General features: G+C 37.3%; 98 protein-coding genes and 3 pseudogenes. 62 read left to right on the top strand and 39 right to left on the bottom strand.

All coding sequences use genetic code 11. The features are described from left to right. Nucleotides 1-52 precede the first annotated feature (52 nt). Nucleotides 53-1258 carry a M20 family metallopeptidase gene (locus LC095_RS18445; RefSeq protein WP_226529549.1) on the bottom strand — a complete coding sequence of 402 codons (1206 nt, stop codon included), beginning with the start codon at nucleotides 1256-1258 and terminating at the stop codon, nucleotides 53-55. A gap of 159 nt (nucleotides 1259-1417) precedes the next feature. Between LC095_RS18445 and LC095_RS18440 the strand changes: the two genes are divergently transcribed. The 6 genes from LC095_RS18440 to LC095_RS18415 all read left to right on the top strand — a co-directional run bounded on the left by LC095_RS18440 (nucleotide 1418) and on the right by LC095_RS18415 (nucleotide 6455). Beyond that, nucleotides 1418-2062, top strand: a complete 645-nt coding sequence (locus LC095_RS18440; RefSeq protein WP_226529548.1) for a phosphatase PAP2 family protein — start codon at nucleotides 1418-1420, stop codon at nucleotides 2060-2062. A 493-nt stretch (nucleotides 2063-2555) separates the two neighbouring features. Beyond that, a complete protein-coding gene (locus LC095_RS18435) occupies nucleotides 2556-2942 on the top strand; it encodes a GntR family transcriptional regulator (protein ID WP_226529547.1) in 387 nt (128 codons plus the stop codon). Then, entirely contained in the window at nucleotides 2939-3841 is a 903-nt protein-coding gene (locus LC095_RS18430) for an ATP-binding cassette domain-containing protein (RefSeq protein ID WP_226529546.1), read from the top strand. The genes LC095_RS18435 and LC095_RS18430 overlap by 4 nt, the downstream gene beginning before the upstream one ends. Then, a complete protein-coding gene (locus tag LC095_RS18425; protein WP_226529545.1) occupies nucleotides 3822-4568 on the top strand; it encodes a hypothetical protein in 747 nt (248 codons plus the stop codon). Before LC095_RS18430 ends, LC095_RS18425 begins: the two co-directional genes overlap by 20 nt. Next, entirely contained in the window at nucleotides 4565-5290 is a 726-nt protein-coding gene (locus LC095_RS18420; RefSeq protein ID WP_226529544.1) for a hypothetical protein, read from the top strand. The genes LC095_RS18425 and LC095_RS18420 overlap by 4 nt, the downstream gene beginning before the upstream one ends. A 181-nt stretch (nucleotides 5291-5471) precedes the next feature. Then, on the top strand, nucleotides 5472-6455 hold the full coding sequence (locus LC095_RS18415; RefSeq protein ID WP_226529543.1) for an aldo/keto reductase: 984 nt from the start codon (nucleotides 5472-5474) through the stop codon (nucleotides 6453-6455). Between the two features lie 62 nt (nucleotides 6456-6517). Here the strand turns inward: LC095_RS18415 and LC095_RS18410 are convergent, their stop codons facing one another. From LC095_RS18410 to LC095_RS18400, 3 genes are all read right to left on the bottom strand, one after another. Then, on the bottom strand, nucleotides 6518-7552 hold the full coding sequence (locus tag LC095_RS18410; protein WP_226529583.1) for a Gfo/Idh/MocA family protein: 1035 nt from the start codon (nucleotides 7550-7552) through the stop codon (nucleotides 6518-6520). Nucleotides 7553-7675: 123 nt separating this feature from the next. Next, a complete protein-coding gene (locus tag LC095_RS18405; protein WP_226529542.1) occupies nucleotides 7676-9064 on the bottom strand; it encodes a hypothetical protein in 1389 nt (462 codons plus the stop codon). A 269-nt stretch (nucleotides 9065-9333) separates the two neighbouring features. Further along, complete coding sequence (locus tag LC095_RS18400) at nucleotides 9334-9840, bottom strand: antibiotic biosynthesis monooxygenase family protein (RefSeq protein WP_078435617.1); 507 nt, start codon at nucleotides 9838-9840, stop codon at nucleotides 9334-9336. A 149-nt stretch (nucleotides 9841-9989) separates the two neighbouring features. Here LC095_RS18400 and LC095_RS18395 point away from each other — a divergent pair, with 149 nt between their 5' ends. The 9 genes from LC095_RS18395 (at nucleotide 9990) to LC095_RS18355 (ending at nucleotide 23469) form a co-directional block, all read left to right on the top strand. After that, nucleotides 9990-12134, top strand: coding sequence for a transglycosylase domain-containing protein (locus LC095_RS18395; RefSeq protein WP_226529541.1), 2145 nt, complete (start codon nucleotides 9990-9992; stop codon nucleotides 12132-12134). 339 nt (nucleotides 12135-12473) lie between these two features. Continuing rightward, a complete protein-coding gene (gene hemE / locus LC095_RS18390; protein ID WP_226529540.1) occupies nucleotides 12474-13526 on the top strand; it encodes a uroporphyrinogen decarboxylase in 1053 nt (350 codons plus the stop codon). A gap of 34 nt (nucleotides 13527-13560) precedes the next feature. Continuing rightward, nucleotides 13561-14490: a ferrochelatase gene (gene hemH / locus LC095_RS18385; protein ID WP_226529539.1), complete on the top strand. Its 930-nt coding sequence runs from the start codon at nucleotides 13561-13563 to the stop codon at nucleotides 14488-14490. Between the two features lie 101 nt (nucleotides 14491-14591). Next, nucleotides 14592-16061, top strand: coding sequence for an amidase family protein (locus tag LC095_RS18380; RefSeq protein WP_226529582.1), 1470 nt, complete (start codon nucleotides 14592-14594; stop codon nucleotides 16059-16061). Between the two features lie 148 nt (nucleotides 16062-16209). Beyond that, nucleotides 16210-16815, top strand: coding sequence for a hypothetical protein (locus tag LC095_RS18375; protein ID WP_226529538.1), 606 nt, complete (start codon nucleotides 16210-16212; stop codon nucleotides 16813-16815). A gap of 97 nt (nucleotides 16816-16912) precedes the next feature. Further along, nucleotides 16913-17488, top strand: a complete 576-nt coding sequence (locus LC095_RS18370) for a TetR/AcrR family transcriptional regulator (RefSeq protein ID WP_226529537.1) — start codon at nucleotides 16913-16915, stop codon at nucleotides 17486-17488. Nucleotides 17489-17600: 112 nt separating this feature from the next. Continuing rightward, a complete protein-coding gene (locus LC095_RS18365; RefSeq protein ID WP_226529536.1) occupies nucleotides 17601-19799 on the top strand; it encodes a YhgE/Pip domain-containing protein in 2199 nt (732 codons plus the stop codon). A gap of 179 nt (nucleotides 19800-19978) precedes the next feature. After that, nucleotides 19979-22270 (top strand): ammonium transporter, encoded by a 2292-nt coding sequence (gene amt, locus LC095_RS18360; protein ID WP_226529535.1) that lies wholly within the window; start codon nucleotides 19979-19981, stop codon nucleotides 22268-22270. Between the two features lie 179 nt (nucleotides 22271-22449). Continuing rightward, nucleotides 22450-23469 carry a LacI family DNA-binding transcriptional regulator gene (locus LC095_RS18355; protein ID WP_226529534.1) on the top strand — a complete coding sequence of 340 codons (1020 nt, stop codon included), beginning with the start codon at nucleotides 22450-22452 and terminating at the stop codon, nucleotides 23467-23469. Nucleotides 23470-23591: 122 nt separating this feature from the next. Here LC095_RS18355 and yhfH read toward each other — a convergent pair whose 3' ends face one another. After that, on the bottom strand, nucleotides 23592-23726 hold the full coding sequence (yhfH, locus tag LC095_RS18350; protein WP_078435627.1) for a protein YhfH: 135 nt from the start codon (nucleotides 23724-23726) through the stop codon (nucleotides 23592-23594). A 221-nt stretch (nucleotides 23727-23947) separates the two neighbouring features. On the opposite strand from yhfH, the gene LC095_RS18345 reads away from it, so the two are divergent. The 5 genes from LC095_RS18345 (at nucleotide 23948) to LC095_RS18325 (ending at nucleotide 29520) form a co-directional block, all read left to right on the top strand. Next, nucleotides 23948-24682, top strand: a complete 735-nt coding sequence (locus tag LC095_RS18345; RefSeq protein ID WP_226529533.1) for an MBL fold metallo-hydrolase — start codon at nucleotides 23948-23950, stop codon at nucleotides 24680-24682. Between the two features lie 260 nt (nucleotides 24683-24942). After that, the gene (locus LC095_RS18340; protein ID WP_226529532.1) at nucleotides 24943-26499 is read left to right on the top strand and encodes a fatty acid--CoA ligase family protein; all 1557 of its coding nucleotides are present in this window, start codon (nucleotides 24943-24945) and stop codon (nucleotides 26497-26499) included. Nucleotides 26500-26729: 230 nt separating this feature from the next. Further along, nucleotides 26730-27743 (top strand): ABC transporter substrate-binding protein, encoded by a 1014-nt coding sequence (locus tag LC095_RS18335; RefSeq protein WP_226529531.1) that lies wholly within the window; start codon nucleotides 26730-26732, stop codon nucleotides 27741-27743. Nucleotides 27744-27755: 12 nt separating this feature from the next. After that, nucleotides 27756-28751 (top strand): ABC transporter permease, encoded by a 996-nt coding sequence (locus LC095_RS18330; protein ID WP_226529530.1) that lies wholly within the window; start codon nucleotides 27756-27758, stop codon nucleotides 28749-28751. Continuing rightward, entirely contained in the window at nucleotides 28726-29520 is a 795-nt protein-coding gene (locus LC095_RS18325) for an ABC transporter ATP-binding protein (RefSeq protein WP_216772162.1), read from the top strand. The genes LC095_RS18330 and LC095_RS18325 overlap by 26 nt, the downstream gene beginning before the upstream one ends. Nucleotides 29521-29557: 37 nt before the next feature. On the opposite strand, the gene nagB is transcribed toward LC095_RS18325, so the two are convergent. After that, entirely contained in the window at nucleotides 29558-30304 is a 747-nt protein-coding gene (gene nagB, locus LC095_RS18320) for a glucosamine-6-phosphate deaminase (protein ID WP_226529529.1), read from the bottom strand. Then, nucleotides 30291-31499, bottom strand: a complete 1209-nt coding sequence (gene nagA, locus LC095_RS18315) for an N-acetylglucosamine-6-phosphate deacetylase (protein WP_264196100.1) — start codon at nucleotides 31497-31499, stop codon at nucleotides 30291-30293. Before nagA ends, nagB begins: the two co-directional genes overlap by 14 nt. A 278-nt stretch (nucleotides 31500-31777) precedes the next feature. Between nagA and nagE the strand changes: the two genes are divergently transcribed. Both nagE and LC095_RS18305 read left to right on the top strand, forming a co-directional pair. Then, nucleotides 31778-33229 (top strand): N-acetylglucosamine-specific PTS transporter subunit IIBC, encoded by a 1452-nt coding sequence (gene nagE, locus LC095_RS18310; protein WP_226529528.1) that lies wholly within the window; start codon nucleotides 31778-31780, stop codon nucleotides 33227-33229. Between the two features lie 97 nt (nucleotides 33230-33326). Continuing rightward, a complete protein-coding gene (locus LC095_RS18305) occupies nucleotides 33327-34052 on the top strand; it encodes a GntR family transcriptional regulator (RefSeq protein ID WP_226529527.1) in 726 nt (241 codons plus the stop codon). A 70-nt stretch (nucleotides 34053-34122) separates the two neighbouring features. On the opposite strand, the gene LC095_RS18300 is transcribed toward LC095_RS18305, so the two are convergent. Next, nucleotides 34123-34863: an SIS domain-containing protein gene (locus LC095_RS18300; RefSeq protein ID WP_226529526.1), complete on the bottom strand. Its 741-nt coding sequence runs from the start codon at nucleotides 34861-34863 to the stop codon at nucleotides 34123-34125. An 89-nt stretch (nucleotides 34864-34952) separates the two neighbouring features. On the opposite strand from LC095_RS18300, the gene LC095_RS18295 reads away from it, so the two are divergent. From LC095_RS18295 to aceA, 6 genes are all read left to right on the top strand, one after another. Next, nucleotides 34953-35546 (top strand): helix-turn-helix domain-containing protein, encoded by a 594-nt coding sequence (locus LC095_RS18295; protein ID WP_226529525.1) that lies wholly within the window; start codon nucleotides 34953-34955, stop codon nucleotides 35544-35546. Between the two features lie 24 nt (nucleotides 35547-35570). Next, complete coding sequence (locus tag LC095_RS18290) at nucleotides 35571-36299, top strand: AzlC family ABC transporter permease (protein WP_226529524.1); 729 nt, start codon at nucleotides 35571-35573, stop codon at nucleotides 36297-36299. Continuing rightward, nucleotides 36292-36600 (top strand): AzlD domain-containing protein, encoded by a 309-nt coding sequence (locus LC095_RS18285; protein WP_226529523.1) that lies wholly within the window; start codon nucleotides 36292-36294, stop codon nucleotides 36598-36600. Before LC095_RS18290 ends, LC095_RS18285 begins: the two co-directional genes overlap by 8 nt. Before the next feature lie 107 nt (nucleotides 36601-36707). After that, nucleotides 36708-37976, top strand: a complete 1269-nt coding sequence (locus LC095_RS18280) for a M48 family metallopeptidase (RefSeq protein WP_226529522.1) — start codon at nucleotides 36708-36710, stop codon at nucleotides 37974-37976. Between the two features lie 201 nt (nucleotides 37977-38177). Then, nucleotides 38178-39767, top strand: a complete 1590-nt coding sequence (gene aceB / locus LC095_RS18275) for a malate synthase A (RefSeq protein WP_226529521.1) — start codon at nucleotides 38178-38180, stop codon at nucleotides 39765-39767. Between the two features lie 41 nt (nucleotides 39768-39808). Next, nucleotides 39809-41101 (top strand): isocitrate lyase, encoded by a 1293-nt coding sequence (aceA, locus tag LC095_RS18270; protein WP_226529520.1) that lies wholly within the window; start codon nucleotides 39809-39811, stop codon nucleotides 41099-41101. 532 nt (nucleotides 41102-41633) lie between these two features. On the opposite strand, the pseudogene LC095_RS18265 reads toward aceA, so the two are convergent. From LC095_RS18265 to LC095_RS18255, 3 genes and pseudogenes are all read right to left on the bottom strand, one after another. Further along, nucleotides 41634-42105: pseudogene (locus LC095_RS18265) on the bottom strand (IS110 family transposase); the annotation flags it as partial. Between the two features lie 514 nt (nucleotides 42106-42619). Continuing rightward, complete coding sequence (locus LC095_RS18260) at nucleotides 42620-44254, bottom strand: peptidoglycan-binding protein (RefSeq protein WP_226529519.1); 1635 nt, start codon at nucleotides 44252-44254, stop codon at nucleotides 42620-42622. Nucleotides 44255-44865: 611 nt separating this feature from the next. Then, nucleotides 44866-45279 carry an IS110 family transposase gene (locus tag LC095_RS18255; RefSeq protein ID WP_226529518.1) on the bottom strand — a complete coding sequence of 138 codons (414 nt, stop codon included), beginning with the start codon at nucleotides 45277-45279 and terminating at the stop codon, nucleotides 44866-44868. A gap of 50 nt (nucleotides 45280-45329) precedes the next feature. On the opposite strand from LC095_RS18255, the pseudogene LC095_RS18250 reads away from it, so the two are divergent. The 3 genes and pseudogenes from LC095_RS18250 to LC095_RS18240 form a co-directional block, all read left to right on the top strand. Next, nucleotides 45330-45867 (top strand): annotated as a pseudogene (locus tag LC095_RS18250) (tyrosine-type recombinase/integrase); the annotation flags it as partial. Between the two features lie 191 nt (nucleotides 45868-46058). After that, nucleotides 46059-47354 carry an IS110 family transposase gene (locus LC095_RS18245; protein ID WP_226529517.1) on the top strand — a complete coding sequence of 432 codons (1296 nt, stop codon included), beginning with the start codon at nucleotides 46059-46061 and terminating at the stop codon, nucleotides 47352-47354. 467 nt (nucleotides 47355-47821) lie between these two features. Further along, nucleotides 47822-48130, top strand: coding sequence for a TIGR04104 family putative zinc finger protein (locus LC095_RS18240; RefSeq protein ID WP_226529516.1), 309 nt, complete (start codon nucleotides 47822-47824; stop codon nucleotides 48128-48130). 488 nt (nucleotides 48131-48618) lie between these two features. Here LC095_RS18240 and LC095_RS18235 read toward each other — a convergent pair. Continuing rightward, nucleotides 48619-49857, bottom strand: a pseudogene (locus LC095_RS18235) (IS110 family transposase). Nucleotides 49858-50249: 392 nt separating this feature from the next. Between LC095_RS18235 and LC095_RS18230 the strand changes: the two are divergent. Continuing rightward, nucleotides 50250-50627 (top strand): SMI1/KNR4 family protein, encoded by a 378-nt coding sequence (locus tag LC095_RS18230; RefSeq protein WP_226529515.1) that lies wholly within the window; start codon nucleotides 50250-50252, stop codon nucleotides 50625-50627. A 409-nt stretch (nucleotides 50628-51036) separates the two neighbouring features. On the opposite strand, the gene LC095_RS18225 is transcribed toward LC095_RS18230, so the two are convergent. Beyond that, entirely contained in the window at nucleotides 51037-51237 is a 201-nt protein-coding gene (locus LC095_RS18225; protein WP_413467514.1) for an IDEAL domain-containing protein, read from the bottom strand. A gap of 187 nt (nucleotides 51238-51424) precedes the next feature. Between LC095_RS18225 and LC095_RS26895 the strand changes: the two genes are divergently transcribed. Together LC095_RS26895 and LC095_RS18220 are read left to right on the top strand one after the other, a co-directional pair. Further along, nucleotides 51425-51553: a hypothetical protein gene (locus LC095_RS26895; protein ID WP_264196098.1), complete on the top strand. Its 129-nt coding sequence runs from the start codon at nucleotides 51425-51427 to the stop codon at nucleotides 51551-51553. A gap of 132 nt (nucleotides 51554-51685) precedes the next feature. Beyond that, entirely contained in the window at nucleotides 51686-52258 is a 573-nt protein-coding gene (locus LC095_RS18220) for a competence protein ComK (RefSeq protein WP_226529512.1), read from the top strand. Between the two features lie 158 nt (nucleotides 52259-52416). On the opposite strand, the gene LC095_RS18215 is transcribed toward LC095_RS18220, so the two are convergent. Beyond that, on the bottom strand, nucleotides 52417-52776 hold the full coding sequence (locus tag LC095_RS18215; RefSeq protein ID WP_078435655.1) for a hypothetical protein: 360 nt from the start codon (nucleotides 52774-52776) through the stop codon (nucleotides 52417-52419). Nucleotides 52777-52933: 157 nt separating this feature from the next. Here LC095_RS18215 and LC095_RS18210 point away from each other — a divergent pair, with 157 nt between their 5' ends. From LC095_RS18210 to LC095_RS18200, 3 genes are all read left to right on the top strand, one after another. Then, entirely contained in the window at nucleotides 52934-53551 is a 618-nt protein-coding gene (locus LC095_RS18210; protein WP_226529510.1) for a TVP38/TMEM64 family protein, read from the top strand. A 15-nt stretch (nucleotides 53552-53566) separates the two neighbouring features. After that, nucleotides 53567-54076: a signal peptidase I gene (gene lepB / locus LC095_RS18205; RefSeq protein ID WP_226529508.1), complete on the top strand. Its 510-nt coding sequence runs from the start codon at nucleotides 53567-53569 to the stop codon at nucleotides 54074-54076. Nucleotides 54077-54254: 178 nt separating this feature from the next. Beyond that, nucleotides 54255-55424, top strand: coding sequence for a thiolase family protein (locus tag LC095_RS18200; RefSeq protein ID WP_226529506.1), 1170 nt, complete (start codon nucleotides 54255-54257; stop codon nucleotides 55422-55424). Nucleotides 55425-55445: 21 nt separating this feature from the next. Here LC095_RS18200 and LC095_RS18195 read toward each other — a convergent pair whose 3' ends face one another. Next, the gene (locus tag LC095_RS18195; RefSeq protein WP_226529505.1) at nucleotides 55446-56573 is read right to left on the bottom strand and encodes an MFS transporter; all 1128 of its coding nucleotides are present in this window, start codon (nucleotides 56571-56573) and stop codon (nucleotides 55446-55448) included. 400 nt (nucleotides 56574-56973) lie between these two features. Between LC095_RS18195 and addB the strand changes: the two genes are divergently transcribed. From addB to LC095_RS18170, 5 genes are all read left to right on the top strand, one after another. After that, entirely contained in the window at nucleotides 56974-60465 is a 3492-nt protein-coding gene (gene addB, locus LC095_RS18190) for a helicase-exonuclease AddAB subunit AddB (protein WP_226529504.1), read from the top strand. Further along, nucleotides 60458-64183, top strand: a complete 3726-nt coding sequence (addA, locus tag LC095_RS18185; RefSeq protein ID WP_226529503.1) for a helicase-exonuclease AddAB subunit AddA — start codon at nucleotides 60458-60460, stop codon at nucleotides 64181-64183. The genes addB and addA overlap by 8 nt, the downstream gene beginning before the upstream one ends. Before the next feature lie 93 nt (nucleotides 64184-64276). Then, the gene (locus LC095_RS18180; protein WP_226529501.1) at nucleotides 64277-65458 is read left to right on the top strand and encodes an exonuclease SbcCD subunit D; all 1182 of its coding nucleotides are present in this window, start codon (nucleotides 64277-64279) and stop codon (nucleotides 65456-65458) included. After that, nucleotides 65455-68853, top strand: coding sequence for an AAA family ATPase (locus tag LC095_RS18175; protein WP_226529499.1), 3399 nt, complete (start codon nucleotides 65455-65457; stop codon nucleotides 68851-68853). The genes LC095_RS18180 and LC095_RS18175 overlap by 4 nt, the downstream gene beginning before the upstream one ends. A 22-nt stretch (nucleotides 68854-68875) precedes the next feature. Continuing rightward, the gene (locus LC095_RS18170; protein ID WP_226529498.1) at nucleotides 68876-69184 is read left to right on the top strand and encodes an HNH endonuclease; all 309 of its coding nucleotides are present in this window, start codon (nucleotides 68876-68878) and stop codon (nucleotides 69182-69184) included. Nucleotides 69185-69279: 95 nt separating this feature from the next. Here LC095_RS18170 and LC095_RS18165 read toward each other — a convergent pair whose 3' ends face one another. The 7 genes from LC095_RS18165 to LC095_RS18135 form a co-directional block, all read right to left on the bottom strand. Further along, nucleotides 69280-69498, bottom strand: a complete 219-nt coding sequence (locus LC095_RS18165; RefSeq protein WP_226529497.1) for a spore germination protein — start codon at nucleotides 69496-69498, stop codon at nucleotides 69280-69282. Between the two features lie 92 nt (nucleotides 69499-69590). Beyond that, nucleotides 69591-69965, bottom strand: a complete 375-nt coding sequence (locus tag LC095_RS18160) for a spore germination protein GerPE (RefSeq protein WP_226529496.1) — start codon at nucleotides 69963-69965, stop codon at nucleotides 69591-69593. Beyond that, nucleotides 69962-70138 carry a spore gernimation protein GerPD gene (locus LC095_RS18155; RefSeq protein ID WP_226529495.1) on the bottom strand — a complete coding sequence of 59 codons (177 nt, stop codon included), beginning with the start codon at nucleotides 70136-70138 and terminating at the stop codon, nucleotides 69962-69964. Before LC095_RS18155 ends, LC095_RS18160 begins: the two co-directional genes overlap by 4 nt. Nucleotides 70139-70153: 15 nt before the next feature. Continuing rightward, nucleotides 70154-70765 carry a spore germination protein GerPC gene (gene gerPC / locus LC095_RS18150; RefSeq protein WP_226529493.1) on the bottom strand — a complete coding sequence of 204 codons (612 nt, stop codon included), beginning with the start codon at nucleotides 70763-70765 and terminating at the stop codon, nucleotides 70154-70156. Between the two features lie 81 nt (nucleotides 70766-70846). Next, complete coding sequence (locus LC095_RS18145) at nucleotides 70847-71086, bottom strand: spore germination protein GerPB (protein WP_226529492.1); 240 nt, start codon at nucleotides 71084-71086, stop codon at nucleotides 70847-70849. Between the two features lie 36 nt (nucleotides 71087-71122). Then, nucleotides 71123-71344, bottom strand: a complete 222-nt coding sequence (locus LC095_RS18140; RefSeq protein ID WP_226529491.1) for a spore germination protein — start codon at nucleotides 71342-71344, stop codon at nucleotides 71123-71125. Between the two features lie 172 nt (nucleotides 71345-71516). Then, the gene (locus LC095_RS18135) at nucleotides 71517-71690 is read right to left on the bottom strand and encodes an aspartyl-phosphate phosphatase Spo0E family protein (RefSeq protein WP_226529490.1); all 174 of its coding nucleotides are present in this window, start codon (nucleotides 71688-71690) and stop codon (nucleotides 71517-71519) included. Between the two features lie 239 nt (nucleotides 71691-71929). On the opposite strand from LC095_RS18135, the gene LC095_RS18130 reads away from it, so the two are divergent. Beyond that, nucleotides 71930-72832, top strand: a complete 903-nt coding sequence (locus LC095_RS18130) for a fumarylacetoacetate hydrolase family protein (protein WP_226529489.1) — start codon at nucleotides 71930-71932, stop codon at nucleotides 72830-72832. Nucleotides 72833-73045: 213 nt separating this feature from the next. Next, entirely contained in the window at nucleotides 73046-73405 is a 360-nt protein-coding gene (locus LC095_RS18125; RefSeq protein WP_026561276.1) for a YisL family protein, read from the top strand. Between the two features lie 40 nt (nucleotides 73406-73445). Here LC095_RS18125 and LC095_RS18120 read toward each other — a convergent pair whose 3' ends face one another. Next, a complete protein-coding gene (locus LC095_RS18120; protein WP_226529488.1) occupies nucleotides 73446-74006 on the bottom strand; it encodes a DUF2777 family protein in 561 nt (186 codons plus the stop codon). Nucleotides 74007-74222: 216 nt separating this feature from the next. On the opposite strand from LC095_RS18120, the gene asnB reads away from it, so the two are divergent. Beyond that, entirely contained in the window at nucleotides 74223-76073 is a 1851-nt protein-coding gene (gene asnB, locus LC095_RS18115) for an asparagine synthase (glutamine-hydrolyzing) (RefSeq protein WP_226529487.1), read from the top strand. A gap of 90 nt (nucleotides 76074-76163) precedes the next feature. Here asnB and LC095_RS18110 read toward each other — a convergent pair whose 3' ends face one another. After that, nucleotides 76164-77522, bottom strand: a complete 1359-nt coding sequence (locus LC095_RS18110) for an MATE family efflux transporter (RefSeq protein WP_226529485.1) — start codon at nucleotides 77520-77522, stop codon at nucleotides 76164-76166. Nucleotides 77523-77643: 121 nt separating this feature from the next. Between LC095_RS18110 and LC095_RS18105 the strand changes: the two genes are divergently transcribed. Continuing rightward, nucleotides 77644-78504: a helix-turn-helix transcriptional regulator gene (locus tag LC095_RS18105; RefSeq protein ID WP_226529483.1), complete on the top strand. Its 861-nt coding sequence runs from the start codon at nucleotides 77644-77646 to the stop codon at nucleotides 78502-78504. Between the two features lie 8 nt (nucleotides 78505-78512). Here LC095_RS18105 and LC095_RS18100 read toward each other — a convergent pair whose 3' ends face one another. The 4 genes from LC095_RS18100 to LC095_RS18085 form a co-directional block, all read right to left on the bottom strand. Further along, nucleotides 78513-80267, bottom strand: coding sequence for an alpha-glycosidase (locus tag LC095_RS18100; RefSeq protein ID WP_226529481.1), 1755 nt, complete (start codon nucleotides 80265-80267; stop codon nucleotides 78513-78515). Between the two features lie 171 nt (nucleotides 80268-80438). Further along, a complete protein-coding gene (locus tag LC095_RS18095) occupies nucleotides 80439-81500 on the bottom strand; it encodes a Ger(x)C family spore germination protein (RefSeq protein WP_226529480.1) in 1062 nt (353 codons plus the stop codon). A gap of 4 nt (nucleotides 81501-81504) precedes the next feature. Continuing rightward, nucleotides 81505-82581, bottom strand: a complete 1077-nt coding sequence (locus tag LC095_RS18090) for a GerAB/ArcD/ProY family transporter (protein ID WP_226529479.1) — start codon at nucleotides 82579-82581, stop codon at nucleotides 81505-81507. Continuing rightward, nucleotides 82574-83908, bottom strand: a complete 1335-nt coding sequence (locus LC095_RS18085) for a spore germination protein (protein WP_226529478.1) — start codon at nucleotides 83906-83908, stop codon at nucleotides 82574-82576. Before LC095_RS18085 ends, LC095_RS18090 begins: the two co-directional genes overlap by 8 nt. A gap of 347 nt (nucleotides 83909-84255) precedes the next feature. On the opposite strand from LC095_RS18085, the gene LC095_RS18080 reads away from it, so the two are divergent. Further along, entirely contained in the window at nucleotides 84256-85602 is a 1347-nt protein-coding gene (locus LC095_RS18080) for an alpha-amylase family glycosyl hydrolase (protein ID WP_226529477.1), read from the top strand. Nucleotides 85603-85800: 198 nt separating this feature from the next. Here the strand turns inward: LC095_RS18080 and LC095_RS18075 are convergent, their stop codons facing one another. From LC095_RS18075 to LC095_RS18050, 6 genes are all read right to left on the bottom strand, one after another. Beyond that, the gene (locus tag LC095_RS18075) at nucleotides 85801-86673 is read right to left on the bottom strand and encodes an SDR family oxidoreductase (protein ID WP_226529476.1); all 873 of its coding nucleotides are present in this window, start codon (nucleotides 86671-86673) and stop codon (nucleotides 85801-85803) included. A 141-nt stretch (nucleotides 86674-86814) separates the two neighbouring features. Then, on the bottom strand, nucleotides 86815-87246 hold the full coding sequence (locus LC095_RS18070) for a MarR family winged helix-turn-helix transcriptional regulator (protein ID WP_226529475.1): 432 nt from the start codon (nucleotides 87244-87246) through the stop codon (nucleotides 86815-86817). A 152-nt stretch (nucleotides 87247-87398) separates the two neighbouring features. After that, entirely contained in the window at nucleotides 87399-88025 is a 627-nt protein-coding gene (locus LC095_RS18065) for an FMN-dependent NADH-azoreductase (protein ID WP_078435232.1), read from the bottom strand. 453 nt (nucleotides 88026-88478) lie between these two features. Then, nucleotides 88479-91901: a methionine synthase gene (gene metH / locus LC095_RS18060; RefSeq protein ID WP_226529474.1), complete on the bottom strand. Its 3423-nt coding sequence runs from the start codon at nucleotides 91899-91901 to the stop codon at nucleotides 88479-88481. Further along, nucleotides 91894-93747, bottom strand: a complete 1854-nt coding sequence (locus LC095_RS18055) for a bifunctional homocysteine S-methyltransferase/methylenetetrahydrofolate reductase (protein WP_226529473.1) — start codon at nucleotides 93745-93747, stop codon at nucleotides 91894-91896. Before LC095_RS18055 ends, metH begins: the two co-directional genes overlap by 8 nt. Before the next feature lie 803 nt (nucleotides 93748-94550). Next, nucleotides 94551-95042: a YajQ family cyclic di-GMP-binding protein gene (locus LC095_RS18050; RefSeq protein WP_226529472.1), complete on the bottom strand. Its 492-nt coding sequence runs from the start codon at nucleotides 95040-95042 to the stop codon at nucleotides 94551-94553. A gap of 120 nt (nucleotides 95043-95162) precedes the next feature. Between LC095_RS18050 and LC095_RS18045 the strand changes: the two genes are divergently transcribed. From LC095_RS18045 to LC095_RS18035, 3 genes are all read left to right on the top strand, one after another. Further along, complete coding sequence (locus LC095_RS18045) at nucleotides 95163-96026, top strand: S1 RNA-binding domain-containing protein (protein ID WP_226529471.1); 864 nt, start codon at nucleotides 95163-95165, stop codon at nucleotides 96024-96026. A 137-nt stretch (nucleotides 96027-96163) separates the two neighbouring features. Further along, nucleotides 96164-97126: a BMP family lipoprotein gene (locus LC095_RS18040; protein ID WP_226529580.1), complete on the top strand. Its 963-nt coding sequence runs from the start codon at nucleotides 96164-96166 to the stop codon at nucleotides 97124-97126. Nucleotides 97127-97135: 9 nt separating this feature from the next. Further along, on the top strand, nucleotides 97136-98788 hold the full coding sequence (locus LC095_RS18035; RefSeq protein ID WP_226529469.1) for a methyl-accepting chemotaxis protein: 1653 nt from the start codon (nucleotides 97136-97138) through the stop codon (nucleotides 98786-98788). 207 nt (nucleotides 98789-98995) lie between these two features. On the opposite strand, the gene LC095_RS18030 is transcribed toward LC095_RS18035, so the two are convergent. Together LC095_RS18030 and LC095_RS18025 are read right to left on the bottom strand one after the other, a co-directional pair. After that, entirely contained in the window at nucleotides 98996-99127 is a 132-nt protein-coding gene (locus LC095_RS18030) for a DUF3941 domain-containing protein (protein WP_078435225.1), read from the bottom strand. A gap of 61 nt (nucleotides 99128-99188) precedes the next feature. Next, on the bottom strand, nucleotides 99189-100046 hold the full coding sequence (locus tag LC095_RS18025; protein WP_226529468.1) for a DegV family protein: 858 nt from the start codon (nucleotides 100044-100046) through the stop codon (nucleotides 99189-99191). Between the two features lie 686 nt (nucleotides 100047-100732). Here LC095_RS18025 and LC095_RS18020 point away from each other — a divergent pair. Together LC095_RS18020 and LC095_RS18015 are read left to right on the top strand one after the other, a co-directional pair. After that, nucleotides 100733-101575: a YitT family protein gene (locus LC095_RS18020; protein ID WP_026561297.1), complete on the top strand. Its 843-nt coding sequence runs from the start codon at nucleotides 100733-100735 to the stop codon at nucleotides 101573-101575. Nucleotides 101576-101583: 8 nt separating this feature from the next. Continuing rightward, entirely contained in the window at nucleotides 101584-102060 is a 477-nt protein-coding gene (locus LC095_RS18015) for a BsuPI-related putative proteinase inhibitor (protein WP_226529466.1), read from the top strand. 21 nt (nucleotides 102061-102081) lie between these two features. On the opposite strand, the gene LC095_RS18010 is transcribed toward LC095_RS18015, so the two are convergent. The 3 genes from LC095_RS18010 to LC095_RS18000 all read right to left on the bottom strand — a co-directional run bounded on the left by LC095_RS18010 (nucleotide 102082) and on the right by LC095_RS18000 (nucleotide 103359). Next, nucleotides 102082-102276 (bottom strand): DUF3813 domain-containing protein, encoded by a 195-nt coding sequence (locus LC095_RS18010; RefSeq protein ID WP_078435222.1) that lies wholly within the window; start codon nucleotides 102274-102276, stop codon nucleotides 102082-102084. After that, the gene (locus LC095_RS18005; protein WP_169908462.1) at nucleotides 102277-102429 is read right to left on the bottom strand and encodes a hypothetical protein; all 153 of its coding nucleotides are present in this window, start codon (nucleotides 102427-102429) and stop codon (nucleotides 102277-102279) included. A gap of 117 nt (nucleotides 102430-102546) precedes the next feature. Next, the gene (locus LC095_RS18000; protein WP_226529465.1) at nucleotides 102547-103359 is read right to left on the bottom strand and encodes a Cof-type HAD-IIB family hydrolase; all 813 of its coding nucleotides are present in this window, start codon (nucleotides 103357-103359) and stop codon (nucleotides 102547-102549) included. Between the two features lie 293 nt (nucleotides 103360-103652). Here LC095_RS18000 and LC095_RS17995 point away from each other — a divergent pair, with 293 nt between their 5' ends. The 10 genes from LC095_RS17995 to LC095_RS17950 all read left to right on the top strand — a co-directional run bounded on the left by LC095_RS17995 (nucleotide 103653) and on the right by LC095_RS17950 (nucleotide 115186). Then, entirely contained in the window at nucleotides 103653-104420 is a 768-nt protein-coding gene (locus tag LC095_RS17995; protein ID WP_226529464.1) for a prolyl oligopeptidase family serine peptidase, read from the top strand. Between the two features lie 84 nt (nucleotides 104421-104504). Beyond that, nucleotides 104505-104813 (top strand): metal-sulfur cluster assembly factor, encoded by a 309-nt coding sequence (locus LC095_RS17990; protein WP_226529463.1) that lies wholly within the window; start codon nucleotides 104505-104507, stop codon nucleotides 104811-104813. Between the two features lie 512 nt (nucleotides 104814-105325). Then, nucleotides 105326-106363, top strand: a complete 1038-nt coding sequence (argC, locus tag LC095_RS17985; protein WP_226529462.1) for an N-acetyl-gamma-glutamyl-phosphate reductase — start codon at nucleotides 105326-105328, stop codon at nucleotides 106361-106363. A 110-nt stretch (nucleotides 106364-106473) separates the two neighbouring features. Continuing rightward, nucleotides 106474-107706 (top strand): bifunctional ornithine acetyltransferase/N-acetylglutamate synthase, encoded by a 1233-nt coding sequence (gene argJ, locus LC095_RS17980; protein ID WP_319005819.1) that lies wholly within the window; start codon nucleotides 106474-106476, stop codon nucleotides 107704-107706. 11 nt (nucleotides 107707-107717) lie between these two features. Next, on the top strand, nucleotides 107718-108500 hold the full coding sequence (gene argB, locus LC095_RS17975; protein WP_226529460.1) for an acetylglutamate kinase: 783 nt from the start codon (nucleotides 107718-107720) through the stop codon (nucleotides 108498-108500). Continuing rightward, entirely contained in the window at nucleotides 108497-109657 is a 1161-nt protein-coding gene (locus LC095_RS17970; RefSeq protein WP_264196096.1) for an acetylornithine transaminase, read from the top strand. The genes argB and LC095_RS17970 overlap by 4 nt, the downstream gene beginning before the upstream one ends. Nucleotides 109658-109759: 102 nt before the next feature. After that, complete coding sequence (locus tag LC095_RS17965) at nucleotides 109760-110830, top strand: carbamoyl phosphate synthase small subunit (RefSeq protein ID WP_226529459.1); 1071 nt, start codon at nucleotides 109760-109762, stop codon at nucleotides 110828-110830. After that, nucleotides 110823-113912, top strand: a complete 3090-nt coding sequence (locus LC095_RS17960; RefSeq protein ID WP_226529458.1) for a carbamoyl phosphate synthase large subunit — start codon at nucleotides 110823-110825, stop codon at nucleotides 113910-113912. Before LC095_RS17965 ends, LC095_RS17960 begins: the two co-directional genes overlap by 8 nt. Nucleotides 113913-113946: 34 nt before the next feature. Further along, a complete protein-coding gene (gene argF / locus LC095_RS17955) occupies nucleotides 113947-114888 on the top strand; it encodes an ornithine carbamoyltransferase (RefSeq protein ID WP_226529457.1) in 942 nt (313 codons plus the stop codon). A 118-nt stretch (nucleotides 114889-115006) separates the two neighbouring features. Then, nucleotides 115007-115186 carry a YjzC family protein gene (locus tag LC095_RS17950; protein ID WP_026561040.1) on the top strand — a complete coding sequence of 60 codons (180 nt, stop codon included), beginning with the start codon at nucleotides 115007-115009 and terminating at the stop codon, nucleotides 115184-115186. Nucleotides 115187-115343: the final 157 nt, after the last annotated feature.

Below are 115343 nucleotides of genomic sequence, written 5' to 3'. Positions count from 1 at the left end.
CTTTCTGATAGTATAGAAAATAGGGGCAGTCACACCGACTGTCCCTATTTTTCTAGTTTGTTTTTGCTAGCGATTCCTGCTTGAAATTTGATTGATACTGAATGACAGCTGTACAAAGTGTTTTAGCTGCAACAAGTAATGCTTTTTCATCAATATCAAATTTAGGATGATGATGTGGATACGCATGTTCGGTATGAAGTGGCCGGGCACCGGTAAAGAAAAAAGTTCCCTTTACATGTTGTAAATAATAAGAAAAATCTTCTCCACCCATTTGCAAAGGACTCTCTTCCACTTCATGAACACCTGGGACCTTGCCTGCCACTTCTTTTAAGAAATCTGTCTCTTCTTCATGATTCACAACAGCAGGATAACCCCTGAAAAAATCATAACGATAATCAGCACTATTCATTAAACAAGTTCCTTTTACAACTTTTTCAATTTCATATTCGATTTGCTGCCGGACTTCTTCATCAAAGGACCTTGCTGTTCCGATAAGAGTTGCTGAATTGGCAATGATATTAAATGCGTTTTCTGCCATGAACGAACCGACTGTTACAACTGCAGAATGGACTGGGTCAATTTTACGGCTAACAATTTGTTGAAGACTTGTGACAACCTGAGCTCCTATTAAGATGGCATCCTTTGTTTTATGAGGCTGTGCTCCGTGTCCGCCTTTACCTAGGATATTAATTTCAAACCGGTCGGCAGCAGCCATAATTGGACCAACCCTATACTGAATTTTCCCTACAGGTTCAGTTGCCCAAAGATGTGTTCCGAATATAACGTCCACTCCATCTAAACACCCATCTTGAATCATCGGAAGAGCTCCACCAGGGGCATATTCCTCTGCATGTTGATGAATGAGCACGATATTTCCTTTAAGCTGCTCCCGATTTTGAAAAAGAATCTTAGCCAACACTAGTAATGTGGCTGTATGTCCGTCATGGCCACAAGCATGCATCACACCGGGTACAGTTGATTTGTATTCAACTTCTTTTTCATCTTGAATGGGAAGTGCATCAAAATCAGCGCGCAATGCAACAGTCGGACCGGGGGACGCACCCTTTATTGTGGCCACAACACCATTCCCACCTACATTTTCCCTCACATCAATTCCAAGTTTTTTATAATAATCAGCGATATACTTAGCGGTCATCACTTCTTGGAAAGAAAGTTCAGGGTGCATATGTAAATACCGCCGGATGTTAACCATTTCAGAAAAATGAAGATCAAGTTCGTTGTAAAGATGATCAAGCATGTGAAATACCTCCTTTGAAAAAATGTTGAAAAAGCAAGATAGAATCATATGTTCTAAACATAAAATGTATTAAAATGGGATTGGAAAATGAATAATTAGCTAGATTGTATTGAAAAAAATAACAAAAGACAAGAAAATTGTTTGAGAAGAGGGAATATTTTGAAAATAAAAGTCATACTAAGTTTACTCGTTTTAGCTATTCTATTGGTCATTCTCCTTATAAAATGGGATCTAGTGAATGATATTGATTCAACAATTGGTGAACATATCTATCATCTACACGATCATCCTGTTTCAACGATTATATCAGGTATTGGGGTGATTGGCTCGACTATTGGAATTATTTCTACCTTATTTCTATTTATGTTTATTTTAACCTGGCTAGAAAAAAGCTTTATTTCAGCGGCTGTGTTATTTTTCACTGTTCTTTTCGGGAACATTGCTAATAAAGTATTGAAAGAAATTGTAGCAAGAGAACGGCCATCATTTCCTCAGCATATAGAAGACGGCTACAGTTTTCCAAGTGGCCACGTCATGGTTGGGGGACTTCTTCTTAGTATGATCGCCTACAATCTGGTAAAAAGAACAAGCCACAAGAACATCAAACAATCAATATTAACAATAACTTGCCTTTTAATCCTACTTATCGGATTTAGCAGACTTCTTGAAGGAGAGCATTTTGTTACAGATGTGATTGGTGGAATCCTTGCAGGAAGTATTATATTGATAGGAATGATCAAGCTTGATCGGTTGGTGCATCAAATGGTTAAGAATAGGAAGCTTAGGAAGGATATCGCCGTGTGAAAGTTTAGGCAGTGAAAACTAAATACTTTTGATTAACAGCCTTTTATAGATTAGGGGCTGTTTTTTTGTACTGCTGGGAGGTGGAATTGTCTTTCATAAGCGGGTTGAAAGACAAAGTGACTGAGCTAAAGAAGAGAAATGTCTTTCATAAGCGGGTTGAAAGACAAAGTGAATGAGCTAAAGAAGAGAAATGTCTTTCATAAGCGGGTTGAAAGACAAAGTGACTGAGCTAAAGAAGAGAAATGTCTTTCATAAGCGGGTTGAAAGACAAAGTGACTGAGCTAAAGAAGAGGAATGTCTTTCATAAGCGGGTTGAAAGACAAAGTGACTGAGCTAAAGAAGAGGAATTGTCTTTCATAAGCGGGTTGAAAGACAAAGTGAATGAGCTAAACATGAAGAAATGTCTTACATGAAGTCAATGGATCATTGCAAATAACTGGTAATTATGATATAGTACATTACATCAGTAATGCACTAAGGAAGGGGGCTTTGTTTGATAATGGATTGGGATCATACTAAGCCGATATATATCCAAATCGCGGAATGGCTTGAGACGGAGATATTAAAAGGGCACCATAAGCACGATGAAAAAATCTATTCTCAATACCAGCTTGCAGACATGTTCAATATTAATCCTGCAACAGCCGCCAAGGGGTTAAACATATTAGCTGATGAAGCCATTTTATATAAAAAGAGAGGGTTAGGGATGTTTGTTTCCGAAAATGCGAATGAGATCATTTTAACGAAAAGAAAAAATCAAACATTAAAACGGCTAGTTCATGATCTGGTTATAGAGGCAGAACGACTTCATGTAGGAGAGGCAGAATTAATTGCTATGGTGATAGAAGAAAATAAACATCGTAAAGGGGGTACATCATGAGTGTAATTGAATGTAATGGACTTTCAAAATACTATGGAAAGAAGAAGGCCTTAGATGACATTTCATTTGTGATAAAAGAAAATACGATTACAGGTCTTATTGGAAGGAACGGGGCCGGAAAAACAACACTTCTAAAACTGATCGCCGGCTTTATCCATCAAACAGAAGGTGATATTAAGGTGTTCTCAAAGAATCCGTTTAATTCACTAGCTGTGTCTGCAAATAGGATATATATAGATGACCAAATGAATTTTCCCAATACGTTAACTCTCCAGGATATTCTTCAATCAGCAGCTTCGTTTTACGTAAATTGGGATCAACTATTAGCAGAGAAACTATTTGATTATTTTTCTTTTCATCCTTCTTTGCGTTATCAGCAGCTCTCTAAAGGAATGAAAAGTACGTTTAACATGATTATAGGCTTATCCGCCCGATGTCCATTAACTATATTTGATGAGCCGACAACAGGTATGGATGCATCGGTGAGAAAGGATTTTTATCGTGCATTATTAAAAGATTATCTGGCATACCCAAGAACGATTATTCTCTCAAGTCATCTGTTAAATGAAATAGAAGATTTACTTGAGGATGTCCTGTTACTAAAAGATGGAGAAAAATGTCTCCATTTATCAATTGAAGAACTTAAAGAATATGGGGTTTATTTGCAAGGGTCTGAAAAAGGTGTAAGAGAACTCGCCGGAAACAAAGAGATCCTGTATGAAAAAAGTCTTGGCCAAGACCATTTGCAACTCGGTATTAAAAATGACCTTACAAACCGGGAGACACAGCAAGCTTCTTTAATGGGTGTTCATATTTCACCAATCTCAGCCGATGATGTGTGTACGTATTTAACAAATAAAACGATTGGGGGAATTGATGATGTCTTTAACAGAAGCTAAGCTTTCAGAGATTGTGAGAAAACAATTTATGTATAAAGTGAAAGCGTATATGAGTGTTTTCAGTTCTTTACTCGTTGTTCAGGTCATTAGTCTATTGTTATCAACAAACGGAAGTAGAATGATGGGATCTAGCTATAACGGCTTTTCAATAGATATTAACTATTATACAGGTGATATCAGCATTGTTTTTACGTTAATCTGGAGTTTTATTACAGCGATTATTATTACAACTAAAGCCTATCGTAATGATGATTTTACATTCGTGTCAAACAGGTTAAGTAGTCATTTATCAAATGTAGTCTTTTTACTTTTTGCGTCTGTTATTGGAGGAATAACTGCTGTTTTATCTGGTCAATTGTTTAAGGTAATCATGAATTTATTTTTGAGAGATGGATATGTAATGGGAAGTGCAATACCCTTTCAAGAATTGCTTTTAAGTGTAATCGTAAGCATTATGTACGTGTTTTTACTCGCATCATTAGGTTATTTTGTTGGGATGCTTGTCCAGATAAATCGTTGGTTTGGTGTTATACTTCCGACATTCATAATTGGCTATATGATCATTGGAACCAACATAGGCCAAGAACCGAAAATGGTTGTTGAGGTATTTACCTTTTTCGTAAAGGAAACGGCTCTATTTCTCTTTTTGATCAAAATACTAGTCACAACTGGTTTACTATTTTTCCTTTCTAGTATTCTTACAAACAAGCTGGAGGTGAGACAATGATTGTGGCTACAATTTTACCGTTTGTCCTGCTTTTAATCATCATAGCCCTTATATATTTATTTTCAAAAAATATAGGACGAATTGCTTTTCTGCAAAAGCTAAAATTGAAATGGATATTAGTTGTTTACGGAGCTGTCTTGTTGCTGGCACTGATCTCCAGTTATTTCATGCCTGTGGGTGAATCATTAGTATATAAAAATGTTTCGGAAACAGAAAGAGATGAGGCAGAAAGGGCAGGAGCAGCTTTAGTAAAGGCTGCATATAATCGGGAAAACATTAGGGAGAAAACAATTGAAGGTGTTGGGATCAATCATCAGTCAACCATTCAATATGAAGGGAATCAACTTGAACTATCTGTAGAAGAAACATATGGACCCCTCACTATCCTTGTTGAACGGAAAGAAGAAAGTGACAATGAAATAGAATTCATTGAATATCACACAAAAACAATTATCGAAAATCTTGACCTAACCGATGAATTTGATCCACTCTCTGTTTCGATTGAAGAAAACTTATTAAGAGTAATGAACGGAGAGGGAAAAGATATAAAGATCGGAATGTTTGATAAAGAATTTACAATCTCCCAGTTTACAAGTGATCAAGGGTTGGAGTTATTTAGTGATTCACATCATGTATGGGGGGAGCATGTGCTGTTTCTTCGTATTCCTAAGGATGTGAAAATCATTGATGAATTTGATTATGTTCAATATGTTAAAGAATAAGCCAGCTCATTTGAGTTGGTTTTTTTCACAGGTAAGACAGTGAAATTTTATGTATTAGTGTAGGTGTCTAGCTCCAGCGCTTTCCTTCATATCTTCATTACCCTAATTATTTAAAGGAATAAATCGCTAAACCACGAATATAAAAAATAGAGCAAATGAAAAGGTTAGGAGTGGGAGAAGAATGCAATACAAAACATTAGGAAAAAGTGGTTTGCTAGTTTCTGAGCTATGCTTAGGGGCAATGACATTTGGAAAAGAAGTGAATGAAGAAGACTCTATTAACATGGTTCATCGTTTTCTTGATCAAGGCGGGAATTTTATTGATACGGCTGACGTGTATGTAGGCGGAGAGTCTGAAAAAATTGTTGGGAAAGCTATTAAAGAGCGTCGTTCAGAAGTTGTCTTAGCGACAAAGGTAAGAATGAGAGTGGGACCGCATCCGAATGATTTTGGATATTCGCGTCGTCGCATCATGGAAGGGATTGACCAGAGCTTAAAGCGTCTAAATACAGATTATATTGATCTTTATCAACTGCATGTATGGGACCATTTAACACCGATTGAGGAAACAATCCGAACTTTAGACGATCTTGTGAGTTCCGGAAAAGTAAGATACATAGGATGTTCAAATTTTTTAGCTTGGCAAATGATGAAAGCATTATCTTATAGTGATTTTCAAAATATGGTGAGATTTATTTCGATTCAGCCACAGTACAGTTTAATTAATCGTGAAATGGATCGTGAAATTCTTCCGTTATGTAAAGAAGAAAATGTAGGCATCATTCCATGGGCACCAATTGGCGGTGGTTTCCTTACAGGTAAATATCGAAAAGGAGAATCGCCGAATAGCGGCAGGCTTTCGAACGGAGTTGGAGAATCAAGTTGGGAAAACCGCGCAAACGACAAGAACTTTGCCATTTTAGAAGCGGTACAGGAAATTGCTCATTCATTAGATAAAACCCCTGCACAGGTTGCGTTAAGATGGCTACTTCAAAAAGAAGAAATTACTTCTCCAATTTTTGGTGCGAGCAGCTTAGAGCAATTTGAAGAGAATATGGGAAGTATCGGTTGGGAGTTAACAGAAGAGCAATGGAATCAATTAGATGAAATAAGTAAGCTTCCAAGCGAATATCCAACTCGATTCCTTGAGAAATTTAAAAGATAAAGATGTATAAAAGAAAGAAGGAAGAAAAGGTGAATGCCTTTTCTTCCTATTTGATGTTAACGCTAACAAATATCCTCAATGAAAACCTTCTTACCAGTCCGCGCGCTTTCGATTGCAGCAAATACCATTGCCATACTTTTAATATTGTCTTCACAATCAGTTTCAGCTTTCCGGTTCTGTTCTAACGCTGAAAACATTTCGTCTAAGCAGCCCCAATGTCCTTCATGACCGGAATAAGTATCTTCCGCTTCTTTTCGAATAACTGGACGGAAAAAGTCAGTTGGCTTCGTTTCGTCAATAACTTCATAAAAAGGAAGGTGAAATCCATCCCATTTCGCTGTTCCTTTGCTGCCGATAACACGCCAATCCGATTCCCAGGATGTATTTAATCCTTCAGCACTCCAGGATCCCTGGTATGTAAATACCACTCCATTGCTCATTTCAAAGATACAGGATGCCGACGCATTACCTTCGTACCAGGAGCTTGATGGATTGTATTCATGACAATAAACAGACACAGGATCTGCATTTGTTACATATCTTGCTTGATCAAATGTATGAATCGCCATATCAAGAATGAGTGGACTATCCATTGCTTCACGAAATCCTCCAAAATGAGGCCCCAAGAAAAAGTCAGCGTGAATAGAGTTAATATGACCAATTTCATTATTAGCAAGGATTGAGCGTAACGCACGGATTTGTTTGTTATATCTTCTGTTTTGCATAACTGTGTAAGTAAATCCTGTATCCTGGGATATGTCCAATAATTCACGTGCATCCTTCATTGATTCTGCCATTGGCTTTTCTCCGAAAACATGGCAGTTTGCTTGTAAGGCAGTTGACACAATTTGCTTATGAGCCTCTGGAATGGTGACGTCAAAGACAAGGTTCACATGTTGATGAGCGGCTAGAGCATCTCCTAAATCTGAATAAACAGGTACCTGTAATTGTTTACTTGCTGCCATTGATGCTGCTGTTTCAAGATGAACATCAACAAATGCTACAATTTCTGCAGAATCCCTTTGTAAGACATAGTCAATCCATGTATTAGCCATGCTGCCACAACCTACAACAATAATCTGATGTTTCAAAAAAATTCCTCCCCTCACTAGTATTTTAGTTGAAATGAGAGACAAATCACAGGAAAGATTGTTGACATCAGAAGAAAATTTTTAAAAGGGATGACACGGAATTCCCGGGCCCTCCCTTTTAAAAAATTACTATAAAAGAAACATAGCAACAATGGTTGTGATAATCAGTCCAATGGCTACTGGAAGCAAGTTCCTCCTGGCCAGCTCAAACGGATCGACCCCACAAATTGCGGCGGCAGGTATGAGTGCCCAAGGGATAATCGTACCTCCGCCAACCCATATAGCCGTTACCTGACCTAATGCTGTTAAAGTTGCAGTACTAACCCCAATCGCTGCTGAGAATAACTGTGCGATGGATCCCGCTAAAGAAATACCCGAAAAGCCTGAACCATCCAACCCGGTTAAAATACCAACACCTGTTAATGTGATAGCCCCAACTTCAGGAGTTAGAGGGACTATGGTTGCCAATGCAACACCCAGGTCATTAACAATTCCTTCCGAACTTTTTGGGAGATATTCTCCAATGATCGTGTAAAAACCTGCATCACCTAGATAGAAGAAGGCGGCAATAGGGATAACAGGACCGAACACTCTAAATCCGAATTGAAAACCTTGAACTAAATAATTAGTAGATTCTTCAAGACCTTTTTTCTTATGTGTTAAGCAAGTGGTCAAAATTAAGATAAGAAGCGCTGTTCCACCTATTAAGGCTGTAGCATCACCGCCTTGTAAGTTCAATGTAATCATTAACAAAACATCTACTAAAAAGATCAATGGGATGAGAATAGCCAATAACCTTTTTGTTGAAGAGGATAAAAGACTGTGATCTGCTTTTTCGTTTGCTGTTTCTGTAGAAACGGTCGGGAAAGACTTACCTAATTTCATATCTCTTCTTAATAAGAAGAAAGCTGTAACTGTAGTAACAAGCCCCATCGTAATGACGAGTGGAACACTTGCCCCAACTACGTCTCCTACAGGAATTCCTGCCGCATCTGCTGTTAGTTTCGGAGCTGCTTGAATAATAAAATCCCCGGACAAGGCGATTCCATGGCCAAATAAATTAATCGCAACTGCAACTCCAAGGGCTGGCAGACCGGCTCTAATTGCGACTGGTAATAAAACTGCCCCTATTAATGCAACAGCTGGTGATGGCCAAAAGAAAAAGGAAATAATCATCATAAGGATTCCGATCGTCCAATAGGCAGTAGTGGGATTTTTTATAATCTTGGAAAAAGGAGCAATCATCACTTCATTAATTCCTGATTTCATCAGAATTTTACTCATTGCAACGATAATCGAAATAACGAGAATTGTAGGCAATAATTCAGTAATGGCAAAAATAAAACTATTAAATAAACTTGAAATTGAATCACTAACAGATAAGGTTGAGAAAGCTGCTACAGAGAGAATGCCAACTATACAAACAATCGTTGTATCACGACGAAATAACATAAAGCCAATGATACCGATAATAAATAATAAATAAACCCAATGAATGAGTGTTATTTCTACCCCCATTTTTCATCACTCCTTAAGCAAATGCCTAAAAGGTATTTATTACACTTTATGAACAAAGTTAGGCAGGTGTGAGAAAGGGGAGAAGGATATTTTTTTCATATAAACTCGTTGTTTGTCAAAATTGTAGAGAATTTGTGTAACATAGGAAAACTCAGGGTAAAGTTATGTAGAAAGAAGTTGTCATTTCCAAGGAAATATTGTCAAAAGTACTGCAAGTTAAACAAAAAAGAGACAGTCCTGCATGATTGTCCTTGGTTATTCGTCTAGAGTTAATTTTCGATAGCAACCTTTGTATATGTTGTAACATATGAAGGCCGTGGAAAGATAGATTTTCGGTCAATTCCTTCTTCGCTGCCTCTTTTTTTATGAGCGTGTTCATAGGCTTTTGAATCCTGCCAAGCCTTGAAGTGTTGTTCACTTTCCCATAGTGTTAGAATAATATACGTGTCACCACGAGTTGGACGCAAAACACGAATGGCGGAAAACCCTGGTTCTTTTTCGATTAATCGAGCTCTTTCGCTAAATCTCTTTTCAAACAGTGGTCTGCCTTCATCTGAAACAGGGATATTATTTAAAACGGCAAAAGTACCGTTCGTGATAATACCGGTTGAGTCTAATACATCGTATTTTTTTGGTTCATTAAAGATGGTTGCGCCTTCAGTTTCATGAAAAAGAACGGCTGTATCTTGGTTGGCCATCAGTAATAATGTCTCATTGCTATGCTTTTTTACCAATTTTTCTAAATAATCGACTGTTCCATATGTAACGTAAAGCATCTTATGAATCACCTCAATTTTTTTGTCTTGACACTTAAGAGTTATTCAATGACATTATAACAATGACCTTTATTATTTTTCCAATTGTAATGTTTTAACACATATACATACCTAATTTTAACAATACTAAGCTTAAAAGGGGTGATGATATGAAAAGAAAGTTCATCTTATCAACGATTGCAGTAGTCTCCATTGTCATCTTCGCTCTACTCGGCTATCTTTTTATCATTTTCATGGGTAATTATGTCTTAGATGAAGAAAAACTCGTTATGAATACAGCATCTAAACTTGTTGATGAAGAAGGAAATGAAATAACAAAACTTTATATAGAAAACCGTGAACTTGTTGATATATCAGATATTCCTGAATATGTTCAACAGGCATTTATCTCTGTAGAGGATCAACGCTTTTATGACCATCATGGCATTGATATTAAAGCGATTAGCCGTGCTCTTTACAAGGATATTCTTGCCGGCGGGAAGGTAGAAGGCGGCAGTACGATTACTCAACAGTTAGCCAAAAACATCTTCCTGACAAATGATAAAACATGGTTGAGAAAAACTAAAGAAGCAATTATTGCCGTGAACCTTGAAAAACGGTACAGCAAATCAAAGCTGCTTGAAATGTATTTGAATCAGGTTTATTTTGGGCATGGTGCATATGGAATCAAAGCTGCCGCGAATCTTTACTTTAATAAAGATGTTTCAGAGTTAACGTTAGAGGAGGGCGCATTACTTGCAGGTATACCAAAGGCTCCTTCCACTTATTCTCCAATAGTTAATAGTGAAAAAAGTAAGGAAAGAAGAGATACGATTTTAAGTTTAATGGGAGATCAGCGCTATATTTCTTATGAAGAGGCTGTAAGAACCCAAGGAAAAACAGTGAAGCTTCATGTGAATAAGAAACAGGAGAATCCATGGCTCACAACATATGTTGACATGGTTTTTGATGAAGCAAAGGAAAAATATGCCATCTCGAATGAAGAGCTACTAAGAGGCGGCTACACAATTAAAGTGCCGCTTAAGGTAAATCTCCAGCAATCTGCATATGAGTTATTCCAAAAAGCTGAATATTTTCCAGGAACAGATGAAACCGCTCAAGGTGCCTTTGTGTTAATGGATAATAAATCAGGTGGTATCATAGCCGCTATTGGTGGTCGTGATTATGTGCCGAAGGGATTAAATCGTTTGAATATAACAAGACAACCCGGGTCTACTTTTAAACCCGTTGCTGTGTATGCACCGACGCTGGAATCAAAACTTTTTCAGCCATATTCTCTATTAAAAGATGAAAAATTATCGTATGGAGATTATTCTCCGCAAAATGTTGATCAGCAATATGCAGGGGAAGTTTCGATGTTCGATGCCATTGTTTCTTCAAAAAATGCTGCGGCTGTATGGGCTTTATCTGAACTAGGCATTAAAGAGAGCAAGGAATACTTGCATAAAGTAGGAATTGATATTAAAGATAATGGATTGGCCATTGCGTTAGGCGGATTATCTGAAGGTGTTACACCACTCCAAATGGCAAATGCCTATCGAACGTTCACTGCGAATGGAAACTATAGTGATACGTTCCTTATTAATGAAATAAAAGATCGGGATGGTAAGGTCATTGCGAAGCATCAATCTCAACCAGCTCCAGTATATTCCCCACAAACTGCTTGGGATATGACACGAATGCTACAGCATGTTGTAAGTGAAGGTACTGCGCAAAATGGTACGTTTAATGGAGAACTTGCCGGTAAAACAGGTACAACCTCATTTCCAGGTATAAAAGGGGCTGCAAAAGATGCTTGGTTTGTCGGTTACACTGAGAATGTTGTTGGAGCTTTGTGGATGGGCTATGATAAAACAGACAAAGACCATTACTTGAAACACGGCAGTTCTTTTCCAACCAAATTATTTAAGGATATCTTAACCGAGGCAGATTGGGACCAAAACGTAGCTTTTTCCATTCCGAAGGGTGTAGAAGACTTGGAAAGTCCGATAAGAATGAAAGAGATTGAAAAAGTGAATGCAAAATATACGTTTAAGCCATTAGGGTTAATTACATTAACACTGGAATGGGAACCTTTATCAGATGAACGTGTTGAATATCGTATTTACGAATCCGTACAAAACGATGAAAAGAAACTTGTTGGAACTGTAACAGGGAAAGGATATTATGAAATTCCATTTGCGAATGTTTTTTCGGATGCAACATATTCTGTAGCTCCATATAATGTTCAAACAAATGAAGAAGGAAAACAAACATCAACCGAAAAGCCAACATTATTTAGTTCCACAAACTAAGTGTTTTCGTCTTTTTTTTGACATTTGCCGATCTATGCTATACAACCGGAAATGAAACCGTTATAGTTGAAAGTGCAGAGAGAATAATATAGAATAAGTATTACTTTATAATTAATATAATTTAATAATTGGGGATTGGCCTTTTGTGGTGCTAAGAAAATTATAAAATTTTTTAATGTGGATAAGCGCTTTGACATCCAGCTCCAGCGCCTAGCCCCTCGAGGTTATAAGCCAATTAAGAATTGAAGGCAAAGAACGCCTTCTATTCTTAATCGTCTTATTTGCCCGAGGCTGATCAAGGCGCTTGCGCTTTTGTACATAGAAAGGTGGACTTTCGGAATGGCTGAAAAGAAAATCAATGATACGTTTCTTAAGGCGTGTCGTGGAGAAAAGACAGATTATGTACCAGTTTGGTATATGAGACAAGCAGGCAGGTCACAGCCTGAATATCGTGCGATTAAAGAAAAATACAGCTTATTTGAGATTACACATCAACCAGAGCTTTGTGCGTATGTGACAAGGCTGCCTGTTGAACAGTATGATGTGGATGCTGCCATTCTTTATAAAGATATTATGACACCACTTCCGGCAATTGGTGTAAATGTGGAGATTAAATCAGGAATTGGTCCAGTTATTGATGATCCGATTCGTTCTATTCAAGATGTTGAGAGACTGGGAGAGATTGATCCGGAACGTGATGTTCCTTATGTATTAGATACAATAAAATTACTAACCAAAGAGCAGCTGGAAGTTCCTCTTATCGGCTTTACCGGAGCTCCTTTTACTCTTGCCAGTTATATGATTGAAGGCGGTCCTTCAAAAAACTACAACAAGACAAAAGCGTTTATGTATTCAGAGCCGCATGCATGGTTTGCTTTAATGGATAAACTTGCGGAAGTGAGTATTACATATGTAAAAGCTCAAATTCGTGCTGGTGCAAAGGCTATCCAGGTTTTTGATTCATGGGTAGGTGCATTAAATGTGGCCGATTACCGTGTGTATATTAAGCCAACGATGGAGAGAATCTTTAGTGAACTAAAAGGGGAAAATGTACCACTAATTATGTTCGGTGTAGGTGCAAGTCATCTAGCAAACGAATGGCATGACCTCCCGCTTGATGTTGTTGGATTGGATTGGAGACTTCCAATACAAGAGGCTCGTTCAATGGGACTTACAAAATCATTGCAAGGAAATCTTGACCCGGCAATCTTACTATCTCCTTGGGAAGTAATTGAAGAAAGAGCAAAGGAAATATTAGACCAAGGGATGAAGCAGGATGGATATATATTTAATCTTGGACATGGTGTTTTCCCACAAGTAAACCCGGAATCATTAAAACAATTAACATCATTTGTTCATGATTACACGAAGAAAGCAAAAGTAGGTCAATAACCTTTTAAATAATAGAATCATGAGGTGAATTCAAGTGAGTAAGAAAAAAATGGGATTACTAGTAATGGCATACGGTACGCCTTATAAAGAGGAGGATATCGAGCGCTATTACACTCATATTAGGCATGGACGTAAACCGGCACCCGAAATGCTTCAGGACTTAAAAGATCGCTATGAAGCTATTGGTGGTATTTCGCCACTAGCTAAGATTACGTTAGAACAAGCAGAGAAGCTTGAACAGCATTTAAATGATATTCAAGATGAAATTGAATTTAAGATGTATCTTGGTTTAAAGCATATTGAGCCATTTGTCGAGGATGCTGTCAAACAAATGCATGAAGATGGCATTAAAGAAGCGGTAAGTATTGTATTAGCTCCTCATTTCTCTACGTTCAGTGTTAAGTCTTATAATGGACGGGCAAAGGAAGAAGCAGAAAAGCTTGGAGGCTTAACGATTACATCTGTTGAAAGCTGGTACACAGAGCCAAAATTTATTTCTTATTGGGCAGATCAACTGGAAAAAACATACAGCAGTATGACACAAGAAGAAAAAGACTCATCAGTATTAGTTGTTTCTGCACATAGCTTACCAGAAAAGATAACTGCAAACGGAGATCCATATCCACAGCAATTACAGGAAACAGCTGATTTAATTGCGGAAGCAGCGGGAGTTAAAAAGTATGTGACTGGATGGCAAAGTGCCGGTAACACACCTGAGCCATGGTTAGGACCGGATGTTCAAGATTTAACAAGAGATTTATATAATGAAGGCTATAAAACATTTGTTTATGTGCCGGTCGGTTTTGTAGCAGATCATTTGGAAGTTCTGTACGATAATGATTATGAATGTAAGGTAATCACGGATGAATTAGGAGCAAGCTACTATCGTCCTGAAATGCCAAATGCAAAACCTGAGTTCATTGACTGCCTGGCAACAGTTGTATTAAAACATGTAAATAAATAAGAAACAGAAGCAGTGAAACAAAGTGTTTTGCTGCTTTTTTTGTAAGTTGGGGATGTAACAAGTAAAATGGGAGTATGAGTGACAAGGAAGGGGTAACAAGCATGATAAATGAGCAGCTTAACAAGTTGAAAAATGAATGGCTGGTAGAAGTAACAGTTGATGAAATCCAAGAAAAACTTGATCGTTATGAGATCACATCCAGAGACTTAGTCCTCATGTATTTATCAAGAATAGCTGACATCGACCAATCCGGACCAAAATTAAATTCCATTATCGAAGTTAATCCGGATGCATTACATATTGCTGCTGCACTTGATTATGAACGAAAAACAAAGGGATCTCGCGGGCTGTTACATGGTATACCAATACTAATTAAAGATAATATTGATACTGCAGATAAAATGCATACAAGTGCAGGATCTCTAGTGCTAGCCAATTCATATGCAAAGGAAGATGCCACTCTAGTAAAGCAGCTGAGAGAGGCTGGAGCTATTATTTTAGGTAAGACGAATCTAACAGAATGGGCGAACTTCATAGCAGAAGACATGCCGTCAGGCTACAGTTCAAGAGGTGGTCAAGTCTTGAATCCGTATGGTGCTTCATTTATAGTTGGAGGCTCTAGCTCGGGTTCCGGAGCAGCCATTGCAGCAAATTTAGCTGTTGCAGCAGTTGGAACTGAAACTTCCGGCTCTATATTAAGTCCTGCCAGTCAAAACTCGCTTGTTGGGATTAAGCCAACAGTGGGACTTATTAGTCGAAAAGGAATTATCCCAATTTCTCATACACAAGATACGGCAGGTCCGATGGCGAGAACAGTAAAAGATGCCACCATCTTACTTAATAGTTTAATGGGGATAGATCCTTTAGATGCTGCAACACAAAGCAATGAGTTAGTTCATCATGATTTCACACATCATCTAAAAAATGATGGACTGTCTGGAAAAAGAATTGGAATTGCACGCAATCCCTATTTTGATGAACTAAGTGAGTCACAACTTGCCGTGATGAATCAAAGTATTAAGAAATTAGAAGAGCTAGGTGCTATTGTTATTGATTCAATTGATATCCCTTCAACAAATGAAAACTGGGATATAAATGTGATGCTTTATGAATTTAAAGCCGACCTTCAAGCCTATTTAAAAACAATCGACTCAAGTGTTGGAATCCGTACGTTAACTGATCTGATACAAGCGAATGAACAATTAGGCGAAAAAGCGTTAAAGTATGGACAAAAGATTTTTCTTGATGCCGATTTGACAAGTGGTAATCTAACCTCCCCCGAATACCTGGAGAGTTTAGAAAAAGATGATTATTTATCTAAAACAAAAGGGATAGGTGCTGCTATGAACGAGCATAAATTAGACGCGCTTGTCTTTCCAAATGCTAATGGTGAGATGATTCCGGCAAAAGCGGGCTACCCATCGATTACTGTGCCTGCGGGGTACACGAATGAAGGAGAACCTGTGGGAATTACTTTTACAGCGAAGGCTTATATGGAGCCGACCTTAATAGAAATTGCTTATTCGTTTGAACAAGGAACAAAATATCGGGCAGCTCCATTTAAACGATAAAAACTGATCGCAAAAGCTGATCAGTTTTTTATATTTAAGGGGTTGTAAAATATTACATATTCTATGAAACCTATTACAAACTTGTTCCGTATAATATATAAAGAAGAATTCACCTATAGAATTTAATATAGAGGAGGAAGAGGATCAAATGATTGATATACTTTATATCATTATCTTTCTTATAGGTATTGGATATTTAATTCAATATCGATTAAATATTAAAAAAGCTGCAGAAATGTCTCATGATGCTCTTTTTCCAAAAAGACAAACAGATTTTCAACATATTCTGATCCCGAACGAATGGAAAGAGATGGAGCCGTTATCGAAGAATACAAAAACGTATCAATATGTAAAGTGGGGAACATTCTTTGCATTACTACTACTATTCATTCTTCTTATTATGGTTCTTACAACTGACTGGTTAAAGTCATCCTTCATTAGCTCTGCCTATCTATTTTTTATTCTTATCAGCGCGGTAAAACATAAAAGTTGTTTCTATGTTTTAGCAGATGGAATCATTTTAGATGGCAGGTACTATTCTACTCAACAAGTTCAATCCTATAAAACAGAAAAAATCATTCGTTGGCACGAGCTATATGGATATAGCACAAGAGTTGATAACGGTTACAAGCTTTCGGTAAAAGTAAAAGGTACACTATTTTTCACAACAAAATATGTTGTGATAGAGAATAAGGAACAAGTAAACAAAATCCAAAGTCTTTTTGATGAACAAGGTATTGCAAACGTTGCCTGATTTTTCGCCTTGTAAAAAAGAGAAAGGCATGTTATATTACATAAATAACAACTGACTGATTTGTTCATTTGGTCAATAATCTTCAGGGGTGAAACCTATGAGCGTCGATCGTAAGAAGCAAATATTAGAAGCTGCTACAAAATCTTTTGCGCAATTTGGTTATAAAGGTACAACAATGGATCTTGTGTCAAAACTAGCGAATGTTGGAAAAGGTACCATCTATACTTTCTATAAAAATAAAGAGGATTTATTTTCAGAAATCATTGATCATCTATTGCTTGATATGAAAATAGTCGCAGATGAAGCCTTTGATACACAACGTCCGTTTGTAGACAGTGTGCATCAAGCATTATATAGTATTCTGGAATTTCGGAAAACTCACCATCTAACAATTAAGATATTTCAGGAAAGCCAAGAAATGGGAACACCGACAGTGAATGAAGGTGTGCAAAAAGTCGAAGAAATGGTATTACAATATATAAAGCAAAAAATTATTGATGCAATTGATCGTAACGAACTGAAACAATGTGACCCGGAATTGACTGCTTTTATCATTCTGAAATTATATATTTCGCTCATTTTTGATTGGGAAAAGCACCATGAACCATTAGAAAAAGAGAAAATTGCCGAGATTTTTGAAGGTTACTTATTAAAGGGATTGTCTATAAGATAATCCTCTTATTTAGGTAGGGGATGACCAAATGGGTAAAACGGTCATTAAGTATTATAAGGTGATATCGACATGTCAATCTTTTGAGAGTTTGTCACATAGGAGGGAATAGAGCATGTCATTATTGAAAGAAGAATGGAAGTCATTATTTAAAAATAAAAAAGTGCTTATTGCTGTTATTGGGGTTTTGTTTATTCCGTTAATGTACAGTGGTGGTTATCTAAGTGCTTTTTGGGATCCGTACGGAAACCTCGACCAGCTTCCGGTTGCTGTTGTCAATCAGGACACTGGTACAACATTTGAAGAAGAAAAGCTTGATGTTGGCGGTGAACTTATAGACAACTTAAAAGAAAACAATAAGTTTGATTGGCAGTTTGTTAGTAGTGAGGAAGCGGAAAAAGGGCTTCAGAGCCACGATTACTATATGGTCATCGAGATACCTGAAGATTTTTCGGAAAATGCAACGACTTTACTAGATGATAAACCAAAGCAACTTGGACTAACGTTTACAACAAATAAAGGCTATAACTTTATCTCAGGTCAAATTGGAGATAGTGCAATAGAAAAAATAAAAGAAGAAGTGGCCAATTCTTTAACGAAAACATATGCAGAAAACTTATTTGACAGTATGGAATTAATGGCCGAGGGAATAAGTGATGCGAGTGATGGAGCCACAAAAATAGATGACGGTGTATCAGATCTTCAAGAAGGATCACAGTCCTTAGATGAAAATCTACATGAACTTGTCTCAAAATCAATTGTATTTAAAGAAGGTCTTCATGAAGCTTCGGATGGTTCATCTCAATTATCGGATGGACTATCTACTTTAAATAGTGGACTCTCGGCTATGCAACAAGGACAGAGCGAGCTTTATGACGGTGCTGTTCAAACCGAAGATGGAACAGAAAATTTGGTGCAAGGCCTAGATAAGTCACTCAATGGAATGAAGGAACTTCAAGCAGCTTTACCGCAATTAACTGAAGGGACAAATCAATTAAATGAAAGTGCCCCGCAATTAGTTGCAGGAACGAAACAGCTTGCTGAAGGAAATGTTGCAGCAAGTGAAGGTGCTGACTCTTTATCACAAAATATTTCAGCACTAACTGAAACAGTAAATCAGTTGGCCGCAACGTTAGAAACGATCCCATTAGAAGATGAACAACAAAAACAACTACTTGCTCTTGTAGAAGCGTTAAATCGTATAGATGGTGGCGGGAAGCAACTAGCAACAAATTTACACCAGCTTTCCGATGGAGCAAATAGCTTATATGCAAATGTTGAGCAACTACCTGAAAATACGAGTAAGCTTTATGAAGGAACTGCGTCTGTGGAAAATGCTGTGCAACAGTTAACATCAGGGCAGGAAGAACTCTATAATGGAGCTGTTCAAATAAATGACGCTCAATCACAAGTAAGTCAAGGATTAAAAACATTCGGTGAAAAAATCGGAGATGTGAAAACCGGTGTAGAGCAATTAGAGAATGGCGGAAAAGTACTAGATAACGGAATTCATGAATTAGCGAGCGGTTCTGTTGCGTTGGAGGATGGAACAAATAAACTTGCAGATGGGGCAACTACATTAAATAATGGGGTATCAGAACTTTCTGAAGGGACAAATGAACTTTCAAGCAAGTTAAGTGATGCAACGGCAGACACAAAAGATGCAAAAGGTTCTGATGATCAATATGAAATGGTGGCAGATCCCGTTCATCTTGAAACAAAAGAGCTTAATAAAGTTTCTAATTACGGAACAGGTCTTGCACCTTACTTTTTATCATTAGCATTATTTGTTGGTTCCTTACTTGTTACAGTTGTTTTTCCATTGCGCGAAACAACAGGAATACCGAAATCAGGAATCTCCTTATTTGCTAGTAAATTTAGTGTGCTGTGTATTGTGGCCATTGTCCAATCAATTCTTGCAGATGTTGTCCTATTGTATGGATTAGGACTTGAAGTTAAGAGTGTTGGTTACTTTATGCTGTTTAGTATCATAACAAGCTTAACGTTTATGGCAATTGTACAGTTTTTAGTGACAACAATGGATAATCCGGGAAGATTTATTGCCATTATTGTGTTAATTCTTCAATTAACAACAAGTGCAGGTACTTTCCCAATTGAGTTGCTTCCGGAAATTTTTCAAAAAATCAACCATTGGTTACCAATGACATATTCTGTAGAGGGATTTAGATCCATTATTTCCATTGGAGACTTTGGAACCATGTGGAATCAAGTGTACAAACTTGCTGGGATGATGTTGGTCATGATGCTTGGGACGATTCTTTACTTTTCGAGAAAAGTGAAAAAAGATCTATAAAAGCTTAAGGTAAGAACTGATCCAAATAGGATCAGTTCTTTTTTTTTGAGATATTGTTAGTTCTTATGACATATAAAATCGAAAAATTAACTACTTTTTTCAGAAAATTCCCCCTTTTTACCTAAAATGTTATAAAATATACCATTATACGTCATAGTTTATAACTTAGGAGGTAAAGGATGGATACAATACAACTTAATGTAAATGTGTTATGGATGGTTATCGCAACTTTTTTAGTCTTTTTTATGCAAGCTGGTTTCACTTTATTAGAAGCAGGATTGGTCCGGGCAAAAAACTCAATTAATGTGGCAATGAAGAATGTGATTGATTTATTAATTACGACAGTCGTGTTTTCCTTAATTGGTTTTGCTTTTATGTTTGGATCATCATCTACCGGATGGATCGGCTTGGATGGTTTCTTATTTCAAGGACTTGAGGAAGATCCATCTAATTGGGCATTTTTATTATTTCAAATTGTCTTTGCAGGAACCGCTGCAACCATTGTATCCGGGGCTATTGCTGAAAGAGTTAAGTTTAGTGCATACATTATCGGCACAATAATGATTAGTGCAATTATTTATCCGATTTTTGGACACTGGGCTTGGGGCAGCTTATGGAACGGTGAGAGCAAAGGATGGCTGGAAGCTTTAGGTTTTATGGATTTTGCAGGATCAACGGTCGTTCATTCGATCGGAGGTTGGGTTGCTCTGGCTGCTGCCATTATTGTGGGTCCCCGTATTGGAAAGTATTCTTCAGATGGAAAAAGTCGTAAATTTGCAATGTCTAATGCTGTCTTAGCTGTAACAGGGGTTTTTATCTTATGGCTTGGATGGTTTGGTTTTAATGCAGGATCAACAGGAGTGGCAGATATTCACATTGCATTAATTTCATTGAATACACATTTTGGAGCAGTAAGTGGCGGATTAACAGCAATGATAGTAAGCTGGTTCCTTGATAAGAGACCACAGGTAGAAGATATCTTAAATGGAATATTAGGTGGACTTGTTGCGGTAACAGCTGGAGCTAATGTGTTAACACCTGAAACAGCTTTGCTTATCGGAGCAATTGGCGGAACGATTGTTGTTTTTTCTTTAAGAATCATTGAATCGGTATTTAAAGTGGATGATGCAGTTGGAGCAATCGCAGTTCATGGAGTCTGTGGTGCATGGGGGACAATTGGACTTGCCCTTTTTGCTCCGGTAGAGAATCTTGTGCTTCAATCAAGATTAGAGCAGCTAGGTGTCCAAGCTTTAGGTGCAGGAACGGCGTTCGTTTGGGCATTCGGAATGGGGCTATTAATTTATGGAATAATGAAATTCACAATGAATATTAGAGTAGAGAAGCATGAGGAGGAAGCAGGGCTCAATGTAAGTGAACATGGTGCATCCATTTCGGTATTAGATACAATTGTTGCGATGAATGAAATTGCAGCGGCAAAAGGAGATCTGACAAAAAAGATCAAGTATGAGCCTGGAGAAGACATGGCTGAGCTGAATAAAGCGTTTAACACAGTGCTTTCCACATTAAACGATCTTGTACACCAGGTAAAAACACAAACATCACATGTTCTTGATACGACAGTAAATGTATTGTCATTAAGTGAAGATTCGAAGAAAAGTGCATCACAGCAAATGGCAGAAATTGAAGAAACATATACGTATGTATCAAAATCAGAAAAGTGGCTTGAACAGGAGATTGAAGTGGAAAATCAAGTGATTGCAGAAATACAACAGGCTTTTTCTTCAATAGAGCAAATAGGACATCAAATGGGCTGGATTCAAAAAGAAATGACAGACATATCAAGCTTTGTACGAGATGTTGGTGAATTAAATAATGATGTTAATCATAAACTGACCGTTTTTCATGATAATGTGTCCAAAATTACCAATTATGCTAAAGAAAGTGAACACATGGTTAACTTGATTACAGAGGTTTCCGAACAAATAAATTTACTGTCGCTTAATGCCAGTATCGAAGCTGCAAGAGCCGGGGAATCTGGTAGAGGCTTTACAGTTGTTGCAAATGAGATTAAAAAGCTTGCAAATAAATCCAAAGACTCAACAGCAGATATTAGGGACATGATTCACCGTACAACACAAGAAACGACAGCAGGGTTCTCGGAGGTGATCGAATTATCTCGAAAAATTGAGTTATTAAGCGATCAATTAGTAAAAATGCCGAAAAGATTTCATACGATTGATGATAAGGTCAATCAGGTTAATCAATTTATGAATGATTTTCTCATTACGTTGGAACGCGTAAATCGTGATACGGTCACGATTCAAGGTAGGCGATATGAACAGCAAGATAGTTTTAAAGAAATGACAGGCCGAATGGAGAAGGTCTTCCAAAATATGAAAACTAATCTTGACCTAACTCTTGATATGGTAGAGAAAATTAACATGATGAAACAACAAAATGAACAATTGCAAAGGTCTGTTAAACAATTTGTTACTGCAGATATAGGTTGAAAGATAGTAGGAGCAGTTTCTTATAAATTGCTCCTGCTAAAACTTGAATTCGTAGGTAAAATAAACACTTTTTGTAAAAAAAGATTGAATTATAGAAGATATTCTCATATAATCATATTTGAAAACGTTTCCAAGGTCAAGCAAGGTGGGCAACATAGAGCCTGTGGGGAGGGAGAAATTTGTCTACCATTGAAGATGTCGCGAAGCTGGCGGGATTATCGAGGACAACTGTGTCCAGAGTATTAAATGATCACCCATATGTTTCAGATGAAAAAAAGGAGCTTGTGCAGAAGGCAATGGAACAATTGGGGTATGTTCCTAATTCTGCTGCAAGAAGCTTAAGAAATCAAAAGACAGGAATTATTGCTGTATTAATACCGAAAATATCCACACCTTTTTTCAGTCAATTAATTGAGTTGCTGGAAATGAAAGCTTCATCAAAAGGATATCAATTGATTATTTGCCAAACTCAATTCTCAAAACAAAAAGAATGCCGGTACTTGAATCTATTAAAAACCAAACAAGTCGATGGTGTTATTATGACAGCTGTTGAAAATGATTGGTCTGTGATTGATTCCTATTTAAATTACGGTCCCATTGTTCTTTGTAATGAGAAAATAGAGAATGCAAATATTCCAATGGTGTATGTCAATCAAGCACAAAGCGGCTATCTGGTAGCAAAGCACTTGATTGAGAGGGGACATACACATATTGCTTATTGTTCAATCGGGGTAAAAAGCGAAGGAATGAAAGCTAGAATTAAGGGGTTTCAATCTGCTTTACAAGAAGTAAATATACATTCTTATGAAAAGTTTTATTTTGATAAAGTTTCATCAGTTGAAGACGGTAAACAGGTTTTTCGAAAATTAGCTTGTATGAAGGTATCACCGACAGCTGTTTTTGCTGGAGGAGATGCTGTTGCAGCTGGCATTATTTTAGAGGCACAAAAGGCTGGTTGGAGAATACCGGAGGATTTAGCTGTAGTCGGCTATGATAATATGGAGATTACCAAACTCATAGATCCAATGATTACGACAGTCATACAGCCGGTTGATGCTATGGCCGAAAAATCAATAGATGTTATGTGTGAAAAAATACATAGAAAGCAATTCCGTACTTTTGAGAATCATGAATTTATTTCTAAGCTGGCGTATCGGGGTTCATCTACAAGTAGAGATCATTTAGTCGCGACATCATAAAAAATAAGAAGGTTGGCCATTAGGCTAACCTTCTTATTTTTTTATCGATATTTTTGAGCCTTTGTAATATATCAATATCGGAATTTATAATCTGTTATCTAACAGTATAGGTGTAAAAAAGGTTAAAGATCTGTTACGTGTAAGCACTCATTACAAGTATTTCCATAACACTCATGCTGTTCTTCAATTTCGCCTCCACACTCTTTACACTGTTTTTTTGGTAAATTTCTGAAAAATTCTGTTATTTTCATCATCATTTGAATCCCCTCCGTTTGATTTGTTACACATATTGTATTATAACAGTTTGGGAAGTGTCAACAACTGTTTTGTAACAATTATCGGGAGGATATGTGGAAATGTTGGTATTAAAGCTGTTTTCTACCAAAATAGGTATTAGCCAATTTTTCATGAATGTTAAAACAATTCCACAGAGGTTATAATGTTCTTGGTGAGAAATTGAGAAAGGGTTGAGTGACTCATGAAAGTAACAGTGATAGGGTATTGGGGCGGCTTTCCAAACGCAGGAGAAGCAACCTCAGGTTATTTATTCGAATCAAACGGTTTTCGGTTATTGATTGATTGTGGCAGTGCGGTTTTGTCAAAATTACAACAAACCATTTCAATAGATCAACTTGATGCAGTTGTGTTATCACATTATCATCATGATCATGTAGCAGACATAGGACCCTTACAATATGGCTGTTATGTTACAGGATTGATTCATAATAGGAAAAAAACATTGCCTATTTATGGGCATGATTTAGATCAAGCAGCTTTTCAAAAACTGACATATAAAAATGCAACGATTGGTGTTGTATATAAGGATACAGAGGTGTTGGAAATTGGACCATTTTCCATTGCGTTTTTAAGAACCACTCATCCGGCACCCTGTTTTGCTATGAAAATCACTGATCTCGTATCAACTGTCATATATACTGCCGATACAAGTTATCAGGACAATTTCATCCCATTTTCGTCAAATGCCGATCTCCTCATCTCAGAGTGCAGCTTATACTCTCATCAAGATGGAAAAAGTGCGGGTCATATGAACAGTGCTGAAGTGGGAAAGCTTGCACATAAAGCAAAGGTAAAGCAATTGCTGTTAACACATCTCCCTCATTTCGGCAATCTAGCTGATTTAGCTGCACAGGCAAATGAGCATTTTAAAGGCAAAATAAATCTGGCAAGCACTGGATTTGTTTGGAGTTCATAGGATTAATTTATAAAAGGTTCATCTCCTATTAATGGGATGAACCTTTCATTTTGTTTATTTGCCCGAGGCTGACCTGTGGTTTTCTTATATGGAATCAATCTCAGTCATTGTGAAATCTTCCTTCATTCAATATAATGGAAGTAGAATGTTTTTCTGGAGGTAAGTCACCATGACCAAAGGGGTTCTTTATACCAATAGAAAAAAAGTTTCTATCAGATAAGTGAATGGCTATTCATTCATTTTTAAAAAGGGGTGGGAAAATGAATTTATCTTTACGGTTGTCTGAAACTGTCAAAGAACATGGATCAAAGCCGGCTTTTATTTTTGATGGAACAGAAACAACATATTTGCAACTTGAAGGAGAAATCAATCAATTTGCAAGCAGCTTAAAGGAGTTGGGAGTTAACAAAGGAGATCATGTCGCAATTGTATTAGGAAATTCTCCATACTTTGTCATTTCATTGTATGGTGCCTTACGTGCAGGTGCAACCGTTATTCCGGTTAACCCAATTTATACACCTGATGAAATTGCCTATATCTTGAACAATGGTGATGTAAAAGCAGCTGTTATATTGGATTTACTTTTGCCGTTGTTTGAGAAGATGGAAAGTATGCTGCCGAAGCTTGAACATATCATTACTTGTGATACACCGCCAATTTCAGACAAAAAAGAAATAGATATCACAGAGCTTGCGATTTACACAAAAATGAAAAGGTTTACAAAAATACTTTCGACAGGCAGCACTCAATTTGAAGGTCCCGAACTTGATGAAGAAGATGTTGCTGTTATTTTATATACATCCGGAACAACCGGCAAACCAAAAGGTGCGATGTTAACGCATAAAAACTTATATAGTAATGCCCTTGATACAGCTAACTATTTAAAAATGAACAAAGAAGATGTGATTGTAACGGTTCTACCGATGTTTCATGTTTTTTGCCTGACTGTTGCGTTAAATGCACCACTTATGAACGGGGCAACTTTGCTTATCGTACATAGGTTTAGTCCTGATACTATTTTTAACCTCGTAAAAACGTATCAAGCAACTGTTTTCGCTGGAGTTCCTACCATGTATAACTTTTTACTTCAATATGATAAAGCTCAACCAGAAGACTTAAAATCATTACGTATGTGTGTCTCGGGCGGTGCTTCAATGCCTGTTGCTTTATTAAAAGGATTTGAACAAAAGTTTAAAGTGATTTTATCAGAAGGATATGGTCTTTCAGAAGCTTCACCCGTTACATGCTTCAACCCTCTTGATCGTCCACGAAAACCAGGCTCAATAGGGACAAATATTATGAATGTAGAAAATAAAGTTGTGAATGAATTAGGCGAAGAATTACCACCTAACCAAGTAGGAGAATTAATTGTTAAAGGCCCTAATGTTATGAAGGGATATTATAAAATGCCTGAAGAAACAGCCTTTACTCTAAAGAATGGCTGGCTATATACAGGTGACCTTGCCAGAAGAGATGAAGAAGGTTATTTTTATATTGTTGATCGGAAAAAAGATATGATCATTGTTGGCGGTTATAACGTATACCCGCGCGAGGTTGAAGAAGTATTATATAATCACGAAGAAGTTGTCGAGGTTGCAGTATTAGGAGTCCCTGATCCAAACTTTGGTGAAGCAGTAAAATGCTTTGTTGTTGTGAAAAATAAAACAGTAACAGCAGAAGAGCTCATAGAATACTGCCAACAGCATTTAGCTAAGTATAAAATACCTAGTTCAATCGAGTTTTTAGAAGAACTTCCTAAAAATACAACAGGGAAAATTTTAAGAAGAGCACTGAAAGATCAAATTTTACAAAAATAGTATATTAAAAGAATGTAATCATACCTTACAATGTTTGAAGGAAAACACAGTTATCTTTGAGATAGCTGTGTTTTTTGTTGATATGATAGGATTTTTGCTAGATTGTATAGAAAAAAATAAGCAAAGTTTTCAAAATATATTGAACTATTTGATTTCTCCTGTATAATTTAATCAATGAAAGCATAAAAGCATAAAAGAGATTTAAAGGGACTAAAGGGGGATTATATAGGATGAAAAAAGGTTGGAAAATTGGTACAGGAATGATGTTAGCTAGCTTTTTAGCACTAGCTGGCTGTGGAAGCAGTGAAAGTTCATCTGGTAGCACAGGTGAAGGAAGCTCTGATTCTGGCAGTTCAGAAAAAACATATACAATAGGTGTAAACCAAATTGTCGAGCATCCATCATTAGATTCTGCATTGGAAGGCTTTCAAGCTGCATTAAAAGAAAAAGGGCTGGAAGTTGAATATGATGTACAAATTGCTCAGGGAGACCAAAATAACAGCCAAACAATCGCGGCTAATTTTGCAGGGGACAATGTTGATTTAATATTTGCCAACTCAACACCAAGTGCACAAAGTGCATTGAATGCAACACAAGATATACCGATTGTGTTTACATCTGTTACAGACCCGGTTGGCGGAGGACTGGTTAAAAGCTTTGAAGAGCCCGGTGCAAATATAACAGGTACAACAGATACCCATCCTGATGCCATTCCAAATACAGTGAAGTTTATTGCAGATAATGTTGAAGGAACAAAGGTAGGAATGATTTATAACTCAGGAGAGCAAAACTCTGTGGCACAAATTGATTTAGTTAAGAAAGCAATGGAAGGGACAGACTTAGAAGTCGTTGAAGCATCTGTTTCTACCTCTGCAGAAGTAAAGCAGGCAACAGAATCATTAGTAGGAAAAGTCGATTCTTTATACGTTATTACGGATAATACGGTTGTTTCAGCGTTAGAAAGTGTTATTGGTGTTGCTAGTGATAATGATATCCCGCTATTTGTTGGTGAATTGGATTCTGTAAAACGCGGGGGCTTTGCAGCTTACGGATTCGATTACTATGATATCGGCTTTGAAGCAGGAGAAATGGCAGCAAGCATTTTAACTGGAGAGAAGGAAGTAAGTGAAGTTCCTGTCCAATATCCGCAAAATCTAAAACTTCAAATCAATGCGAAAGCAGCTGAAGATATGGGAATTGAAATAAAAGAAGAATGGAAAGAAGAAGCAGAAATTCTTGAATAAAGGTGAGGAATTATGTTTACAGCCCTATTTGGATCAGTAGAGTCAGGCTTAATATATGCGATTATGGCTCTTGGAGTATACCTATCATTTCGAATACTAGACTTTCCGGATTTAACAGTTGACGGCAGCTTTGTCACAGGTGCAGCTGTGAGTGCTGTGTTAATTGTGAATGGTGTGAATCCTTTCTTAGCCACATTAGTTGCATTACTTGTAGGATTTTTGGCTGGCTGTATCACAGGGGTTCTGCATACGAAAGGAAACATTAACCCGCTTTTATCCGGGATATTAATGATGATTGCCTTGTATTCTATTAATCTTAGAATTATGGGGAAATCGAATGTTCCACTATTACAAGAGGAAACAGTTTTCACGCAATTACTTGATTGGTGGAGTAAGCTTGGAATAGATACAGGTTTAGAACAGCTCTTTATTTCAATTGGTTTGGAAGGCTATGTACCAAAAACTTGGTCGGTTGTGATCACAATGCTGATTATAATTCTAGTCATTAAATTTGCATTGGACTATTTCCTGAAAACAGAGCTTGGACTTGCGATTAGAGCAGTTGGTGATAACCAAAATATGATCACAAGTTTTTCAGCAAATACAGATATGTTAAAGATTGTTGGATTAGGTCTTTCAAATGCACTTGTTGCATTTTCCGGGGCCTTTATTGCTCAATACAATGGATTTAGTGATGTAGGTATGGGGATTGGGATGATCATTATCGGGTTAGCCTCAGTTATAATTGGGGAGGCATTAGTCGGAACAAAAACGATCGTTCGTGCTACGATTGCGGTCATTATCGGAGCGATTATCTACCGCCTAATTGTTGCGATGGCTCTTCGAGTTAACTTCTTTGAAACAGGTGATATGAAGCTTATTACAGCATGTATTGTTATTGGGGCCCTTGTTATTCCGCAAATGGTTGATAAGCAAAAGGATAAACGGAAAAAAAGCTTACGCAGAAAGCGGGGGAATGATATTGCTTCAACTAGAGCAAATATTTAAAGTGTTTAATGAAGGTTCATTAGATGAAAAAATAGCCCTAGACCATCTTTCTTTATCCTTAAATGAAGGGGATTTCGTTACAGTTATCGGCAGTAACGGAGCCGGAAAATCAACACTTTTAAATGTGATTGCCGGGCGAATAACTCCTGATGATGGAGATGTACGCATAAAGAATCAATCTATGCTTGATGTCAGGGAGTTTAAAAGGTCACGATATATCGGACGGGTATTCCAGGACCCTATGGCTGGAACATCCCCAACACTGACAATTGAAGAAAACTTAGCGATCGCTTATTCGCGTGTTCATAAGAGAACATTAAGACCAGGTGTTACAGCAAAAAGACGAGTGTTCTTCAAAGAACAGTTAGAGATGCTGGGATTAGGTCTTGAAAACCGTTTATCCGCCAAAGTTGGTTTGTTATCTGGAGGGGAGCGCCAGGCTTTATCGCTATTAATGGCTACTTTTACAAAGCCTGATATCCTATTACTCGACGAACACACAGCTGCCCTGGATCCATCACGTGCAGAGCTGATTACCAACTTAACAAAAAAGCTTGTTGAAAAAGGGAATTTAACAACGTTAATGATTACACATAATATGCAACAAGCTGTTGATCTTGGAAATCGTTTAATCATGATGGATAAAGGAAAAATTGTGTTCCAGGCAGAAGGAGAACAAAAGCAAGGCTTAACGGTGAACAGTTTACTTGAGGAATTTTCAAAAATAAAATCAGATAGTTCTTTATCAGATAAGGCGCTTTTAATTTAAAAGGTACATGCTCCAAATATTGGGGCATGTACCTTTTTTACATAGCATTAGTCGTTTTTTTAACGCCTCTTAATGCTTCTTCATCAGCAATCACAATGGTGTTCGGATGGGTATTTAGGATGGATGCAGGGAACAATTCTGTCACTTCTCCATTTAAAAGCTCGACCATTGCCTGTTGTTTTGCTTTACCTGAAGCTAAAAGAATAATTTCCTTGCTTTGAAAAATCGTATGAATTCCCATTGTAATGGCTTGTTTTGGGACATCTTCTAGTTGATCAAAAAATCGGGCATTTGCTTCTCGGGTGGAATCAGCTAAATCAACAACATGTGTTTTTGATTGAAAGGAGGTCCCAGGCTCATTGAAGCCTATATGTCCGTTTGCACCTATCCCTAATAACTGAAGGTCTATTCCCCCGGCATTCTTAATCATATTTTCATAAGCTTCACATTCTGCGTCCGTGTTTTCATTTATACCTGACGGAATATGCGTTTGCTCTAATGAAATACCAATATGTTTAAAAAGATTTTCATTCATATAGTGGAAATAGCTGTTTGGATCATCTTTTTTAAGGCCGATGTATTCGTCTAAGTTAAACGTTTTTATGTGTGTGTAGGACGTTTTATTTAGTGAATAATCTTTAATTAATTCCTGATAGACTCCTTTTGGTGTTCCGCCTGTGGCAAGGCCTATATTTAGCTGAGAGCTGCTTTTAATCTTTTTTAACATATATTCAGCAGCTTTTTTACTCATTTCCTCATAATCTTTCACTTCAATGATTTTCAAGGTTGTCATCTCCTCTCGTAAACGCAATGTTTCCTTTGCAAATGGTCATATATACATCCTTATTTTCATCCAGGATAACGAGGTCAGCATCTTTTCCATTCGCTATACTACCTTTATGATCAAAAACATTCAGTTGCTTAGCTGGATTTTCACAAGCCATTTTAATCGCGCTCTCCATACTGCAACCAGTAAATGTTTGGATATTTTTAAATGCATCAATCATCTTAAGTACACTGCCAGCCAAAGTGTTTTCATCGAGCAGTGCCTTCCCGTTTGTAACGGTAACCATCTGTCCGCCCAAGTCATAATTACCATCTTCAAGCCATTTTGCTCTCATTGCATCAGTAATTAAGATCATTCTTTCATCTGTAATCTGTTTATAAGCAACTTTTACGATTTCAGGAGAGACATGTATCCCATCTGCAATAATTTCTACCATTAGCTCATCCCTTAGGAAAGCTGACCCTACAATTCCCGGGTCACGATGGTGAAGGCCTGTCATTTGATTAAATAAATGTGTTACATGTGTAAGACCGTGATCAATGGCTTCTAAAACCTGAGAATAGGATGCTTCAGAATGGGCAATGGAAGAGACGATGTTTTTATTCTTTAGATAGTCTAAAAGCTCACTTCCTCCTGGTAGTTCTGGAGCCAGAGTAACTAGCTTAATATGATGATTGGATAATGATTCAAGTTGTTTAAATAATTGAGTGTCTGGATCAGCTATATGCTGAACAGGCTGGGCGCCAGCTTTACCTTTATGAATAAACGGACCTTCCAAGTGAATCCCTAACACTTCGGCATTACCTTCAGATTGAAAAGAGTTGATATAATCACCGGCATTTACTAACGATTTTTTTATCTCGTTTATATCCTCTGTTATTGTTGTTGCCAAGAAACTCGTTGTTCCTTCTTTCGGAAGGGTGGAAGCCATTATATCAAGAGCTTCTCTTGTCGCATCCATCGTATCAGCACCATTCACACCATGAATATGAAGGTCGATCATACCAGGGATAATACTATAGCCTTTCGGTAGGGTAATCAGTTGATAATCTTTTGAAGATAGATGTTCAGTAGATTTACTTATCTTTGTTATTTTCCCATCGTCAATTTGAACAAAACCTGATTGTAACGTTTGTTCTTCGGTATAAATGGTTCCTTGTATAATGATTGATTTGTCAGAAATGATTTCCATGTAAAAACCCCCTTTGAATAGTATGAGAGGAAAAGGTATAAATTATGAATATAGAATACCACCACTTTATATAGTTGTCTATACCAGTTAAAAACCATGTATGATAATCTTACAGATAATATGACAAATATACTTGTTTGTTATATAAAATTGGTATAGACATCTATACTCAACGATGTTACTATATGCTTATGAAACGCTTTCATATTTGTGAGAGTGCTATAAAGCAAAAGGCTCTAATTTTATTCCGTTATATAAATGAATAGGGGGAAGTCAACATGATGAAATACTTACAAAACATTGGACGGTCATTGATGTTACCAGTAGCCGTTCTGCCAGCTGCAGCGATATTAATGGGAATTGGTTATTGGATTGATCCGGCTGGGTGGGGCGCAGGAAACCCTGTAGCTGCATTCTTAATTAAAGCCGGTTCCTCGATTATCGACAATATGTCTATTCTTTTTGCAGTAGGTGTGGCATTGGGAATGTCCAAAAACAGAGATGGATCTGCTGCACTAAGTGGTTTAGTAGCTTTCCTTGTTATTACAACATTACTTTCGACTGATACGGTTGCGATGCTACAGGGAATTGATGCAGAATCAGTGAATCCGGCTTTTGGAAAAATCGAGAATCAGTTTGTTGGAATTCTATCAGGGATTGTTGCTTCTATAATGTACAATCGGTTTAGCGAAGTTCAGCTACCAGCAGCGTTAGCGTTCTTTAGTGGAAAACGATTGGTTCCAATTATGTCAGCTGTATCTATGCTGGTTGTGTCATTGGTTCTCTTTTTCGCATGGCCTGTCATTTTCACAGGATTAGTTTCTTTTGGAACAGCTATCAGTAAATTGGAGTTTATTGGAGCAGGATTATATGGATTCTTTAATCGTTTGTTAATACCAACAGGTTTACATCACGCATTAAACTCGGTATTTTGGTTTGATGTAGCGGGAATTAATGATATTGGAAACTTCTGGGCTGGAACTGGTACAAAAGGAGTTACAGGAATGTATCAGGCTGGATTCTTCCCGATTATGATGTTTGGTTTACCGGCAGCAGCCTTAGCTATGTATCATACAGCGAAAACAAAGCGTAAAAAACAAGCTGCATCACTAATGTTAGCGGCAGGTTTTGCATCATTCTTTACTGGTGTAACAGAACCTCTTGAATTTTCATTTATGTTTTTAGCACCTGCACTTTATGTTGTTCACGCAGCCTTAACAGGGATATCCTTAGCAATTGCTTCATTTTTCCATTGGACGGCAGGATTTGGTTTTAGTGCAGGATTAGTCGACTTTGTCCTAAGCTCAAGATTACCGTTAGCAAATCAACCATATATGCTTTTATTACAAGGATTAGCATTTGCTGTTATCTACTATGTATTGTTTAGATTTTTAATCACCAAGTTTAATTTGGCTACACCAGGTAGAGAAGCTGAGACAGAAGAATCAAGTCATGAAACTGAAGAAGGAACGGTTACTTCAGAAAATAAATTTGCAAGGATGGCAAACGTCATTTATGAAGGACTTGGCGGAGATGAGAATGTTACATCTGTAGATAACTGTGTTACCCGACTAAGAATTGAAGTAAAAGACATGGATGCGGTTGATCAAAACAAAATTAAATCAACTGGTATACCGGGTATCAACATAGTTGGACCACAAAGCATCCAGGTCATTGTAGGAACACAAGTCCAATTTGTGGCAGATGAAATCGCAAAGATCAGAAAATAAATAAAAAGGAAAACTACCTGTTATGTTCAGGTAGTTTTCTATTTTATTTGTAAATATACTATAATGAAGAAGAGTGAAATTGAAAGGGGATCTTTATGTGGTAGACAAAAATTCTCCTCTTCCATTGTATTATCAGTTAGAAGAGCAAATAAAAAAAACAATAGAAACCGAGAAGCTGCAACCAGGTGATGCTTTGCCATCAGAAAGAGAGCTTTCAGAAAGCTATCAGATAAGTCGTATGACTGTACGTCAGGCCATAACAAACCTTGTAAACAAGGGATATCTTTTTCGGGAAAAAGGGAAAGGAACCTTTGTTTCCAGTCAAAAATTTGAACAAAATCTACAAGGTCTCACCAGTTTTACCGAAGATATGAAAGCCCGCAATTTAGTTCCGGGAAGTAAGTTACTACATTTTGAAATATACCCGGCAGACAAAGAGATCAGAGCAACTCTTTCTCTTAAAGATGAAGAGCTTATTTATAAAATAAAGCGTCTTCGCCTAGCAAATAATGAACCGATCGCCGTAGAGACCAGCTATCTTCCTGTAAGTCTAGTTCCTGGTTTAACACCTGATATATTGGCGAGCTCTCTATATACTTATATTGAAAATGATTTGGAATTAACGATAGGACATGCATCCCAAACGGTTGAGGCTGCCATTGTTGATGCTGAAGATCAACAGCATTTGAACATACATAAAGGTGTTCCGGTCCTGCTCATTCAACGGGAAACCTTTTTGGAAAATGGCATGCCACTTGAGCTTGTAAGATCTTCTTATCGTGCAGACAGGTATAAGTTTAAAATTGATATCGAGAGAAAATAAAAATGAGCCCAACCTTTTAGGTAGGCTCATTTTCTATTTTAAATTGGAATTCATGAAAAGCCGATTTTAACTAATCAAACTTAAGTAATGGAATGCGATCGCTATACTGCTCAATCAATCTTTGATTATGCTCATCTGCCCCATCGATATTACCACTTAAAAAAACAGGTGCCTGGAATCCATTGTTTACCATCATTTTTATTGCTTCAGCAAAGATCCCATTTAACATTGTTGCCCCAATAATTGTTGAAGTTGGCCCAAATGGAGTTGAGGAATGTTCATATGTAAGAGCAGCGTCTCCTTTTGTCGCATGGTTATTAAGGGCTAAATCAACAACTTGAGATAGAAATTTACCACTTGTATGTCTTGATGCTTTCCCGTCTACATAATAAAAGGAGCTTATTCCTACTACATATGCCCCCAGATTTTTAGCGTGTATGGCTACATCAATTGGAACTGGATTCAATCCGGAGGTTGAAATGACGATAATCAGATCTTGAGGTTGGATATCTTGGTTATAGATAAACTTTTCGGCATAATTGTTTTGCCTTTCAAGATAAGAAGATTTTACTGCACCTTTATGAAGCATTAATTCCTCAATAAAAACCGGTTTAACAGGAGCTAAGCCACCTGCCCGATAAAACATTTCCTCTGTTAGCATGTGAGAGTGACCACATCCAAAAAGATGGATAATCCCTTTTGCTTGAATGGTAGTCGCGATTTTCTCTGCTGCAACCAGCATTGATTTTTTTTCATGTTCGAGCACATGTTGAAGCTTTTCCTGGATTTTTTCGAAATAATGTATGAGCATTTTCTTCACCCTCAGTAAATTAGCATAGTTCAAATTTACTTTACTTCATTAAGAAGGAAAAGAAAAGTGTTGTGTGTTATAAAATACAAATGTATACTATATTATACAATGGCAATATATGGGGGAATATGATGAAATCCATTCAATCTCAAATCGCAGAGAATTTAAAACAAATACGCAAGCTTAGGGGATATAGCTATGATCAATTGGCAAGTTTGACCGGGGTTAGCAAAGGTATGCTTTCACAAATTGAAAAAGGGGAATCAAGTCCAACCGTTAATACACTATGGAAGATAGCAAATGGACTTCAAGTTTCATTTTCATCACTTGTTGAAGAGAATAAACCTGCTGTCTCTGTTATAAGGTTACATGAAAAAAGTGCGGTCATGGAGGACGGGGAACAGTTTCAAGTATACCCTTATTTTCCATTTGATTCTTCAAAAAAATTTGAAATCTACTTTATTGAAATGAAACCGGGATGCATTCACACTTCAGACCGTCATCATGGAAGTGTTGAAGAATATGTACTTGTATGTGAAGGGGAAGCCAAAGTCTCAATAACGGAAGAGTCTTATTTATTGAAAAAAGGTGATTCGATGAAATTTCAAGCAGCCCACTCACATACGTATGCAAATGAAACAAATCAAATAACAAGCTTTTATCTATTAATTTACTATTCTTAATTTGCAGCAATAGGAGGTATTTGTGTGTCATCGACAACCACTTTAGTAAAAAAACAATCTAGTTTTCTTCAAGGATTACAAGGTGGAATCAGTATTGCAATCGGGTATTTACCTGTTGCTTTAACCTTTGGGCTGCTTTCAAAATCAACCGGCTTGTCTTTATCTGAGACAGTCCTTATGAGTTTAATTGTTTTTGCCGGTGCTTCCCAATATATGGCTTTAAGCTTACTCACAGTAGGTACCGGGATAATTGAAATTATTTTCACCACCTTTATTGTGAATATTCGTCATTTTTTAATGTCTGCTTCTCTGAGCGAAAAGGTAGAAAACGATTCTCTATGGAAAAAAGCACTCTACTCGTTTGGGCTAACAGATGAGACATTTTCAGTTGCATCAACGAAAGAAGGTACAGTAAATACAGGCTACCTGTTTGGATTAATGTTGATTTCATATGCTAGCTGGGTGATCAATTCAGGAATTGGCTACGTAATCGGTGCAAGCCTGCCAGCAACAGTTCAGGAGAGCATGGGAATAGCTTTATATGCGATGTTTATAGGATTACTAATTCCATCTCTTAAAAAACATCGTAAGGTAATGTTTTTAGCGGTTACGGCTGCTATCTTAAATTCTATTTTTTATGCTTCCCAAATGATTTCAACAGGTTGGTCTATTGTATTATCAACTCTACTTTCAGCAATCCTTGTTGAACTATTTTATTTGAAGTATACAAGCGAGGTGGAGACAGATGGATAGCATGATCATCATTATGATTATTGGAATGGGACTTGTCACATATATACCGCGTATGATTCCGTTAGTCGCATTAAGTCAGTTAAAACTGCCTGTTTTTGTGCAAAATGTTTTAAAAAATGTGCCGTACGCAACATTAGGTGCATTAGTCGTTCCTGGTATTTTTTTAATTAGTGATGACCTGATATTTGGAATTGTTGGCGCTATTGCTGCTACTCTCATTGCTTTTACCGGAGCAAATGTTATTGTTGTTGTGATGGGATCCATCGGTACGTTGGTTTTATATACTATGTTATTTTCTTAAGTTATGATGAACGTTTGTTTATATCGGGTCCATCCCTTTTCATGTTCTAACTCAATGTTCATAGTACTACACTAATAGTAACAGCTTGTTCAAGGGGGAAAGGCCAGATGAGGAAATGGGTAACAACATCAATTTTTCTCTACTTTTTATATGGTTTAGTTGTTTACTGGTATTTGTTTATCTTTTCGGGTACAGGTGTACCAGCTCCGTATGAGGGAACATCGGCAGATCCTACAACATTTATGTCCGGTAGAGAATTACTATTAACTCAGGAATACTCCACAATTCGAAATTTCCTATATTTCGTTACTATTCCATTTGAGTGGTTTCTTCTGTTCATGTTTATGATTACAGGGCTCTCAAGGAAAATGCAGGATTGGTCGAGCTCATCAACCAACATATTTAGCATACAATCTGCAATTTATTTCTTTTGGTTATCGTTATTTGTCAGTGTTATTTCGTTACCTGTTAATTGGATTGGATTCCGGATATCTAAAATGTACCATATCACCACTCAATCCTTTTCTACGTGGATGAAGGATCAGTTAATTGACTTTTGGGTTAATTATCTCTTAATGACAATCATTATTATTGTTCTTTATTCATTAATAAAACGTTTTGAGAAAAGGTGGTGGTTGTATGCTTGGTTATTGTCCATCCCTTTCTCTATGTTTTTAATGTTTATTCAACCGGTTGTTATTGACCCGCTTTACAACGATTTTTATCCGTTGAAGGACAAAGTGCTTGAAGAAAAAATACTGGACATTGCTGAAAAAGCAGATATCCCTGCAGAGCATGTGTATGAGGTGAACATGTCTGAAAAGACGAATGCACTCAATGCCTATGTAACAGGGATAGGTTCCAATTCTCGAATTGTCTTATGGGACACAACGTTAAATCGCTTGAATGAGGATGAAATTCTGTTTATTATGGCTCATGAAATGGGTCATTACGTGATGAAACATATCTATGTCGGAATAGCTGGTTACTTATTACTTAGCTTAGCGGGTTTATACATTATTCATGTCCTTATGAGGATGATTATTGCCAGACATGGAAGGATGCTGAAAATCCGCTCGATGAGAGAGCTTGCTGCGTTTCCATTATTTCTTCTACTTTTAGGGACACTAACCTTTGCATCAAGTCCTTTGTCAAATGCTGTTGCAAGGTATCAGGAGAAGTCAGCTGATATGTATGCAATTGAAATGACAGATAATCATGAAGCTGCAATCAGTTCATTCCAGGAATTGTCCAGAGCAGGATTAAGTGAGGTCAACCCACCGGCTCTGGTGAAGATCTTTCGCTATACACATCCAACCATGCTGGAACGCATTCTTTATCTTGAAGAACATGGTAATCGTACATTAAATAAATGATCTGTTTTATAACAATAAATGGGCCTGTGCATGTCTACTGCACAGGCCTTTTTTTAGTCATCTGAACATCTACTGAAGTGGTTTTAAAATATTTAACTTTTTTCAAAGAAAATTGTTCCATTTTTTTCTCATCTGTTATATATTAGTTTTAGTAATAATGAACTGTATTATAACAATTATATGAGAGGTGTTGTTACACAAATGGCTACACAGATGACAGGTTGTAAAATTGTTGGGAACATGGAGGCTGAATTTCATCAAGTTTTAACACCTGAGGCACTACGATTCATTGAGAAGCTAGAGAGGGCGTTTGGAAGTCGTAGACGTGAACTGTTGCAGCAACGAGTGGAAAGACAACGGGAAATTGACAATGGTAAACTACCGGGATTTTTACCTGAAACGGAGCATATTAGAAAAGGTAGTTGGACTGTTTCTCCCATCCCTGATGATCTTCAGGATAGACGAGTGGAAATAACGGGTCCAGTTGATCGCAAAATGGTGATCAATGCATTTAATTCCGGAGCGAAAGTGTATATGGCTGATTTTGAGGATGCAACATCTCCAAGTTGGGAAAACATCATACGCGGCCAGATTAATTTAAGAGATGCAGTTCTTCGATCCATTTCTTATACAAGTGAAAATGGTAAAACTTATCAATTGAACAATAGTATTGCAACGCTAAAGGTTCGACCTAGAGGGTGGCATCTTGATGAAAAACATATCGAGATTGATGGGAATCGGGTATCAGCAAGTTTAGTAGACTTTGGATTGTACTTTTTTCATAATGCGGGAGAGCTTGTAGAAAGAGGGAGCGGCCCCTATTTCTATTTACCGAAATTAGAAAGTCATCATGAAGCAAGACTTTGGAATGATGTGTTTTGTTTTGCGCAAGATGAATTAAATATTCCAAGAGGAACGATAAAAGCCACAGTTCTCATTGAGACAATCATGGCAGCTTTTGAAATGGATGAAATTCTGTTTGAGTTAAAAGAACACTCAGCTGGTTTAAATTGTGGGCGTTGGGACTATATCTTTAGTTATTTAAAAAAACTGCGAAACTGTGAATCTGTTATTCTGCCTAATCGTGTCCAAGTGACAATGACTGTTCATTTTATGAGGTCTTATTCGTTATTAGCGATTCAAACATGTCATAAGCGAAATGTTCATGCGATTGGTGGTATGGCAGCGCAAATTCCTGTGAAAAACAATCCAGAAGCAAATGACCGTGCATTTGAGAAAGTCAGATTAGACAAAGAAAGAGAAGCCACAGATGGTCATGATGGAACCTGGGTCGCTCACCCGGCACTAGTTGAAGTTGCTATGGCTGTTTTTAATGAGCATATGAAAACACCGAATCAAATTCATAACAAAAGAGAGGATGTTCAGGTAACTGCACATGATCTTCTGGAGGTACCAGACGGAGTTATTACAGAGGAAGGAGTCAGAATCAATATCAATGTAGGCATTCAATATATAGCATCATGGCTCAGTGGTAGAGGTGCAGCTCCCATTCATCATTTAATGGAGGATGCAGCAACAGCAGAGATATCAAGAGCACAAGTGTGGCAATGGATACGCCATCCAAAAGGAATTTTAGAAGATGGTCGAAAACTTACAATTGGATTGTATGAGAAATTAAGAGATGAAGAGGTTCAACGTATAAGAGAAAGAATCGGTGAAATTTCCTATCAAAAAGGCAAGTTTGAAGAAGCAACCACTATTTTCGATCAGCTCGTAAAAGAAGATCATTTTATAGATTTCTTAACGATACCAAGTTATGAAATGATTTAAGCGGGATAAAGGGGACTAAAAAATTGAATGGGGGATCTGAAATGAACGGTCAAACAAGGATTGAAGCATTACAAGAAAGCTGGAAATGTGATAAAAGATGGGAAGGAATTACTCGTCCATATGGTGCAAATGAAGTCATTCGTTTAAGAGGTTCTATTGAGGTTGAACATACACTGGCAAGACGTGGAGCCCAAAAGCTATGGAAGTATCTTCATGAAGAAGACTATATTCATGCGCTGGGAGCATTAACTGGGAATCAAGCTGTACAACAAGTAAAAGCAGGGTTAAAAGCCATTTATTTAAGCGGCTGGCAGGTTGCAGCTGACGCAAATCTTTCCGGTAATATGTATCCGGATCAAAGTTTATACCCGGCAAACAGTGTGCCGCATGTTGTTAAACGAATTAATCAAGCCCTTCAACGCGCAGATCAAATTCAACATTTAGAAGGTGAAGGTGATATTGATTGGTTTGCTCCCATAGTGGCAGATGCTGAAGCAGGTTTTGGAGGTCAGTTAAACGTATTTGAATTAATGAAAGCCATGATTGAAGCAGGTGCGGCAGGTGTTCACTTTGAGGATCAATTATCATCAGAAAAGAAATGTGGCCATTTAGGAGGCAAGGTTTTACTTCCAACTCAAACAGCGGTGAAAAATTTAATCTCAGCCAGGTTAGCAGCAGATGTAATGGGTGTTCCGACAATTATTATTGCTCGAACTGATGCGGATGCAGCAGACTTAATTACGAGTGATGTGGATTCAGCTGATCACGAATTTATTACAGGAGAGCGTACTGTTGAAGGGTTTTATCGTACCCGGCCAGGAATTGATCAAGCGATAAGCAGAGGGTTATCTTATGCACCTTATGCTGACTTAATTTGGTGTGAAACATCCGAACCGAATCTTGAACAGGCAAAGCGATTTGCTGATGCGATTCATAAAAAATATCCTGGTAAATTACTAGCCTATAATTGCTCGCCATCGTTTAATTGGAAGAAAAAGCTTGATGACCAAACCATCGCAAATTTCCAAAAAGAAATTGCTAAGATGGGATACAAGTTCCAATTCGTCACTCTCGCCGGATTCCACGCTCTGAATCACAGTATGTTCGAGCTTGCACGTGGATATAAAACCCGTGGAATGGCTGCTTATTCAGAGCTGCAACAAAATGAATTTGCCAGTGAGGTTTACGGATATACAGCAACAAGACATCAACGTGAAGTTGGAACAGGTTACTTTGATGAGGTAGCACAAACCATAACCGGTGGAACATCGTCAACGACTGCTTTAAAGGGATCAACTGAGGCAGAGCAGTTTATGGAGGCCTCAGACTGTTGACAAACGCTGGCTTTCTTCGTCACTCACCTTTCTGCGGTGCTCATTACCAACCCTGGTAACTCCGCTCCTCACAAGGCTTCGTGCTCGAAAGCAAGCGTTAGCTGTGGAATTAAAATAAAGACTTACCATTTGTAAAAAAGTTGCACCGTTTTACCCCTTTGGATGTTTATCTAAAGGGGTGTTTTTATAGTGAAAAGGAAAAGAACGTAGTAATTAACGTTATTAACGTTAATTACTACGCCCTGGTATACTACATATAAGGGCCAGATAATGGAATAACTCCTTGTGAAAATTAGGGGATAATTTCATGTTAAAATTGAACCTCAGAGGGGGGGTTTTTGGGAATACAGAAATGTGAGTCTTGTGGTGGTTATCAATTTACATGGAAAGAAATACAAAAGGTCATTCATTGGACTTATAATTTGGGAATAGCGTTAACAATAATATTCCCCCATACTGTCATACTTCTATTCCCTTATTTCGCAAAATATAAAGTTATTCAAAAACAAAACGATTAACACATTTACCATTGTGTACTAATCAGAAGTTTAACAATTACGTCACGGTTGGACATAAGGACTCGAAGGTTTTCGAAATACCCTGGATTTGAACGAACAAAGGCATAGTATCCATTCTTCACCATATCCGCAATCACGAGAGCGTCTTTTTTATCACTTTGGACTGAGTGTTATCTCGATTTTCTTTATTTTTTTTACAAGGTGAGGATTGACTGTTACAATATCAATCTTTTCGTTAGGTAACCATTTCGATAGATCAATCCAGTAATGACCTGTAGGTTCCATACCGACAATAGTTGTGTCTAAGCTGTTTTTACCTTTTAGTTTATTAATCCATTCTAGAAATCTGTTAAAGCCTTCTTCGTTATTTTCAAAAGTAAGAGGATCACCTACTACGATCCCTCGATAATTTACAGCTCGAGCCACGTGGAATTGTTGGGAAATATCTACACCAACCACGAGATGTCGATCAGAAATTCGTTCAATTAGTTGATTTTGTTTGTGCTACATTTTAAAATTCATAGTATAGCTTCCTCCTTTAGATTTTGAGTTTTAGAGTGGTGTCTATACTCATATCTTACTGGGGAGCTCTATTTTTTTCAAAGTTGATAATTAACGCTCTACAGGAATGCTAAAGGCTGCTTTGCATTAATAAACATCTTCCGTGATCGAGGCGCAAATGTTAATTAATTTTTATAAAAGGTAAACACCACTTCATCTTTTATATCTGCGAGACGTACTCAAGCCACGTTGAGTGCGTCTCGCAGATATTTTTATAAAAACAAGCAGGAAACAATTAAGATTTTCCTATTCTATTTATTTTTTGGAGTCGGGAAGGTGAGAATTTATATATTAAGTTTTTCGAGGATAGAAATAAATAAGCTCTCTAGTTGATTAGAAATTGACAAGGTAGCGATCATAATTACTATGCTAACCTTTTGTTAGTTTATATACCCTATTCACCATTACTAAACCAAATTTATCCAATTATTAAGTTTACTTACTTCTTGATAAACAACGACTGCCCAACAATTAGAACATCACTACTCAGGTTATTCGTAGTCTTGATTGCATTAACTGTGGTGTTAAACTTCCGTGCCAGTGACCAAAGTGTATCTCCTGTCTGAACGGTATATATAATTGGAATATTATTCCTGATACCCCAATATGAATTGTATAATGCATTCCAGGTTGATGCATTTACAATCCCGTTCGCTGTCAATCCCATTGTCTTCTGAAATTCTATAACAGCGTTAGCCGTATCGCTTACAAAAATACCGTCCGGTGTCACATCGGGAACAGTAGGGTAAAACTCACTAATAATACTTAGAATATATTGTAGCGTGATAACATCGATACCGATCGAGCCCACCTGAAGAACTGATCTGGGTGGGACCGTTCCTATGCCCAAGTTCGTACCTTCACTTTCTAGACTGGCAAGCTTTGCTACGGCAACGTAAACATAAGAGATTTTATACCATGTTGCTTTTTCAACGATCCCATCGGAAGTCAAATTAAAAACACTCTGGAATTCCATGGCCGCAGCCTTCGTACTATCACCAAATATACCAGTTTCATCGGTTATAAGGGGAATATAAGGGTAGGTTTGCCTAATCCTGTTCAAATTGTTCTGTATGACCTGCACATCTAGTCCTATGCTGCCTAATTGAAGGTTAGTACCTGGAAATCCTTCAACGATCCCTGTAATGATATTGGTTTGTGATATTTCAATATCATCTGGGTAGTAATAGCGCAATATCTCCATTGTTGACATGCTTTGATTGGCTAATGTTACCGTACCCCATTGGGATAGTCCATCGCAAGTTACGGTCGTACCATTACAAAAAGCCGTAAAAAATGGCGCAATTTGACCTTGTCTTCGAACGTATTGGTTAAAGATTTTATCTACAATTTTGCTAATAGACTCATAAATAGTGCGCCCATATACAAAATATTGGTCGTAGGCGGTACTGTTTGTGATATCAAAATTAAATCCCTGGCTTCTGTACCACTGTGTAAACACCCTATTTAAAGCAAATGTGATGATGGCATAAATATTTGCCTCCAGCGCCGCCGATGGCCATGTTGAATAAATTTCGCTACTCGCAGCATTTTTAACATAATCGATGAAGGAGACATGTACATTCGAAGCGTCTTCGGTAGGTTTACCAAGGTGTACAGTAATTGGATTTGGAATAATGACTTGTCGAAGTATACGAGGTTCAACGATTGGTCCTACTTGATTTCGGGGTACTGTCATTTGGATCGCATGCTTTCCAATAATGAGCTTCTGCGTGATAGGAAGCTTTTGGACTGCTTGCATTGGAATTAATACTAAAGGTTGAATGGCTTTCTCACCGTCAAAAATTTGTACGTCAGCAATATGTAAGGAATTATAGCCTTCCTTTTCTGCATCTAGAATATAATTAGAATATGGATTTCCTGTATAGTTTGGATCCAATGAAAATTTTCTATCTACTGCTTCTAAGGAAATGGGTTCGGTTTTTCCAATCCGATCCGTGGTTAGTTCGTAGAGTAGTTTACCTTTTTGATTCCTGATTCTGACTCGTACTCCTTCTAATGGTAACGCATCATTGGCAGTGCGGGATTGAACGGTTAAATAACCAACACCCATGCTTACTAATCACTCCTTTAAAACAAATTGTAAAATAGATGATCTTCTAAGATTAAAATATATGCCAAATCACCAAAAATGTTTCAATAATTAAAAGGAGAGGAAAGAAATTTTAAAAAGGGTCAAGTTATGGGGGCATCTACGACTAGCGAATATTTTGTTCAGCCGGTAGCGTTTGGTATAAAGTAATTTTTTTTTTAGACAGAAGGTAAACACCACTACATCTCAATTTGTTTTTAATTTTTACGACACCCGCACTCTACACAGGTTGAAAATGTCGCGATGTTGGTATTAACAAAATAATATAAGAATCCCTCGCGCGCTCTGTGGGTGCCTCGTACTCTTTCGCACCCTCGCCGTGTGTTTAATAAATTGTTCCATTAAAGACCAGCTATAAAAAGTCAAATAACTAATAGAATTTTAGGCATGACAAAAAACTAGAGTCGCCGATTTTTAAAAAATGACTATCGTAGGTTAATTATTGTCTGTTTCGTTAAACGAGGTTGATAGGGTTGTCCGTCTCTCAAAATTGCAAAAATAAAGTGGGTTAGTTTCCGAGCAACTGCCCCAACAGCAGTACCATGTGCTTTTCCTCGATTCCGTAATTTTTTTTAATAAAGAGAGAGTGCAGGGTCATGAAAACTAGCAACAAATGCAGCTTGCCATATAGTTCTTCTGAGGTAAGGAGAACCACGTTTTGAGAGCTTACTGCTAGATCCATTAAAGTCACCTGATTGATGAACGGAAGCATCTAGACCAGCAAAAGCTACTAAATGTCCAGGGCGTTCAAAACGGTTAATAGACCCTATTTCACCTAATATAACGGCAGCAGTTACATCACTTATTCCCGAGATCGTAGTGAGAAAATGTTCTTGACGATTGGAGAGTTCAATCATCCTTTTCTCAATTTCGGATAGGTGCTTTTCAAACAAACTAATCTGTTCAAGTAACAGGTGAATTTGCATTTTAAACAACACGTCTGTGCCAACCGAAATGCGAAAGCTATTCTGTGCGCTATTTTTCAATAGTTCTGCTTTATTTCGAGCTCTCCATTGACCAAACGTCCTTTACTAACCCTAAGTTTTTAACAGAAGAGGAGATTGAATTACTTCGTAAAGCCTGTGATACTACATTTGAGAAAGCGTTATTTGAGTTTATGTATTCAACCGGTTGTAGGATTGGATAGGTCGCAAACCTAGATAAGCATTCCATCAACTTTGCAGAACAGTCTGTTATCGTTTTTGGAAAAGGTAAAAAAGAAAGAGAAGTGTATTTTAACACTAGATGTAGTATCTGGTTAAAAAGATATTTGGAAAGATAGGACAGATGATCAACAGGCTCTGTTCGTAACGATTCGAGCACCACATTGAATGAGTATTGCACAGATGAGATATGTAATAAAACAGATTTCCAAAAGAGCAGGAATAAATAAGTGCATTCATCCACATCAACTTAGACATAGCTATGCAACTACACTTATTAATAATTGGGCACCACTAGAGGTCATACAGAATTTGATGGGACACGAAAAGAGCGAAACCACCAGAGTATACGCTTATCTAAGTGGACATTTGAGGCGTGAGCTATATAAGAATTTTTTAGATACTGCTTGATGCAGCATTTTTTATTATGCTAAAGGGGCAGATTGGTTGAACAATGGTCATTATTTTTTTTAACAATCGGCCAGCATTCCTGTAATGAATGAAAATGAGATTTGAGTATCAAAAAGACCTCTTGGTATGATTATAATGTCCCAAAGCTGGCAAGCGAAAAGGACAAATCTATCATGACCAGGAGGCCTATCATGAATTATAACCAAAATAAGAAAATCGCTCAAATTACTCCTAAAACACTTATTATCGGAGTAGATATTGCCAAATTCAAACATGTAGCCAGAGCTCAGGATTTTAGAGGATTAGAGTTTGGCTCACCTTGTTACTTTGAAAATACAAAAGAAGGATATCACCATTTTCTTAATTGGATCTCACAACTTATGCAAGCTCAAACGATGAATCAAGTGATTGTCGGTATGGAGCCGACAGGCCATTATTGGTTCAATTTAGCTTACATGCTTAGAGAACATACGATTAAATTTGTGTTAGTTAATCCATTACACGTAAAGAAAAGTAAGGAATTAGATGATAATTCACCAACTAAAAACGATATAAAAGATGCTAGAGTTATTGCGCAATTGGTCAAGGACGGGAGATATGCTGAACCAACTATTCCTCAAGGAATTTATGCAGAACTCCGTGTGGCTAAGAAAATTCGTGATCTCTTAACTGTTGACCAACAAATTGTACAAGGTCAAATTCATAACTGGATTGACCGATATTTCCCTGAATTTTTAACGGTTTTTAAGAATTGGGAAGGTAAAGCAGCTTTACAATTTTTGAAGTTAAATGTATTACCACATGAACTTGTACATTTCTCTGATCAGGACCTATTAAATCACTTAAGAAAAGCTGTTAAACGCAGTGTAGGTCTTAGTAAGATTCAGGACTTAAAACAAGCAGCCCGTGAATCTATTGGTATTCGTCAAGGGGCAGATATGGCGAAATTAGAATTACAGACATTGATAGCTAAATATGAGTTAATTCAGTCTAAATTCGAAGAATTGGATGCCAAAATAGATGCATTAATTGATCAAATACCTGGCGTTCAACAGATGCTTGCCATCAAGGGAATTGGAAGAGATACTGTCGCAGGCTTTTTTGCAGAAGTCGGAGATCTAAATGAGTACTCCCATCCTAGGCAAATCATTAAGCTCGCTGGGTTAAGTCTTAAGGAAAATACGTCTGGTAAGCATAAGGGACAAACAAGGATTACGAAGCGAGGTAGAAAGAAACTTCGTGCTCTGTTGTTCAGAGTTTGTATGATACTCGTTGCGAAGAATTCAGCTTTTAAAGCACTCCATACCTATTATACACAACGACCTGATAACCCATTGAAAAAGATGCAATCTCTGATAGCTTTGTGTAATAAGCTCATACGTATACTCTTTGCCATAGGTAAAAAACATTTTGAATTTTGTGAAGAAAAGATGTTAAAGGATATTCCTCATATGGCAGTATCAGAGAATGTAAAAATAGCCGGTTAATAATGTTGTAGATTAGATTAGATAAAGTAGTTAGGTATTAAAGATTTAGGAACATTTGAAGCACGGATTAGTCAGTAAAGCAACAATACTTCGGGCAAGGACCCTGTGGGCCAGCGTAACTGACATCCACCTCATGGAAAGGTTGGACGAAGGAATTTGAGAGCGAACACTCTGTGAGGCATGGGAGGGTTGACCTCCATGAGATATGTGGACATCCACCAGTGCGATCATATTTTTACTAATCACCCAATTTCTGTAAGGGATTGGTTAGTAAGCTATGAGTCATTTTCTTCATAAATCCAATTTTATCCTAATAATATATATTTATTCATACAGAAGGTAATTTTTGAAACAAAACTACTATGAAAATCTAAGCAAACAGGAGAAATCGTTAGATTTTACATTCTTTATTGAGGGAGATTGTAGCATAACAATAATTAAATTATGTTAAAATTAGGAAAAAGGTTATGGTGAAGGTGGTGCGTGCTGTGCAGCAGTGCAAAAAATGCAATGTGCCTTTTAGTTGGAATAATATTTATCGGTCGTTTTGGGGATGGGTATACAAACCAATTATATGTGAAAATTGTGGTATGAAGCATCGTATTACTGTTTCTGGACGTTTTATCGTTACTCTTCTTACTATTTTACCAATGTTAATATTTGTAAACTTTCTATCACCTTTTAATAATGTTTTATTGACTTTTTCTATTGGAGTATTCTTAGCGTTTATTGGTTCTCTGTTAACTCCGTTCTTAGTAAGATTTAAAGGTGCATAGAAACAAAGGGGATATCCTAATGTAATTTCTAAAATCAATTGACTACATAGTAATTTCAGCTTTAAATTAATGTCTTTAAAGGTTATCTTGAAATCGAGTCTACTGCTATAGGGCGCCATTCTTGAATAAGATTTGCGCCTATTTCCTTTTTAATTTCTTAATACCTAAAAATACAATACCTATTAGTGCTGCAATAATTAAGGTGAATATAAGTATTCCAGCAGGATTCCACATTGACATAAAAACTCCACCTCTCATTTAAGATAATTCTATCACATGCAATCACTATCTTTCCTTATAAAAATTTATATGTAACTTTAATTTGCTCATATTTTGGACAGTGATCATCAACAAAACCAGCTAATAGTTGTCAACATTTTTCAATAAAAAAATTAAAATATAGATGTTATACTAAAAATAAGTATGCCAAATAACCTTCCTGTTTTTCATAATTGGAAGGTTTTGTTTTATATTGTTAAATATAGTTTTTAAGCTAATTCTTGGAAAGTGGTCTTGTTCTTTAATAGCGCATAAATCAAGTGTAAAAGCTTATTAACACAAGCGATAATTGCTACTCTATAAGGTTTACCTTCTTCACGTTTTTTATCGTAAAACGCTCTTAATTTTTTATTCCGAGGAATAACAGTATCACTCGTCTTTTGCTTTCGGGCATCTCTAATTCCACAGTATACGGCCATATATAATGCTTGCCTTAACCTTCTAGATCCTCTCTTCGTTATCCGATTTTGAGTTGCTGTAAATCTTCCAGAAGAGTAAACACTAGGATCTATTCCTGCAAAGGCTACTAACTTTTTAGGATGATTAAACCTATCTATTTCTCCAATTTCGGAAATGATTGTTGCCGCAATCTTTTCTCCGATACCAGGGATAGTTTGGACAATCTAATATTCTGCAATTTCTTTAGCTAGGGCATCTATTTCTGCTTCTATTTGTGATAGGTGCTCTTGATATTGAAGAACGATGGTAATTAACATCTTTAAGTTAAAAATATGACTTTCATACAAGTTGTTTTGAAATGGATTTCGTAATGCTGCTTCCATAAGCTTTTGTGCTTTTTCTTTTGCCCACTTTTCTGAACGTCTGGTACATAACGATACAATCTTGTCAGTTAAGACGGATTCGGTAGTATTTAGTACATGTTCAGAAGTAGGAAATAAGGAAAGAGTCTGTAAAGAGACTTTCGAATATAAATCACCGAAGACACCTCTATATTCAGGAAATACTTGATCTAACACTGTTAGAAGCTGTACCTTGGTTTGTGTAGATATTCCTGAAATTGTCTCTTGTTGTCTTGTAAGATTACGAAGGTTTAAGAGTTGAATACCTCTTTTCTTATACGGCTCAATTTCTTCTTTATAGAATAGTTCGCAAAGAAGATAGGCATCGACAGCGTCTGTTTTTACCTTTCTTAAACTTGTACTCCTTGCTCGATGAAAAATAAGTGGATTCACAATAATATAAACATATTGCTGTTCCTCCAAAAATTGAATAACAGGAGAGTGGTAATGCCCTGTTGACTCTAAGATAACCGAAGGTTGCTTGCCATCAGCTACTCTTTCAATTTCTTTTAAGAATCCTAATAAATTCTCTAAGCCCTCAACAGTATGCTTTACACTAAAACTTTTACGAAAGGGTTGACCCTTATCCAAGAATGCTTGTACCTGACTTTCCCCTTTAGAAACATCCAGACCTACTACTGGATTCATCATCATCTCCTCCTTGTAAAATTAAGATTAGTCGGTTGTCCCTAGAGCTCCTTGTACTGTCATAGGTTCGCTTGTTAAACGGGATCTTTGTCCCAACCAGCCTGAAACATGCTTATACAAGTAGGGAGTGAACAGTTTTGCGGACGGGATCATGTCCCACGGGCGCTACGTTCTACTCCGACTACCGCTATATTAAAACCAAATAAAAAAAGTTCAACCAGTAAAAACTGGTTAAACTTATATTACGAACGGGCGCAAGAATCGAACAACGATGGACTGTTTTAGCAGTCTATTTTTTTAGTCTTTAATCTTAAGACAGGATAGCTCAAGAAGGTATTTGAAGAAAAAACGAGAAATGTTATGTAAAAAGAATTTAAAGGGATGGTATATTAATGAACGATGTAATCGATCTAATCGAAACAAGTAAACCTGGAGTTACGGATATAAATATAAAATCAGCAGAAGAACAATTAGGTGTTTCCTTCCCTAACCAATACAAAGACCTTTTTAAATTAACTAACAATGCTCAAATTGGTGAATGGACTCTATTTCCTATTAAAGACCCCAAAAACTTAAAAAGAACCTGGGATGATATTGTAAGACAAAATCAAGAAGTAAGAGATGAAGGATTGGCGGATGATTTAATATCTATTGGTGAAGATGGTACAGGAGACAAATTGTGTTTTCGGATTGTTGATATGGTAATAGATAATAAAGTTTATATTTGGTATCACGAAACGGAAGAAGTAGATGAAATAGCTCTTAACTAAAAAGAATTTATTTTATCGAATTCTGAATTTGAAGATGACATTGATGAAGATTAATAAATAATTGTTACCATTAATAGCTAATAAAAGGCTTATTAGTTATTCCAGAAAATGGCGCGATTGTTGAGCAACACTGGTAGAAAATGATCAAACTTTTTTATGAAAATCGTCCTCGTGAAATATTTAAAGAGCCTGTTTGGATCAATCTTTTTTTCAAAAGCAGGCTCTTTTATATTTGTTAAATCAACATAATAAGACGTGGTTCAATCAAACTTTTTTATAACCCAACATTAGCAATCAGTCTGAAGTGTTAGCAATTTTTACTTTGTCCACAACCTGAGGCCCAGCATCTTTTGCTGGGCCTTTCTGGTATGTTTAGGAGCCAAAAATAAAGATCACCTTTCGGCGATCTTTATCCAATCTTACGCATTCCTCTGTATTCATCTGAGAGTTTCATAAATTCTGCTTTGTTCTTTGTGTCAAGTGCATCATTGATACGTTCTTCTAGCAATGCTTTCTTCCTGTTAAACAGCGCTTCATCCAAAATCATTTGAATATACATGTCTAATACAGGTTGCTCGGATGGAACGTTTTTCGTGTTACGGGACTTCATGATTTCAGTGTACGATGACTTTTTATTTTTCATGAAATATCACCCCTGATGCCTTTTTTATATTGTATGGAATTTAAACTGGAAAATCAACCAAATTGTTAAAATTTTTAAAAAATTTAATAGGAATATTTTGATTTATGTATGAAAACCTTACAAAGGGAGATGCTATTTTTAAGGATGTGATGTCATGAAAAAAGAAAGAGAGAAGGAATTGTCTTCAACTCCTTTAAATCCGGTTTTTGGCATAGAAATGAATCGTAATGAGATTCAAAATGAACAAAATGATGGATTGGCTGATATTAATGAAAAAGAATGACTTCTTTACAGGAATGTAAAAGAAGTCATTTTTTTGTGGAGTTTTTGTAAATATGTAGATATCTAAAAAAAGACATGATAGATTGAGTTTATGGGATATATTACCTAAAAATTATTAAAAGAGGTGTAAAAAATGGCGAAGGATTTAACAAAAGAAAGAGTAGCTGATTATTTTATTAATCGTTTTACAATGGCAATTTTACCTGGGGAAAATAAGTTTTGTTCTGAAATACTGGAATATGAGCAGGAGATCTTTGTTGAAAAACGACCGATGGAAGTCATTGATCAAAGTTGTCGTTATTTTGGCAGCAGTTATAGCGGAAGAAAAACCGGGTCCAAAGATATAGCTAATATTACACATAAGCCGCCTATTGTGATTGATCCAGCAAATTCGATCTATTTTTTTCCTACAGCCGCCTCAACTAAAGCTAATTGTGCATGGATCGCGCATAGTTTTGTGAAAGAGTACAAAGCGACAAAAGAACATGATACAGAAATTACTTTTACAAATGGAAAGCAAATTACAGTTCCGATGTCTGTCGGTTCATTTGAAAATCAGCTGTTCCGAACGGCTCAATTAAGAGCGGTTATTTCTTCGCGAATTGAACAGGAGCAACGAAAAATAAATATGATGCTTTTACCGAAAGACGAAAAGGAGATTAATGCTTTCTATGAACAAATCATCAGAAAAATGAATCGTTTCTGATAAAAGAATCAAACTTGGAATATAAATATGAATAGTAGAAGGGATTACCTACATTCTGAATCAACTTAACTTTTACCATGATGATGATAGCTCACCTAATAAGATTGGGTATACATCCCGGTTGGAGGGATATGAGCTATCTTCATTTACAAGTTACGCTATTTCTTTGGTTTAAATAAGTATTCCTCCATTATTTCAGAAACTTTGTTTCTGATTCTGGGATTAAAATAATTGTGTTTCTCTTCATAGCCGTTATAAATAAAAGAATAGAGAGTAAATGCTTCATCGCGTTCAACTTGGTGAACTTTAATGTTACGTTTATAAAGCTCACGTTTTATTTCTGACAAATCTTTTTGTGCAAGTTTTAACGATTCTTCAACAATGGTTAAGTATGGCCGATGTAATTTAAAAGGACTTTGTTCAATGACAGCTAAATCTCTGTTAAAGATGGAAACAGCCATCGGTAAGTAAATAGACTGTTCAATCATGTCTCTGATGTCATTTGGAATTCTTGTCATAAAAAGACCTCCTACAAAGGATGGAACATGTGTTCTGTTTTTATTATAAATGATGATGTATATGTTCGCAAGTATGTGGCTTAAGATTATGTTCTTTCTTTTAAGTTTTAATATAAGTGTGTACAATAGAGACAAAGGTTATTTTGAGGAGTTTTGGATGATATTGGAGACACTGCAGGATATTTTTACTTTAGAACAGTTAATGGAAGTTTTTGAAACATATCGTTCATTTGGTCCATTTTTTGCGATATTATTGCCTTTGTTAGAAGCATTTTTGCCATTTTTGCCACTTGTTGTTTTTATTGTTGCAAATGTTAATTCATTTGGACTTTGGATGGGATTCTTATTGTCTTGGATCGGTGCTTGTTCAGGTGCTATTATTGTATTTATTATCATGAGAAAGCTTGGCAAGTGGAAATGGATCCAAAGGATTAAGGAAAAAAAAGGAATGAGGAGACTTTTAACTTGGATTGAACGCAGAGGCTTTAGTCCACTTTTTCTTATCTTGTGTTTTCCTTTCACTCCTTCTGCTGTAATTAATGTTGTTGCAGGACTTTCACGAATAAGTTATTGGCAATTTATTCTGGCAGTTTTAGCAGGCAAACTTGTTATGATTTTTATGGTGAGTTTTATTGGTCAAGATCTGCGGGCTCTTATTACTCAACCAACAAGAGCAGCCATTGCAGGAGTGGTCATTTTCTTATTATGGTTTGTAGGCAAGCAGGTGGAAAAGCGTTTAAATACAACAATGACAACAAGAAAAAGAGGTAGCTAATCTCTAGGAGGTTGTATGAAAAAACGAGGAATTGCTTTTACTGCAGTAGGGATTTGTTTAACGGCTATTTTTATAAAAAACTTGGTCTTCGTAGAGTATAAAGTTGAGGGTGTATCCATGCAACCAACGTATGAAGAAGGCCGATTGCTATCGATTAATAAATTAGGGTTTATTTTTTCATCGATAAAAAGATTTGATGTCATATTATTTCATCCACCAAACAGTGAGGAAATATATATTAAAAGGATTATCGGATTACCAGGTGATGAAATACACTATGAGGATGATCAGTTATATGTGAACGGTAACGCCGTCAATGAACCTTTTTTAACTTCTTCAGATGATCAAATAGACATCATGAAAAAGACAGGAAGCTTTACACTGGAGGAAATTACGGATAAAGCCCGGATTCCGGAGGGCTATATATTTGTCATTGGGGATAACCGGATCCAAAGTCGGGACAGTCGTCATTTCGGTCTTGTTAATATTGATAATATTATAGGAACTGTACATGATAAAAAATAATGCTGACTCATGAAGAACTTTTGTGAGTTAGCATTTTTTGTATTATACAGTACAGAAAGTAAAAGATTGATAATAGCAAAGGAAATAAGTTAGATCTTTCCATATTTCTAGCAACTTATCATATAATAAAACTATGAGCACGTGCTCAGGGTAGATTTGTAAAAAAGGGGATGGAAACATGTGCGAGGTAGTGATTACGGCTGCGGTTAGAACGCCTATCGGGACATTTGGTGGCGCTTTCAAAGAACTGTTGCCCACCCAATTAGCTGTTCCGGTGTTAGATGAGGTGGTGAAAAGAAGTAAACTTGAGAAGCATGAGGTAGATGAGGTGATATTAGGGCACTGTATTCAACGGACTGATGAGCCCAATACAGCACGCACATCTGCCCTATTAGCCGAATTTCCAGATACAACAACAGGATTTACCATTCAAAGGCAATGTGCGTCAGGTCTTCAGGCTATTCTGTCTGCTGCTATGCAAATACAAACTGGTCAATCCAACATTGTCATCGCCGGTGGGGTAGAAGTGATGAGTTCAAGCCCCTATTTATTAAAACAGCATCGCTGGGGCTCGCGACTTCAGCATAGTCAAGTGACAGATAGTGTGTGGGAAATATTGAAAGATCCAATTCACCATATTATGATGGGGGAGACAGCTGAAAATGTGGCTGAAGTCTATAATATCACACGCCAGGAGCAGGATGAGCTTGCATTATTAAGTCAAAACCGAGCATTGTCAGCAATCGAGAGTGGGAAGTTTAAGGATGAGCTAGTCCCAATAAAGGTGAAATCTAGGAAGGGAGAAGTCACAATATCTCAGGATGAAGGGCCAAGACAGGTTTCATTAGAAAAACTTGCTTCATTACCTGCAATTTTCAGAGAAAACGGTTCGGTTACAGCTGGAAATGCTTCTACATTAAATGATGGCGCGGCAGCACTTGTATTAATGACGCGAGAGGAAGCAGAAAAAAGAAATTTGACCATCTTGGGGACAATCTCTCACTACACGGTAGTAGGAGTCGATCCAAAAATGATGGGGATAGGTCCTGTTCCTGCGATCCAAAAAGGATTAAAAGCACTGGATTGGTCTGTAGATGATCTTGATGTGATCGAGATTAATGAGGCATTTGCCGCTCAATATCTTGCTGTTGAAAAGCAATTAAATCTAAACAGAGAGAAAGTAAATGTAAATGGAAGTGGCATTAGCTTGGGACACCCTATTGGTTGTACGGGTTCAAGAATTGTTGTAAGTCTTTTACATGAAATGCGGCGTCGTGATTCCAAAAAAGGTCTCGCCTCCTTATGTGTCGGCGGTGGAATTGGTGTAGCCCTTTTTATAGAAAGATAGATTGGTAAGGGCTAAGGATGGTTAGCCCTTTACTTGCGGCTTGAGGAAAATAAGAACAAGGAAACTAACACCAAACAACGTAATAAATAAAATTAGGGTTGAGTGAAAAGATAATAAGCTTGATAAAATAGGACCAATACTTGCTCCGGTTAATAGGATAAATGAATAAAGAGAAATAGCAGTTGCTCTCCTTTCGGCAGCAGCTTCTCCTATAAACGTAATTAAAGATGGAATAAAAACAGCAATCGCAGAAACAAATAAGATGGATATAGCTGTTATGATGACCAATTGTTTAACAAGCAACATAAATGAAAAAGAAAGAATCATAAAGGTTAAGCAAATGAGCATGATTTTTTGAGGTGTCATTTTTTTAAACCAGTGTCCACTAAACAAAGAAAGCGGCGTACCAATTAACGCAATACTTCTGCTGAAAAATAGCTCCTTTTCCTGTCCTGCATAATATTGGGCAAGCTCTTCGTAAAAAGAGACGAAGGACATGAGTGTTATAAAGGTCATGCAAAGTCCAATCATGACAGGTGCTTGAAAAAGTGTATTTTTAGATGAGGAAGAGGGAGTGGGATGTGCTGGTTTGTTCCAATTTACCTTAGGAAGAAGATAAATCGCACAAACGGATAGAATCAAATATGTCAGGCTGAAAAAGTAGAAAACAGCTTGCCAATTATATACATGAACAAGGGTTGAGCTAATAAGCTGCCCGATGATACCTGCCATTAGAAAGCCTGTATTAATGACCGCGATCACAAATGTTCTCCGCTTTACAGGAAAAGCATCAAAGCAGTAAGCATAGGCAACCGGAGCAAAACTTCCTAACACCATTCCTTGAATCCCTCTTAAAATATAAAAGCTTTGTAAAGATAAAATTGTTGTAAGGCTAAATGTTAAAAGAAAAGAAGCAAACATACCAAAACATAGAACATATCTTTTAGAAAAAGCTCTCGAAACAGGACCGAAGCTTAATAGGCCAATTGCATAACAAAAGGTAAAGACGGTGCTGGAAAAAACAGCTTCTTCATATGTAGAGGACAGCCCTTCAGCCAGGTAAGAATACATAGGAATAAGAAAATAAATATTACTTGCAACACTAACAGCAGCAAGCCAAAAAAACAAACTAACTAACCGGCTTCTCACCCACCCCACCCCCTTCTGTCATATTATGAACCACCAACTGGTTTGGTGTCCCTAAGACAAAAGTTGGCAAGCGGGAAAAATGGAATTTGCTTAAAAAGTAAAGTAAAATAGTAATAGATAATTAGAACTTTAATAAATGACTATTACCAAATTCAACCAATTACTACCACGCTATTTTAGTTGTGGTATTTATTTTTTCTTACTATCAGTAAGTTATAAGAGAGTATAAAATTTTATACTTAGTGTTGGTGTCCAGCTCCAGCGCCTAGCCCCTCGGGGTCATAAGCCACTCAGGAATTGAAGACAAAGAACGTCTTCTATTCCTGAGCGTCTTATGCCTGTCGGGGCTGATCAAGGCGCTTGCGCTATTCTTATCCTAAAACGTTAGCGGGGTATTAGCATGACGATTCAATTTATCCTTGGTCGCTCCGGAAGCGGAAAAACAGAAACAATAGTAAACGAAATAAGAGACAGATTATTTGATGAACCAATAGGAAGACCGATTATTTATCTTGTTCCAGATCAAATGACATTTGGTGCTGAATATGAATTAATCCGCACACCAAACCTGGGCGGAATGATTAGAGCTCAAACCTTTAGCTTCAGTCGTTTGGCATGGAGAGTGCTGCAAGAAACAGGCGGGATGACGCGTCAGCATCTTTCAAGCACCGGAATCCAAATGCTATTAAGAAAATTAGTAGAACAATATAAACAAGAATTTAAGGTGTTTTCAAAAGCCAGTGATAAAAATGGATTTATTGAGCAATTAGAGACAATGCTAACAGAGTTTAAACGGTATTGTTTATCACCGGAAGAGTTGGAGCAATATTTAGCAGGTGCGCAAACAGAGCTAGATCAAAAATCATTAACAGATAAGCTCCACGACATGGCGATTCTCTATAAACAAATGGAAATTCAATTAAGTCAGCAGTATGTTGATTCTGAAGATTATTTAAGATTGCTTGCAGAAAAAGTACAAGACTCAAATTATTTACAATCAGCAGATGTTTATATTGATGGATTTCATAGCTTTACACCACAAGAATATGAAGTGGTAGGCTCATTAATCAAGCATGCAAAAAATGTGAAAATTGCCCTTACTGCGGACAAGCCGTATGAGGATTTTCTTCCGCATGAATTGCACCTATTCCAAATGACGGGAAAAACCTATCATAAAATTCTCGAGTTGGCTAAAGAAGCAGGTAAACAAGTTGATGAACCTTTGCTTCTCAAAGAACAACATCGCTTTTATAAAAGCCCATCTCTACAACATTTAGAAACATATTATGATATGAGACCAACACAAATATTTGAAGACAGGACAAGCATTACTATCTATCAAGCTGCAAACCGCCGCTCTGAGATTGAAGGAATTGCAAGAAACATTCAATCACTTATGAGACAAGGTGAGTATCGTTACCGTGATATCGCTTTACTTGTACGAAATTCAAATGAATACCGGGATGTAATTGAACAAGTTTTTCGTGATTATGAGGTGCCGTTCTTTATTGATCAAAAGCGATCGATGCTAAATCATCCATTAGTGGAACTTATTCGTTCTACTCTGGAGGTGATCAATGGTCATTGGCGATATGAGGCTGTGTTTCGGGCGATAAAAACAGAAATGCTGTTTCCGTTAACAGAGCAACTCGAGTCTCTTCGCGAAGATATGGATTTGCTGGAAAACTATGTTTTATCTTATGGCATTCAAGGTTCAAAATGGACGAAAGATGAGCGTTGGCGCTATCGACGTTTTTATTCACTTGACGATGAGTTTGTCGTGACAGATGAAGAAAAACAAATGGAAGATAAATTAAATCAGCTTCGGGAACTGATTGTTCAACCGGTCCAATCCCTTCATCAAAGATTAAAACGAAGTAAAACCGGACGTTCTCTTGCAGAGGCCTTGTATTTGTATTTAGAAGAATTACAGATTCCTCAAAAGCTGGAAACACTTCGTCTGAAGGCGGAGGAAAACGGACAATTGTTAGAAGCACGAGAGCATGATCAAGTATGGCAAGCGGTTGTGAATCTCTTGGATGAGTTTGTTGAAATGATGGAAGAAGAGCAGGTTTCATTAAAGCTCTTTTCTGAAATGCTTGAAACGGGTTTAGAATCGATGAAATTCTCACTCGTTCCACCTGCCATTGATCAAGTATTAATTGCAGACTTGGAAAAATCAAGGTTCTTTCATGTGAAATGCTCCTTTATTGTTGGAGCAAATGATGGAGTCATACCGGCAAGACCGAAGGAAGAAGGGATTTTAACAGAGGATGACAGAGAGTTCCTTCACTATCAAGGTGTAGAATTAGCCCCTACAGCTAGACAACAGCTCCTTGATGAAAACTTTATTATTTATATGGGGTTAGCAAGTCCTTCTGAAAGGCTGTTTCTTTCTTATCCAATGGCAGATGAAGAAGGTAAGGCATTGCTTCCTTCTGTGATCATTAAGCGAATGCAGGAGATGTTTCCTTTAATTGAAAAGAAGAGACTGATCAATGAGCCGGAACAGTTAACAACCGAAGAGCAGTTATCTTTTATCATAAATCAGAATGTTACGCTTTCCTATGTGACCTCACAGTTGCAATCATGGAAAAGGGGATATCCAATCCATCCTTTATGGTGGGATGCTTATAATGATTTTTTGAACTCAGAAACAAAGCAAATGACCAAAAGAGTGTTAAGCAGCTTATCCTATGAAAACAAATCAAATCAGCTTAAACCTTCTATTAGCCGGGAACTGTACGGTGAGCATATTCAAGGCAGTGTGTCACGAATGGAGAAATTTAACAGCTGTCCATTCTCCCATTTTGCCTCACACGGCTTAAAGCTTAGAGAAAGGCAATTTTTCAAGCTGGAGGCACCTGACATAGGACAGATGTTCCACTCTGCTCTTAAGCTCATTTCCGATCGATTGCAGCAGTTAAAGCTTGATTGGAAGGAGCTTACAAAGGATCAATGTGAGCGACTTTCGAATGATGCTGTTGAAAGATTGGCACCACGTTTACAAAAGGAAATCTTATTGAGCTCAAATCGTTATCACTATATTAAACGCAAGCTTCAAAAAATACTTGCTCGTGCTTCAACAATCTTAAGTGAGCATGCCAAAGCAAGCGGATTTGCACCGGTTGGATTAGAGTTGGGTTTTGGTCAAGGCGGAGAGCTGCCACCAATTCGTTTTACATTGCCAAACGGCTGCACAATGGAGGTTGCAGGGAGAATTGACCGTGTTGATAAAGCAACAGGTTCAAATGGTGTGTTATTGCGAATTGTAGACTATAAATCAAGTGAAAAAAATGTTCAGCTTTCCGAAGTGTATTACGGTTTAGCACTGCAAATGCTCACATATTTAGACGTTATTATTTCAAATTCGCATTCTTGGCTTGGCGTGAAGGCGACTCCTGCAGGTGTATTGTACTTCCATGTACATGATCCGATGATTCAAGCATCAACTCTATTACCGGAAGAAAAGCTTGACGATGAAATTTTTAAGAAGTTTAAAATGAAAGGCCTCTTACTAGGTGATGAAGAAGCCGTTAAATTAATGGATAACACATTAACGGAAGGAAGCACGTCAAATATAATTGCAGCAGGCTTAAAAAAGGATGGAGGATTCCGTTCAACTTCTGCTATAGCGAGTGAAGATGAGTTTGAGCTGTTGCGTAACCATGTTCGTTCAACATTTAAGAAAATAGGCACCAATATTACCGATGGTGTGACCGATATTAGTCCATACAAGCTAAAAGATAAAATGCCATGTACGTATTGTGAATATAGATCGGTTTGTCAATTTGATGAATCGTTAGAAGAAAACAATTTCCGTATCCTAAAAAGTGAGAAAAATGATGAAGTGCTAAGAAAACTAAGAGAGGAGGCAGGGCGTCATGAGTGAACTAATTCCAAAACCGGAAAATAGCCAATGGACGGATGATCAATGGAAAGCGATTGTGGCTAGCGGACAGGATATTTTAGTTGCAGCTGCTGCCGGTTCAGGGAAAACAGCTGTCTTAGTTGAGCGAATCATCCGGAAGATTTTAAATCGGGAAAACCCTGTTGATGTAGATTCCCTTTTAGTCGTTACGTTCACAAATGCCTCAGCTGCTGAAATGCGGAGCCGTATTGGAGAAGCGCTCGAAAAAGCGCTAAAGGAGAATCCATCATCTCTACATTTACGAAGACAGCTTACATTGCTGAATAAGGCATCTATTTCAACATTACATTCATTTTGTTTACAGGTTGTCCGGAAGTACTACTATTTGATTAACATTGATCCAAGCTTCCGCATCGCCGATCAAACTGAGGGCCAATTACTGATTGATGAGGTTCTTGATGAAATGTTTGAAGAGGAATATAGCCGAGAAGAGAATGAAGAGTTCTTTGACTTAGTTGATCGATATACATCAGATCGAAGTGATATGGAACTTCAGTCATTAATACGGGAACTTTACTTTTTCTCCAGATCACATCCAACACCATCTGTTTGGCTTGATCAGCTTACAGAGATGTACGATATTGATGAAAATGAAATGAATTCATTGCCGTTTATTACGTATCTTTTGCAGGATATTGACATGCAATTAACAGGGGCTAAAGACCAGCTGTTACAAGCTATGGAGCTCACAAAGCAGCCTGCAGGTCCGGCCCCAAGAGCGGAAAATTTAGAGGATGATTTAAAACAGATTGCTGGGATTCTTGCACATAAGGATTCATGGGATTTGCTTGGAGAACAACTTAAAAAATTCAAAATGACTCGTGGAAAAATTGTAAAAGGTGATCAATATGATAAAAGCCTTACAGATCAAGTGACGGCATTACGAAATGCAGCCAAAAAACAAATCGAACAGCTTCGGGATGAACTTTTTACTCGTCCGCTGGCAGCATATATTCAAGACTTCCAACACTTAAAACCTGTAGTGAAAAAACTGGTTTCTCTTGTTCAGCAGTTTGCAGATCGTTATGAAGGCATGAAAAAGGAAAAAGGCATTGTTGATTTTGCTGATCTGGAGCATTACTGCCTGCAAATTCTTCAAACAGAAAAAGGGCAACCAAGTGAGGCGGCGCTTTATTATAAACAACAGTTTGTTGAAGTGTTAGTTGATGAATATCAAGATACGAATCTTGTACAGGAATCTATTTTGAAATACGTCACAAAGGAAGAAGAAGCAACCGGAAATCTTTTTATGGTAGGAGATGTAAAACAATCCATCTATCGCTTCCGATTGGCGGAGCCTTTTCTCTTTTTAAGTAAGTATAAACGATTTACACAAATGCCGGAAAACAGTGGAATGCGAATTGATTTATCAAAGAACTTTCGAAGCCGTTCAGAAGTGCTTGATGGAACAAACTATTTGTTTAAGCAGATTATGGGTGAGACGGTTGGAGAGATCGTGTATGATCATGATGCAGAATTAAAGCTCGGAGCTGACTATCCGGATAATCAGCTGATGAGTACTGAACTCTTACTCATTGAACGTGGTGGTGAAGAAACCGGTTCTGAGAAGGAAGAAGTAGATGATGAAGGAGTTTTTGATGAGCAAGAGCTGGAAACCGTTCAACTTGAAGCAAGATTGATGGCTAAAAAGATTAAAACATTAATAGATGAACAGTTTCAAATTTATGATCGAGCTATAGGTGGAACACGAAATATCACATATCGTGATGTGGTGATTCTCCTTCGTTCTATGCCATGGGCTCCACAAATAATGGAGGAGTTCAAACAGGCTGGAATACCCGTCTACGCGAATCTGTCAAATGGATATTTTGAAGCAACAGAAGTAGCCATTATGCTCTCTGTCCTAAAAATTATCGATAACCCTTTTCAGGATATTCCGTTAGCTTCAGCGTTACGCTCACCTGTTGTCGGACTAAGTGAAAATGAATTAGCACTAATTCGAACCTATGATCGAAAAGGCACGTTTTATGAAGCTGTGAAAGCATTCATTGTAACTGGAGAACAGGACCAGCAAGAATTATTTCATAAACTAAACCCATTTATTGACTTGTTACAAGGATGGCGTGACTTAGCGAGAAAGGGTTCTGTTTCTGATTTAATTTGGCAGCTTTACCGTGATACAAAGTTTTTTGATTTTGTTGGTGGAATGCCTGGAGGTAAGCAGCGTCAAGCAAACCTCCGTGCACTATATGATCGGGCGCGACAATATGAAGCAACATCATTTAGAGGTTTGTTCCGCTTTTTACGTTTTATTGAAAGAATGCAGGATCGCGGGGATGATTTAGGGGCAGCTCGTGCTCTTGGTGAGCAGGAGGATGTTGTCAGATTAATGACTATTCATAGTAGTAAAGGATTGGAGTTTCCGGTTGTATTCGTTGCAGGTCTTTCCAAGCAATTTAATATGATGGATTTAAATAAAAAATATTTACTTGATAAAGAGCTGGGATTCGGAACAAAGTTGATCAATCCTAAGTTGCGTGTTAGTTACCCAACATTACCTTATATTGCACTAAAGAAAAAAATGAGAATGGAGCTTCTTGCAGAAGAAATGCGTGTCCTCTATGTCGCACTTACTCGTGCAAAAGAAAAGCTCTACTTGTTAGGGACGTTAAAGGATCCTGATAAAACAATGACAAATTGGAGAAATCATCTTTCACATACAGAATGGCTGTTACCTGACTTTGAACGTGCAAAAGCTAAAAGCTATTTGGATTGGATCGGCCCGGCGTTAATTCGTCATAAAGATTGTATTGTACTTAGTGAAGGACAGATTTGTTTTAATGAAGACATTGCAGGACATCCCTCACGTTGGCTCATCGAAAATGTAAAAGGGGAAGAGCTGAAAGAAACATTTAAAGCCGAGCAGGAATTAAATCATGAGCTTCTGATTTCTATTCAAGAAGGTGAAACTGTACCAATTGAAAGTGAATGGAAGGAAGCCGTTCAACATCAGCTTTCATGGTTTTATCCTTATAAGCAGGCAACAGTGAGCAGATCAAAGCAATCGGTCACAGAATTAAAAAGACAGCGTGAAGTTCAAGATGAATATAGTGATCAGCAGCTGATAAAGAGGACGGATGCACAAACACTTCTTTTTAATCGACCAAGTTTTATGCAAACAAAGTCCATCACTCCTGCGGAGAGAGGAACAGCGATGCATGCTGTCATGCAGCATATCGAACTCCAAGGAGAAATAACAGAAAAAACCATTACACAAAAGATAGAAGATCTTGTTCAAAGGGAAATTCTTACTCCTGAGCTGGCCAAAGTGATTGATGTCAATCAAATTATCGCTTTTTTCTCTTCAGATCTTGGTCAAAGAATGGTACATGCGAGACAGGTTTATCGGGAGGTTCCATTTAGTTACGCATTAGACGCGGATCAACTTTATAAAGATATGAAAGATGAACCAATCTTAATACAAGGTGTCATTGACTGTTTATTTGAGGACGAGCAGGGGACTGTTTTGCTAGATTATAAGACAGATACCATCAAAGGACGCTTTAATCAGGACAGACTAGCTGTTGAAGAAATAGTAAAGGACCGCTATCGTATACAGATAGATTTATATACAAAGGCAGTGGAAGATATACTGCACCGCCCTCTTCAGGAAAAGTACCTGTTTTTCTTTGATGGTGGTTATTTGATCAACATGTAGAAAAAGTTCATTGAAAAACATAAGTGCAATCGGTCTAATGCCGATTGCTCTTGCTATTCAAGTGGAAAACAGACCAGAAAGGAATGTTTATAAATGCGTTTATTGCATACGGCAGATTGGCATCTGGGTCGAGCTCTTGAAGGAAGAAGCCGGCTGGCAGAACAGGCACAATTTATTGATGAACTTGTCAGAATAGTAGAGGAAGAAAAGGTTGATGCCATTTTAATGGCCGGTGATGCCTTTGATACAGTGAACCCCCCTGCTGCGGCTGAACAATTATTCTATGATGGACTATCCAGATTATCGGACCATGGTAAACGCCCCATTGTTGTCATTGCAGGAAACCATGATAATCCGGATCGATTATCTGCTGCATCTCCTTTGGCAGGTAATCATTCCATTCATTTAATCGGATATCCGAAGACTGAAGTTATTAAGGTAGACATACCTGCAGTCAACCAACAAATAATGGTTGCGGCACTCGCTTACCCTTCTGAAGCACGCCTTGAGCAAGTGTTATCACAGGAACACGATGAAGTTCTCCTTCGAAATAAATATGATGAACGAATACGTGATTTATTTTCCATCATGAGTAAGCAATTTCAGCAAGATACAGTCAATATTGCCATGAGCCATATTCATGTAGCAGGTGGAAGCTCTTCTGATTCAGAGCGGCCAATCGAAGTAGGCGGGGCATATACTGTTGCGGCAACGAGTATGCCTCAAGCCGCTCAATATGTAGCATTAGGTCACTTGCATCGCCCACAAAATATGAAGCGTGCAAGTACGTTGACAAGATATTCTGGCTCTCCGCTTGCATATAGTTTTTCGGAAATCGGCTATACCAAATCGGTTACAATTCTTGATGCAGAACCAAATCAACCGGTTGTCATGAAAGAAATTCCGTTATCATCTGGAAAGCCGTTAGTGAAATGGAAGGCGACCGATGGAATAAGTCAGGTTCACCAATGGCTTGATGAAGGAAGAGATTCAACAGCTTGGATTGATTTAGAAATACACTTAACAAGCACATTATCTATTGAAGAAATCCATCGATTACGAAAATGGCATCCAGGTTTTATCCATATTCGTCCTGTTTTCCAAGCAGAACAAGAAGTAGCAGCAACTAGACAAGCAAATCTGCCAATCGATCAATTGTTTACACAGTTTTATGAAAAACAAACAGGTGGAGCCAAACCTGAAGACGAGCTTATTAAGCTGTTTTTGGAACTGGTCAATCAGGATGAGGTGCAAGAGGAAGGTGATGAAGCATGAAGCCTATATCATTAAGTGTTGCCGGTTTGCATAGTTTTCGTGAAAAGCAGACCATTCAATTTGACTCTCTTTGCGATGGAGGGATTTTCGGAATTTTTGGTCCAACCGGAAGTGGAAAATCATCCATTTTAGATGCCATGACACTCGCTTTATATGGAAAAGTGGAGCGAGCGATGAACAATACACATGGCATCCTTAATCATGCGGAAGATCAGCTAACGGTTGCCTTCACCTTTGAACTTGAAAATGCTTCTGCAAAGAAACGGTATATTGTTGAACGTGTGTTTAAACGAACAGATGATATTAGAGTGAAAACAGCTATTTGCCGATTAATTGAAGAGGATGAAGAACATATAGTTCTGGCTGACAAGGCGGTTGATGTAAATGAAAAAATCTATGGATTGCTCGGGTTGACAATTGATGATTTTACTCGTGCCGTTGTGCTGCCACAAGGGAAATTTGCTGAATTTTTATCTTTAAAAGGGGCAGAAAGAAGGCAAATGCTTCAGCGTTTATTCCATCTAGAGCAATATGGTGATCAATTGCTGAAAAAGTTAAAAAAACGCTTAGCTTCAACCCGTATTGAACGAAATGAACTGGAAGCAGAAAAAACAGGTTTAGGTGATGCGTCAGTCGAGGCAGTTGAAGAAGCGAAAAATCATGTGAATGAAGCAAAAATTTTGTTGGAAAAGCGTCAAAAAGAGTTAGAAAGTGTCACAAAAGACTTTGAGCAAAAACAAACTCTTTGGAATTTGCAGTTGGAAAAGGCTGAAATCGAAAAAGAAAAGCTGTCTGTAAAAAAAGCAGAAGAACAAATTGGCGCTTTAGAAAAACAATTGAAGTCTGCAGAGGAAGCAGAGGCTTTAAGACCGTATGCCGAAGCCCTTCAGGCACGGAAAAAGGAAAAAAATGAAGCAGAAATCAACTTGATTACTGCTAAAAAAAGCTATGAAAAAATGAAAGAAAAGTACGAAACAACCAGTCGGGAGTACGAGAGAATTCGAGCGAAAAAAGCGGAACAGGAACCATTGCTTGTAACAAAGCGTGAGAAACTATTACAGTTGCAAAAGGTTGAAGAGGAGCTTGAACGGGAGCGAAAGCTGCTTCAGGAAGCGGAAAAAGAGTACGTTACCCTGCAAAATCAGCGGGAACATCATCAGACATTATTAGTAAAGGCTCAACAGTTAGTGGAAAAAGCGGTTAATAAGCAACAAGTATTAAAAGATGAGCAGCAAAACAATGTGGTGACGACAAAGGATCGTGATCAAGTACGTGGTGCCATAGATGCGAAACAACATGTACTTAGAAGTAAGCAGCAATATGTTGAAACAGCTGAATTACTAAATAGAAAAACAAAAGCTATTCAGACAGAAAAAGAGAAAGCCGGTTTAACAACTGAGCAATTGCAAAGAAATAAACAACAGTTAATGACACAGTTTCGTGAGTTAAATAAGCTTTATTACTATGTAGTAGAGCGGGAAAATGAATATAAGCAGACAGTTTCAATGGCTAAAAATAGAGTGGAAAAAGCCGTAAAGGAAGAAGAAAAGGCGAAAAGCAAAAAACTTGCGTATGAGTTAGTTAACGATCTAAAAGAAGGTGAGCCTTGTCCGGTTTGTGGATCTTGTCAACATCCTAGTCCTGTTCATGCCAAACCAGATCATGACAAGCTGGAAAGTCTGTCAGAATCAATGAAGCAGCAGCTTGAACAGCTACAAATGTTAGGGCATGAGCCACAATCTTTAAAGGTGAAGGCGGAAGGTTTATCAGAACAGCTTGTTTCAGAATTTGAATTTTTGCAAGCAGTGAAAGCAACAGAAGATATTCAAGTAGACGAAATACTCAAAAATGCTCAGGATGTATCAATTGAGCAAATGTCTCACCTTCTGCAAACTGAATTCAAACGCCTTACCCAGGATTATTTACAAGTAAGAGATGCTATAGAGAAACTGGTAAAACTGTACCGCGAATGCCAGAAGGAGGAAGTAAGAAGGAGAGACAGTATCTCCTCAGCGATTTTGGATGCGAAAGAGTGGGAAGATAAGGCGAATTCATACAAGGAAAGCTATGAACAAAGCTTGTCTTATTATAATGAGAAATTCACTTTGATCCCTTTTGAAGAGGTTGAAAAGCGACAACAAGAAATCTCGGAAAAAGATGCTGCCAATGAACTGCTAACAGAAAGAATTCAAAAAAGCTTCTCCTTTATTGAAGAACAACAAGCTTTAGTGAAAGAACAAGAACAGATGAATCAGCAACTAACAGAGCAGCAAATTGCATTAAACGCAACGTTGCAAAATCGTCGTTCGTCCGTTAAGGATAAGGAAGAAATGCTAATTGGAATAACAACTGAGATGACCATTGCCGCACAAATTCAGGAAATGGAATCACAAATTAAGAATCTAATAGAGAAAGAAAATAATTTATATCAATTATGGCAAAAAGAGTCAAACGAGCTTCATACACTGCAAAGTGAACAAGCAGCACATGAAAAATCATTAAACCAAGCAGCCAGACAAGTTGAAGGGTCTGAGAAAGCCTGGGAACAAGCCAAACAAGAAACAGACTTTTTAACGATTGAAGAAACACTCGCTTCTTTATTAACTTCTGATGAAAGACAACAAATGAAAGTGAAAATAGAAGCGTTTAGGGATAAAATGAAGCAACTTAACACAGACTTAAACAAAATCGAAGAGAAATTAGAGGGGAAAGCGGTCACACAAGAACAATGGGATCATATTCAAATGATAAGACATGAGATGAAGCTGCAAACAGACGAAGCCGTTGCAAATAAAGGAGCAGCAATAAATGCATTAGACGTGCTTCTTGAAAAACATGAACGATTTACAGCTATTGAAAATAAACAAAAAGAACTTGATGACATGCTGCAGAAACTTGAAAAGCTTCAATCAGTATTTAAAGGAAATAGCTTTGTAGAATATGTGGCAGAAGAACAACTGCAGCAAGTCAGTCGTGATGCTTCTGAGCGTTTATCTCTGTTAACACGTGGCCGATATGCAATCGAAGTGGATTCTCAAGGTGGCTTCATCATGAGGGATGACGCAAATGGCGGAGTCAGACGCCCTGTTTCAACACTATCCGGTGGGGAAACCTTCCTCACATCTTTAGCTCTGGCGTTATCATTATCAACTCAAATCCAATTAAGGGGAGAATACCCGCTTCAATTTTTCTTCTTGGATGAAGGATTTGGTACACTTGATGTTGAGTTACTTGATACCGTGATTTCAGCACTGGAAAAGCTTCAAGCACAAAACCTGTCAGTTGGGGTAATAAGTCATGTCCAGGAATTAAGGGCCAGATTACCAAGGAAACTAATTGTCGTACCGGCCGAACCTTCCGGAAAAGGAACTTCTGTTTATTTAGAATCTCTCTAATGCTAAAAGGATTGAAGAAGACATGGGGAAGAAAAAGGAAATCGGTACATGTGAATTATGTGAAAGAGAAGAGGTTGAAACAACCATTCACCATTTAACACCTAAGGAAATGGGCGGAACCTTTTTACCGACAGCCAATCTCTGTATAGCCTGCCATAAACAAATTCATGCACTCTATACGAACGAGGAATTAGCAGCGAGGCTTTCAACAATCCAAGAGTTAAAACAAGATGAAAAACTCAAAAGCTTCATTAAATGGATTCGTAAGCAACCATCAACAAAGTTGGTTCAAACGAGAAAATCAAATGAACGGAAACAAAAAAGGCGTTAAAAATGGTCGAGCTTACTGCTTGACCATTTTTTATTGTTTTAAATCTTGATAAAAGGAAGATGCTGTAACAGCATCCTCCTCTTTTAACATTCTGTTTAATTATTAGCAACCATGTTTTGATCAGCTACATCAGGATCAATTAAATTAGTTGCACTTATTCCATTATTAATAATATGGAAATCACCTGTGCTTCCCCCGCCAGACCCTGAGGCGGACTTTGCCTGGCTTTTTGGAGCAAGATAGAACGTGTCACCAAAATTAACTACGCCTCCACCTACATGGTTAATCTTAATCGGACCGACAATTGCTGGCATATAAAACACCCTTTACAGTTTACTACTACATTACAATATGCTAGGTATATTAAATATGTTCTGACTACACTGAAACATCTACCGGGCCTTCTCTATCCGTTTTCACCCTTTAATTGTCGGATATGTTTCACTCTAGCTTCAGCTATAATATCTTTTGTTGATCCAATGTGAAAAACAGCAGAACTTGAAAGTGCTGCAATATTAACAAAAGATACATTGATCGTTGGTTTTTCATGGAAAAAATTCGTTGTTATCTTTTCATAGATAATTGGTTGAGGAATTTCTTCCTGAAAGGCTTGAAACATAGATGTATCTCCTTCATAGTCGAAAAACCTTTCCTCCTCACGCTGTACGGCCAGGACATTTGTTGTAGGCTTTATCTGAAAAGAATCACCAATCTGAAAAACAGAACTTAGCCCGACAGAATTTACATAAGCTGATGAAACATTTGACTGACGATTAATCATTGTGGAGCCAACGGTACAAGCGGACCGATAATGAGAGATTCAGGAGGTGTATCAAAGATAGATGATAGCAAAATGGTCTGTGTATCACCAATAAGGAAAACTGATGAACTCGCTACCCCGACGACCCGGATGTTTCCAACCTCTATATTCCGATTCACAACTGTAAAATTCATAATTTAAGTCACTCCTTATTGAACAGAATCTTTAGGCAAGTGCTGTAAAAAATGATTAATGGAATTCTCAACATCCTTTTTTACTAAAGCGAAAATTTCCTGTTTCTTAGTTTCAAGAGAATCCTGATTCGTTAAAGGCTGAAGATTTAAGTAATATTGAATTCGACTATCAATTTGTTTTCGAATATCTGCGATAATATGCTGACGATGAGGTTCATCAAGCTTTAAGTCATATTGTTTTTCGGCATGATGAATATATTGAGCACAATCATGACTTAAAAAGTGATGAATATCATGTGAACATTTTTTTAACAATTGATCACGAAGTTGTTGTTGACCTCCATTTACATTCATTCCGTTTTGTTGAACCTCAAAGTTATCGATTTGATCAGGATCAGTTGGATTTAGTCCAATATTTAACACACCATCAAGTTGTTCTACTTTTAATTGATCGAATTTATATTCAATTCTTTCAATATTTGTGACAGGTTGATTTTTTAATTTTTCTATGTCAGTGCGAAGACCTGTTATTTGTTTGGTAAGTTGTTGAATCATTTTGTCTTGCTGCTGAACATAATGATGCATTTGCTGTAAGTAATTCATCATATCGTTATAGTTCAAAGTCATTCACCCACCTTTGTTTCTCGCTCAACAGTTGTTACACATAGTGTATGCACACAATGAAAAATGGGTGAATGCCTAGAACATTTATGATGCGGAAGACGGCGAGGTTAATGGGACAACAAGACCATTAGTGGAAGGTGATTGAACACCTGTTGGCGTTGCTGTTTCAATTTGAGGTGCCGGTTGATAAAAACCGCCGGTATTATACAAATTTGATAAAGGCTTAATCATGCCTGCACTCCCAATCTGCAATACCGAAGAGTTACTAACTGCATCTACTCGAAGGTAATTAATACAGATTGATTGATTAATATAAAAATTCATCATTACACTTCCTTTGTGTTGAAGGTTATGACTGGGTTAGAAGTTTCCGGTGAGTGGCTGGTCAACAACATCATTATCATACGTATTAGTAACTGAGTTTTGATTGTATATGTTCAATCCATCACCTGTATTAAATGAACCTGCACCTGCAAATGTTTTAACCTCACTATGAGGAGAAATGGTAATAACATCTCCAACATGCACAATGCTGCTTGTTCCTACACTATTTACCTTAAAAGCTCCTACAATAGCTGGCATTTTTAACATCCTTTGGCTTGAAAATGAAAAACAAGAGAGAACAATTGTGACAATTACCTAGTTTTAGAATATGAAGAAGGTGGAGAGGGTGTGAACAATGGAGAGAAAAATACGTGTTGAAGAGATCGTTATCGATCATGATAAGTTGGAAGGGAAACATTGGACTTCATTGTTAAGCATTTCGGGAATTCTCTTTTAATGTTTCTTTGTTAAGTCCTTTTATTTCTTGTAGAATCAATAAGTCTAACTCTTGACTGCACTGAATGGTTTTAGTTGAATTAATTCCATAATGTAGAGCTGTTTTAATTAATTGCTGTCTCTTATGTTCAATTTCATTCACTGGCATATATGATATTCTCCATTTCGCTAATTTCTATGAGTATTGGACAAGAATATTATACAATGTTTACATAATGAAAAGCGTATAATTGATAAAATATCCTAAAATTATACAAAAATTTACAAAAGGAAATCCTCTTCATTATAGCGAATATAGAACATAACGAAATCTGAACATAAAAGGAAAAAGGGAAGGTAAAAATAAAAAGCTTTGTTATAGCACGAACGAATGAGGGAGGAAAAACAGTGAAATTTGTGACAGCTATTATACATAATGAGCCCTTTGTTGGTTTATTACATGAAGAAAAAATAATCGACATTCATAAAGCGGAACAGGTAATCTTTGAAATGAACTCTTTTCCAAATACATTAGTCGAATGTGTTGGTTTAGGTGATAAATTTGTTCAAAATGTTAAGCAAATCGTCGATAAGTTAAAGGATGCAGAAAGGGTGGAAAGCTATGTATATTCGATATCTGATGTGACTATTTTAGCTCCCATACCAAGGCCGGCAAAAAACATATTCTGTGTAGGAAAGAATTATCGGGAGCATGCGATTGAAATGGGAACGGAAGAAGATATACCGAAGCATGTGATGCTTTTTTCAAAGGCACCGACGACCGTCATCGGTCATGAACAAGAAATTGATCCACATTCCCATATCACAACTGAACTTGATTACGAGGGTGAACTAGCGATTGTAATAGGCAAAAAGGGGAAGCGTATTGGCGAGGCTGAAGCAATGGACTATGTATTTGGCTATACGATTGTTAATGATATTACAGCGCGAAATTTACAAGCACAGCATAAGCAATTTCTATTGGGCAAAAGCTTAGACACATCTTGTCCAATTGGTCCGTACTTAGTTCATAAATCTGCAATCTCAAATCCATATGATCTTACCATAAAAACAAAAGTGAATGATGAAATAAGACAAGATGGTCATACAAAAGATATGATTTTTTCAATTGAGCATATCATTTCAACAATTTCACAAGGAACAACATTAGAGCCGGGAGATATCATCGCAACAGGAACTCCTGCTGGAGTAGGAAAAGGATTTAAGCCGCCTAAATTTCTACAACAGGGTGATGTGATAGAAATTGAGGTTGAGGGAATCGGAACATTACGCAATACGGTGTCAGGGTAAGGAAATGAGAAAGTCGATCAATAGATTTTTATAAGGTTTCTGTACCTAGTGTCGGTGTCTAGCTCGAGCGACTTATGCCTACCTTCGTTTGATCAAGGCGCTTGCGCTTTTCTTTGTCACAGGAAGTTCATTCTTTTCATGTTTATTTTTTAATATTTGCAGCAAATCATGCTAAAATAGGGTTGTCTGTGATCAGTTTAAGGAGGAAAAAATATGACACATGCACACATAACAACCTGGGTTGTTGCGATTATTTTATTCTTTGTCGCACACTCGCTGTATAAGTCTGGAAAAGAAAAACCGTCTAAAATTGTACATATGGTTCTAAGATTATTTTACATTTTAATTATTGTGACAGGTGGTTTGCTTGTATCAGCTATTTATAAGATAGATGGCGAATACATTGCGAAAATGATCTTGGGTGTGTGGACCATTGGAGCAATGGAAATGGTATTAGTCCGCTTGAAAAAAGGTAAGCCGACAAGAGTATTTTGGATTCAATTTGTGATTGTTGTGATTCTTACGATTTTATTGGGTATGCGTTTACCATTAGGAATCTGGAGCTTTTCGTAAAAAAAATGCCTTCTCTTAGGAGTAGGCATTTTTTTATGCTTTAAAACTTACTGCAAACCAATCTTCTCTCTCCAAGGCTTGTTGTTATTTCCAGCCTATCTGAGGAGTGAACCCCTCTTTCAAAGTGATGTTGAATTCCTAGTATGCTTTCTTCATTGTCCAGCTGATAAAAAGATACCCCTTTTTTATGAACGCGATTTTCAAGAAATAATAATTGGTTATATGAATAAATACAATCATAAGGTGAGAAGCCAAGTGAGTTAATTTGCTTAATTAACCTGACAAATGTCTCATCTTGTAGTTCCTTCAGCATTTCGTCCAGTGCAACCGGTAGTTTTTTTCGTACGCGAACCGTATCACCATTATTAACTGAATAAGTCCCCGTATTTGTTTTAATCTTACCCAAACCTATCCATACCCCGGTTTTCCACCCAGTAGATTCCAAAATTTCTATATGGGAATTATTAATCTCATCTAATAAAAGAAGCTCATCATTCATATCATCATAAATGACGTACTGATCATTCGCTACTTCGATCAGTCCGGTTAAATACGAACGTTTTTGGTTTAATAGCAGATCTGTCCGTTTTAATGGAAACATGATATTTACCTCCAAATCATTCTGACACGAGTATTGTAATAGATTTTGTGTTGTTACTCGTTTTAGACAAAAGTGAGTAAGTTTATGCATGGATATTTTGATTAGGACAATTCAACATTGTTATGCCATGGGCATAGACTAGGTACACCTGTTGGAGTAATTGGCGTGAGAATATATAACATGGGATTGTAAATAGGTGAGGGAGATGATATGTAAATGTGTGGAATCACAGGGTGGGTTAACTTTAAGGGACATATACGCACGGAAAGAGAAACCATTAAAAAGATGGCAGAAACTTTATCCAAAAGGGGACCAGACGATACAAATATTTGGGGAGAAGACCATGTGCTGTTCGGTCACAAGCGTTTAGTCGTTGTTGATCCGGCTGGTGGTATTCAGCCAATGACAAGAACAAAGAATGGTCATACTTATACCATTTGCTATAATGGAGAGCTTTATAATACAGAGGATATTCGGAGAGAACTACTTGCAAAGGGGTACACATTTAAAGGACATTCTGATACAGAGGTGCTCCTCCAATCATATATAGAATGGGAAGAAGAATGTGTCCATCGATTAAATGGGATTTTTGCTTTTGCAGTTTGGGATACATCAAAGGAAAAACTTTTTATTGGAAGAGATCGACTAGGGGTTAAACCTTTATTTTACAAGGAAGAAAATGGATCACTTCTTTTTGGCTCAGAGCTTAAAGCAATCCTGGCACATCCATCGGTTTCGGCGAGATTAGATAAAACAGGTTTATCAGAAATATTTGGCGTTGGTCCGGCTCGTACACCAGGTGTAGGTGTATTTAAAGGCATTGATGAGCTCCGTCCGGCACATGCATTAATATATACGAAAAACGGCTTGAAAAAATGGCGCTATTGGGATGTTGAAAGTAAACCACATGAAGATTCTGTAGAAGAAACATCAGAAAAGGTACGCTCTTTATTTACGGATGCAGTAACCAGACAACTGGTTTCAGATGTTCCCCTTTGTACATTCCTTTCAGGCGGGGTGGATTCCAGTGCTATTACAGCAATTGCTGCCGAACATTACAGGAAAGAAGGGAAGGGGCAGCTTCATACGTATTCAATAGATTATGAGGATAATGAGAAGTTTTTTAAGGCTAATGAGTTTCAGCCAAACTCGGATGGCCCATGGATTCAAAAAATGAGTGACGAATTCAATACCGTACACCATCGTTGTGTCATTACTCAACAAGAGTTAGTGGACCATCTCATCGAAGCTACATCTGTCCGTGACCTTCCGGGTATGGCTGATGTTGATTCATCATTGCTTTGGTTTTGCCGTGAAATAAAAAATGACTTTGTTGTAGGTTTATCAGGTGAATGTGCAGATGAAATTTTTGGTGGATATCCATGGTTTCACCGACCTGAAGATTTAGCCAGTTCCGGCTTTCCGTGGATGCGTTCAACAGATGAAAGAATGTCATTATTAAAACCTGAATGGCAAAATAAATTACAATTACATGAATATGTTCAGGCTCGACATCAGGAAACATTGAATGAAACACCATTGCTTGAAGGTGAATCAGAAATTGAAGCAAAAAGACGGCAACTCTTTTATTTAAATATACATTGGTTTATGACAAATTTATTGGATCGAAAAGATCGAATGAGTATGGGGGCAAGCTTGGAGGTTCGTGTACCATTTGCCGATCATCGTCTTGTTGAGTATGTATGGAATATTCCTTGGGACATGAAAATGTATGGTGACCGTGAAAAAGGCATTCTTCGAAAAGCATTAGAAGGAATTTTGCCAAATGAGGTACTCTATCGGAAGAAAAGTCCTTATCCGAAAACACATAACCCTGAGTATACGAGATTAGTGAAAAATTGGCTGCTATCGCTTGTGGATGGGAAGGATTCCATATTGCATGAACTTCTCAACAAGCAAAAGCTCAACGATATAATTGAAACAGAGGGGAAGGCATTCCAGGTTCCATGGTTTGGCCAATTAATGTCAGGTCCACAGCTTCTAGCCCATTTGGCGCAAATTCATGTATGGTTTGACAGCTATTCAATTGATATTGATGAAAGATAAGAGATTAAGAGAAATATAGATAGAAAAAAAGGTCAGATCCTTGGCTCACACATAAAATTGTGAGATCGAGGATCTGGCCTTTATTACTGCTTACGAAACAATTGCTTCCTGAGAAAATCGTTTTCCCTGCCATGCCTTTGATTTCCAGCGGTAATACATAATAATTCCTCTTACCCATTCGTCAGTTATAAAGGCAATCCATACTCCGATAAGACCAAGGTCAAAATGAATGCCCAGCACATAGGCGATTGGAACACTAACACCCCACATTGAGAGAATTCCTATATAGGTAGGGAATCGAATATCTCCCGCTGCTCTTAAAGATCCGATAATAATCATATTAAATGCTCTTCCAGGCTCAAGTAAGATGGTGAGCAAGATTAAAGTCCCGCCAACTTCCAGAATTCTTTCATTTGATGTAAAGATGCCAAGCAATTGATCAGAGAATAAAGTAAAGACGATCGCCATCAGTGTGGAAATAACGATCCCATAATGCAGGCTTTGTAAGCATCTTTTGTATGCATGATCATATTCTTTTGCGCCCACCATATAGCCGATTAAAATTTGTGTCCCCTGACTTACGGCTGAACTGAACAATAAAATGAGCATCATGAGATTTTGGGCATATACTTTTGTTGTTAATGCCTCTGTTCCAATCATGGTGATGAAGAAGGTAATCACCATTTGTGATGTATTATATGACAATTGTTCACCGGCAGTCGGGATACCGATATGAAGAAGCTTTTTAATATGGTGTGCCGGCAATTTGAACAAGTCTTTTAGATTGAGAGTAAAATGAACACGTTGCTTTAAAATATAAAGGATAACGAGTAACCCAATAAAACGGGATACAACTGTTGAGATTGCAACACCTTGAACACCTAACACTGGAATACCAAATGGTCCAAAAATAAATAAATAGTTTCCGATCACGTTAATCAAATTCATCCCGATCGTCAGGTACATAGAATCTTTCGTATATCCATGGCTTTTAAGAATGGCGCCAGCAGTCATAATTAAAGCTTGAAGAAAAGAAAATCCTCCAACAACCTGTAAATAAAAAGTTGCTTCAGGCCTTAGCTCCTGTGGTAAATTCATCAATTGCAGGATATCTTCACTTGCAATGACGATCACAACACTAATGAGGATACTAAATAAAAGATTTGCCGAAAGAGAAACAGATGATATCTCTTTCGCATTTTTGTACTGATTTCCACCTATATATTGAGCAACAAGAATGGTTGTTCCTGTTGCAATAAACCCAAACATCACGATTAAGAGAAATAAGATTTGATTGGAAACACCAACAGCAGCTACAGAATTATCAGAATATTGACTGAGCATCAATGTATCAGCATTTCCCATTAACATATGAAGCATGATTTCAATAAAGATGGGCCAAGTTAATGCAAATAATGTCATTTTACGATCTTGTCTTAAAGTAGACATTTTCATCTACCTCCTTTACTACATGTCGATAATACTTAATAAGTTTACATAGATTGCAGTATAATAGAAAGAGAAGATTACGATATAATTTGGAGAAATACGACTTAGAGGATGATGCGGCTTGTCACATATACAGTTTCAGGTACCGGCTTTTCCAACCTTGATTAAAGGAGGATATGCTGTTTTTGAAAAGGATAAAAAACATTTTCGTCGTACCTTTACGGTGCTTGACTTGATATATGTAAAATCAGGGGAATTATATCTAACAGAAGATCGTATTCCTTACTCAATTGGCAAGGGCCAATATATCATTTTACTTCCAGGCTTTGAACATTTCGGTCATAAAGGCTGTCAGGTGAAATCTGAATATTATTGGTTTCATTTTATGATTCCTACAAACTATGAAATTGTTGAAGAAGGGATTACAAATTGGGCAGATATTCATGAATCTGAAGGAGATTATGAACACCCTCCTTCTTACAGGCTGTCTATTCCATGTTATGGGGAAATAGAGAATACAAGCTTTGTAGAAACCATTTTTCACCAAATATTACATGTTGATCATCAAACACCTGATTATCAATTAAGACAGCAATTGTTTTTTCAGGAGTTTCTTTTGCACCTTCAAAAGGAAGCATGCAAAATCCCTTCTGCTGCCGAAAAGGTAGTAGAAGAAGTGGTAGCTTATATTCAAGCACATTACAGAGATGAGGTAAAAATGGAGGATCTCGCAAATGCTATCCATTTTCACCCGGATTATATTACTCGTTGTATGCAAAAAATTGTTGGTGAGACGCCAAATCATTATTTAAATAGATATCGGATGAATCAAGCAAAAAGATTGTTAGCTACTACAGATCAAAAGATCGCTAATATCTCAAAAGAAGTGGGGATTTTGGATTCCACTTACTTTTCAAAACTATTTAAGAAAATGGAAGGTCTCACACCAATTGAATATCGTAAGGTCATTCTAAGGAGATAACAAGATAGCTATTTCTTAATAAGCAAAAGGGCAAAGTCGTAACCATCAAGTGTGACAGAAAGCTGATCGGAATGTGCAGCAAATTCTTTAGAGAGCCAAAGATCAAAAATCGTACAGTCTTTAAGTTGTAACGGAAGCAAAATGGTTTGCTTTTCTGGATGATTATTTAGGACAACAATAACTAGATGTGTGGTATTTTCTCTTTGAAAACAAATGGAATTTTGGTTGATATCATAAGATAAGAGCTGGAATTCACCGTCATTTCCGAGGACAGGATATTGCTTTCGCAGGTGAATCAATCTTTTCATGAATGATAGCATGTCCTGATCCTGTCTTGAAGTATCCCATTCCATACACTTTCTGCATCCGGGATCCTGATCTCCAGTTAAGCTGATTTCATCTCCATAGTAAATCGAAGGGGAACCATAGAAGCTAAACTGAAAAACGGATAACAGCTTAACTTTTTGCTTATTCATCTTCGCAAGGTTTACGATTCTTGGTGTATCATGGCTTCCTACCATATTAAATAAAGTATGATAAACAGGTTTTGGATATTGGTGTAAATAGTGTTGTAATGACTTAGTAAATTGCTCAACATTTATCACATTATATGCGAAAAATTGGTGAAGAAGTTGTGCGAAAGGATAATTCATCACAGCATCAAATTGATCACCGTCAAGCCATGGCATCGCATCGTGCCATACTTCTCCAACTAGATACACATCAGGGTGATCATGCTTTATCACCTGACGAAAATCTTTCCAAAATTGATGGTCAACCTCATTCGCGACATCCAACCTCCATCCATCGATATGACATGCTCTTATCCAAAATTGCCCAACATCAAATAAAAGTTTACGAACCTCAGGATGTTGAGTGTTCAACTTTGGCATTGATTTTTCGAAGGAAAAGGTTTCATACTGTATGTCACCAGTTGGTGAAAAGCTTAGATGAAACCAATCCTTATATTGTGAAGCTTCTCCATGTTGCAACACATCTTGAAACGGAGGAAAGTCCTGCCCACAATGATTAAAAACCGCATCAAGCATGACACGAATGCCTCTTGCATGGCACTCCTTAACAACATCCTTCAAATCCTGTATGCTTCCAAATTGCGGATCAATTTCGAAATAATCCACCGTATCATATTTATGATTTGAATAAGCCCGAAAGAGCGGAGTAAAGTAAATTCCGTTGATTCCCAAGTCTACTAAATATTCCAGATGCTGAAGGACACCTTTTAAATCACCTCCAAAAATAGAGTCTGAGGCAGGTTCTATACTGTTCCATGCTAATGTTCCTGCAGGATCATTTGATGAATCTCCATTTGCAAATCGATCTGGAAAAATTTGATACCAGACTGTATTTTTTACCCATTCAGGTGCTTTAAAGGCATCTGATCGATGGTAGTAAGGCAAGCAAAAATAGGCAGAAAAATCTTCATGAACATGATCGGTAAATCCTTTTTCAGTGAAAAAGAGCTCCGACTCAGTGCTTTGTAAATGAAAGGCATACCTAAGACGCTTTTGAGGAGGGAAAATAGTAACGGACCAGTAATCAAATAATCCATCTGTACCACTATGCAACATTTGTGATGATGTAGACTTCCAATGCCCCTTATCAAATTCAAATGGATCTCCAAATAGAAGATTGACGGAGTTAACATCTTGATGCTTTGTTCGAAGTTGAATTTGAAAAGTCCCATTACGAGTAGGGTAAGCAAATTGATCTCCCGGACGATGATAAATAGCTTCTCTCAGCATAACGACTCCTTTATCTTAAATGAATTTGTATGATTAAGATTTCTCCTATAATAAACAGGAGATACAAGGGAAATGTATTTATTTTTATATCTTGACCATAATTTCTAATTATTGTTCGAGATATAATTATATACAAAAAGGAGGTATAACTATTCTACTGACATTTTCATATTATGTTGTTTTTAAGTATCCTTCATTTTGAATGTCAATGTGGAATTGAATATTCATTTTCATATTTGGATAGTATACCGATCTCCAATTTTTTAATTCTTTTCGAGTCAGTTTGTTGCGGTAAAACTGTCCTAAACCTAAAATATCGGCTTCACTCTTTTGTATTTTGGCAAACATATTATTAAATCTGTCGGTTAAGAGTTTGTTCAATTCCTTCTTAATTAATGTCGAAGAGGCGTTTCCTCTTGTTTCAAGGATGACGACTTTTAAATCGATACGGCTTTGCAAAATAGGCTGCTTATCAATTAATTCGCTTTTATGGCGCATAGAATTGCCAATGATCATAACACTTGCATGATTCAAAACTTCAATGTTACCATTGGTACTTTCTCCGTCAAAAGAATTAAATAGCAGGGTTTCATCAGCACTGATTTGTTCTACCATCTTTCCATTCTTTATTACAGCTGAACCAGATTGTTCAATTGCTGTCATTTTGCCAGTAACAATTAGAGGGATAGCAATATCACGTGTATAAGAATGGATACTACGGTATACCTCCCATATCCTTGTAAGAGCGATATCAGGATTCCATCCTGCATTTTTTTCAAAAAAATCGAACATGGAAGTTCCATGAATTTCCTTTAAATCTGACAGTTTTGAAAAAAACTCATCTATATTCTGATTGCATATAGCCACTAATGCTTTTGGTGATACTTCTCGCGATCGCATAAAGCCGGCGATAATATCTTTCACCCCTTCTTCAGCAGTTTTCCGATCAATCAATATTAGTTTTACATGAAGTAAGTCTACACTGCTCTCTAAATTTCTGCTTATTGTATCGACCGCTTTTGTAATTGTTTCTCCTGTTCCGGATATAATTTTGATATTTGTTGTATCTTTTTCAGGCTCAGGAATCTCTAAGAAAACCCTGTATTGTTCGTCAATCAAAGATACACCAAGGACTACAGGTAGCACTCGATGATTGATATCCCTATTATCCCAGCAGCCGCTTAGGGGGAGAATTAGCAAAAATAAACAAAAAACGATAGTCGCTTTTGACATTAAATTATATGGTTTCATTTTTACCCTTCCTCTTAATACGAGATCCAAAGAAATAGATAGATAAGGGAACTGCTATTAAGATATAAAATCGTAAAAAAGTATTCCACCAAAATAGCTTTTCAATATCCTCCCATCCCGGAATCAAGAAACATAAAAAATACACTACTACTGAAAGTGTGATCACCTGGTTAACTGGTTTGATCGATGGAATGTAATGACTTAATATCCGGAGTGTTTTCCATGTCACGAGAGATAGGTAAAGCATAATAAAAGATAGTAAACTTAACAAAAAAAACATCGTGACCCTATCAAACATCAACCAATTAATATTTATGGCGTCTACCACAACAACATAAGGGAGGAATGTTGTTGCCGAAGTGGCCTGCCCAAATGTAAGAATGGGGATATAAACAGAAAATATAAAAAAAGGAATCAGGATTGCAGCTGCCCATAAAATCGATTTTCTACTGTAAGAGAAATAGGGTTGAATAAAGCCAAGAAACAGAAACCCTCCAGAGAAGGCAAAAAAACTTTCTAAGTAGTGACGTTTTGTAATGAATAGAAAATCAGTATCAAAAGGGATGGCATATCTCCAATCAACATTTTGAAAAGAAGTAAAGAAGATAAATAAAATGATCGGAAGAAATAGGATGGATAAGAGAAACCCTGTACGAAAAATGACTTCAACTCCATTTGAAGCAATATAAGTTGAGATAGATAGTAATAATAACATGATGGCCCATATGGGAGTGTTGGATAAAAAGACGATTGTAATAATTTCTGCGTAAGCACGTACGGTTATTAATAAAATCATAATGAAATAAATGAAAATAGGGATAAGAAATAGGAGAGCTTTACCTTTTCCAATCTCTGTATAGATCGTAATAATATCTTTTTTTGGAAAGAAACTTAGTCCCTTCATATAAACAAATAAAAAAGTAAAATGAACGATTATTCCTAATAGAATTGGAAGCCAGTGGCCCTGCTCTGTACTTGAAATTATATTTCCCGGGTACATAAAGAAAATGAGTCCCAAATGGGTTAAAATATATAATATCATGACATGTAAACTTTTATTCACTGTTGTTTTCAGTCCCTTTCATGTTTATGTCTAGATAGGACCTACCATAGGTGTTGATACTCGCTAAGTAAGCTCCAATTAATACAACGCCTGCTACAATGCCTAATAAGCCGAAAATGGATGCAAGAAACACAATGACATATTTAAATAATCTGATGGAAACAGAGTTTTGAAAACCGACAATTGTTGAATTGGCAATGGTAGTAGCTGCAAGAATAATGATTAGGAGATTGCTGACCAATTTAGCTTCAACAACAGCTTGTCCTAGAATAATCCCTCCTACCATTGTAATCGTAGGGCCAATGGATTTGGGGAGCCTGACACTAGCTTCCAAAATTAATTCAAGAATAACAAGCATGAGAATAATTTCGACTAATGCAGGATATGGAACTCCTTCACGGCTCTGGGCAACAGACAAGGCAAGCTGTATCTGTAAAATTTCAGGATTAACTGCAACGAGTGCTACATACAAACCAGGACTGATCAGCGTTACCAAAAGACCTATAACTCTTACGAATCGAATGGAAACCATTATGGGGAGAGGGAAATTTCGATCATTTTCAAGAATGAACATATCTGTTAGATGGCTAGGAAGAATAAGCGCAAAAGGGAATTGATCCACAAAAAGAATAACTCTTCCTTTTTTCAGAAATTGAACGGCATAAAGAGGCAATTCAGTTGTATTAAATTTCGAAACTGCGTCCCAGCTTCGAAAACCCATCATATTTGATAATCCTTGCAAATCATCAATCTCCATATTAATATTTTTTTCAATATGTTCCATAAGGTTGTCTAATAATTTTGTATCAGCTTTGCCGTCTATATAAAACAAGGAAAGTTTTTTTTTCACATTGTGTCCTGATGAGTATGTTTTTAAGTGTAATTCATTCGAGTTCACTTGTTTACGAACAATACCGATATTTATATCAATATTCTCCGTAAAAGAATTTAATGGACCTTGAATGACATTTTCATTTGAAGGCGACTCAATGGAACGATCTAGTTGTTTAGATACAGGATCCATAATGATAAACCGACTGGTATTCTCGATAATAATAACTAGTTTGCCTACATATATGGATGAAATAGCTTCCTTAACATCACCTTCGATTAGTTTGCCTATTGCACACCATAAATCATCAGAAGACCTATCTTGAGAAATGAAACTTTCTGAATGTTTTTGGAGGGTCATTTTGGTTTTTGTAAAATCAACTAGAGTACTAAAACCTAATAGGATAACAGATGTATCAGCAAGATAATCCCTTGACTGAACAAAATCTTCATTATTTCCAAGCACAGATTGTATTTCCTCAACTAATCGATCCATAGTATGTGATCCCTTCATCTAAATAATACTAATTTGCACATTATTACTAATTTTATACTGAAACGATTATGTATTTTATACATGAAAAAAGATGGGTTCATGTAATGGAGGTGATTAGCAGCATAACTTTTTCTTCTTCCATCGTACTAGATACTGACAAATTTAAGGAAAGTTCATGGTAAATCAAACAAGCAATTGAAATCCAACTAGGTGATACTGGAAACTATTTGAAACCTAAAACAGCATTACTAAAAAATTGAAAGAATCTAAAAAAATTTGACGGTATATGACACAAAGCGATACTCTTAAGAACGTAGAGATATAGAATATAGGAGGAACGGACCAAGATGTTTAAAAGTGCTGGCAAATTTTCGCTTATTCTGTTTCTTCTTTTAGGCGCAATTCCCGTGAATGCTGCTGAAAAAGAAGAGAGGGTATGGCAAGATGAAATTGCTTACTATGTTGTCGTTGACCGATTTAATAACGGAAACTCTAAAAATGATGGTAATGATCTCAATTTTGAGGATCCAACTGCTTATCATGGAGGAGATATTGAAGGAATTACTAAGAAAATTGAATATATTCATGAAATGGGGTTTACCTCAATCATTCTCTCCCCGATTTTTAATGAAGAAAACAATGCAGTTGAAGTGAAAACAATGGACGAGCATGCAGGGACGGTTGAAGATGTAAAGAAACTTGTAGAAGAAGCTCACAAGCTGGATATGAAATTATTGTTGGATTACGGTGAAATCGAGCAAAATCTTACACAATCAGCATCATGGTGGATAAAAGAAACCGATGTTGATGGATACTATATCGAACAAGCAGACAGTATCGATGTGAGTGTTTGGAATCAGTTTCACAAGGACTTAGAAGAACTCAAAAAGGATTTTTACTTAGTGGGATCAATTGAGTCAAAAGATGAGAATGCTTTTTCTTCTTATCTGGAAAATGGGTTTGATTCAATTCTGAATCAATCTTTTTATGAAGAAACAGCAAGTGTATTTTCTAATGTTGATCAATCTTTTCAACCAATTACGGAGATTGTAGCCAAATCATCACCTTTACTAAGTACATATGTTGATAATGATCGAACAGTCCGCTTTACAAGACATGCCATCGAAAATAATCAGCATCCGGGTGTTCGGTTGAAAATGGCTTTCTCCTATATGTATACGATCCCGGGAACTCCGTTCGTTTATTATGGTTCAGAAATTGCTGTCGATGGAGGAGATCCGCCGACAAACCGTCCTTTAATGAATTTTCAATCAGATGAAGAATTGATTGAGTATTTAGGAAAGCTTTCAATTGTAAGAAAAACGTTTCCTGCACTAACAAGGGGAGATTATGAAGTTTTATATGAAAAGGACGGGATGATTATTTTTAAACGATCATATCAGGATGAGTCCCTGATTGTAACTATTAATAATACGACTGAGACTCAAAAGGTAAAAATACCCGCCGCTGAAATAGCTGAAGATAACAAACTTGAAGGCTTGCTAACTGGTGACACTTTTGAAGAAGAAAATGAAGAATACGAGTTTATCATAGATCGTGAAATTGCAGAAGTATATGAAATAAAAGATAAAACAGGGTTAAATATACCATTTATCAGTGTCTTTATCATCGTTCCGACATTGTTTATTTTGTTTTTGGTCATGGCTTATAGAAAAGGAAAGCAGAAATCTTGATATAGAAAGGGACTGTTCATTTAGAACAGTCCCTGTTGTTTTATAATGATAGGCAAGCATAAAATTCTGTACGTAGTGTTGGTGTCCAGCTCCAGCGCCTAGTCCCTCGAGGTCATAAGTTGATTTGGAAGGCAAAGAACACCTTCTATTCCAAATCAACTTATGATTGTCGGGCCTGATCAAGACGATTGCGCTTTTCTAACCATTAACAATTTTTCCACCATTCACATGAAGTGTTTGCCCTGACATATAGGAAGAATCATCACTAGCCAAAAATACGTAAGCAGGTGCAAGTTCTTCAGGTTGTCCAGGTCGCTTCATAGGTGTATTTGCACCAAATGTTGCAACTTGATCTGCCGGGAACGTAGATGGGATAAGTGGTGTCCAAATTGGACCGGGAGCCACTGCATTCACGCGGATTCCTTTACCGGCTAGATTAAGGGCCAACGAACGAGTGAACGCAGTAATCGCACCTTTGGTTGAAGAATAGTCAATTAACTGCTCATTTCCGGCATAAGCCGTTACAGAAGAGGTGTTAATAATAGCACTTCCTTTTTTGAAATGAGGAAGGACAGCTTTTGTTAAATGGAAAAACGAGAAAATATTTGTCTTGAAAGTTCGTTCAAGCTGTTCAGTTGTAATATCTTCAATTCCTTTTTGAGGGTGTTGCTCAGCTGCATTATTTACTAAGATATCAACTTGTCCAAAAGTTTCAACTGTTTTTGCCACAACTTGTTGACATACAGTTTCCTCACCGATATCTCCAGAAACAAGCAGGCATTTTTGACCTTCTGCTTCTATATGTTTTTTTGTTTCTTCAGCATCCTCTTGCTCATCTAAATAGGAAATGACAACATTAGCTCCTTCTTTTGCAAAAAATACTGCGACTGCTCGTCCAATTCCACTGTCTCCACCTGTAATAATGGCCACTTTATCTTTTAATTTTCCACTTCCGGTATATGATTGATCATCAAATGTAGGTTTTGGATTCATCAAATCCTCATGCCCGGGCTGAACATCCTGGTGTTGTGGTGGTAATGTTTGTTTTTGTTGATTTTGATTAGTACTCAAAGTTTTTACCTCCTATAATCTTATCGTTTACCTATTATGTGAAGAAAATCTAAAAGTATGTTCATGATGTTGTAGTGTGGTATTTCTATTCCCAATTGTTCATTAAAGTAAACAAAAAGAAGCCTTATTTCAGGCTTCTTGTCATGAATTTTTTAAATTTGCTCTCATTTTACATAATATTTGTCTTATCTGTTTCAGTTCTTCATTTGTTATATCTTGACAAAGTAGTGAATTAAACTGGTTGGCAATAGGGATAATATGTTCTTTTAATTCCAGCCCTTCTTTTGTCAAATATAATCGCTGTACACGACGGTCCTTTGGACAATTTATTCTTTTTACAAACCCTTTTTGCTCAAGTCCAAAGGCCATTCTTGCAATGTTTGTTTTATCTTTATCTAGTTTACATGCAACCTCATTTTGACTAAGTCCATCTTTTTCCCAAAGTAACATCATAATTAAATTCTGTTCGGGAGCAATATTAAAGGGTGTTAATTTATTTTTTATATATCCTGTGAGCTCTAAATCAGTTTGGTGGATAAAAATGCTAATTAAGTCATTTAGCGAGAGTGTCATGTTCGGTAAACTCCTAATCATTCTAGATATCATTAATGTAAGTTTAGTAAGAAGTTACTATATTGTCAATTTTATGGGAGAAAAGTACTTAGAAAGAGAAGAGTGAGTATATAAAAAAGCGAGTGTTTTCACTCGCTTTTTAGAGACTAAAATTAGAATTTGCTTGCTAATTCAGCAGCTTGACGGATACCGTCTTCAATGATCTCGTTTGCACGATCCGGGAATTGATTATGTCCTTCAACGATTACATCAGCTGTATTCGTGATTCCCCAGAATGCCAATACATTTTTCACATAGTTAACAGACATTTCTACAGCAGCAGCTGGACCTTCTGAATACACGCCGCCACGAGCATTTAAAAGAGCTACTTTTTTCTCTGAAAGTAAGCCTACAGGACCTTCTGGTGTATATTTGAATGTTGTACCAGCTTGTGATAAATAATCCATGTATGTGTGTAAAACAGCTGGAACTGTGAAATTCCAAAGTGGGAATGCAAATACAACTTTATCAGCTGCAACGAATTGATCCAAATATTTTTGAACTAAATTTGCAGCTTTTTCTTCTTCAGCTGTTAATTCCATTCCTCTAGCACGCTTAAACATACCGTTAATTGCATCCACTCCATAGTAAGGAAGGTTTTCTTGGAATAAATCAAGCTCTGTGATTGTATCTTCTTTGTGAGTTTCTTTGTAAGAATGTACAAAAGCGTCATATAATTTAACACTTACAGCCTGATCTGCAGGGCGAGAATTTGCTTTAATAAATAATACATTTGACATATAAATTCCTCCATTAACTTTTGATCGCAATTCAGTTGCGCTTATTTATTTGCATAGCAACTACTGGAAATTTGAGAATCTCAAATTCGTTTAATTTGATTAAAAGATGTTGCTATACATACTAATCTACATAACTTAGATTCTAATGAATATTGCTGAATGTGTCAACAATATTGTCTATGCGGAAAATTATAATGTATTTATTAGAAGAAAAGGTCAGTCAAAAGGATGAGATATTGCCGATAGATAGTCTTGATCTAAAGAAGGATGAATGTAGAATTTTGTAAACTGATAGATTTGTGAGGAAAGTAGATAGATTATGAAGCAAAGTTGAAAGAAAATCGAGGAGAGTTCATAGATTACCATTGAAAGTTGATAGATTATCGACTAAAAAGGAGCGGAAGTAAAGTTTGGATAAAAAAGGCCCTAAAACACTGTTTTAGGGCGCATGCCTTACATCACATTAAAATATTTCGCATCCGGATGTGCAACAACTATGGCTGTTACCGATGCTTCTGGTTCCATCATGAATCCTTCTGTAAGCTGAATGCCGATGTCCTCTGGACGAATAAGGTTAAATAGCTTTTCTTGATCTTCAAGGTCAGGACAAGCTGGATATCCAAAGGAGTAGCGCTGTCCTTGGTATTTGGCTGAGAAGCGCTGGTCCATAGTGAAATCTGGTGCATCAGGGAAGCCCCAGCGGTCACGAATAAGCTGATGTGTACGTTCAGCTAACCCTTCTGCAAGCTCCAAAGCAAGTGCCTGAACAGCGTGACTCTTTAAATAGTCTCCTTGTTCTTTAAATCCTTGGGCAAGTTCACGAATTTGACTTCCTGCAGTAACAGCGAACATGGCAACATAGTCAAATCCGTCTTTTTGTTTCGGACGAACATAGTCGGAAATACAGCGATGCGGCAGTTTTTCCTGTCGTGGAAAATCAAAAGTTTGTACGATTCTTTCTGTATTTTCCGGATCAAGGATATGAAGCTTATTTCCATCACTATACGATGGGAAAAATTGATAGACCGCAGCTGGTTTGAACCATTCCTGTTTTGCTCCGTCTTTTAAAAGCTCCTGTATTAATTCAACAAGCTCGACCGCTTTAGGGTCTTTCTTTTGAACTAAATCCTTGATTTTCCCTTTTAATCCCAGATGATGACCGATAAGCATTTGCATATTCACATAAGGAATGATGTGGGAAAGGGAGATATCCTTGAGTATATGACGTTTTGTATCAACAGGTGTAAAAATTGGTGCCTCATTTACAGTTCCACGCTTGATTAGCAGTTCTGTAACACTTTGTGCTTGAGAGTTCTTTGGTTTTGCCTCTTCTGTTACGGCAGCTTCTTTTGCAGCGAATATTTCAGGTGTTGTGCGTAATTGATTAGCTAAAGATAAGCCATCCATTGCATCCTTTGCATAGACAACAGGACCGTTATATTCAGGTGCAATTTTCATTCTCGTGAATTTCCTTGATAATGCTGCACCACCAACCAAAATCGGTAACTCACAGTTCGCTTTGTGTAAGTCCTGGGCAGTGATCACCATTTGTTGTGCTGATTTAACAAGTAAGCCGGATAAACCGATAAGATCCGGTTTTTCATCCTTTACAGCTTGAATTAATGTTTGTGGTGTTACTTTGATGCCAAGATCGATCACTCTATAGCCGTTATTACTTAAAATAATATCAACCAGATTTTTACCGATATCATGTACATCACCTTTTACTGTAGCAAGAAGGATTTTGCCTTTTCCGCTATCATCGCGTTTTTCCATGAATTGCTCGAGATAGGAAACAGATGCTTTCATAACCTCGGCACTTTGGAGAACCTCTGCAACGATTAATTGGTTATCATTGAATAAAACCCCGACTTCAGCCATACCCTCCATTAATGGTCCGTTAATGATATCAAGAGGCTCAGGATATTTCTTTAATGCTAACTCTAAGTCTGGAATAAGACCTTCTTTCGTTCCTTCGACGATATAGCTTGCTAATCTTTCTTCCAAGGTCAGGTTTTGAACAGGTTTTTTGTCTTCTTTTTTCTTACCGCGGTAGAAAGCCGTAAATTTTGCTAATGATTCGTCTGTTGTTTTAAACAAAAGATCTTCAGCCATTTGAATTTCTTCTTTAGGAATCGAAGCAAATCTTTCTAATTTTTCCGTGTTAACAATCGCATAATCGAGCCCGGCCTGTGTACAGTGGTACAAGTAAACAGCATTCAGAACTTCGCGTCCAACAGGAGGAAGTCCGAAAGAAACATTACTAACGCCTAATATCGTTAAGCATTCAGGCAACTTTTCTTTAATAAGCTGGATACCGCGAACAGTTTCATTTGCCGAACCAATATATTGCTCATCACCAGTTCCTACCGGGAATACAAGTGGATCAAATATTAAATCACTCGGTTTTAGTCCATGCTTTTTGACGAGAAGGTCGTGAGAGCGAATCGCTACTTCAAGTTTCTTTTCTGCCGTTAGGGCCATTCCCACTTCATCTATTGTTCCAACGACTAAAGCGCCACCGTACTTTTTGACAAGCGGAACGATTGCGTCAAAACGCTCTTCACCATCCTCAAGGTTAATCGAGTTGATGATCGCCTTACCTTGAGAGTATTTTAGTGCCCGTTCAATTACTTTCTCATCTGTGGAGTCAATAACAAGAGGAGCTTTGACTTTTTTTACAACCTCTTGTATGAATACTTCCATATCCTCGAGCTCATCCCGATCAGGGTCAGCCAAGCAAATATCAATAACATGTGCACCGCTTTTTACTTGTGCTCTAGCAATTTCAGACGCCTCTTCAATTTTCCCTTCTGCAATCAGGCGTTTAAATTTACGTGAACCAATAACATTTGTACGTTCACCAACGAATAAAGGCCGCATTCCTTCTTCATAAAGAAGGGCATCGATTCCAGATACAGTGTGACCAGTCGAGACTTCTTCGATTTTACGTGGAGTAATGGTTGAAACTGCTTCAGTAATAGCACGGATATGTTCTGGTGTAGTTCCACAGCATCCGCCAATTAAGTTCAGCCAGCCTTGTTCTGCAAAAGCAACAAGCTTTTTCGCGAGTGATTCTGGTGATTCGTGATAATTCCCCTCTTCATCAGGTAAGCCCGCATTCGGGTAACAGCTAACAGCTGTATTAGCTAAACCGGAAAGTGTACGAATATGGTCTGTCATAAATTCAGGTCCGGTTGCACAGTTTAATCCGACTGAAAGTGGCTTCATATGTTCTAATGATACATAAAATGCTTCAATATCCTGACCTGCCAGAGTAGTACCCATAGGTTCAATCGTTCCGGAAATCATTAAGGGAAGTTCCTTGCCTGTATTTTCAAAGGCTTTTTTAATTCCTAAAAATCCAGCTTTTACGTTTAACATATCCTGGCTTGTTTCGAGAAGAAGCAAATCTGCTCCTCCAATGATTAAGCCTCTTGCCTGTTCTTCATAATTTTCGACTAATGTATCAAATGTTGTTCCACCTGTAACTGAAAGTGTTTTCGTTGTTGGTCCCATCGCACCTGCGACATATCTGGGCTTTTCAGGTGTTGAGTATTTTACAGCGGCACGTTTCGCTATTTTAGCAGATTCAATGTTTAACTCTAAAGCCAGGCGTCCTAGATCATATTCATCCAGAACAAGACTTGTAGCACCAAAGGTATTGGTAGAGATAATATCTGATCCGGCTTCCAAATAGGCTTCGTGAATGGTTTCAATTGTCTTTGGAGAAGTCAATGTAAGATATTCATTACATCCATCATAATCTTCTCCGCCAAAATCATCAGGGGACAGGTTTGCTGCTTGAATCATTGTACCCATTGCACCATCCAGGACAAGGATTCGTTTTTCTAGCTCTTTGTTGATGCTACACATGTGTAATCTTCCTTTCAGCTCGCTGTTTTTCCTTTTCATGGATGTAATTTGTTAACTCCACTGTAAGGTCGTATTGTAAAAACGGTGTAATTAAATAAATACCATTGAACAGTTCGAAGGCTGTATCAATCAAATCTTTTGCAATGGCAAGGCCTTCTTGACGTGCCTGTTCTTTATCTGATCCGGCTGAAGCCATTTTTTCTCGAATAGAGTCAGATAGCTTAATACCAGGAATTTCATTATGAATAAATTCGGCATTTCGGCTTGATGTTAATGGCATAATCCCGATATAAATCGGAGCTTGCAAGTTTCGTGTTGCTTCATATACATCGATAATTTGCTGGTTTGAGTAAAGTGGCTGAGAAATAAAATAATCAGCGCCATGGGCAATTTTCTTTTCTAGTCTGACTACCGCTTTATCTAAGTGACGTACATTAGGGTTGAACGCTGCAGCTACAGAAAAGTTTGTTTGTTGTCCAAGCGGTTTTCCGGAATAGGATACACCTTTATTAAATTGTTTAATTAAACTGATAAGGTCAAATGATGACACATCATATACTGATGTAGCCCCAGGGAAATCACCAATTTTAGATGGATCACCTGTGATGGCTAAAATATCTGACATCCCAAGAGAGTGTAGGCCCATGAGATGTGATTGAAGACCAATTAAATTCCGGTCACGGCACGTAATATGAATTAATGTTCTTGCCCCGGTTTTTTCTTTTGCTAAGATACCGGCAGCTAAGTTACTAATTCTCGGTGAAGCCAATGAGTTATCTGCAAGTGTTAAAGCATCGATGCCTGCATTGTGAAGGGCTTCTGCACCTTCAAGGAATTTCTCCATACCCAGTTTTTTAGGGGGATCTAATTCAACAATAACAGAACGTCTTTCCTGAACAATCTCTTCAAGAGGAGTTGGAGATGTGACTTGATGTTCCTGAACATGCAGTTGAGATGTTGCAGGGACTTTCACCTGTTTTGTCGTAACAGGGGATAAGTTTGATACAGCTTCAGCCATTGCTTTAATATGCCTAGGTGTAGTTCCACAGCATCCGCCTATTAATCTCACACCTTGATCTCTAAATTTTAGAGCACTTTCCTTGAAATACGTTTCATCAGATTCATAGACAAGATTCCCTTCAATTAGTGCAGGTAAGCTGCTGTTTGGAAAAACAGATAAATAGGCTTCATTTGGTATTGGAACTTCTTCTAAAGATTGAATCATATGGTAAGGACCTAAGCGACAGTTTAAGCCAACAACATTTGCACCAAGGTCTTCCAAAAGTGTGAGACCATTTTTTACTGATGTCCCATCTTGCAGGACACCGGCTTCATGTAGGGAAACATTAGCAATAATAGGCTTGTTTGTTTCCTTGCGGGCAATTTGAAGAACAGTCTTCATTTCTTCCATATCATAATAGGTTTCAAGAAGAAGGCCATCTACATCTTCGTTTAGAAGGAGGAAGAGCTGCTCTCTAAAATTTCGTTTCACTTCTTCAATACTATGTGCACTCTTTTTAAAAGATCTGACACCGCCAATTGTGCCAAATACATATGTGGATTGATCAGCAGCTTTTTTGGCAATTTCAACTGCTTTTTTGTTAATTTGTCTGATTTCATCCTCTAATCCATATCGTGAAAGCTTGATATCATTAGCACCATATGTGTTTGTTTGAATTAAGTTTGCGCCAGCTTCTATATACGCTTGATGAACAGCAAGTACATCCTCGGGTCTTGATAGATTCAATTCTTCAAAGCAACGATCAACGCCATGTGCATAAAGCATTGTCCCCATCGCACCGTCACCAATTAAAATGTTATGTTTTAAATCTTCTAAAAAACTCATTGAATGAAGCCTCCGATCTATATGATTAGTAAGTAAAGATAGTTTTAGATAAGGAAATTAAAAAAGCCTTCTTTAGGAAGAAGGCTTAAATCATTATTAGCTTCTCCTTATCTTTCAAGCATCTTACATGCTTAGCTGGAATTAGCACCTTGGCACTCGCAGAAGTCTTGGTGGGGTGTTGGGAATTGATTGACGGGTAAGACTAAAACACTTCTTAAATAGTGGTGCGTATTTTCTTTTAGCACAGCAAGCTTGCGCTTGCTGCGGCTTGACTTTCAAGCCTTGAAAAAATAAATAAAAATGCTTCGAACAAACAAGAACGCTTTGTTCGATTCATTTTTATACTATCCCAACTTATATTTTAAGGTTGATAGTATAAGAAAAACGAAGGCTTTCGCCAGTTCGCGATAAGCCATGTTTTTCTAATTCATTTTTCTGTGCTAAAAGAAAATAACCTAGTTTAGTGTTATTGACTTAGTCAATCATTGTACACCAGACTTCACTCGTTATTGACCGGTTGCTGAAGCTTCATAGGGCCAGTCCCTCTGCTTCTCTTGATAAGATATGAAATTTTCATATAACCTTTAACGTGTGAAAAAGTATTACAACTAATTTATCTAATATTTAGAAAAATATCAATAGTAAATTAACAGTTTGTCAAATTTTACTTAGTATGTGGAAAGTTTTTGGTTGTTGTTTTGTTGGAGCCTTTTTAAAAATATGAGGGGAGAAGGAAATTATGCATTTAATATTTGAGGTAGAAAAAAGAGCTGAACTCATTTGAGTTAGCTCTAATAACTATGTTATCTGTAATTAATAAATTGTACTTCGATTGGTAAGTCAGCTTCTCTGATTGCAGCAATCACCTGTTGGAGGTCGTCACGGCTTTTACCTGTTACACGGATTTGATCATCTTGGATTTGAGATTTTACTTTTAAGCCTTTGTCTTTAATAATGCTGTTAATTTTTTTAGCGTTATCTTTGTCAATACCTGAAACGAGTTCAGCTCTTTGACGGACAGTCCCGCCTGAAGCATTCTCAACTTTTTTATACGAAATATTTTTAATTGGTACATTTCGTTTAATTAATTTGGAAATAAGAACATCTTTTAATTGCTCAAGCTTATACTCATCGTCTGAAACTAAAACAAGCTCTTCTTTTTCTAATGAGATGTTGCTCTTACTACCTTTAAAGTCATATCTTGTTGCAATTTCCTTCATTGCAATATTAATCGCATTCGTCACTTCCGGAAACTCAATCTTTGATACAATATCAAATGAACTATCTTTCGCCATAATTATCCTCCATTACGTATATAATATAGGTTGATTATAGTAAAATATAACAATGATCACAACTTTTGAAGTGATGGTAAAAGAATTTTCTTACAGAAAGAGGAAAGAGAGGATATATTTATGATCCCAGGTACATTTGCAACATTAACAATAGATGAAAAGGTAGATTATGGTTATTTTCTAACAGATGGAAAAGAACGAGTGCTTTTACATAATAATGAAGTGATAGGTGAAGTAGAAGAAGGTGACAAGGTTGAGGTCTTCTTTGGTGTTGACACACAAGATCGACTATATGCCACGATGAAAAAACCTTTCATTACAGAAGATACATATGGTTGGGTAGAGGTCGTAGATATCGTAGAAGATATGGGAGCATTTGTGAATATCGGTCTTAGTAAAGATGCTCTTGTTGCGAAAGATCATCTTCCTTATTTGAGAGAAGTTTGGCCAAACGTTGGGGACAAGCTTTATTGTACATTAAAAGTATCAGGAAACGGTCGATTTTTTGTTCGGTTAGCTACAGAGGAAATCGTTGAGCCGCTTATGAAGGAAGCAGACCGCACAATATTTAATAAAGAGGTAATAGGGACAGTTTACCGGATGATTGTGGCGGGTTCATTTATCTTAACAGAAGAAGGCTATAAAGGGTTTATTCATTCGTCACAGCGCGTAGTTGAACCAAGACTGGGCGAGACGGTGACCGGAAGAGTCATTGATGTAAAAGAGGATGGAACAATTAACGTTTCTCTACTCCCTCGAAAACATGAAGCACAAAGTGGTGATGCTGAGAGAATTTATGCCTATATGCAGGAGAGAAATGGTGCGATGCCATTCACTGACAAAAGTGACCCTGATGACATAAAAGAAAGATTTAACCTTAGTAAGGGAGCGTTTAAAAGAGCATTAGGCCATCTAATGAAAAACGATCGTGTGTATCAAAAAGATGGTTGGACGTACTTTAAAGAAGAAAAAAACAACGAATAAAAAATGTAATGGTTTTCACTTGTAACGATGGAGTGAAAACCATTTTTTATTTGTAAAAAGCCTTAAAAATCTATCTATATGACCGATACAACTAAAGGTGTAAGAATAGTAAGTAAAGAGAGGTTGTTAAAATGATCATCAAGAAAATAGCATCCATGTTGGGATTCATATTCATTTTCATGATAGCAGGTTGTTCCCAAGAGGAGGCAGCTAGTAAAGTAGATGAAAAGGTCAAGGTTGGGATTATGCTGTCTGATGTAGGCTTGGGAGACCAATCCTTTAGTGATTCAGCTTTTAATGGATTGATAAAAGCAAGAGATGAACTAGGAATAAGATTTGATTACCGGGAATTAAAGGATACGGGAACATATGAAAAAGGGTTAACCGAATTAGTTGAAGAGGATCATGATATTATTGTCGGTCTAGGATATATGGTTCAAGAAGAGCTTGAAAAGGTTGCCCAAAAATATCCGGATCAGCAATTTGTCTTAATAGATGCAATTTCAGAATTGAAAAACGTAACATCCATTACATTTAAAGAAGATCAAGGGAGTTATTTGGTTGGGGTTGTTGCAGCTTTAACCACTCAAACTAATAAAATCGGATTTATTGGCGGAGATGATGTTCCTCTTATTAATAAATTTGAGGAAGGTTTTATAGAAGGGGCAACAACTATTAATCCATCAATACAAGTTGATGTCACATATGCAGGTGACTTTGGTAATGACCAATTAGGTGCAAAGTTAGCACGTGAAATGATTCAAAACGATGTGGATGTCTTATATGCCGCAGCAGGGTTTACGGGTGTTGGAATGTTGAAAGAAGCTCAAGCTAACAAAGTATTAGCAATCGGTGTAGACAGTGACCAATATTTTTATGCTGAAAAGGCAGTGGTGACATCCATGTTAAAAAATGTGGATGTGGCGATGTATCAACTGGCTGAACAGTTAATAAAGAACAGGAAAGTACAATCAGGACATATTGAATTAGGGATAGAGGACGATGGGATAGGTCTTGCTCCTCTAAGGGTATTTCCATTTTCAAAAAAACAACAAGAGATTATCGAAGAATGGAAAACGAAACTATCAACTGACAGCTAGGAGGATACTATGACCATTAAGAAAAAGATATTATTTAATTCAATGAGTGTACTGATCATTGCTATTATCATGATTGCCTATATTATTTTTAATATGCTTTCAATTCAATCTTCCAACCAGGGTGAAGTAAACACTTTATTAACTATACAAAAGCTTCAAGCTGAGATGAATTCTACAAAGCAGGGATTAGATAACTTTTCTGTCTCAGGAACAGATGCACAAAAGGAAGAGGTTTTAGAAAGCATTTCAAATAGCAATGAACTATTAACAGAATTAGAAAGAGAAGTCATCTATGGAAAAAGTGCTGATACGTTAAAAAAGGCAACCTCAAAATATGAGGAGTGGAAAGCTGAAGCAAATACTGCATTGGAAGAAAAAGGCGGTCCAGAAGCAAAGCGACAGTCTATCCGGTTGAATGGAGTATTAAACGATATTCATCTTTTAAATGAATACGCAAATGAGCAATATTCCGTCTTGCAAACAAAATTAGCAAATCAAATCTCTTATGTTATTATCTCAGCGATTGTTGGGAGTATTGTTTTAATCGGTTTATCCATCTTTATCACGATGAAAATAACGAATTCAATTACCCGCCCTCTGAAGCAATTATCTAAAAATGCAAAAGCGATTGCTTCCGGAAATCTTATTGTTGACACCATTATCTACGAGGGAAAGGACGAATTAGGTTCACTAAATAAGTCCTTTACACAAATGGTTGAACAGCTGAAAGAATTATTATTTTCAATTGAAACAGCAAGTAGGAATGTCGAAAGTTTTGCAAGGGATTTAGAAACAGAGAATAAAGGGCTAACAGCTATAACAAACCAAGTGGCGATTTCAACAAATGAAATGTCTATTGGAACACAAAGTATTTCCAGTGACTTACAAGATGCTGTCACATTAATTGAGAAATTGGACACCAACTTTAAAGAAAACGTCCGGACATCAGAAGAATCTGTGTCGTATGGAACAGAGGTTGTATCAGTGATAACTGATGGACAAGGTGCAATTGAAGTCCAACGAACATTAATGATGAAAAATCAGAAAACAAGTCAACAGATAGACACAGCAACCAAAACATTTGCGGAATATACAACTGAAATTGAGGATATGGCAAGAACCGTTTCAGGTATAGCAGATCAAACAAATCTGTTAGCATTAAACGCTGCGATTGAGGCTGCACGAGCTGGAGAGGCAGGAAAAGGCTTTGCAGTTGTGGCAAATGAGGTTCGAAAATTAGCAGAAGAAGCAACCAATTCGACAAAGCACATCTTCAACATGGTCGCTAAAATAAAAGAAGGAATTTCTGATGTTAGACAAGCTGTTCAAGAAGGTGTGGTCATTGCAGAGGATCAGCAACAATCTATGAATACAACAACAGAGGCATTTACTAAGATCGGTGATCGTGTAGATGAAATGATGGTGAGGCTCACTTCTCTAGTAGATGGAATGAATACCTCCAAACAGTTTGGCGAACAGGTTTTAAATAGTGTGGAAAGCATTAGTGCGGTAGTGGAGGAAACAGCAGCAGGAAACGAAGAAATTTCCGCCTCTACGACTGAGCAGCTATCTGCTTTTGAAAAAATAGTGGATAAGGTTGAGAAGTTAAGAAAGCTTACTGATGACCTGCATTCAACGATGAATTATTTTAAATTAAAATAAAGGAAAGGGTGGTTCAAAAAAGAATCACCCTTTTTGCTTTACCTGCTTAGGAAGGTTAAAAATTGCAGAACTATGGCTATGCATTTTGACATCCAGCTCCAGCGCCTAGCCCCTCGAGGTCATAAGCCACAAATGAATTGAAGATAAAAAACATCTTCTATTCATTTGCGCCTTATGCTTGTCGGGGCTGAACAAGGCGCTTCCGCCTTAGATATGATCTGTTTTTTTAGAATATTGTCTTTCGCCTTTTTGGCGGTTTTTTTCACGCATCATATTTTTCTCATGGCGTTTCGCATTGTTGTCTTGTGCTTTTTTATCATTATCACTAGTATGTGGCATGAAGAAGCTCCTTTCAAACGAATGTAAGCTTATCATTCCCAATCCAAAATGCTCCTATGTGTTATTCCTCATCATTTAAGAAGAAAATCGCTAGTGTTCCAGGACCTGAATGAGCTCCAATTACTGCGCCAACAAGATTCCCATAAATCTCTTTAGGTGAAAAGGCTTCTTGAATTAATGCTTTCATTTCATTGGCAGCTTCTTCATCATCACCATGACTAATGGCAATTGTTTGATTTTCGAGGTTGACCCCTCTCTCTTTCATAATGTCAATGATCCTTCTGAACACTTTTTTTCGTCCTCTGACTTTTTCGAGTGGAATAAGCTTTCCATCTTCAACATGAAGAAGGGGCTTAATATTCAACAAACCGCCAACGAAAGCAGATGCTTTGCTGATTCTGCCACCACGGGCTAAGTATTCTAAATTATCAACGGTAAAGATATGCTCAACCTTTTTGCAATAAGCTTTTACAGCTGTTTCTATTTCACTGAGAGATTTTCCGCTACCGGAAAGATTAACTGCGTATTTGACCGCTAAACCGCAACCTAATGAAGCACACTTAGAGTCAATGATGGATAACTCAAATTCCGGAAAATCCTCCAACACTTCATTTCGAATCATCATAGCTGTTTGGTATGTACCGGAAAGCTCTGATGAAAAACATACATACAAACTGGGAACTCCCTTTTTAGCCAGGTCAGTAAATACATCTTTAAATAATGAAGGAGATATTTGAGAGGTTTTTACTATTGTTCCAGATCGCATGGAATCATAAATTGCTTTTGGTTTAATTTCTTTTTGGTCCTCCAGTTGTTTTCCATCAATATCGACACTTAAAGGAAGAAATGTCACAGAGTTTTCTTCAAAAAACTCAATGGGTAAATCTGAAGCACTATCAGCTAAAATGTGAACATTCATTTTAACACCTCTTTACATTCGAATGATAAGATCGAATCGTTATATGTAAATCAAATCTTTATATGTTTAGTTTATCCCACCTTAACGGGCAGTACAACTCTCACTTCACCCCACCGATGGAAGTCTCACTTTATCCCATTCTTAACGGGCAGTAAAACTCCAACTTCAAGAATTCGGGAGAAACAAAGAAGATGAAATGGGAGATAACTGCCCGTAAAGATCCGATAAGTTTCGCTAACCATCAGTAGGGATGGAGAACACCCCTACTGATGGAAGTCTCACTTTATCCCATTCTTAACGGGCAGTATAACTCCAACTTCAAGAATTCGGGAGAAACAAAGAAGATAAAATGGGAGATAACTGCCCGTAAAGATCCGATAAGTTTCGCTAACCATCAGTAGGGATGGAGAACACCCCCACCGATGGAAGTCTCACTTTATCCCATTCTTAACGGGCAGTAAAACTCCAACTTCAAGAATTCGGGAGAAACAAAGAAGATGAAATGGGAGATAACTGCCCGTAAAGATCCGATAAGTTTCGCTAACCATCAGTAGGGATGGAGAACACCCCTACTGATGAAAGTCTCACTTTATCATTCTAAAGGTAAAAAACAATCTTTGTATTCAAATCGAGCAAAGTTGGGAAAAACTAGAGCAAGGATAGAAATACAGTAAGGAGGAGAATGCATGCTGAAAAATGAGACAATGAAAATTATCGTGGTCATTATAGGTGCTTTTTTAAATGCTGTTGGGTTAAACATGTTTTTAATCCCTGCAAATGTATATGCAAGTGGTTTTACAGGCATTGCCCAGCTTCTCTCAAGTATACTTGAAGAATATACACCATTTTTTATTTCGACGGGTGTGTTATTATTACTTTTGAATATACCTGTTGCTATTTTAGGATGGTTAAAAGTGGGGAGATCTTTTACTTTATACAGCTTCTTTAGCGTTGCAGCAACAACTGTTTTTTTAGGAATTGTACCTTTACATTCATTCTCGGGAGATATTTTACTAAATGCTGTTTTTGGTGGTGTGATAGTTGCTGTTGGTGTTGGAATTACATTGAAATATGGTGCATCAACAGGAGGTTTAGATATCATTGCTATGATTCTATCGCGGATGAAGGATAAGCCGGTTGGGACGTATTTCTTTTTATTTAACTCAATCATTATTCTAACTGCGGGCTTATTATATGGATGGGAAAAGGCGTTGTATACATTGGTAGCACTTTATGTGTCAACAAGGGTGATTGATGCTATTCATACAAGACATGCAAAACTAACCGCAATGATCATTACGAAAAAAGCGGATTCGTTAAAGGCGGCCATACATTCTCGTTTGGTCAGAGGAATAACGATGATTCCTGCAAAAGGAGCGTTTACGAATGAACCGAGAGATATGCTTATCATTGTTATAACAAGATATGAATTATATGATCTCGAAAAAATAATTAAAGAAGAAGATCCGAATGCATTTACAAATATTGTTCAAACAACAGGGATATTTGGGTTCTTTAGAAAGGAATAGGTACTTAAATGAAATGGATATTATTTCTGATTATTGGGTTTTTATCCCTGTTGACAGGTTGTGCATCTGAAAGAAATGGCGCCGCTGAAGAGATAAATGAAGAGGTGGAGGTGCAAGAAGTAATGAGTAAAGAGCTTGAGGTGGATTTTCAGGTTAAACCATTATCAAATGAAACTCAATTTATTATCTCTTTAACAAATCGATCAGATCAGTTGAAAAAGCTTGAATTTCATAGTAGTCAAAAATATGAAATTATCGTAACCAATGATAAAGGTGAAGAAGTATTTATCTATTCAAAAGGAAAAATGTTTTCACAGGCACTAGAGACAGCCTTACTAAAGTCTGGAGATAATATGGAGTGGGAAGAAACATGGAAACATGATCCATTGCCACCTGGACAATATAAAGCAAAAGTATCGATTTTATCGCATAAGTCCGATAATCTCAGTTTAGAAAGGGAATGGACTGTCCCTCCAAACAATTAAACGAAGGGCAGTCCATCTTGGTTAAATTGAGTCGATTTTTTGCTGAAATTCTCTTAGTTGAGCTCTTTCAGCATCGGTGCTATTAGCAAACGCAGATGACAGGGCGTTTTTTGCTTTCATGACGGCTTCGTATTTATCACCCTGTGCAGACCCGGATGCAACCGAATCAGCATATGCGACAGCTTCACGTGCTTGTTGGAATAATGGATTTGTCATTTAAAAGCCTCCAAGCATACTGTCGTCAGTTTTACTCATTTTTTGTTGTTCTGATTCAGAAAGCGTTGAATGGTAAGGGAACCTCTCATCGTGCTTAGTAACTGTATCTTTGCCTTGTTGTACAAAACGTTTTGATTTGTTACGTTTACCCATTGAAAAAGCCCCCCTTTAAAATAGTGACGCCTTTCTCTCGCGTCATGATTATTTTGTACGATCCAACAAATAATATAGATGGCAAATTGTTCTCATTTTCCCCGAGTTTCTCATGTTTTAAAGGGATAGAGCTTCCTTCAAGTAGTAAGCAATTCCATCTTCTTCGTTCGTTTTTGTTTTTTTATTTGCTACATTTTTCACTTCATCTGTTGCATTACCCATTGCGACGCCATGACCTGCGTATTGAAGCATTTCTAAGTCATTATCTTCATCACCGAAGGCAATAATTCGATCTTGAGGAATATTGTAGTGGGAAGCAATTTTTTGTAAGCCAATCGCTTTATTCATTCCTGCCCGTATGATTTCAATAACATGCCAGGGTGCCGCCCATCTTCTATGGTCAACAACCTCTGCATGAACATCTGATAAATAAGTTCTTATTTTCTCAACATCTTCTTCAGCTGCATGAATAAGAATACTTGTTACATCTTCACTTAAGTTTTGACGCAAGTCCCCGATAGTCGTATTTGGATTTCCCATGCTAAAAACATCAAGTAGCTTTTCATCGTGATAATGGAAATATACATCATCAATAATTTCAGCTAATACATTATGTAGGTTATGTTTTTCAGATACAGTGATGATTTCTTTCACTACTTCTAAATCAAGGGTAGTATGGTAGGTTCCCCAATTATTGTCTTTTGGATGGTGAACATATGCACCATTAAAGTTGACGATCGGTGTTGACAAGTCTAACTCTTCATAGTAAACGGAGCTTGAACGGAAGGGCCTTCCTGTTGCGATACAAACAATATGACCAGCTTCCTTTGCTTTCTTAATGATTTCTTTGTTATAAGCTGAAATGGTCTTATCATCTTTTAAAAGTGTCCCATCTAAATCTAAAGCGATTAAATAAGGTTTTGTATCCATAACGTCTCCTTCTTTACATGAATTAATTTGACCCTCGCTAACGGGCGCTTGCGCTTTAATATGGAAAAGCGGTACTAACTAAGTTTTGTGTCTAGCTCCAGCGCCTAGCCCCTCGAGGTCATAAGCCGAAAAGGAATTGAAGACAAAGAACGTCTTCTATTCCTTTGCATCTTATGCTAGTCGGGGCTAATCAAGGCGCTTGCGCTTTTCATTAATAGTGTATCTTTTTTCCAAGTTTTATGTCTACATGTTACACTTATTTAGTGGGAATATAACTAGGAGGCGCAATTAATGTGATTATTGTTGAAAGATTACATATAGAAGGAATACCGACATTACATGTTGTTAAAGAGTCATTAAGAGAGAAAAAAACGCCTTTTGTGATGTTTATTCATGGCTTTACAAGTGCCAAAGAAAATAACCTTCATATTGCTTACTATTTAGCTGAAAAAGGATTCAGGGTTGCACTTCCGGAAGCATTATATCATGGAGAAAGAAGTGAACAGTATGGCACGAAGGAGCTTGCCTTCAGGTTCTGGAAAATTGTTTTAAATGAAATTAATGAAGTAACGAAGATTAAGGAATACTTTAAAATAAATCATTTAATTGATTCTGACCGAATCGGACTCGCGGGTACTTCAATGGGCGGGATTACAACATTAGGTGCACTTACACAGTATGATTGGATAAAAGCAGCTGTTAGTTTAATGGGAAGCCCTTGTTATACAGAACTTCTTAAAAGTCAGCTTTACTCGTTAAAGCAAAGCGGTGCGGAAATTCCTCTATCAAACGAAGAAATTGAAGAACAGCTTGCATTACTACAGCCATTTGACTTAAGTCTTCAACTAGAGAAACTTCAAAATCGCCCATTGCTTTTCTGGCATGGTGAACGTGACCAAGTTGTCCCATTTGCTCCAACATATCAATTTTATAAAGATATTGTCCCAATATATGATAAAGAGCCTGAAAAACTTCAATTCATAGCAGATCCGCTAGCAGATCACAAAGTATCAAGACAAGGTGTCCTGTCATTGGTCGAATGGTTTGAAAGGTATTTATAATATTCGGTAGAAGCAGAATGCTTTCTTTGACTTCAATCTTTTACTATACTCAAAATACCAACTATCTGAAAGGAGTGTTTAAATATGGATGAATTACTAAAAGAAAATATCTATGGTGCGTTAGAAACAGTTGTAGACCCGGAGCTTGGTGTTGACATTATCAATCTTGGCTTAGTATATGATGTGGAAATGGATGATGAGGGCCATACGATCGTCACAATGACACTAACTTCAATGGGATGCCCGCTGGCAGCTACTATTGTTGAACAAATCAAAGTTGCCCTTCAAGATATACCGGAAGTAAAAAGCACTGAAGTAAATATTGTCTGGAGTCCGCCATGGTCAAAAGACAGAATGTCAAGAATTGCAAAAATCGCATTAGGAATTCAATAAAACGTTTGAGAGTAATCCTTATACATTGGTAGAAGGGTTACTTTTTTTGTACCTTAAAAAAGTTTAACTCTACTAAAAGGATTAAAGTATAAGAAAAGACATCAACTTCCGCCATTCTTGGCGGTAAGTCGTGTTTTTCTAATTGCTTTTTTAAAAAAAGATGTTTGTTCCTGGTGATATATGGATATAAACTATTAGGTTGATAGGAACAGTTCAATCCCAAAAATAATCACACCCAAATATCAAAGCATAGAATATGCAAAGATAAACCGAACTCTGACTATTTAAATAACTTACATATATGTAATGCCTATTCAATTTTCGAATTTTTTATACAATTAAATGCATATATATTATGTCGTTTGAATACGCGTAGCTTCTAATAAATCCTTTAATTTACGTGATTTTTTTGAAAAATTAGCAAAAATATTATTTATACACTTGATTTTATTTTTATACATATTTATAATTGAGAAATAATTTAGATAACGAACTTAAGAGAAGGTGATTTGGTGAAGGTCGGAATTATCGGTGCCACAGGATACGGTGGAGTCGAATTATATCGTATATTATCCAATCATCCACATGTAGAAGAATGTATACTTTACTCATCTTCAGAAATGGATGTTCCATATAGCAACTCGTTTCCACATCTACATCAATTAAGTAATCATATATTGCGAAATATCAATGTCGAAGAAATAAAAAGAGATATACAGTTTTTGTTTCTTGCAACACCACCAGGAGTTTCAAGAGACTTAACACCAAAGTTTCAAGGATCAAACGTAAGGATAATCGATCTTTCCGGTGACTTGAGGTTAAAAGATCGATTAGCTTATGAGCAATGGTATAAGCGGCCATGTGTATCAGATGATATCTTGGAACATGCTGTATATGGGCTGTCTGAACTTAATAAAGAGGAAATAATGAATGCTGATATTCTTGCTAATCCAGGCTGTTTTCCGACAGCAACGATTTTAGGCTTGGCACCTGTTGTCCAAAACAAGATCATTGATGTGAAATCAATCATTGTTGATGCGAAGACAGGAGTATCTGGTGCAGGACGCAATGCATCACAAACCACACATTATTCGGAAGTAAATGAAAATATGAAAATATATAAGGTTCATGAACATCAGCATGTTCCGGAAGTTGAGCAAGCACTTCATTCCTTAAATGAGACAGCTGGGGCTATCTCATTCTCAACACATTTGATTCCAATGACACGTGGAATTATGGCAACTATTTATGCAAGTGTAGAAGATTCATATACAACGGAAAAACTACTAGATTTATATAAAAGCTATTATGCAGAATCTCCTTTTGTTCGTATTCGTGAGCAGGATGTATTTCCTTCAACAAAAGAAGTGTACGGTTCAAATTTCTGTGATATCGGGTTAAAGCTTGATGAACGAACAGGCAGAATCACAATCGTTTCAGTAATAGACAATTTAATGAAAGGTGCAGCAGGTCAAGCGGTTCAAAATTTCAACCTAATGAACGGTTATGAGGAAACAACGGGCTTGTATTTTGCACCTATTTATCCATAAGACTATTTTGCAGATGAAATGGAAGGTCAGACTCTAAAGAAGGGGCAAATTGACTAAACCAATGTCATTGTAAAAGAGTGTTGATCATGACAACCAGGGAGGAAAAAGAAGTGCTACAAGCAAAAGAAACATCTGCTATTACAAAAATTGAAAATGGATCTATTGTAACACCGAAAGGATTCTCAAGTGACGGTGTTCATGCCGGACTCAGATATTCAAGAAATGATCTGGGTGTTATCTACAGCGAGGTACCAGCAAATTGTGCAGCCGTTTATACCCAAAGTCATTTTCAGGCAGCTCCGCTAAAAGTAACGCAGGCAAGCATCGCTGAAGAGGAATTGTTGCAAGCAATTATCGTCAATAGTGCGAATGCTAATGCGTGTACAGGAGAACAAGGATTAAAAGATGCTTATGAGATGCGAGAAAGAACCGCAGACTTGTTTAACATTAAACCTCATTATGTTGGGGTTGCGTCTACAGGTGTAATTGGGGAATTTTTAAAAATGGATAAAATTCGGGCTGGGATCGAGCAGCTAAAACCCCATTCAACACATGAAGCTGCCGAAGCCTTTCAAACAGCCATTTTAACAACTGACTTGGTTATGAAAACATCATGCTATCAAGTTGAAATTGATGGAAAAACGGTTACCATCGGTGGTGCGGCTAAAGGTTCAGGGATGATTCATCCAAACATGGCAACGATGCTTTCTTTTGTGACAACAGATGCAAAGATTGACTCTGCATCACTTCAGACACTTTTAAGTAAAACAACAGATAAAACATATAATCAAATCACAGTTGATGGTGATACATCCACAAATGATATGGTATTGGTCATGGCAAATGGGCTGGCTGAAAATGAGCTGTTAAACGAGCAACACCCAGGATGGAATGATTTTAAAACAGCGTTTCATAAAGTTAGTGAAGAGTTAGCGAAACAAATTGCTAAAGATGGCGAAGGGGCAACAAAGCTAATTGAAGTAGAAGTAACTGGAGCAAAAACAAAGCAGGAAGCAAATGTTGTTGCCAAGAAGATTGTCGGATCAAGCCTTGTCAAAACAGCTGTTTACGGAGCGGATGCAAACTGGGGAAGAATTATTTGTGCAGTAGGTTATAGTGAAGCACAAGTTGAACCTGAGAGCATTGATATTTACTTAGGGGATATCTGCTTATTTACAGATAATAGTCCTCAATCATTTTCAGAGGAAGTTGCCTCAGAATACTTAAAACAGGATCAAGTAAAGATTACAGTTCATCTTGGTGTTGGAGAAGAAAAAGGAAAAGCCTGGGGCTGTGATTTAACATATGATTACGTGAAAATAAACGCAAGCTATAGAACGTAAGGGAGATTGTTATGTCAAAAACAGTTGTATTAAAATGTGGCGGAAGTACTGTTCACCAATTGTCAGAGTCTTTTTTTCATAGTTTACAAGCATTGATTTCCTCAGACTGGAAGGTGTTGATCGTACACGGTGGCGGTCCTGATATCACAAACATGCTGAAAGCTTTAAAAATAGAATCAGAATTCTACAATGGTCAACGTAAGACAACAGAAGAAGTACTTGAAGTTGCTGAAATGGTGTTAGCCGGAAAGATTAATAAGCACCTAACACGGCTGTTAAACGAAAAGGGATTAAAATCGATTGGACTGTCCGGTACTGATGATCAACTATTACTAGCGGATTTCTTGGACCAAGAAAACTTAGGTATGGTAGGAAAAGTAACAGCAGTTCATACAGCAGCTGTAGAATTACTAATGGATAACGGCTATATTCCTGTTGTCGCGCCACTTGCAAGTACTGAAACACATAATACCCTTAACGTTAATGCTGATTTAGCAGCAGCAGCAATTGCAAATGCAGTCGGAGCAGAAAAATTCTTATTTGTAACAGATGTACCAGGTATTTTAAATAAAGAAAAGGAAGTCATTGAGACCGTAACACCGTCTCAAATTGATGAACTGATAAAGAGTGAAGTCATTACAGGTGGAATGATCCCAAAGGTGGAATCAGCTGTTTCCACACTTTCAGATATTTGTCAGGAAGTCATGATTGTAAGTGGTCAACAAGCTTTCATTGAAAAAGATGCTTTTAAGGGAACGAAAATTGTGAGTGAGAAGGAGGTCTTGTCATCATGAGTTATTTATTTCCAACATATGCACGCTGGGACGTAACGATTAAAGAAGCAAAGGGTTCTTGGGTAACAGATGTGAATGATGTGAAATATTTGGACTTTATTTCAGGTATTGCCGTTTGCAACCTCGGTCATGCCAATGAAGAAGTAGCAAATGCTGTGCAAGAGCAGCTTACAAAATACTGGCATATGTCCAATTTATTTCACCAGCCCATTCAAGAAGAAGTAGCAAAGCTTCTAGTCGAAGCTAGTGATGGAGATGCAGTGTTTTTCTGTAACAGTGGAGCTGAAGCAAATGAAGCAGCAATTAAACTGGCAAGAAAGCATACTGGTAAACAGAAGATTGTTACGTTCTTACAATCATTTCACGGCAGAACGTTTGCGACAATGTCTGCAACAGGTCAAGAGAAAATTCAACAAGGCTTTGGACCTTTACTCGAAACATTTCAGTACCTCCCCTTTAACAATGTGGAAGCATTAGATGAGCTTGGAACTGATGTGGCAGCCATTATGCTTGAAGTTGTTCAAGGTGAAGGTGGAGTCGTTCCGGCTGACAAAGAATTTATTGAAAAAATAACAGAAACATGTGAGAAGATCGGCGCATTACTTATCATAGATGAGGTTCAAACAGGAATCGGCAGAACAGGTAAGCCATTTGGTTATCAGCACTTTGGAATTAAGCCTGACATTATTACATCTGCAAAAGGGCTTGGCAGTGGGTTGCCAGTTGGTGCAATGATCGGTCACAAATCGCTCATCGAAACATTTCAGGCTGGAAGTCATGGATCTACCTTTGGTGGTAATCCAATTGCCATGGCTGCTGCAAAAGTGACATTAGAGAAGATTTTTAATGAAGATTTCTTAAATGAAGTGAATAAGAAAAGCAACTATTTATTAGAAAAATTAGATCATATCGTAGGAAAGCATCCACTCGTAAATGGAGTTCGCGGGAAAGGATTATTAATTGGGATTGAATGTAAAGAACAAGTTTCACCACTCATTGACCAATTAAGAGAGCGCAATTTCCTTGTTCTGCCGGCTGGTCCTCATGTAATCCGTTTACTGCCGCCATTAACCGTTTCATATGAAGAAATGGATATAGCGGTAAAAACAATAGCAGAAGTTTTCTCAAAGGTAAACGATTCTGTAGGAGCTCATTAATTTGAGCGTTTTTTTTACAAGTGATTGAATAAAAATACTCATGGTTTAATAATTATCCAATAGGGTATAGAGTAGAATTAAAGACAAACGAGGTGTAAGCAGATGAAAGGATATCTCCATTTAGAGGATGGTTCAATCTATACAGGAGCACTAGAGCATGGGTCTTTGGAGGATATAAACGGAGAAATCGTATTTTTTACAGGAATGACAGGCTATCAGGAAGTACTAACTGATCCTTCTTATAAAAATCAAATTGTTGTATTCACTTACCCGTTGATCGGGAATTACGGTGTCAATATAAGTGATGATGAAAGTAAAAAGCCGCAGGTTAAAGCAGTTGTAATCTATGAGTGTACATCACAATATTCTCATTATGAAGCACAGTATAGCTTTAAAGAATATTTGGAAAAGTGGAACATCCCGATTATTCATCATATCGATACCCGGGCAGTGGTGAAAAAAATCAGAAATCACGGATCAATGGCAGCTACAATTACGTCAAAATCTGCATTAGCTGAAAAGCCGAGTACCATTTTCGAAGATGGAGTATTTGAAGTTGTATCAGATAAGCTTGAAACGTATGGGAATGGGGAAAAGCATATTGCATTAGTAGACTTTGGATATAAGAAATCAATACTTACATCCTTATTAGATAGAGGCTGCAAAGTAACGACTGTCCCATTTAAAATGATGGACCAAATAGGTGATTTAAAGCCTGATGGTGTCTTATTATCAAATGGGCCAGGAGATCCTGAGCAACTATCAAGCTACTTTAGTCAAATTAAAAAAGTTGTTTCTGCTTACCCGACATTAGGCATTTGTTTAGGTCACCAATTAATCGCTCTATCTTTCGGTGCCAAAACGACAAAACTATTATTTGGACATAGAGGAGCAAACCAACCTGTTTTTGATCTTAAAACAAATAAAGTCTTCATGACATCTCAAAACCATAGTTATGTTGTCATTAAAGAGAGCTTAAAAGATACAGATTTATCGATGCGTTTTTATCATATTAATGATGATTCAATTGAAGGGTTATCACATAAAAGTTTACCAGTTTTAACAGCGCAATTTCATCCCGAAGCACATCCGGGACCTTCAGATAGTGAATGGATCTTCGATGAATTTTTAGAGTTAGTCGCAGTTGCAAAAGGAGATATACTTTATGTCTAAAAATCAGTCTATCAAGAAAATCGTTGTTATTGGCTCCGGTCCTATTGTGATCGGGCAGGCCGCAGAATTTGATTATGCAGGCACACAGGGCTGTCTGGCTTTAAAGGAAGAAGGCTACCAAGTCGTTCTTGTTAATAACAATCCTGCAACCATCATGACAGATGAGGAATTTTCAGATGTTTTGTATTTTGAACCATTAACAGTGGAAAGTTTAACAAAAATTATCGCTAAAGAAAAACCGGATGGTTTACTTGCATCATTAGGGGGTCAAACAGGGCTTAACCTGGCCATGGAACTTCATGAAGCGGGTGTTTTAGAGAAATATGGTGTGCAATTATTAGGAACTTCTATTGATTCGATCCGTAAAGGTGAAGATCGAAATGAGTTCCGTCAATTAATGTATGATTTAAATGAACCTATCCCTGAGAGTTCCATTGTTACCACATTAGAGGAAGCACTTGAATTTTCTAATAAAATCGGGTTCCCGATTATCATCAGACCTGCCTATACTCTTGGTGGAAAAGGCGGAGGTATTGCTTCAAATCTTGAAGAGTTTAAAAAGCTCGTAAGAAGTGGATTACAAGCAAGTCCGATTACACAATGTTTAATCGAAAAAAGCATTGCCGGCTTTAAAGAAGTAGAATATGAAATGATTCGTGATCATAAAGGAACGTGTATTTCTGTATGTAATATGGAAAATATTGATCCTGTTGGTGTTCATACAGGTGACTCGATTGTTGTTGCACCTTCACAAACATTAACAGATCAAGATTACCATATGTTAAGAAGTGCAGCCGTTAAAATCGTTTCGGCACTTGGTGTGATCGGTGGATGTAACATTCAATTAGCATTAGATCCTAATAGCAAGCAATACTATGTTATTGAAGTAAATCCACGGGTCAGCAGATCATCTGCATTAGCATCAAAAGCAACTGGTTATCCAATTGCAAAAATTGCTGCAAAGCTTGCAGTAGGATATACATTGGAAGAATTAAAAAATCCTCTAACGATGAGTACGTACGCAAGCTTCGAGCCGGCGCTTGACTATGTTGTTGTGAAGTTCCCAAGATGGCCTTTTGATAAGTTTAATAAGGCTGACCGTAAGCTGGGGACTAAAATGAAGGCAACTGGTGAAGTTATGGCGATTGAGCGTAATCTCGAAGCAGCTATTCAAAAGGCGTGTGATTCACTAGAACTGGACAATATCGGCACACACCTGCCAGAGCTTAAAGATTTATCCATTGATGAATTAAAAACAGTCATGAATAAAACAGATGATCGCCGCTTTTTTGCTGTGATGGAGCTATTAAGAAAAGGAAGCACGATACAAGAAATCCATGAGCAAACAGAAATGGATGTATATTTCCTTTCAATATTCCAACGAATTATTGATCTTGAAAAGCAAATCCAGGAAAAAACGATTTCAACACTTGACGCTGAATTTATAGCAACCGTCAAGGAAAAAGGGTTCTCTGATAAGACGATCTCATCATTATTAAGTGCCCCTGAAGCTGAAGTTCGAAAAGCAAGACTTCAAGCAGGAGTAAAGGCTTCTTATAAGTATGTTGATACATGTGCAGCAGAGTTTGAAGCACGTACGAATTATTTTTATTCTACCTATTTCGGTGAAAATGAACAGCCTACTTTAACAGATAACAAAAAGATTTTAATCATTGGATCAGGTCCTATACGTATCGGTCAAGGGATCGAATTTGACTATAGTGCTGTTCATGGGATTAAAGCGTTAAAGCAATTAGGTTATGAAGCGGTGATGATAAATAATAATCCGGAAACGGTTAGTACTGACTTTGAAACAGCAGATCGATTGTACTTTGAACCAATTACGCTTGAACATGTATTAAATATCGTTGATTCCGAGGGAATTGATTCTGTTATTGTCCAATATGGCGGGCAAACGGCAATTAACCTTGCTGAACAATTAGAATCTGCAGGTGTTAAGCTGCTTGGTACTGATACTGAAACATTAGATTGGTTGGAGGATCGTGACAAGTTCTATCAACTGTTAGATGAATTATCCATACCACATGCAGCAGGATTAACGGCAAACAATGCGGATGAAGCATTAAAAGGAGCAAAAGAAATTGGTTTCCCACTGCTTCTTAGACCATCATATGTTATTGGCGGAAAAGGAATGGTCATTGTTCATAATGAAGAAACCTTAGAAAAGTTACTTGCGGAAAATACAAATATGATTTATCCGGTACTTATTGATCAATTTGTTGAAGGACTTGAGGGAGAAATTGATCTCATTTCAGATGGTCAAGATGCCTTTATCCCAACATATATTGAGCATGTTGAGCCTGCAGGTGTCCATTCAGGGGATAGCTTAGCCATCCTACCTTCTCAAAACCTGACGGACAAAAATAAACAGGTTATTGCTAACTACGCAAGTGCATTGGTGAAAAAGCTGCATTATCGTGGAATTATGAATATTCAATTCTTAGTGAAAGATCATACAATTTATATTGTAGAAGTAAATCCACGTGCAAGCAGAACAGCGCCGATTATTAGTAAAGTAACCGGTATTCCTATTATTAAGCATGCTACGTATTTATTATGCGGTAAAAAAATAACAGAACTAAACATTACCTCCCCAGAGTCTAATAACATGGTGGCGGTGAAATATCCGGTCTTCTCCAGTCATGCTTTACATGATGTTGATATTACACTTGGACCAGAAATGAAGGCAACTGGTGAAGGAATGTGTATTGGAAATAATTTAGATGCTGTTTATCGCAAGATCTTTACAAAGGACTTAGAAAATGTACGAAGTGTCTTTTTTGATGCAACAGATAATGAGGCGATAAATACAGTTAAGGAAGTTGGACTTGAAGTTGTGACAGATCAGTACGAAACATGGGTTGAGGGAGAAAAAGGCATTTTCGTCTCACTGATTGACAGTGACGAAGCGAAATTAGCACGCCAACAAGCGATTGAAAAAGGTATGATTCTTTTTACAAATCTTTCAACATTTTACGCTTGTTTAAAATCCATTACTGCAACTGATGATGAAGTATCTTCAATTCAGGAATTTTTGAAACCATTGGTGAAAAACCAATAGGTTCCGCCTAAGTTAAGGAAGGTAGTGAGCTGAAATGAGTATAAATGTGAAAAATAAAACAGCAGTTGAAAAACGTGATTTTTTAACTCTTCTTGATTATAGTAAAGAGGAAATTTTAACTTTAATTGAAGACGCATTTAAATTAGAAGAAAATCCAATTCAACCTGTCCTGCAAGGAAAAACACTTGCGATGATCTTTGAAAAATCATCTACAAGAACACGGGTATCTTTTGAAACAGGAATGCTTCAATTAGGGGGTCATGCATTATTTTTAAGTAGCCAGGACCTTCAATTAGGAAGAGGTGAACCTGTTTCTGATACGGCGAAAGTGTTGTCCGGCTATGTTGATGCAATTATGATCCGTACATTTGGTCATGATAAGATCGAAGAATTGGCCAAGCATGCTAGTATCCCTGTAATCAATGGATTAACAGATCTTTTCCACCCATGTCAGGCACTTGCAGACTTAAAGACAATTTACCGCATAAAAGAAACATTTGAAGGTGTAAAGACTGCATACTTAGGAGACGGAAATAATGTAGCTCATTCCTTAATGATTGCTGCAGCTAAGGTCGGAATGGATTTTTCATTAGGATGTCCAAAGGGATATGAACCTGATGCAGACATTGTGGCAAAAGCTCAAAAGCTTGCAGAAGAGACAGGTGCTACGATTACCATCACATATGATCCGATTGAGGCAGTTAAAGACGCAGACATTATCTATACAGATGTATGGGCAAGCATGGGCCAAGAAAGTGAACAACAAGAACGCTTGGTTGCATTCAAAGACTTCCAGGTTAATGATCAGCTTGTTCAGCATGCAAAACCAGACTATCATTTCTTACACTGCTTACCAGCACACCGTGAGGAAGAAGTGACAGCCTCCATTATTGACGGCGAACACTCAGCTGTCTTCGAACAAGCAGAAAACAGACTTCATGTCCAAAAAGCATTACTAAAAAAATTACTTTCATAAAGAGACAAGGGGACAGGTTCCTCGTCCCATCGGGACGAGGAACCTGTCCCCGTGGTCCGTTACATGAAAATAACCCATATGGAGATACTAGTAGTAATGCAATGAGAGGAGGTTAACAATGGGACAACAACATCGTTTTCGTGTAGGACAAAAAGCCCCTAATAATGGGATTTATGTAGAAATAGGTGAAACTGGGGACAATGTGAAAAATCCTGGTCAAATTAAACTGAAGGCTGGAGACCGTTTCCCGGAAACAGCTAACCATAATCGTCAATGGACATATAAACGTAAACCTTAATAGATGAAGAAACAAAAAAACCTACTGTTAGAAGTAGGTCAGCTTGTAGAGAAAGTGGATGTTTTTCTCTACAAGCTTTTTTATTTTCTTAAAATGTTCTTATAAAGATTAATAAATTTCCTAAGATAACCAAAGAAAAAGCTTCTCACACACCTAG

The organism is Metabacillus niabensis (genome assembly GCF_020524345.1).
In the GTDB taxonomy this organism is placed as follows: domain Bacteria; phylum Bacillota; class Bacilli; order Bacillales; family Bacillaceae; genus Metabacillus; species Metabacillus niabensis_B.
The sequence above is the reverse complement of the archived record's forward strand: the minus strand, read 5'-3'. Positions and strand labels throughout refer to the sequence as shown.

Coding starts and splice junctions, on each gene's coding strand:
- LC095_RS18240 (WP_226529516.1), top strand. CDS start 47,822: ATGGTGAAGGTGGTGCGTGCTGTGCAGCAGTGCAAAAAATGCAATGTG.
- LC095_RS18125 (WP_026561276.1), top strand. CDS start 73,046: ATGACACATGCACACATAACAACCTGGGTTGTTGCGATTATTTTATTC.
- LC095_RS18170 (WP_226529498.1), top strand. CDS start 68,876: ATGGGGAAGAAAAAGGAAATCGGTACATGTGAATTATGTGAAAGAGAA.
- LC095_RS18045 (WP_226529471.1), top strand. CDS start 95,163: ATGATCCCAGGTACATTTGCAACATTAACAATAGATGAAAAGGTAGAT.
- aceB (WP_226529521.1), top strand. CDS start 38,178: ATGGCTACACAGATGACAGGTTGTAAAATTGTTGGGAACATGGAGGCT.
- LC095_RS18065 (WP_078435232.1), bottom strand. CDS start 88,025: ATGTCAAATGTATTATTTATTAAAGCAAATTCTCGCCCTGCAGATCAG.
- LC095_RS18285 (WP_226529523.1), top strand. CDS start 36,292: ATGGATAGCATGATCATCATTATGATTATTGGAATGGGACTTGTCACA.
- LC095_RS18015 (WP_226529466.1), top strand. CDS start 101,584: ATGAAATGGATATTATTTCTGATTATTGGGTTTTTATCCCTGTTGACA.
- LC095_RS18100 (WP_226529481.1), bottom strand. CDS start 80,267: ATGCTGAGAGAAGCTATTTATCATCGTCCGGGAGATCAATTTGCTTAC.
- LC095_RS18215 (WP_078435655.1), bottom strand. CDS start 52,776: ATGACAAGAATTCCAAATGACATCAGAGACATGATTGAACAGTCTATT.
- metH (WP_226529474.1), bottom strand. CDS start 91,901: ATGTGTAGCATCAACAAAGAGCTAGAAAAACGAATCCTTGTCCTGGAT.
- LC095_RS18145 (WP_226529492.1), bottom strand. CDS start 71,086: ATGAATTTTTATATTAATCAATCAATCTGTATTAATTACCTTCGAGTA.
- LC095_RS18000 (WP_226529465.1), bottom strand. CDS start 103,359: ATGGATACAAAACCTTATTTAATCGCTTTAGATTTAGATGGGACACTT.
- LC095_RS18110 (WP_226529485.1), bottom strand. CDS start 77,522: ATGTCTACTTTAAGACAAGATCGTAAAATGACATTATTTGCATTAACT.
- LC095_RS18120 (WP_226529488.1), bottom strand. CDS start 74,006: ATGTTTCCATTAAAACGGACAGATCTGCTATTAAACCAAAAACGTTCG.
- LC095_RS18055 (WP_226529473.1), bottom strand. CDS start 93,747: ATGAGTTTTTTAGAAGATTTAAAACATAACATTTTAATTGGTGACGGT.
- LC095_RS18230 (WP_226529515.1), top strand. CDS start 50,250: ATGAACGATGTAATCGATCTAATCGAAACAAGTAAACCTGGAGTTACG.
- LC095_RS18050 (WP_226529472.1), bottom strand. CDS start 95,042: ATGGCGAAAGATAGTTCATTTGATATTGTATCAAAGATTGAGTTTCCG.
- LC095_RS18140 (WP_226529491.1), bottom strand. CDS start 71,344: ATGCCAGCTATTGTAGGAGCTTTTAAGGTAAATAGTGTAGGAACAAGC.
- LC095_RS18430 (WP_226529546.1), top strand. CDS start 2,939: ATGAGTGTAATTGAATGTAATGGACTTTCAAAATACTATGGAAAGAAG.
- nagA (WP_264196100.1), bottom strand. CDS start 31,499: ATGGAAATCATTTCTGACAAATCAATCATTATACAAGGAACCATTTAT.
- LC095_RS18335 (WP_226529531.1), top strand. CDS start 26,730: ATGAAAAAAGGTTGGAAAATTGGTACAGGAATGATGTTAGCTAGCTTT.
- LC095_RS18020 (WP_026561297.1), top strand. CDS start 100,733: ATGCTGAAAAATGAGACAATGAAAATTATCGTGGTCATTATAGGTGCT.
- LC095_RS17990 (WP_226529463.1), top strand. CDS start 104,505: ATGGATGAATTACTAAAAGAAAATATCTATGGTGCGTTAGAAACAGTT.
- LC095_RS18175 (WP_226529499.1), top strand. CDS start 65,455: ATGAAGCCTATATCATTAAGTGTTGCCGGTTTGCATAGTTTTCGTGAA.
- LC095_RS18330 (WP_226529530.1), top strand. CDS start 27,756: ATGTTTACAGCCCTATTTGGATCAGTAGAGTCAGGCTTAATATATGCG.
- LC095_RS18375 (WP_226529538.1), top strand. CDS start 16,210: ATGATTGATATACTTTATATCATTATCTTTCTTATAGGTATTGGATAT.
- argB (WP_226529460.1), top strand. CDS start 107,718: ATGTCAAAAACAGTTGTATTAAAATGTGGCGGAAGTACTGTTCACCAA.
- LC095_RS18155 (WP_226529495.1), bottom strand. CDS start 70,138: ATGAATTTTACAGTTGTGAATCGGAATATAGAGGTTGGAAACATCCGG.
- LC095_RS18005 (WP_169908462.1), bottom strand. CDS start 102,429: ATGGGTAAACGTAACAAATCAAAACGTTTTGTACAACAAGGCAAAGAT.
- LC095_RS18415 (WP_226529543.1), top strand. CDS start 5,472: ATGCAATACAAAACATTAGGAAAAAGTGGTTTGCTAGTTTCTGAGCTA.
- LC095_RS18295 (WP_226529525.1), top strand. CDS start 34,953: ATGTATACTATATTATACAATGGCAATATATGGGGGAATATGATGAAA.
- LC095_RS18080 (WP_226529477.1), top strand. CDS start 84,256: ATGTTTAAAAGTGCTGGCAAATTTTCGCTTATTCTGTTTCTTCTTTTA.
- LC095_RS18135 (WP_226529490.1), bottom strand. CDS start 71,690: ATGCCAGTGAATGAAATTGAACATAAGAGACAGCAATTAATTAAAACA.
- LC095_RS18030 (WP_078435225.1), bottom strand. CDS start 99,127: ATGCCACATACTAGTGATAATGATAAAAAAGCACAAGACAACAATGCG.
- LC095_RS18370 (WP_226529537.1), top strand. CDS start 16,913: ATGAGCGTCGATCGTAAGAAGCAAATATTAGAAGCTGCTACAAAATCT.
- LC095_RS18095 (WP_226529480.1), bottom strand. CDS start 81,500: ATGTCAAAAGCGACTATCGTTTTTTGTTTATTTTTGCTAATTCTCCCC.
- LC095_RS18010 (WP_078435222.1), bottom strand. CDS start 102,276: ATGACAAATCCATTATTCCAACAAGCACGTGAAGCTGTCGCATATGCT.
- addA (WP_226529503.1), top strand. CDS start 60,458: ATGAGTGAACTAATTCCAAAACCGGAAAATAGCCAATGGACGGATGAT.
- LC095_RS17950 (WP_026561040.1), top strand. CDS start 115,007: ATGGGACAACAACATCGTTTTCGTGTAGGACAAAAAGCCCCTAATAAT.
- LC095_RS18395 (WP_226529541.1), top strand. CDS start 9,990: ATGAAAAGAAAGTTCATCTTATCAACGATTGCAGTAGTCTCCATTGTC.
- LC095_RS18365 (WP_226529536.1), top strand. CDS start 17,601: ATGTCATTATTGAAAGAAGAATGGAAGTCATTATTTAAAAATAAAAAA.
- LC095_RS17970 (WP_264196096.1), top strand. CDS start 108,497: ATGAGTTATTTATTTCCAACATATGCACGCTGGGACGTAACGATTAAA.
- asnB (WP_226529487.1), top strand. CDS start 74,223: ATGTGTGGAATCACAGGGTGGGTTAACTTTAAGGGACATATACGCACG.
- LC095_RS18210 (WP_226529510.1), top strand. CDS start 52,934: ATGATATTGGAGACACTGCAGGATATTTTTACTTTAGAACAGTTAATG.
- LC095_RS18420 (WP_226529544.1), top strand. CDS start 4,565: ATGATTGTGGCTACAATTTTACCGTTTGTCCTGCTTTTAATCATCATA.
- aceA (WP_226529520.1), top strand. CDS start 39,809: ATGAACGGTCAAACAAGGATTGAAGCATTACAAGAAAGCTGGAAATGT.
- LC095_RS17965 (WP_226529459.1), top strand. CDS start 109,760: ATGAAAGGATATCTCCATTTAGAGGATGGTTCAATCTATACAGGAGCA.
- amt (WP_226529535.1), top strand. CDS start 19,979: ATGGATACAATACAACTTAATGTAAATGTGTTATGGATGGTTATCGCA.
- LC095_RS26895 (WP_264196098.1), top strand. CDS start 51,425: ATGAAAAAAGAAAGAGAGAAGGAATTGTCTTCAACTCCTTTAAATCCG.
- LC095_RS18340 (WP_226529532.1), top strand. CDS start 24,943: ATGAATTTATCTTTACGGTTGTCTGAAACTGTCAAAGAACATGGATCA.
- LC095_RS18445 (WP_226529549.1), bottom strand. CDS start 1,258: ATGCTTGATCATCTTTACAACGAACTTGATCTTCATTTTTCTGAAATG.
- nagE (WP_226529528.1), top strand. CDS start 31,778: ATGATGAAATACTTACAAAACATTGGACGGTCATTGATGTTACCAGTA.
- LC095_RS18425 (WP_226529545.1), top strand. CDS start 3,822: ATGTCTTTAACAGAAGCTAAGCTTTCAGAGATTGTGAGAAAACAATTT.
- LC095_RS18225 (WP_413467514.1), bottom strand. CDS start 51,237: ATGAAGTCCCGTAACACGAAAAACGTTCCATCCGAGCAACCTGTATTA.
- LC095_RS18300 (WP_226529526.1), bottom strand. CDS start 34,863: ATGCTCATACATTATTTCGAAAAAATCCAGGAAAAGCTTCAACATGTG.
- yhfH (WP_078435627.1), bottom strand. CDS start 23,726: ATGATGATGAAAATAACAGAATTTTTCAGAAATTTACCAAAAAAACAG.
- LC095_RS18165 (WP_226529497.1), bottom strand. CDS start 69,498: ATGCCAGCAATTGTCGGTCCGATTAAGATTAACCATGTAGGTGGAGGC.
- LC095_RS18260 (WP_226529519.1), bottom strand. CDS start 44,254: ATGGGTGTTGGTTATTTAACCGTTCAATCCCGCACTGCCAATGATGCG.
- LC095_RS18280 (WP_226529522.1), top strand. CDS start 36,708: ATGAGGAAATGGGTAACAACATCAATTTTTCTCTACTTTTTATATGGT.
- LC095_RS18400 (WP_078435617.1), bottom strand. CDS start 9,840: ATGCTTTACGTTACATATGGAACAGTCGATTATTTAGAAAAATTGGTA.
- LC095_RS18200 (WP_226529506.1), top strand. CDS start 54,255: ATGTGCGAGGTAGTGATTACGGCTGCGGTTAGAACGCCTATCGGGACA.
- LC095_RS18180 (WP_226529501.1), top strand. CDS start 64,277: ATGCGTTTATTGCATACGGCAGATTGGCATCTGGGTCGAGCTCTTGAA.
- LC095_RS18345 (WP_226529533.1), top strand. CDS start 23,948: ATGAAAGTAACAGTGATAGGGTATTGGGGCGGCTTTCCAAACGCAGGA.
- argF (WP_226529457.1), top strand. CDS start 113,947: ATGAGTATAAATGTGAAAAATAAAACAGCAGTTGAAAAACGTGATTTT.
- lepB (WP_226529508.1), top strand. CDS start 53,567: ATGAAAAAACGAGGAATTGCTTTTACTGCAGTAGGGATTTGTTTAACG.
- LC095_RS18245 (WP_226529517.1), top strand. CDS start 46,059: ATGAATTATAACCAAAATAAGAAAATCGCTCAAATTACTCCTAAAACA.
- LC095_RS18160 (WP_226529496.1), bottom strand. CDS start 69,965: ATGATTAATCGTCAGTCAAATGTTTCATCAGCTTATGTAAATTCTGTC.
- hemE (WP_226529540.1), top strand. CDS start 12,474: ATGGCTGAAAAGAAAATCAATGATACGTTTCTTAAGGCGTGTCGTGGA.
- LC095_RS18085 (WP_226529478.1), bottom strand. CDS start 83,908: ATGGATCGATTAGTTGAGGAAATACAATCTGTGCTTGGAAATAATGAA.
- LC095_RS18380 (WP_226529582.1), top strand. CDS start 14,592: ATGATAAATGAGCAGCTTAACAAGTTGAAAAATGAATGGCTGGTAGAA.
- LC095_RS18070 (WP_226529475.1), bottom strand. CDS start 87,246: ATGACACTCTCGCTAAATGACTTAATTAGCATTTTTATCCACCAAACT.
- addB (WP_226529504.1), top strand. CDS start 56,974: ATGACGATTCAATTTATCCTTGGTCGCTCCGGAAGCGGAAAAACAGAA.
- LC095_RS18025 (WP_226529468.1), bottom strand. CDS start 100,046: ATGAATGTTCACATTTTAGCTGATAGTGCTTCAGATTTACCCATTGAG.
- LC095_RS18220 (WP_226529512.1), top strand. CDS start 51,686: ATGGCGAAGGATTTAACAAAAGAAAGAGTAGCTGATTATTTTATTAAT.
- gerPC (WP_226529493.1), bottom strand. CDS start 70,765: ATGACTTTGAACTATAACGATATGATGAATTACTTACAGCAAATGCAT.
- LC095_RS18405 (WP_226529542.1), bottom strand. CDS start 9,064: ATGGGGGTAGAAATAACACTCATTCATTGGGTTTATTTATTATTTATT.
- LC095_RS18035 (WP_226529469.1), top strand. CDS start 97,136: ATGACCATTAAGAAAAAGATATTATTTAATTCAATGAGTGTACTGATC.
- LC095_RS17960 (WP_226529458.1), top strand. CDS start 110,823: ATGTCTAAAAATCAGTCTATCAAGAAAATCGTTGTTATTGGCTCCGGT.